The following is a 115,343-nucleotide window of genomic DNA, read 5'->3' on the forward strand; positions in this document are numbered from 1 at the left end:
TTGGTCACCGATGCTTATTTTTCTGGCACCAAAGTGAAGTGGATTCTTGATAATGTTGAAGGGGCAAGGGAAAAAGCAGAAAAAGGCGACCTGTTATTTGGTACGGTAGATTCCTGGGTTATCTGGAAACTGACCAATGGGCGTGTACACGTCACTGATTATACCAACGCTTCCCGCACCATGTTGTTTGATATTAACAAGTTGCAATGGGATGAGAAAATGCTGGAAATCCTGCAGATTCCACGCTCAATGCTGCCTGAGGTAAAATCCTGTTCAGAAGTTTATGGTCAAACCAATATTGGTGGTAAAGGTGGAACCCGTATTCCTATAGCCGGTATTGCCGGTGACCAGCATGCAGCCCTGTTTGGTCAGATGTGTCTGGAAAAAGGCATGGCCAAGAATACCTATGGTACGGGTTGCTTCCTGTTAATGCATACCGGTGACAAGCCTATCCGTTCTGAAAATGGTTTGCTGACGACTATTGCCTGCGGTATTGATGGTAAGGTGACGTATGCACTGGAAGGTTCGGTATTTATGGGTGGTGCCAGTGTCCAGTGGCTAAGGGATGAGCTGGGTCTGGTGCGTGATGCAGCGGATACTGAATACTTCGCGTCAAAAGTTGAAGACACCAATGGCGTTTATGTGGTTCCTGCTTTTGTGGGGTTGGGTGCGCCTTATTGGGATCCTTATGCCCGAGGCTCTATTTTTGGCCTGACCCGTGGTGCAAACCGTAACCATATTGTTCGTGCAACGCTGGAAGCCATTGCCTATCAATCCAGGGATTTGTTGGAAGCCATGCAGCAGGACTCCGGAATTGAGCTGAGCCAGTTGCGGGTTGATGGTGGTGCTGTGGCGAATAATTTCCTGATGCAATTCCAGTCCGATATTTTGGGTAAAAATGTAGTACGACCCAAAGTGGCTGAAACCACCGCAGCGGGTGCTGCCTATTTGGCAGGCCTGGCAGTGGGCTTCTGGAATAATATTGATGAGTTGAAGGATAAAGTTTCTATCTGTCGTGAGTATGAGCCAGAGATGGATGATGAGAAACGGGGGGATCTCTATAAGGGATGGAAGAAGGCCGTAGAGCGTTCCAGAAATTGGATTGAGTAAGATAGCGGAGAGCATCAGCTTTCTTATGCTGATGCTCTCTGGAGTCTATTATTTCCAGAAATTTCGACTATCAAAAACCATGAAGCTGCCGTCCAAAATAATCAGCGGGTGAGGTGATTTCCCTGTAAAACCTTGATACTGGTATAGTTCTGTCAATTTACGGGCTGAATCCCTTAATTGGTAGGTTTTTTCCTTCAGTGATTTCTTTTTTTGAGCCACGGTACTTTTTATATTGTGAAAAATGTGTGTAATTTCTGATGAATCTTGGGTGGATGACCATGTTAATGGCGGTGGGTCTTTACTGGTAGAGGCTAAAGAGGTTTGTTGTTTCTTTGGAGGGAATTGGAAGTGGAATATATTCAGGTAATAGGATAGAGCTATCAGTGTGGCACGATATAGCTTGTCAGTGACATAGATGTAGAAAAGGATATGATGGATCGGGTTGTCCGGGTTGAAAGGGATGCTGCATTGTAAATCATCGGTTCTAAGGGATGGGTTTCGCAGTAGCTCTATGTAAGTCCACTCTATCGTTATGAGAGTGTTGCGTGATTTAGGATGGCTTACCAGTGTCCCTGGGTTAGGTGAATGATCATCGTTATTTTCAAAAAATGAGTGGGAGATAATTAGCTGTAAGTCTCTAATTAATTGTTTTGTGTCTTCAGAAATAATCATTTCAGGAAAATCAGGTTTAATCATCTCTTTTGCAGAGCCAAAAAGCTTTAGCAATTCTTTATTTGATAGTGGAAAAGGGTGTGAGAGTGATTCTAAAAGGGTATCTAATCTATCGGTTTCACCAGGGTATCGTTTATAACGTGTATTCTGCATTTGTTGAATAGCCCTTTTTACATCTTTGTATTTTTTCATGCAGGGACTTTTTTTTTCAGTGAAACTTTTTGATTGCATGGATGCTGTTGGTTTGAGGGTTAATCCCCCTGAGCATGCTGCATAGAACCCATTTTGGCTAGCGTTGGTTGATGAGGGGGTGGTATATACTTGCGTCCAACCCTCGGGATTTTTAGTCATACCCTGTGTTTCCATTGGCTCAAACGGCAGGGTGAGCATGCTTATATTGTTCTGTACATTTTGATGGACGGCTGCATCATAGAGCTGTTTTAAATAGTCTCCTATGCCTGATGGCCATACTGATCTTTGCGAAGTCAGGGATAATTTTGACCATTGTGCACCGGATAATAATAACTGCAGTTCTGGAACAGGTTGCATTGCCCCCCATAGGGCAGCTAGCGGATAGAGTGAGGAGCCATCAATAAGGAAGCTGTGTTCAGACACTTGTTGAAGCTCGTCTAAAGCAATGACCAGTATTGGCTGTTTGCGCATAAATGAGATGACGACAGTGTGTGGGAGCTTCGGCAGGCTTTGGGACAATGGCAGATAAACAAGCTCTCGAAGGCTATTAATACTGGTTGCCCCCAGGTGTTTATTGCCTAGTAATGTTTCAAGTGCTTGGTGATCTGAGGGGCTGGGCTGGGTGAGAAAGTCACACAGTTGCCTGTATAGTTCTTCACCATCACTATCACTGATAGCATTATAGAAGCTGGTGGCGTTGGAGAGGGGAGTGTAGCTAACAGTAAATTTTTGAGCGGTGGCATTATCCGGGTTAATTGAAAGGAAAGTAGCGAATACTGATAGTTGTACTGCCCATTTTTTTATTGAAAGTCGTGACATGACAAATTCCAATAGCCTCTTTGTTGTTCAGGCGAGAATTATCCTTATGGATATAAACTATAGCTGAGGTAAAAGATGCTGACTGGAAAGTCATGTCTATTTTATGTATTGAAAAAAAGCCTACAGTGGTGAGCTTCTGTAGGCTTGTAATGCAGTGACTAACTCTTTTTATTAGCTTTCCCTTCAGACTGTTTCACAAACTCCACAGCCTTATCCGGGAAGTCGGTGAATACCCCGTCAACGCCTACTTTGTTGAAGAAAATATCCAGCATACCCTCAAAGTTATCTGCATAGGTTGGGATACGCCCTTTATCTGCACGGAAGGTATAAGGATGTACTTCAAGACCTGCTTTTTTAGCCTCGGAGATCATCGGGGTAATAATGAGATGATCCTTGGTGGATGAGCTATCCACCAAGAATGGCTTCCATGGGCCGATGCCATCTGCATACTTGGCAATTTCGGCCATAGCGCCTGGCTGGAACATCCAGTCATAACTGTAAGGGGATGGTTTGCCACGAGTGTACACCATGGTTTCATTCCAGCTGGTTTCAGCCATAAGCTGCACCAGCTTCAGATCCATGCCGATGGCAGGCATCAGTTGTCGGGCAATTCGTTGGGTTTCGTTGGGGTCAAAGCACTGCAGGTAGACCTTGTCCGTTTTCTTGGTATAACCGTATTTTTTTAGCACTTCCAGTACAGCTTTGGATATATCCTTGCCTTCATGCCGGTGGAACCAGGGAGCCTTGATTTCAGGATAGATACCAACATCATGGCCGGTAGATTTATTCATACCCTGAATCAATTCAATTTCTTCCTCAAGGGTATGTACCCGGAAAGAGGATTTCCATAGAGGAAAGCGCTCAGGAAAAATAGCCTGAGCACTCTCTTTTGAGAACTTCTCGGAGCTGACATTAAAACCTTCAGTCATGCTCAGCCCTTGAATTTCAGCTAGGTCAAAATCAATGGCAAACCAGCGTTTTTTGCCGTTTTCCATCCGGAAACGTTCCGGGTATTTTTCAGCGACATCGGTCACCCGGTCCAGATAGTGGTCGTGTAGTACCACCAGTTTGTTGTCACGGGTCATCACTACATCCTGCTCAATGTAGTCGGCACCCATAAAGTATGCAGCTGATTTGGCTGCAAGGGTATGTTCGGGCAAATAACCGCTGGCTCCCCGGTGGGCAATAACCAGTTTGCTATTCGCAATGGCAGAGCCGGAGGCAATCATAATACCAAGAGCCAGAGCCGTATATTTTTTCATGTTTTTCCGCAATCAAAATGTTGTTTTACGAACAATATTGTAAGTGGATGTTCGTCTACGGCGAATGATTTTTATCAATTATGAGTCAATTTGTTCGTTTATTGTCCTGAGTCAATATGAAATGAACATAAAAAAACTATTATTTGCTCCTAATTTCATCGGGTGAGCACTATTCGACCAGTGGGGCTGATTTCAGTTTTGCAAGGAACAAACTTTTTCACCCAGGTGCTGAAAACAGTATTTTTTCGGAAACAGTATGATAGGTATTTTCAAACCAGCACCTCACCGGACGGCTTTGCCGACTGGCCAGGTTGATGGTCATTATAAAAAACTGCGCTGGCAGATTTTTGCAGGGATTTTTATCGGCTATGCCGGTTATTATCTGGTAAGAAAAAACTTTTCCCTGGCCATGCCTTACCTTATCAGCGAGATGGGCTATAGCCGTGGTGATCTGGGTGTAGCCCTTTCAGCAGTGTCCATTGCCTATGGCCTATCCAAATTTTTGATGGGTAATGTTTCTGACCGCTCCAATCCCAGAATATTCCTGGCAGCTGGCTTGATAATGTCTGCGCTAACTATGTTTGCCATGGGGTTGATGCCGTGGGCAACAAGTAGTATTGCTGCTATGTTTGTGTTGCTGTTTCTTAATGGCTGGTTTCAGGGAATGGGTTGGCCTGCCTGTGGTCGTACAATGGTGCACTGGTGGTCAAAGAAAGAGCGGGGGTCAATAGTCTCTGTCTGGAATGTTGCCCACAATGTGGGGGGGGGCTTGATTGGCCCACTGTTCCTGTTGGGTATGCTGCTGTTTAAAGAAGACTGGCATGCTGCTTTCTATGTGCCCGCAGCAGGTGCCATGCTGGTAGCGGCATTCATCTTATTGGTAATGAAAGATACACCTCAGTCCTGTGGTCTGCCTTCTATTGAGGAATATAAGGATGACTACCCTGAGAACTATGACAAGAGCCATGAGGAAGAGCTGACCGCTAAAGAGATCTTTTTCAAGTATGTCTTCCGTAACAAGCTGCTCTGGTACATCGCCATTGCCAATGCGTTTATTTACCTGATCCGTTATGGCGTATTGGACTGGGCTCCGACCTATTTATCTGAAGCCAAAGATTTCTCTGTAGACAAGTCTTCCTGGGCCTACTTCCTTTATGAATGGGCAGGTATTCCCGGTACACTGTTGTGTGGCTGGATTTCTGACAAGGTGTTCAAGGGCAAGCGAGCCCCTGCCGGTATTGTGTTTATGCTGTTGGTGACAGTGGCGGTCATGGTTTACTGGTTTAACCCGGCAGGCAACCCAACCATTGATATGCTGGCTCTGGTGGCTATTGGCTTCCTGATCTATGGCCCGGTTATGCTGATTGGCCTGTATGCACTGGAACTGGTACCGAAGAAAGCGGCAGGTACAGCGGCAGGCTTGACCGGTTTGTTTGGTTACCTCGGTGGGGCAGTGGCAGCAAACGCAGTGCTTGGATACACTGTCGACCACTTTGGCTGGGATGGTGGCTTTATGTTACTGACCGCCAGCTGTGTGATGTCTGTTATCCTGCTGGCCATGTCCATGAAGCATATCACTACTGAAAAGAAGGCTGTGGCTCAGCCTGCCTGATCTATTAATTGATTAAAAAGTCTCACTCTTGCGGGCGCCTTTGGCGCCTTTTTTTTGGTGTGAATCCAGCTTTTAACTATTTTTGGCAATCCAGTACCTGGTAAAATTTTGCGGCCAGGGGAAGGCTTAGCCGAAATGCCTCGTCTTCAAAATCCCGTTCCAGATAGTCTTTTTTAAATTCACTTTTTTTAATTTGGCCCTGTTCAATCTGGCGAACATGAACCAATTCATGGGCTACAGTAATTCGAATTTCGCTGGGTTCGAGGCTCTGGGCGAGTGCAATAAGGTAATGAGTGTTACTTTGTGGCTGGGTGTAGCCATGAGTATGAGGGTGGGGCATGCGCTGTCTGACAAAGCGTAACTGGGCATTTTTTATACCTAGTTCCGAAAGATAAAACTGTACCATCTCTGCCATTGTACAGCCTTTGGGATTCAGGGGCGCTTTCTCTTTCTTAATATCAATGGCAACGGGTTTAAAGATCGGTATGAGCACCTGGGATTCATTCTTTCCCGAGGTAGCAGGAGTAATAAAGAAAAAACAAAGCGCAGCCATGGGAAAGAGCAGGGATCGATAGCAAATCATGTTTATCATCAGAAATAGCTGATTGAAACTGGATAAGTATCGGCGGATTTCTCAGAGTCTTAATAGTTTCTTAAGGGATGTTCATTCTGAGCTGGTAGAGGGTGGTGTTTTCTTATAGCTTTACAATAGGTTGTATATAGGTAATTATACTTTTCTGTGGTTTGTTGGTCAGGGAGGTAATAGGAACTAGCGTTTTATAAATGTTGAACTATAACTAAAAATAGTTGGAATAAAAGAATAACAAGGGTTGGAGCAGAGTCTCCAAAGACCAGTGAATTAGAGGACAAAGCTATGGCACGGAAAAAGCCAAACAAAGCTGCAACTGGTTTTGACGGTATAGATATTGGCTATTTAGGTAGTCGAGATGAGCCGGCTGAAGAGCGGACTGTTGAATCTAGAAAGAAATTGAGGGAGAGCCTGAGTAATCAGGTCGAAGAATTTCTGAAAAAAGGCGGTAAAATTCAGGAAATACCCACCAATGTCACGGCAGATCCCCCCAAAAAACCTAATGGAGACTACGGCAACAGACCTATCTAGGTTCGCCAGGGACAGTGAGTCGTCAGTAGGGCTATATCATCTCAACACATTTTTGGCCCGGAACGTTTTCCGGGCCTTCTTTTTTGTTTTCCATTTTAGCTAAATGATTGACACCAAGTGGCTGCCATCCTGTTTTGATAGTTTTCCAATACTCTCCAGTTCCAGTCCATACCGGGCGGCAACAGCATGAAATTGGCTTTCAGCTTTTTCAGCAACGGCTACTAATAAGCCGCCACTGGTTTGGGGGTCACAAAGGATATGTTGTTGTAATTCCGTCATTTCTGAAGCCTGGTGCCCATAACTGTTAATATTGCGCAGGGTTCCCCCGGGAATGCAGTCCTGTCCCTGATAAAGTTCCACAAAAGGTAAGAGTGGTATTTTTTTATCATACACGGTGGCCTTAACCTGGCTACCTTCACAGATTTCCAATAGATGTCCCAGTAGTCCAAAGCCCGTTATATCCGTGATTGCATGAACACCCTTTATTTGGGCCAGATCCATGCCAATTTTATTCAAAGTGCACATGGCATCAATGGCTATGTAGGTATGCTCATCAGCCAATAGTTGCTTTTTTTGGGCAGTGGTCAGGATGCCAACTCCCAGCGGCTTCGTAAGATAGAGCTGATCTCCTGCCTGGGCTTTATTGTTTTGTTTCAGATTGTGTAGTGACACCCGACCGGTAACGGCCAGGCCAAACAGGGGTTCAGGTGAGTCAATGCTATGGCCGCCTGCCAGAGGTATCCCGGCATCAATACAGGCCTGCCTGCCTCCATCTATTACGCTTCGGGCAATTTCTGGAGCCAGCGTGTTTATTGGCCATCCGAGAATAGCAATAGCCATGACCGGTGTGCCTCCCATGGCATAGATATCGCTAATGGCATTGGTGGCGGCAATGCGCCCAAAATCAAAGGGATCGTCCACAATAGGCATAAAAAAATCGGTTGTACTGATGACGCCTTCACCATTGCCAAGGTTAAATACGGCGGCATCGTCTTTGCTGGCATTACCCACCACAAGGTCGGGATACTCGGGCAACACCAGCTCCGTTTTCAGAATGGTATCAAGAGCCTGGGTAGAAATTTTGCAGCCACAGCCACCGCCATGGCTGTATTCTGTGAGTTTTATCGGTTCAACTTCATAATCCATGGTGCAGGAGAGCCTTCATTAGGTATCAAATGAATAAGGGGAAATTAATCGTTACGACCCACTAAAGACTCAAGGATTGTAGTACAGGTTTTTCAAGAGCAGGATTCCAAGCCAAAGGCTTATGGCAAACAGTTCTTTTTATAGCGAATTAGCCAGATGTTTGAAAAGCTTTGTAATAGAGGTATTAATAACAACCAGACAATAGCGTAAACCAGCAGGGGTATCCACAGCGGGGTGGCCAGTTGAACATCCGTTAGCTGGGACCCGGCGTAGTAACTGAGCGAGCCTGCAATGGCTCCACACAGGGCACCAGCCAGTTTGTATCGGCTTGTCCAGAGAAGACTGTGCCTTAACGTAGTGCCAAATAGTACCCACAGGCAGGCAAGCCAGGGGGGGATTAGCAGGCTGTCACCCGGGAATGTAATGATCCCTAGATGGCTGAGAAAGCTGTCGATCGAGCCCCCAAGCAGTAAGGTTGTCGCGAGAACTTCTCTCTCTTTCTTCCAGTGGGAGACAAAACCGAAGTGGATAGCCAGGACTGCCAGCGTTGTCAGCAGCGCGATGGCGTTGCCGCCGAGTACACAGGCAAACCAGCCGATCTGAAACAGTAAAAAGTTGAGGAGCAGAAGGTGGTTTTTGTCATTAAATAATTTCACCTGATATCTACCTCTTTGGGAATCTATTACTGGTGGTAAATTCTAACCAGCTTTTCTCCCAGTCATCCAGTTCTGAGGCAGGCATAGGCTTGCCAATAAAAAAACCTTGAGCCATCTCGCAGTGCAGGTCTCTGAGTAACTGCCAGTCTTTGCTTTGTTCAATACCTTCTGCCACGGTTTTCAGGCCAAGGTTTTGCGCCAGGGACAGGTTTGCTTCAATGATAGCCTTCAGGGTCGTATCGTTGCTGGCATTATGAACAAATGAACGGTCTATTTTCAGTTCTGTAAAAGGAATGCGATTAAGCTGTTGCATACTGGAGTATCCGACACCAAAGTCGTCTATGGCGAGAGAAAATCCATGCATTTTCAGCCGGGCCAGGGTGGTCAGGGTGCTTGTGGTATTAGTGATGGCACCATTTTCTGTGATTTCAAGAATGAGAAGTTTCGGATCCAGGTGACGGGAGGATATTTCTTTCAGTAATATATCTGGCAGCTGGGTGTTATTAAGCATGGCTGGAGATATATTGATGGCCACTGAAATGGAGCGCCCTTGCTTTTTCCAGTTTTCTATCTGATCCAAGGCTTGATTTAATAAGGAGAGGGTCAGCTTTTCAATGAGTCCCCACTGTTCCATTTGAGCGATGAACTGACCCGGTGCAACGATGCTGGCGTTGGGGTGTTTCCATCTGGCCAGGGCTTCCACTGAGTGAAGTTCACCGGTATCGAGCTTAACTTTAGGTTGGAAGTACAAAATAAACTGGCCGTCATCAATGGCCTTTTCAAGTATTGCCTGATTAATAGCCAATCCAGTGTGCTGGGGTTGACTGTTCTCTGTAAGGATATCCTGTTGCAGGTAGCGGTTAATGAAACCCTCAAGCTTTTCTGAAGAAATGGGTTTTGGCAGTGTGCCAAGAACATCAAGCCCATGAGATGCTGCCATATCCTCGACGGTTCTGATCAGGGCTGGATCCAGGGAGCTGGATATAATAATGGAGACATCGGAGCCGTGGGTGCCTACATGGTTAATAAATTCAATACCGTCCATAGTCGGCATATCCAGATCACAAATGATCAGGTTCACAGGCGTTCCGCTCTGAATGATATTCAAGGCCTCTAGTCCATTGGTGGCAAGCGCTATTTTATCTATCCCGGCACGGGTTAACGCCTGAATCAATATTTTGCTAAGCAATTCATGGTCTTCGACCACCAGAACATGGACGTTTTTTATCTCTTTTTTCACGGTATGACATCCTTGTCACCAATGGTTTTACTGCTTCCTGTTCTTAGGGGCTGTTGGCGTTTGCTCGTGTGCTCAGCCAAAACCAGCGGTTTCGTGGCTAGGCGCAGTAGCGCAGGAATAACCTAAAGGTCACACGTACTCGCGTCTTTCAAGCTACTGCAACGACGGCACGGAAGCGCTGGTTTTGGCCCTTCGGGTGGCTCGTAAAGCGGCTTTCCGACTGCGTTGGACTGGCTTGACGTAGAATAACTATGCCTGCACCAGTCCGCCTTGCGGAAAACCGCTTTACGAGCCACTGAACTCACGATCAAACGTCAACAGCCCCTAGTATGTTTCTTTCAGGAAGAGGGATCAACGGCCTGTTTTTAAACGGGTCCATTCCCGGGTAATGTAGCTTTTCAACCTGCGAGGCAGCTCTTTGAAAACAAAAAGTTTATCCATTGTTGCCGGGGTTGGGTAAATGCCGGGATCATTGACAACCTCGGCATCAATATAAGGCTTGGATACTGGCGTGGGGTTGGCGAAGGCCACATAATTTGAGATATCCGCAATGGTTTTTGGTTCCATCAGATAATTGAGCATTTCATGGGCCGCCTTTTTATTGGGAGCATCCGCAGGGATGGCCAGCATATCAAACCATAAAGCAGCCCCTTCTTTGGGAATGGAATAACGGATATCCTGGTTGTTTTTAGCTTCCCGGGCACGGTCACGAGCCATCAGCATGTCACCAGACCAGCCAATGGCAACACAAATATCGCCATTGGCCAGGTCTGTGATGGACTTCGAAGAATGGAAATAACTGACATAAGGACTGACTGTTTTAATTTTATTAACGGCAGCTTTGTAGTCTTTGATGGCGAGGCTATCTCCGGGTATTCCCAGATAGGCCATCACAGAAGGCAGCACTTCAGAGGGGGCATCCAGAAAAGCAACGCCACACTGTTGGAGTTTCTTCATGTTTTCAGGTTCAAAAACCAGGGCCCAGCTATCTACGGGTGCATTTTTACCAAGAGCCTTTTCTACAGCTTTCTTGTTATAGCCAATACCTGTGGTTCCCCAAAGATAAGGGATACCATACTGGTTATCTTTATCGAAAGAATCTGAGATCCGTTTCATTAAGGCAGGATCAAGGTTTTTCAGGTTGGGTAGCTGGGATTTATCCAGTTTACTGTAAACACCAGCCCTAATCTGGGTCTTATAAAAGTCATGAGACGGTGAAACCAGATCGAAACCACTTTTTCCAGATAGCAGCTTGCCTTCAAGAACCTCATTACTGTCGTATAAATCGTAGGTTGTTTTTATGCCGGTTTTTTTCTCAAAGTCCTGGATTGTATTGGGAGCTATGTAGTCACTCCAATTATAGAAGTAAAGGTTTTTATCTTTTTTACTACCAGCTTCTGGCGAGGCAGGATTCCCTGCTTGTGTAAAGGAGGCATAAATGATTGCCACCACAGAAATAAAGAGCCTGAATTTCATGTCCTGTTCTGTCCTGTCGGGAGGGGTAAAACCCGCGGGATTATAGTAAAGACAGCCACTGTCACAAGAAGGGTTAATACCAACCATAAATGAGGCAGAAACACCATTTATGTCTATATTTACCTTTCAGAAAAACCAAATCGCACTTGGTTATGGGAGCGTAGATTAACGGGACTGTAAAGGACGCGATTGAGTCAAAAGTCCCGGGATCAACAATGCTGGTCGTACCAAGGCTAAAGATATCGGCTTTGAGGGAGTGTTATGCATGCATTTCGTAACATTTTATTGGCTATAACCCGTACACATACCTCTGATATGGAATTTCAGCAAGCCTTCAGGCTTGCAGCGGATAATCGGGCACACCTTACTGTTGCGCTGTTTGATAATAGCTTGAATGTGCTGCACAAGTTGCAGTTTCTTCCGTTAGAGAAGCGACTGGAGTCAATGCTGCGTGATCAGCTGGATATTGAGCTGCAAAGAATACAAAACCTTGCCTGGGATGAAGGGTTGGCCATTGAAGCGCGTGTGGTTGCTGGCAGGCCAAGGGAATCTATTATTTCTCTGCTAGAGGAGTTGCAATGTGACCTGGTCATTAAACTGGCTGATCCCAGTGGTGCTGTTGCTCGAAATCAGCTAACGGGAAATGACCTGGCCTTATTGCGGAAGAGTCCTGTCCCGGTATTAATGATGGCGGACAGAAACCAGCTACCTGAACCCTGTGGTCGGGTGATGGTGGCTTTTGATGCCGGTGATGCTGACGGGGAGGCTCTTGAAATCAACCGTCGTTTATTTCAGTATGGCCTTTATCTTGCCAGTCAAGAGCAGGCAGAATTGCACTTTGTCAGTGTTTGGAACCTGCCTGTCAGTAAACGCGCTCTTCGCATGTTTTCAGATGAAGAGCTTTATGAACTTCAGGAAACAACAAGAAAACGCTATCGAAATAAGCAGTGTGAGTTATTAGCAGAGTTCAGGATAGAAGAGGGTGAGCAAGAGAATATTCATATCCATCTTTTGAAAGGTCAGCCAGCCCATGAAATTCAACAATTGGCTAATGAACTGGATGTGGATCTTATAGTGATGGGAACCCTGGGTCGGCACTCTCGTAGCATGATGATAGGAAATACGGCAGAGAATATTCTCAATAGTATTTATTGTTCGGTTCTGGCTGTGAAACCAGAGGGGTATGTTAGCCCTTTATCCTAAACGAACAGGGAATAGAACCACTGCTCTATTCCCCATCAACCTGGTTGAGTAATACGATGACAATGCCTGTTATGGCTTCAGGCCGCTCATATATTCAATGGCACTGCTGATCTCATCATCTGAACAGTTCATACAGGTACCTTTGGCAGGCATGCTTCCAATGCCGTTAATGGCATTGCTCAGCAGTTTGTCAAACCCTCCAAGCTCATCCATCCGGGCACTCCAGGTTGCCTTGTCATTGATCTTGGGCGCGTTAAGCAAACCAGGAGTGTGGCAGGCCGTGCAGAATTGGTTGAACACTTGCTCACCACTCCTTGGGCCGCTTGAGCTGCTAGAGGCGATGACTCCGGCATTTTTTGCACATTCCTGATCCGTTTCACAGGCTTTACCCACGGGAGCTATTCTCTCGGCAATTTCCTTGCGGGAGATTTCGTCAAGATCTGTGGTTATCCTGGCGGAAGCCGTTGTTGTAAAAAATAGCCAAGCCATACAAAGAATGAGGGCACGTATACCCATATTAACTCCCCCTGGACACTTGCTTATCCTGTTAGTAGCTTTTCCTGAAGCGGACTCTGACTGCGTTGGCATCAGTAAAACTATATTATTTTTAAGCATATTTTATGTAATTGTTACGCTATCTGGAGGCAAATTGATGCAGCCTCTGATCAGTATAATGTAATTATGCTGGCTAAAACAGCACTGGCCGTTCGTCTGAAATCTATGTTCAGGCCAGGGTAAGGTGCTTATTGCTGTAACTACTTAAAAAACCATAGACAGCAGGGTCTTTGGTTAGTATTATTGTCACCCACTGGATATGCAACAGATTCCAGTTTTGCGCACCCGTAGCTCAGCTGGATAGAGCGCTGCCCTCCGGAGGCAGAGGCCAGAGGTTCGAATCCTCTCGGGTGCGCCATATGAATAAAGGGTTTCAGAAATGAAGCCCTTTTTTTGTGCCTGTATGGTTCGGAATCGACTCGGATTAATGATGTCGGTCAGCAAGGAAACCAGAACGGGCTTGTCTTGCTGATCCAGATAGCGGGCAATAATGCCGGCAGGCTTGTCAGTAATATCAGATTTGTTGCTAATCGAATTAGCTCTTTATGTTGTCCATCAGTCAATCACCGTTCCCTCAATAGTCATGGGGTCATTATCGGAAGGGTGTGTATTGTCTCCCTCTAAAATAAGGGGTTGCTGCGCAGTTCCGGCTTCGCCATCAAGTACCCGGTAGAGTAAAGCGTAACTGACCCGCCACCGGCCTTCGTCACACTGGAGGGTGACTGACTTGCTGTTCAGGCGGATGACTTTGCCGGTGCGTTCGATACCGTGTTTATCCCGAAAACCAACCACATCATTCACTGATAAAGCGTGTCGGCTCAGTCCTCTTTCTACGTTATGATTGACCCGGGTATCGGCACCTTCAATGTTGAGCATATGGTAAGGAACGGTCCACTGACTGTTATCGGTAAAGTCTTTTACCAATGCCCGTTTCGGGTTGAGTTTGATGATTTCACAGGAGTGGAGGCTGTTACTGTTGGTATCGAAATAACTGAGCTTCTGGCCAATGGTGAGTTGTTTTTTGACGGTTCGAATTCGTTCGGCAGACTCCAGCTCTTTCCGGATAACACTTTCCAGACGGAACAAGTCAAATGCGCTGGCCTGTTCCAGCGCTGCCAGTAACTGAGCGTAATCCATACTTTGTTTGGCCGGTGGAGATTCAGCATCGGTTTTACAGGTCATGGGCAGGTAATCCTTTATAGATAGGCTGTGCTTGGCTGGTGGGAGCTAATGATAGCCGAAGTTTGTTGGTATGATCTTGCTTTTTTACTCGTTTTTGGTCTTGCTTGAATTTCATACAGCTATTGTTATGGCAGCTCAAATTAGTGGTCAAAGTATTAACCAATGGATTTCAAAGTAGACGATAAAACTTAAACGTTAAAAATGCGCTATCTTCTATGGACTGAAAAGATAATAACTATTTTTAAGGAGTAGGTTGAAAAAATGAACGTTTTCTTGATTCGCTCAATATCATAACCAACCAGGTTAATTATATGAACAAGTTATTCTTCCTAATTGTCATTTTTTTTATATCGATTGATGTTAATGCAGGTAAGTCAAAGACTGAAAAAATTCCTGATACAGAAAAAAATATTCAACTACCAAATAGGGTGGATGTATATGGGTTTGAAAAAACCGTAGTTAATGGGAGAAATGGCCAGCATGTTGTAAGCTCACATAATCTATTAATGGCATATAGTATAAAAAATGGTGACTTAAAAAAAGGGTATGTTTATCTTTACTTGCCTAAAGCAGTTGCAAGCAAAGGGTTCAGACCTAAATGCCCATCAGAAAAACGACCTGAATTTCATGTTACTAACGTTGCCACTTATAGAGAGGATTATAAAAGAGGTGATAAGGATATACAGTTGGACATTGCTAGACTAGGACTAAATCTACAAGAATTGGAGTTTGATTGTTCAGTTGATGAAGATGATGAGGTGGAAATACAGCTTCAAGAAATATCTACTGGTGATGACTCCTGTGAATTCATGTCTATAGATTATGAGCTGGAGTTTAGAGAGGATACTGGTGTAGGACAGTTGGTAACAACCTTTAAAGTTCCAGTAAAGACATGCTCGGCTGAAACCTATTCAGTATGCTGTTTTGAGAACATGCGAGAACGCTATGCTTTTCCTGATGAAGAACTAATTGCTACAGATGTTTTTTTAGGAGATCAAAACAAAAGCGCTGTTAAAATAGAGCCAAGCAAATCCAAAAAAGGTATTTCTACTACTGTGATAATACATGAATCTTTAAACCCTGATTTTGAATGGGTGAAAGTCTCAAATTGACCGAGCTTCTTCAGCTTGCCAACCGGGGAAAGTAGTAGGCAGCTATTTTTTCAATGCTTAAACAGAAGGCAGCCAATCACAGGTATGATGTTGATAGCACACAACACCTTGCCAGTGAGAGGCCGCCCCATGGAAGTATGTCAGCTACGGACTGAAGCCGCCACCATTTCTTGTGATGCGATTCAACGGTTAGGCCACCAATTGCAGGCTCTGCGAGAGTCTGGCAATCCTATCAGGCACTTTGAAGAGTTTGAGCAGACCGTTAATGCTCTCTTTAATCAAGCTCAGCAAGATTTTTTAGCAGAGGCGCTGGCTGAGCTTGATATTGATACCCCAGCTATTGAGGTCAGCGGGATCACTTATAAGCAGGTGTTGCGCAGTTATAAAACCTACCAGACAGCGGTTGGTTCAGTCCGGGTTATGCGAACACTTTACCGTAACGGCAAAGAGCCGTGTATCGTGCCCATGGAGTTGAAAGCCGGGATCGTGGAAGGCTTCTGGACGCCTCGGGCTGCAAAGCAAGCTGCCTGGGTTGTTGCTCAAATGTCTCCCGGTGAAGCAAAAAGCCTCCTTGATCTCATGGGAGGTATGTCTCCCTCAGAAAGCAGTCTTGCTCGTTTCCCCAGGCAATTTAATACTCAGTGGGAACAGCACCGTGAGCCTTTTGAAGAGATGCTTATTGAGAAACTTAACGTGCCCACCAATGCGGTCACAGTAGCCGCCTCCCTGGATGGCGTTATGCTGCCCATGAAAGATGGCAAACGAGTAGAAAAGCGAGCCAGGAGCGCTTCTGAAGGCAAACGGACTCAAGGGCCAACAGGTTGCAAGGAGGCCAGTTGCGGAACTTTGTCGTTTTACGATCAACAGGGGGAGCGTTTATCAACAGTCCGCATAGGACGAATGCCAGAAACTAAAAAACTCACACTCAAGCAGTCTTTGTCAGCACTATTGCAAGAAGCGTTGCGACAAAAGCCACAGCTGTCACTGGTCAAAGTCGCTGATGGCGCCAAGGACAACTGGTCATACCTTTCCCAGGAACTACCAGCGGGTGTTGAGGTTATTGATTACTACCACGCAGCCGATCACCTGAAGAAAGCATTTGACCAGGCTTATGGAGAAAACAGCATCAAGTCCAAAGAAAAGTTTGTCACTTACCGACACGTCCTAAAAGAGGAACTCGATGGGGTTGAGCGCATTATTAAAGCCCTGGCTTATCAGCATAAAAAGCATCCGCGCCGCTCAAAATTAAAGACCGAGCTGGAGTATTTCAGAAAAAATCGCCAGCGTATGCGCTATGCTGAACACTTGTCGAATAACCTTCCGATCGGCTCTGGTGTGGTAGAGGCAGCCTGTAAAACCTTGGTTACCCAGCGGATGAAGTGCTCAGGTATGCGCTGGCGAAATCCGGGTGGTCAGGGCGTATTGACGCTTCGGTCATTAGTTCAGAGCCACTGGTTTGAAAATGGCTGGAAGTTATTTGCTGCAACTTATTGCGGGAAAGTCACCAAGGCTGCTACAAGCAATGTCATACCATTCCCAGAGAAAGGTGGCAGTGTTTAGTTGTGGTCAATATGAGACTTTCACCCTTTTGAATTATGGCGAGATAATGAATTAGTACAAGTGTTTTCTGTTCAAACAGAAGTTTTTTGTAAGGAAAGACATTGCTTTGATTTATCAAAATGGTTGAATCCAAAAAGAGAAGACTATTTTTATGGTTTGAGGAGAGAGGGGTTTAAATTTGAAAAGGAATTGTTAGTGGTTGTAAGTGGTATAACTGGAATGGGTGAAAGTCTCAAATTGACCGAGCTTCTTCAGCTTGCCAACCGGGGAAAGTAGTAGGCAGCTATTTTTTCAATGCTTAAACAGAAGGCAGCCAATCACAGGTATGATGTTGATAGCACACAACACCTTGCCAGTGAGAGGCCGCCCCATGGAAGTATGTCAGCTACGGACTGAAGCCGCCACCATTTCTTGTGATGCGATTCAACGGTTAGGCCACCAATTGCAGGCTCTGCGAGAGTCTGGCAATCCTATCAGGCACTTTGAAGAGTTTGAGCAGACCGTTAATGCTCTCTTTAATCAAGCTCAGCAAGATTTTTTAGCAGAGGCGCTGGCTGAGCTTGATATTGATACCCCAGCTATTGAGGTCAGCGGGATCACTTATAAGCAGGTGTTGCGCAGTTATAAAACCTACCAGACAGCGGTTGGTTCAGTCCGGGTTATGCGAACACTTTACCGTAACGGCAAAGAGCCGTGTATCGTGCCCATGGAGTTGAAAGCCGGGATCGTGGAAGGCTTCTGGACGCCTCGGGCTGCAAAGCAAGCTGCCTGGGTTGTTGCTCAAATGTCTCCCGGTGAAGCAAAAAGCCTCCTTGATCTCATGGGAGGTATGTCTCCCTCAGAAAGCAGTCTTGCTCGTTTCCCCAGGCAATTTAATACTCAGTGGGAACAGCACCGTGAGCCTTTTGAAGAGATGCTTATTGAGAAACTTAACGTGCCCACCAATGCGGTCACAGTAGCCGCCTCCCTGGATGGCGTTATGCTGCCCATGAAAGATGGCAAACGAGTAGAAAAGCGAGCCAGGAGCGCTTCTGAAGGCAAACGGACTCAAGGGCCAACAGGTTGCAAGGAGGCCAGTTGCGGAACTTTGTCGTTTTACGATCAACAGGGGGAGCGTTTATCAACAGTCCGCATAGGACGAATGCCAGAAACTAAAAAACTCACACTCAAGCAGTCTTTGTCAGCACTATTGCAAGAAGCGTTGCGACAAAAGCCACAGCTGTCACTGGTCAAAGTCGCTGATGGCGCCAAGGACAACTGGTCATACCTTTCCCAGGAACTACCAGCGGGTGTTGAGGTTATTGATTACTACCACGCAGCCGATCACCTGAAGAAAGCATTTGACCAGGCTTATGGAGAAAACAGCATCAAGTCCAAAGAAAAGTTTGTCACTTACCGACACGTCCTAAAAGAGGAACTCGATGGGGTTGAGCGCATTATTAAAGCCCTGGCTTATCAGCATAAAAAGCATCCGCGCCGCTCAAAATTAAAGACCGAGCTGGAGTATTTCAGAAAAAATCGCCAGCGTATGCGCTATGCTGAACACTTGTCGAATAACCTTCCGATCGGCTCTGGTGTGGTAGAGGCAGCCTGTAAAACCTTGGTTACCCAGCGGATGAAGTGCTCAGGTATGCGCTGGCGAAATCCGGGTGGTCAGGGCGTATTGACGCTTCGGTCATTAGTTCAGAGCCACTGGTTTGAAAATGGCTGGAAGTTATTTGCTGCAACTTATTGCGGGAAAGTCACCAAGGCTGCTACAAGCAATGTCATACCATTCCCAGAGAAAGGTGGCAGTGTTTAGTTGTGGTCAATATGAGACTTTCACCCTTTTGAATTATGGCGAGATAATGAATTAGTACAAGTGTTTTCTGTTCAAACAGAAGTTTTTTGTAAGGAAAGACATTGCTTTGATTTATCAAAATGGTTGAATCCAAAAAGAGAAGACTATTTTTATGGTTTGAGGAGAGAGGGGTTTAAATTTGAAAAGGAATTGTTAGTGGTTGTAAGTGGTATAACTGGAATGGGTGAAAGTCTCAAATTGACCGAGCTTCTTCAGCTTGCCAACCGGGGAAAGTAGTAGGCAGCTATTTTTTCAATGCTTAAACAGAAGGCAGCCAATCACAGGTATGATGTTGATAGCACACAACACCTTGCCAGTGAGAGGCCGCCCCATGGAAGTATGTCAGCTACGGACTGAAGCCGCCACCATTTCTTGTGATGCGATTCAACGGTTAGGCCACCAATTGCAGGCTCTGCGAGAGTCTGGCAATCCTATCAGGCACTTTGAAGAGTTTGAGCAGACCGTTAATGCTCTCTTTAATCAAGCTCAGCAAGATTTTTTAGCAGAGGCGCTGGCTGAGCTTGATATTGATACCCCAGCTATTGAGGTCAGCGGGATCACTTATAAGCAGGTGTTGCGCAGTTATAAAACCTACCAGACAGCGGTTGGTTCAGTCCGGGTTATGCGAACACTTTACCGTAACGGCAAAGAGCCGTGTATCGTGCCCATGGAGTTGAAAGCCGGGATCGTGGAAGGCTTCTGGACGCCTCGGGCTGCAAAGCAAGCTGCCTGGGTTGTTGCTCAAATGTCTCCCGGTGAAGCAAAAAGCCTCCTTGATCTCATGGGAGGTATGTCTCCCTCAGAAAGCAGTCTTGCTCGTTTCCCCAGGCAATTTAATACTCAGTGGGAACAGCACCGTGAGCCTTTTGAAGAGATGCTTATTGAGAAACTTAACGTGCCCACCAATGCGGTCACAGTAGCCGCCTCCCTGGATGGCGTTATGCTGCCCATGAAAGATGGCAAACGAGTAGAAAAGCGAGCCAGGAGCGCTTCTGAAGGCAAACGGACTCAAGGGCCAACAGGTTGCAAGGAGGCCAGTTGCGGAACTTTGTCGTTTTACGATCAACAGGGGGAGCGTTTATCAACAGTCCGCATAGGACGAATGCCAGAAACTAAAAAACTCACACTCAAGCAGTCTTTGTCAGCACTATTGCAAGAAGCGTTGCGACAAAAGCCACAGCTGTCACTGGTCAAAGTCGCTGATGGCGCCAAGGACAACTGGTCATACCTTTCCCAGGAACTACCAGCGGGTGTTGAGGTTATTGATTACTACCACGCAGCCGATCACCTGAAGAAAGCATTTGACCAGGCTTATGGAGAAAACAGCATCAAGTCCAAAGAAAAGTTTGTCACTTACCGACACGTCCTAAAAGAGGAACTCGATGGGGTTGAGCGCATTATTAAAGCCCTGGCTTATCAGCATAAAAAGCATCCGCGCCGCTCAAAATTAAAGACCGAGCTGGAGTATTTCAGAAAAAATCGCCAGCGTATGCGCTATGCTGAACACTTGTCGAATAACCTTCCGATCGGCTCTGGTGTGGTAGAGGCAGCCTGTAAAACCTTGGTTACCCAGCGGATGAAGTGCTCAGGTATGCGCTGGCGAAATCCGGGTGGTCAGGGCGTATTGACGCTTCGGTCATTAGTTCAGAGCCACTGGTTTGAAAATGGCTGGAAGTTATTTGCTGCAACTTATTGCGGGAAAGTCACCAAGGCTGCTACAAGCAATGTCATACCATTCCCAGAGAAAGGTGGCAGTGTTTAGTTGTGGTCAATATGAGACTTTCACCCACTGGAATTCACAGATCTGGTTTTCCTGCTGGGTCAGTTAAGATAAAACACTTTGATGAAACAGGATTGACAGGGCATATGACACAGGGTGAATTAAGGAGTGGAGTTCAATCAAGTGCTCGCATTACAGTTAATGATAAAAGGCCTGGATTATCGGACTTTACAGAAAGATCTGATGCAATTAGAAAAAAAACATATGAAGTTTTAAAAGTAACAGCCAAAGATAACCCAAATGAAGCAGGCCATGATGCAGAAAAGGGGCTAAAGGTTGCCTTATTTGATTTGGAAAATATTTCTGAAACCCCGCAAGTGGCAACTATAAGACTGCAAGAAGCTTTCTCATGCAGAACAAGAGTCACCTCAGGAGGAAAAGCATCAACACTGTCTAGTGAAGATCAAGCCAAGAATGCAAGATCAAAATTCTTAGACCGTATTGATAACAAAAGCAGAGCTGAGAATAGTGAAGGTAGTCTTAATCAAGAAGAGGCTCAAGAAGAAAATCCATGGAAGTTTCTTAAGGTTCACGAAAACCTGAACTCGTCAGAATTTATTCCCGCAGAAAAACAGTTTGGGTTCTATGAATTCAACATGAGATTGGAGTCGCAGCAACAAATAGAAATTAAGTTAAACATCAGGGATGACGAGAAATTCAGGCTACAAGATGGAGTGAAATTTAAGACGAAACCTGAGAAGAAAACAGGTGTTTATGATATTCGTACATCAAGTCGCTGGTAACTGACACTTACGTCTACAGGTCTTTCCTACCGGGGATAAGAGCTATTTTCACTTATGTCGGGTTCAAATGGTTATTTTCAGGCTTTTATCAATTAATGTGAGTCTATTTACACTGAATGTGGGTCGCCCTGTCCCGGGAGCTTTGCTATGGTGTGCCGTTATCCTTTGTCATACGGTGTACCACTTTCATAATGTCATTACTTTCTATCATTATTCCATTCAGGCAGGGCAAGGGGGAGCCTGGTGGGTTGGAGCAATTGAAGCGAACTCTTGCTTGTTTGTTGAGGCATCAGGTATTTGAAGTCTTGTTGTTTGATGTGGGGAGTGTGGCTATCCCTGCTTCGATTATTGATTCGTTTTGTCCGGACAATCTGCGTTATCTCCACAGGCCAGACCTTGAGCTGGATGGCTGGGGGAAAATCTATAATTCTGCCGTAACAGAAGCTACCGGGCGCTATATATTGTTGTTTGAGGCGCGTTTGCTTGCTAGTGATACTTTTATCGCCAATCTCCCAGAGCAGGTTAAATTATTTGACAAGGAAGGAGGTAATGCTTTCGCTCTTTACCCGGTGTTAAAACGTTCCCTTTCTAATGCCTCCGATGGCTTTGAAAAAGCCGGTACGCATGGATATCAACAGGCTTGTTTTACCGAGGCATTGACTACTTACCTGGAAGGTAAAAGTGATCCTGTGGAAGCGATCAGCTTGACTAATGGGCCTTTATTAATACGTCGTCACTGGTTTTTGGCTCTGGGAGGCTTTCGGGAGAGTTTTATTGGTCATGAAGCGGCACAACTGGACCTGCTCCATCGCTTAGCGGCGTACTATCCGGTGGGAAAAAAACCTGACGACTATGTCCTGGATGTGGATAGCCCCTTTCCCGGAGACTATTTAGGCTTTCGCAGGTATTACAGTTTTTATAGTTTGCCCGCCTTATTTAAAGGGTATTTCTGTGTGTGTCAGGCCGGGGAAAAACAGCATAGTGAGAGTGAGTGGGAAAAGGATAAGGCATTTTTTTATGAGATTCTGGCCAGCGGCGCTGCCGGTTGCCGAAGTCTTAACCTTGAAAACATAAAGGCATCCAGTGAGTTGGGGCGTTATTTGTTACAGAGGTCCTTTGATTCGAAAGAGGAGCTGCCCTCACTGGTGGAGTATATACAGGGCTTGATGGTTGAAAGTGATTACAACCCTGTGGACTATCCCGGTTTGTTTTATAGAGGGAATAACAAACGCAAAGGCACTGCTACAGAGGCAAGCTTTAGCAGCAGGCTGTTGAAATTTTTCCGGAAACATACTGGATTTTTAAAGTCAACAAAAATGCCTTAGCCAAAAATAAAGCCGACATAAAGTCGGCTTTATTTGAAACCACTGCTTTATTAGAAGCGACGGTTACCTTTGTTGAAACCGCCTTCGCGACGAGGGCCGTTGTTTCTTGGACGCTCGGTTGCAATGCTAACACGGATGTTACGGCCATTCAGGGCGTTACCGTCCAGGGACAGAGCTGCTTCAGCATCGTCTTCGTTAGCAAAAGTCACGAAAGCAAAACCGCGGGAACGGCCAGTTTCACGATCCAGGATTACCTTAACTTCGTGCAGCTCGCCGAACTGGCCAAATGCCTGCTCTAAGTCTGCTTCAGTGGAGGAAAAAGCCAGGTTGCCAACAAAGAGTTTATTCTTTTGCATGGTGGTAGGACCTCTAGAGTAATGATGCGTCTTTCTGGTTATTTAGCTTCAAATCATCATTGATCACGTAGAGATCCTGATTTTTTGCTATCACGGAAAAGGACACGTTGCGTTATAAAGTTGTGATCTTAACAGCTTTTCAGCTGCTAAGGATAGTCTGGGCTATTTATAATGGTTGTACTTACCAGCAGAAGTTATCATGGCTGTACATACATCAAAAAAGCCCCCCTATGCCCTGCATTATACAGGGTATTTTGCGAAGCAGGGTAGAGTGATCCGACGGTCAATGTTGCCATTGACTCAGGCTTATTTCTCACCCGGGGTGTGCCAATCAGCTTATTTCTATGCCGTGACCAGCAAAAAAGGCCTGATACACAACCCGGGGGAGTCCTTGGCTTCGCCAGGGAGTAAGCTCCCACGGGAAATATAGCAGAAAATAGAACTTCTATAATACGCCTTGGCTGGTCAATGCCCTTTTCAGGGTGTTAAGCCTTTTAGAAGTGGTGGATACGCTGGTTGCTGCTGCCCCGCCAGGGTAGAGATAAGTCCCGCTTATCCTGTTCGTATTTGCCATCAATAAGAACATCAATATAGGGGATTATGGCCTGCTGTTGTTCTGACAGGGTCTCCAGGGTGTAACCTGTCCATAGCCAGATGGTTTTTTCCGGATAGCACGCCTTGACTCGACGGACCAATTGGTGGATAGCGTCAAGATTGCCGGGAAAAAGGGGATCGCCTCCGGAGAGCGACAGTCCATCCCGCCTGATCCGTTCATCTCCCAAATCTTTGATGATTCGATCTTCCAGTTCACGGGTATAGGGGTGTCCTGAGTCCGCAGCCCAGGTTGAGGTGTTGTGACAGCCTTTGCAGAAGTGCTCACAGCCACTGACAAACAGGGTACAGCGGGTACCCTCACCGTTGACCACATCCACTGGATAGTATTGATGATAATTCATTTGTTATCTCGGGAGCCCCTAAGAACACCAAGGCCTTTTATTAAATTATTCGAGCTCTTCGTGTCCTTCGTGGCTCCAAAAAGCCTTATGCGATAGATGCATAGAGCGGAGAATTTCCTCTAAGCAATGGTCAAACCATTACAGGTGCTTAACCCGGCGAATAACCTCTTCCTGCTTGCCTTTAATAAACGGCCGGCTGTTGGGTTGGCCAAGATAGCCGCAGACTCTTCGGGTGACAGACATTTTTGCAGAGTCACGGTTTTTACACTGCGGGCATTCAAAGCCCCGGCTGGTGGCATTGAATTCACCTTCGTAACCACAGCTGTAGCAGGAGTCATTGGGGGTATTGGTGCCATAATAAGGGACTTTGTCATAGGTATAGTCCCACACGCTTTCCAGCGCTTTAAGGTTATGGATCATATTCGGGTATTCGCCATAACAAATAAAGCCACCACTGGCGTGCTCGGGATAAGCCATTTCAAAGTCAACTTTGTCGTATGGGTTTACCTGCTTTTCTACGTCAAGGTGGAAAGAGTTGGTATAGTAACCTTTGTCAGTGACACCGTTAATCACCCCAAACTCTTTGCGATCCAGCCGACAGAACCGGTCACACAGGCTTTCACTGGGAGTGGAGTACAGGCTGAATCCATAGCCGGTTTCATCTTTCCACTGGTTTACCGCTTTACGCAAATAGGCGACGATTCTAAGACCTTTTTTACGCAGCTCTTCGCTGTCGTATATATTGCCTTCACCATAGAGTGCATTGATGGTTTCGTGAATACCAATATAGCCCAGTGAAATGGAGGCACGACCATTCTTGAAAATCTCACTGACCTTATCCTCCGGATTCAGACGAACACCGCAGGCACCTTCTACATAAAGAATAGGCGCAACTTTCGCGCGAACATTATCAAGACGGTGAATACGGTTCATAAGGGCGTCTTTTGCCAGGGTAAGACGCTGATCAAGCTTGGCGTAAAACTCCTCTTCGTTTTTACTTTCAATGGCTATGCGTGGCAGGTTAAGAGATACAACACCCAGGTTGTTACGGCCATCATGAACCAGTTGGCCATTTTCTTCGTAAGTGCCCAGGAATGAGCGACAGCCCATGGGGGTTTTAAAACTGCCAGTGACTTCTACCAGTTTGTCGTAATTCAGAATGTCGGGATACATTCGTTTGCTGGCACACTCCAGGGCCAGCTGTTTGATGTCGTAGTTCGGGTCTTCTGCGCTGAAGTTAACGCCTTTTCTAATGCCGAAAACCAGTTTTGGGAAGATGGGGGTTTTTTTGTTTCGACCCAGTCCGCGAATCCGGTTTTTCAAAATGGACTTCTGAACCAAACGCTCTTCCCAGGAAGTACCCAACCCAAAACCTAAGGTGACAAAAGGTGTCTGACCATTGGCCGTATGCAGGGTGTTAACTTCGTACTCCAGGGCCTGGTAAGCGTCGTAGCAGTCCTTTTCTGTCATTTCCAGAGCGTACTGCTTTGCCTTTTCTTCATCGCCAATCCAGTGCATACCCTGGGCAAGGTGTTTTTCATAGGTCTTGCGCACATAAGGCGCATGGATACGGTCGATTTCATTAATGCTGGTGCCGCCATATATGTGGCTGGAAACCTGGGCAATAATCTGGGCGGTAATCGCTGTAGCCGTTGTAATGGAACGCGGGGTTTCAATCTCTGCGTTCCCCATTCTAAAGCCCTTGGTCAGCATGCCTTCAACATCAATCAACATGCAGTTGAACATGGGGAAGAAGGGAGAGTAGTCCAGGTCGTGGTAATGAATTTCTCCGCGCTCATGGGCGTGAGCCACATGCCGGGGTAAAATATGCTGTTTGGCGAAATGCTTGGCAACGACTCCAGCCAGTAAGTCACGCTGGGTTGGAATGATTTTGCTGTCTTTGTTGGCGTTTTCGTTAAGCAGCTCTTCATTATCCTGGTTGATAATGCCCATGATTTCCCGGTTCAGGGCATTGCGGGATTCACGCTCGATATCACGGGTACGACGAAACTCAATATACTTTCTGGCAGCATCTTTGTACTGGCTGCGCATCATCAGGTCTTCTACCCGGCTCTGTATATCGTAGATATCAACTTGTTGCTGGTCCGCACAGTTTTTCTTCACCTCTTCAGCCACGAACTGTGCAAAGTGGTCATCTTTCTGGTGAGCATCATTCAAGGCGCTGGTGACCGCCCTTACAATACGGGATACGTCAAAAGGCTGCCGAGAACCATCACGCTTGATGATATCCGTCATTAGCTGTACTCCAGGAAGATTAAAACAGTATAACTGAGAAATTTGCTTATGTTGTGCCTTGTTCTCGATTAAGACACTACATGTGGTGTAGAGGCAGGCTATGTTCACTGAAAAGTGGCCTGTCTTCAATATTGACAAATTAAAAATCAGTGGTTGCTGATGTACTGTTTCGGGTGAAGTCAGGGGTTACTGTCTTTATAATCCTTTAAAAACAAGGGTTTTAAAAAAAAGGGTGAAGTATGATTTTTTTTATAAGTATTAACCGAGGCGGCGGCTGCCTCCTGGTTAAGTCCCTGCTCATAAGTTGAAATTAGACGACAAATATTGTGTGTTGTTGCGGGACTCCAGCCAATGATTTAATGAGATAGGGGTTTTTGTGTTGGATTCACCCGTTGGTCCCTTGGAGTAGCCTTTGCCATATTTCAGGATGACGGAGTCAATCTGAATCAAAAGGGGCCTGCTTTTCTTATTTTGAGTAGGCATATCCTTTGGCTTGTCTGATTGCCGGTACAGGATCGTTTCAAGGTTTGTTTTGCCATTTTTCTCAAGTACAGCGGCACCATAGAGCCGTTGAACCTCTATGGACTGAATATGAAGCTTTTGTTCGAGAAAACTATCCCAGGCAAGATCTACACTGAGCTGCGAAAAGCCAATGATCCCTCCTGCATCCATGGTGTCTATAGTCAGCTTCAGGGTTATAGGGTTAAACCGGATAGCCCCTATTTTTAGAGGAACCGAAAGGTAACTTGGAGCCAGTTGGCTGATAGTCAGATGCAGCAATGGCGGTACGGCAACAAAGCCAATAATTAGATAACTCAGGCAAAGTACTATAAATTTTCTGAGGAAGAGCCGCATTTTTTTATTCATCTATGGGAAGCAAAAGCTAAAGGGTAAAGCTGTATTCTGACAAAATAGGCAACTGTCTTATCAGTGATGGCAAACACCTTTTCAGAAAGATAGAGTTGGCAATATGACCAATCACATCAACCGCTTCATGCAGTTCCTGCTTGTGGTGAACCAGGACAATATTCCGGTTTAAACCTGATCCTGGAAGATGTCTAAGGCATATGTTGCTGAGTTCACAACCGCTTTGTAGAAGACAGAGTGGGGGCATGATACTCCAGCCAATGCCAGCACTAACCATCGGTAATATTGCACTGGCAGAGTCAAACTCCAGGCTTTTTTCAATATCATAGCGTTGCCAGCGCAGGTATCGCTCAATCTCCTTCCCCGTCACACTGTTTCGAGTAAAGCGAATAAAGTGCAGGTTTGTCAGGTCATGGAAAGAGTTGATGTGAATTTTATCCATATGAGGGGGTAAAGCAAGCAGGTAGGGCTCATTAAACAGGGGGATTTGAATAAGGCTGTCGTCTATACAGTCATCACTTTCCATCATCAGTTGAAGTGGTTATAGTTTTCCGGACACACAAACAAGGGTAATCTTGAAACCCTACTAAGGTGTGAAGCATGTCGGAAAAGAAAGTAAAAAATTACACTGCTGAGTTCAAGGAATCTGCTGTGAAGCTGGCAGTTGAATCAGATAAGCCAGTGACTGAAACTGCTCAGGAGCTTGGGGTTAATGCGAATACCCTGCATACCTGGATAACAAAGTACCACCGCCATAAGGTGGCTAATCAGCCCAGGAAAAATGATGAGCATGTGTATGATGAAGTGAAACGTTTGCGTAAAGAGCTGAAAATACTCAAAGAGGAGCATGCTATTTTAAAAAAGGCGGCAGCCTTCTTTGCAAGAGAAAGTCTCTGAAATTTCAGTTCATTAAGGACAACCAGGAGCGCTTCAGTATTACTGCCATGTGTCGGGTTATGTCTGTATCGACCACAGGCTTTTATGACTGGTGCTCTCGTCCAGAATCGAACCGAAGTCAGGAAGACCGTGCATTGAAGGCAGATATCCGCGTGATACATGAAAAACACCGCCAGCGTTATGGTGAGCGCCGTATAAAAGACGATCTTGCTGATCAGGGTAAAAACGTTAGCCGTCAACGAATCAGTCGCCTAATGAAGGAGGAAGGCATTGTTTGCAAAACAAAGCGCAAGTTCAAGGCAACAACAGACTCCCGCCATAACAAGCCGGTGGCCGAGAATCTGCTGAACCGCAATTTCAAACGGGAGCAGCCCAATGAGGCTTACGCGGGAGACATTACCTATATTCGTACCCGGGAGGGCTGGCTGTACTTGTCCGTATTCATTGATTTGCATTCGAGGGCTGTGGTTGGCTGGTCTATGAGAGATCGCATGACGGCATCACTGGTCACTGACTCCCTTGTGATGGCTATGTGGAAGCGGAGGCCAACAGAAGGGCTGCTGGTACATAGTGACAGGGGCAGCCAGTATGTCTCGGAAAGCTATCAGAAATTGCTGAAAGAAAATGGCTTTATTTGCAGTATGAGCCGTAAGGGAAATTGCTGGGATAATGCGGTGGCAGAGAGCTTCTTCCATACGCTGAAAGCTGAGCTTGTTCACCATGAAGACTTCCAGACAAGGGAAGAGGCGAAGCAGGCAGTTTTTGAATACATTGAGGTCTATTATAACCGCCAGAGAAAACACTCTGGTAATGGCTACCTGGCACCTTTCAAATATGAACAGAAAATTGCCGAGGCAGCGTAAAAAAGTCCTGAATTTGTATCATAAATGCATAACCTCTGTAACCAGAGGGTTGTTACAGAGCCTTTGAAGTGAATCAGAACTCAGGGGTACTCTGTTAAGCAACCAAACCAAACAGAGGACGCCAAGGATGGCCTTTAAGCACCTTAGCTCTGAAGAGAGACATTATATCGAAATCGAACTGAAAAATGGGACTTCTCAAAATAAAATTGCAGAAAAACTCGGGCGTTCACAGAGTTCGCTGTCACGGGAGTTAGGACGCAACACAGGGCAGCGTGGTTACAGGCACCAGCAGGCTCATCGTAAGGCTCAACAGCGTCATAAGGAAAAACCCAAGGCGGTGAAGTTGACGGAAGATATTAAGCGACGGATTGCTCAAGATATCCGGGCTGACTGGAGTCCTGAGCAAGTGGCTGGAAGGCTTGAAAAAGAAGGGATAATCAAGTTGCATCATGAGACGATTTACCAGTTCATAGAGGATGATAAGCGCACTGACGGTACCCTGTATAAACACTTGCGCCATCAGAAAAAAACGTACCGAAAGCGATATGGTTCAGCTCATAACCGAACAGGCATACCTAACCGGGTAGGTATTGAAGAGCGCCCGGAGATCGTCAACAACAGGGGGCGTGTTGGTGACTGGGAGGCGGATACCGTAATCGGCAAAAACCATAAGGGTGCCATTGCCACACTGGATGAGCGAAAGACTAAACTGCGCCTTGCTGTTCCGCTGCCAGGAAAGAAAGCAAAAGCGGTTAAACAGGCAGTGATTGATACACTCAAGCCCCTGAAAAGGTTTGTTAAAACGATCACTTACGACAACGGTAAGGAATTTGCTCAGCATGAAGCAATCAACAAAGCCTTGAGCTGCGACAGCTACTTTGCTGTGCCCTACCACTCTTGGGAGAGAGGCCAGAATGAGAATGCCAATGGGCTGCTCAGGCAGGGCAAAAACATGATCACAAATCAACCAATTTGAGCACTTGCATCATGTAGTCTTCATTCCAGCCACAGGTTTTGCGCTTATTCTTGATACCGGCTTTCACCGTAGTGTCCAACTTAAGAAGATTGAGTGTCACCTGCCGGGCAACAGCTAGATTTTCTGCTGCGAACCCTTCTCTTGCCCTACAGCGGTCTTCATCAAACGCCACATCAAGCACCCAGTGTAATTGGTTTTCTATTAGCCAATGCTTCCTGGTAGCTTGAAGTACCTCGGCAGCTGATAACTGGCGGCTGCATATAAAGTAACGGATGAGTGTTTTCCCTTTACCCTTTTTGCTACTGTCTAACTGGATTGCGGCTATGGTTTTGGCTTTCCATGAGGCAGCATTGGAGTCCTCAGTAACATCATTGATAACCCAGCACCGGCGGTGCTCCATACGACCATGCTCTTTACCTTCCTGTTCCGCAAAGTAATGGTCAGGAGCATCTTCCAGATTATCTTGCCAGTATTGATCGAAGAGTCGAGTCACTTCTCCATAGAGTTTTCTCTGGTTGCCTTTCACCGCCAGCAAGTAGTCTGCCTCTTTTTTCAGGATTGCAGTAGCAATTTTTTTCTGGCAGCCCATTGCATCGATAGTGACAAGGCTGCCACTGAGTTCAAGCAGCTTGAGCAGCTCAGGAATGGCCGTAATTTCGTTGGATTTTTCATCAACTTTATACTGACCCAGCGACAGTCCAGCCTCTGTGCACCAAGCGTTAAGCATGTGTATTGCATCTTTGCCTTTATTCCAGGCCGAACCTTTAACAGTCTTGCCATCAAGAGCAACTATCTTGCTATCAGAGAGCTCCAGTCCGGAAAGAACATCCCTAATCCACTGGATGAAGATTTTGCGAAACTCTTCCGGGTCAAGAGTGGCGAAAATACGATTGAATGTAACCGCTACTGGAATACCGCCAGGCAAGGTTAAGTGCTTACGGAGCCAGCCTTCCTTGTGCTCAGCAAACAAGCGAATGCCATTCCAATCATCTGCACCACAGAGAATGGCACAAACTGAGATGAACATAACCTCTGCAAGAATATGTGTTGACTTCTTCGGGTCTCGTTTGTCGGTAAGCGATGTAAACTTGGAAAAAAGGGCTTTGGCAGACATCAGGCAACAGAAAAAGCATGGGATTCTACAGCTTTTGAAATCAATTTTCTGTTCAAATTCTGATCATGTTTTTGCCCTGGCTGCTCAGGCAGTACTTTCCCAAATCAATGGAGCTTCATAACGTCAAAGAAAGAGACGTTATCATTGCGGTAGACAAGCTGAACAGCAGGCCCAGGAAATGCCTCGGTTACAAAACACCATATGAGGCATTCAAAGAGTTAACTGGAGTGAATGCAAGAAAAGTCATGGGTTATGCATTTATGACTTGAATTCAGGTGTCCGGAAAACTCTTGCCAGATCATTCTTTGGTGGTAATGATTATCTGAACATGCATGACAATCCGGGGGATGTGGTAAAAGCCCAAAAACGAAGTATTGAAATGATGATCCGTCATGGTGCCCGTCATATTATTTGGGTTAATATGCCAGACATGGGTCGTACACCAAGGTTCCTGAAAGCAGACTTTAAAACAAGAAGTCAGGTTAAATACCTTATTAGTCTCCATAATCAGTGGCACTTGAATACATTGAACCAGATGAAAGCTGAGCATGGGAAAAAAGGCGTTAATATTCACTTAATGGATGCCAGAGCTTTATTTTGGAAAGTGTTAAATAACGCTATAGCATTCAATATTACCAATGTAACTGAGCCTTGTGCCGCGGTCAGTTTGCCTGGAGCTGATGGCGGGTCGGTACCAAAACAACCGGAAGGTGCTATAGCATCCCTTGTTCGAAACTCTGCCCGAACAGGAATGGCTCCACTGATTGGAACGGAGGTGTACTCGAACCCTCAATTGGCCCATATTTTCCAGGCCAGTGAAAAGGAACCCACTGTGTGTTCCAATCCGGATCAATACGCCTTTTGGGATGATGTCCACCCTACCACGCGGTTCCATAAAATCTTTGCAGAATTGATTTGTGATGAGCTAAAGGCTTTGGGCTATCAGTGTGATAAATCCCGACAGCCAGTGACCCCAGCCCTTACACCAAAACCTGTAAGCAGTCCGAGGGCAGGAGGCTAATCTGCTCTTATGTGAACAGCTTCTAACCAGGTGTTTAGCTTGATGAGCTTTTATTCCATGAAGCTGTTGCTGTCAGCGTTTTTAAATTGAATGAAGAAATATCTGGTGAATAATGGTTCCATACCAGTACGCTGACAATCATTAGGGCTGTTAACAGCGGCGGCAAACTTTTCTCTTTTCTGATCATGTACCAAAGCGTGGCGGTAATGGCCATAGCAAAGCTGCCAAACTGAATCCAGTCTCCCTGGATTGAAATGGTATGGAGTGCTAAAACCAGGCAGCCAAGGAAATTAGCCATTAACCAGAAGGGAGAGAGTTTCCCCAGACTGCCAAATAAAGGCATCTTAACCAGGGCTCCGCCTATCCATGCTTTGGGGAACACGTCTGCCAGTATATGAATTGCCATACCCATGGCCAGTCCGGCTACCACCGATGGGTATCCTGTTAAAGTGAGTAGCCAGGGAAGCAGCAGGGAGTGAGTGATGGCTGAACGATGTTTCAGGCCTGGCGTAAAAAGGTCTACATCAGGGAATCGAATACCTAATACCATGGCCAGCCCAAAGCTAAAGAGTGGCTTAACAAGTTGCTCAATAACCGGAACAGGTACAGTGTAATAGTTAATCAGGGCAATAATTGCAGCCAGCCCAAGGCATTGAAGCCAATACTTCATATCGTATTAAGTAAGCGACGTTGGTTTATAAAAGGGAAATTACTGGCAAGTATACAGGGTCATACGCCAAGTTACTCAATAGAATGCCGCATGAAGATGGAGATAATTCCAGAGCACATAAAAATAACCGCTGGCTATCCAGTTATCAGTACTCCACTGATAACTGGATATGGTCTTCTGGCCTGTTAAGCGTCAATACGCTTGTATTTGATCCGGTGAGGGCCCGCGGCTTCTTCACCCAGTCTGGCTTTACGATCTGCCTCGTATTCAGTGTAGTTACCTTCGAAGAACGTGACTTTGGAATCGCCTTCATAGGCCAGAATATGAGTGGCGACGCGATCCAGGAACCAGCGGTCGTGAGAAATAACCATGGCACAACCCGGGAATGCCAGCATAGCTTCTTCCAGAGCCCGAAGGGTTTCTACGTCCAGGTCGTTGGAGGGTTCGTCCAGTAGTAGTACGTTACCACCATCTTTTAAAGTACATGCGAGCTGCAGGCGGCCACGCTCACCACCAGATAACTCACCGACCCGTTTCTGTTGATCACCACCCTTGAAGTTAAAACGGCCTATATAGGCTCGGGAAGGGACTTCATAGCTATTGATACGCAGGATATCCTGACCATCAGACACAGCTTCCCATACAGTTTTTTTGTCGTCCAGCTCATCACGAAGCTGTTCAACAAAAGAAATTTTTACGGATTCACCGTGTTCGATAGTGCCGGAATCAGGTTGCTCTTTACCCATGATCATTTTGAACAGGGTGGATTTACCGGCACCGTTACCACCAATGATGCCGACAATGGCGCCTTTAGGGATACTAAAGCTCAGATCATCAATCAGCAGGCGGTCACCAAACCCTTTGGAGACCTTATTGAATTCAATAACTTTGTCGCCCAGGCGTGGACCAGGTGGAATATAGATTTCGTTGGTTTCATTACGGCTCTGGAAGTCCTGGGATTGCATTTCCTCAAAGCGAGCCAGACGAGCCTTACTTTTGGACTGACGCCCCTTGGCATTGGAGCGAACCCATTCCAGTTCGTGCTCCATTGCCTTACGGCGTGCGTCCTGCTGTTTTTGTTCCTGTTCAAGGCGCTGTTCTTTCTGTTCCAGCCAGGCACTGTAGTTGCCCTGATAAGGAATACCTTCGCCGCGGTCCAGTTCCAGAATCCAGCCGGCGGCATTATCCAGGAAGTAACGATCATGGGTAATGGCGACAACGGTTCCGGAGTATTCGCACAGAAAACGCTCCAGCCAGGCTACGGATTCGGCATCCAGGTGGTTGGTAGGCTCGTCCAGTAGCAGCATGTCAGGTCCGGACAGCAGCAGGCGACAAAGGGCTACACGACGACGCTCACCACCGGACAGGTTTTCAATTTTAGCATCCCACTCCGGTAAGCGCAGGGCATCGGCAGCCACGTCCAGTTTACGTTCAAGGTTATGGGCATCAGCTGCCTGAATAATATTTTCCAGACGTCCCTGCTCGGCAGCCAGGGCATCAAAGTCGGCGTCAGGCTCGGCATAGGCTGCATAGACTTCTTCCAGGCGCTGTTGGGCCTGCTTGATCTCTCCCAGGGCTTCTTCAACGATGTCCCGGACGGTTTTGCCTGGGTCCAGTTCTGGCTCCTGGGGAAGGTAGCCTACATTCAGGTCGGATTGAGGGCGGGCTTCACCGTCGAACTCTTTATCAACACCGGCCATGATGCGAAGCAGGGTTGATTTACCGGCACCGTTCAAACCCAGAACGCCAATTTTTGCGCCTGGGAAAAAAGAGAGGGAGATATCTTTCAGAATCTGACGTTTCGGGGGAACAACTTTGCTCACCCGATTCATCGTATAGACGTACTGAGCCATGGAAAGGTGTCTCTTAAATTAAGTAACTTAACCGAGTGAAGATACTGGATGCGATAGGCTTTGGCAATCAGTTGTGTTTGCGGAAAGATCGTGAACAGCTTCTAAGAGACTACTTTGTATAGATGGTGATAAAAAGTAGGTGGCATTGGTATGAAGTTATCCACTGTTTTATTTCTGGTCATTACTATCTCCATACGGTGGTCAGATTTGTCGTACGCAGTATGGGATTGGGATCGTATTGTGAGGATGGAGGGGGAGAGTACACCTCAGGTGGTTATAAAGTTGGATGGAATCCATGAAGGTATTACTGATGAAGATATAAATGATTTTCTAGAGGTGGTTGGGAAAAAGCTACTTTATTTTAGGCAGAATAAGGATCAAGGTGAAGAAAATATGTATTGCTTTTTAACATTAAGTGATGGGGCGCTGGTTGCTCAGGGTTTTTATTTGCCTGGTTTTTCTCCGGAAGTTATGGGCTGGAGTCATTCTGATTTGATTTTTGAGCTATTTAAAAAAGCGGATAATATGCTTTGCTTCGATTGTGTTTTTGAGCATATTGCTGAGTTAGAGTGCATAAGACCAGAAGAAGGAAGGCTAAAATCCACCGGGACTCCTTGTTTTTGCAATTTACAGCCACCATTCGAAAGTGAAGAGCTTCTGTCTGAAACATCATTAATTAGTTTGATTAATTTTATTTTGATGCCAGACAGGATAAATCATCAAGCCACTGGTTTTCTTATTAACATCGGTAATCCGATACTGGCAAAGAGATTTAATGAGTTTTATTGGTTACGTTACCTTTCTATAGCCTGTGGGGGAGAGGTTAAGGGGATTGTAGATTTAGCCTCTAGTTATAGCCTTATGAAGAGAGGAATTATTTTTCGTGGGATAGAGAATGGAAGAAATATTCAGTTTCAGTATCAGGAAAAACTTCCTTTTTTGGATATGGATGGCCCGAGAAACTATGACACAAAATTGGCTTATGATTTTTATTTTATGGAAAAAAAGGCGAGTTTAATGATGTATAAAGGAGTTGAAGAAAATTTGGTCTTATATATGAATGAAACAAAAAAGGAATCTAAGTCATCCTTGTTGAGCTTGAGTTATTATACACAGTACGGTACGGCCGTTAATCAGCAAGTTCCTCAGGTTTATAGCACATTTTTAGGATCTGGTTTAAGCCGGACTATGGACGAGATAAAACCCGTGTTGAAAACAATGGACTGTCTAAGTGAGCCAATTGATGATGGTGTTGTTGTAGATTATGGCGTACGACTGAGTATTCCTCTAGATAGCAAATTAGGCCGGTTAAAAAGTACAGAACAACAGAAGCCGGGTATTAGAGTATATGGAGTTTTTGATATTTCTCAAGAAAGAGAAGGGATTAGAGTTAATTATATGGGGGGTTTAAATAAAAGCCATCAGCTTCAATTACCTGATTTTGATATTGCTATGGAAAAGGAGCAGGGTGATCAGTTTTTTATTAAGATTGCTCAAGCAACCCAAAAGTACTCATTAGGAGACTACTATACTGCTCGTCTACTGAATGGTGGAATGCTTCCAGAAGAGAAATATCAAATTAAAAATCAGGGTGGTGCGGTAATAGCTCTTCCTAATAGAGAATGCCATTGCCAGATATGGGTTCCTTTTGACAATCTTGAGACTGAATTTTAATGCCCTGGTTATAAATTCATCATATGAAGCCAGGGAATACCCACAAGTAGTAGCGTGGCTAAAAAGATGATTCCCAAAATAAATCCAAGTACCCAAAAGTCTTTATTGGGAATATAACCTGAGCCGTACCAGATTGGACCAGGCCCGGCGGCATAGGGAGTAATTACACCCATAATTCCTAATGTAAAGCAAAGGAGCATACTAAGTTGAATAATGGGCATATCCGGGATGGTCATAGCCAGGGTTAGAAAAACAGGTAGAAGCGCTGTGACATGGGCAGTGATACTGGCAAAAAAGTAGTGAAGCAGAAAGAAACTGATAATAATCAACACCATCATGGTCATTGCATCATAACCACTCATTAAGTGGCTCATACTATCCGCAAGCCAGGCAAGGAAACCGGTTTTAGAAAGCCCTCCTGCCAGGGTCACCAGGGTGGCAAACCAGACAAGGACATTCCAGGCCTGTTTGTGACTGATGATATCTGACCAGTTGATGACTCCCGTTAAAATCATCAGGCATAGAATGGTAAGACCCGCCGTTGTTGAGCTTAGGAGTTCTCCTCCAAAAATCCATAATACCAGTGCCAACACGGCTAATCCGGCCATCATTAACTCATGTCGGGTGAGTTGACCAAGCTTGTTCAGTTCCTGGGTAGCCCATTCAGGCATTTCCTTTGCCTGTTTAAGACTTGGGGGATAGATAAGGTAGTTGAGCAGAGGCACGAAAAAAAATAACAGTAAACCTATGGGAAGGAAGCCCAGCCACCAGTTGATCCAGCTGATTTCATGGCCGGTAATCTTTTCAATGATGGATAAGGCGAGCAAGTTCGGTGCCAGACCCGTAAGAAACATGGAACTGGTTACACAGGTGGTTGAAAATGCGGTCCAGTAAAGGTAACTACCTATTTTTCTTGGTTCTTCATCCGGGGTGGAACCATACATGGGCGGAATATTGCTGGCAATGGGGTAAATGGTTCCGCCACTGCGGGCAGTATTGGATGGAATAAAGGGAGCTAAAGCCAGGTCTGCCAGTGCCACCGCATAACCAAGCCCGATGCTTTTGCGACCCAGCAGTTTAATTAAATGAAGGGCAATTCTTCTGCCAAGGCCTGTTTTCTGGTATCCCAATGAAAAAATATAGGCAGAAAAGATAAGCCATACGGTGCCATTTTGAAAACCTGAAAGCCCCCATTGCAGGGATGATTTTGCCGTGATTTCAGCACCTGGTTGCAAAGGCACTAGCTGCAAGACGACAGCAAGTACTACACCTATCAATCCAGAAACGGCAGCAGGGATGGGTTCAGTAACAAGAGCTACAACGACACCAATAAATAGCGCGAAGTAGGCCCAGGCCTGAACAGTTAATCCTTCCGGTGTTGGCAGAAGCCAGACCAGAACTCCTACCGCTAGAGGGAGTATTTTTTTTACGGGTTCAATCATTGGATAACCTCTGACTAAAAACGGCAGTTTTTGCTTTAGGCATTAAGGGTAGAAGGCACTCTCATATTTTTCTGTGAAAGATAGCTCAGGGGATTTTCTGGGTTTTATCCAGAATGTTTTCACCAAAGCTTTGTTTTGCCAGCTGGCAGAATGCATTAGCGGCCTGGTGAGCTTCCGGACCATCGACAATTAGCCGGATTGTGTCCCCACAACGCACGCCAAGTTTCGTCAAGCTGGTAATACTGTGGGCATTGGCTGACTGCTGACCCTTTAACAGAACGGCCCGGCTGTTAAATCCTGTTAATACTTTTACCAGGCGGGCAGCTGAACGAATATGAAGACCATTGGGGCTATTTAGAATCCACTGAACTTCATATTTAGCCGTAGTGGATGAAGGATGGTCTTTTGGAGAAAATAGTGTTTCTGTACTATCAAAATGTATTTGTTTGGGGGCTAGGGCTAGCCGGGCCTCACGATCCACTTCGTCTAAGGATTGCCCTGTTGCTGCCGCCGAGGCCGCAGCTATTGCACCTTCCACCAATGGTGCACTGCTGAGGCGGATGTTACTTTTATCAATGGTGGTGAGCTGTTCCAAGGCAGTTTCAGTGCTGAGAAGGGAACTGCCCAGATCCATTAACACTAACACACCGGATTTATCATAGGCCGTTTCAATGGCCTTCATTATTCTGGCAGGGTCTGTGCCGACAGGATGATCTGGATCATTAGTGCCGCCAGCACTAATAATGGTGCAGTTGTTCTGTGTAACTTCCCGGGCTAATTCTGCTGTGGCCTTTGCCAGTTCGCAGCTGTGGGAGACGATCACAATACTTACCATGGGGGATCTCCTTTAAGGAGTGTATGGATAAGAACTTCATCTCTGGTTTTGCTTGAAAGAAGAAAGGGGTTCCAGAAAAACTACCAAAAAACTGTCCTTAATAAAAAGAATAGAATAAAGATTTGGAAACAGTAGTGAAAACTCTGTAAAAAATGCTTTTTTTTAGTGGTGAAAGTAATCCGATTCAGGCTAATTCTCGTACAGAATATTTATTTAGACGCTGTTTTAATCAGAGGTTGTTGACGCTTGCTTGTAAGTGCAGTGGTTTGTAAAGCGGCCTTACGTAATACCCAAGGGGCAAGCCGGCACAGTGCAGAGTTGTCTTATATCAAGTCAGTTCAATGCAGTGGGAGGGCCGCTTTTCAGCCCGCCGTTAACTGTATTAGAATGCCTATCCAATCTAATAACAGGCAAAGAAGGGTATTTCGATGTTTAAAAAGGATATGTCCATTGCCGAATTTGACCCGGAGCTGAATGCTGCGATTAATGCTGAAGCAGTGCGTCAGGAAGAGCATATAGAGTTAATCGCCTCTGAAAATTATGCCAGCCCCCGGGTTATGGAAGCGCAGGGCAGTGTGCTCACCAACAAATATGCAGAGGGTTATCCCCGAAAACGCTATTATGGTGGCTGTGAGCATGTTGATGTGGTTGAGCAGCTCGCTATTGATCGGGCAAAGGCGTTATTTGGTGCAGGTTATGCCAACGTTCAGCCGCACTCTGGTTCCCAGGCTAATGCGGCAGTGTACATGGCTTTGCTTAAACCAGGTGATACCGTTCTCGGGATGAGTCTGGCTCACGGTGGACACTTGACTCATGGTGCCAGTGTTAGCTTTTCCGGGCGTATATACAACGCTGTTCAGTATGGCTTACACCCGGAAACCGGCGATATTGATTATCAGGAAATGGAACGCCTGGCACTGGAACATAAGCCAAAGATGATTATTGGTGGTTTTTCAGCGTTCTCCCGTATGGTGGACTGGCAACGTTACCGTGCTATTGCCGATAAAGTGGGGGCTTATCTGATGGTTGATATGGCTCACGTAGCGGGCTTGATTGCTGCGGGGGTTTATCCATCACCGGTTGGGGTTGCTGATGTGGTAACCACTACTACCCATAAAACATTGGGAGGCCCACGGGGTGGCCTGATTCTGGCTAATGACAATGAAGAGCTAAACAAAAAGTTTAATTTTGCTGTATTCCCTGAGTCACAGGGAGGCCCTCTCTGCCACGTTATTGCAGCCAAGGCGGTTTGCTTTAAAGAGGCGATGAGTGATGAATTCAGGGACTATCAGCAGCAAGTGGTCAAAAATGCCCGAGCTATGTGTAAGGTTATGATGGAAAGGGGGATCAAGGTGGTTTCTGAAGGAACCGATGATCACCTGTTCCTTGTTGATTTAATTGGTAAAGAATTCACTGGTAAGGATGCGGAAGCGGCTTTGGGACGAGCTAATATTACGGTCAACAAAAATGCAGTGCCTAACGACCCTCGCTCACCTTTTGTTACCAGTGGGTTACGTATTGGCACCCCAGCGATCACACGTCGCGGATTTAATGAGAAAGATTCTGCCGAGTTGGCAGGCTGGATCTGTGATGTGCTGGATAATATGGGAACTGAAAGGGTTGAAATTGATACTCGAGAGAAGGTTCTGTCTATCTGTCGTCGGTTACCCGTATACAGCTAAACCACGCCCTGTTAGAGAACCGTAATTTGATAGAGCTTTGATGGGCGTGCTTTAGTAATCGCTTCGCTTAATAAATAAGTCAGGAATATCCGGTTTTCAAACGGGTTTTGGTTTAGCTAAGGCTATTCGGGCTTAAATAAACTGCCATGATCACTGGGTGATATGGCAGTTTTTTTTGGAGAACAGGGATATGTTGGCTGATAAAAAAGGCTTTTGTGGCTGTCACCCTATTATTTTTCCTGAGTAGCCAGCCATTTTTTCCATACATCTTTATCTACACGGCTGTAGCCGGTATCAGTCAGGTAACTGGTAATGACCAGATCAGAACCCTGAATGGGATTTTTTGTGAAGTCTATGGGCAAGCCGCCCAAATTTATTTTGGTTTTTTTAACCTGAGCCAGGAAGTTGTCGTGATTAAGGGGTTCGGGTGTTGCTTCCAGAATGGTCCTGGTTAGTTTGCCTACGATATAGCCTTCCAGTGAAACAAAGCCAAATTGTGTGCCCATTGCTGTTCGGGCTTCCTTTACAATGGGTAAATCAGAGTCAAGTAACGGTACAACCTGAGTCATGATAATTTTGTCTGTAGCTCCAAACTTATTAAGTGCATCACTGTAGTTATCAGCACCAGTAAATGAGACTGCCGATATAATCCAGTTTTCTTTCTTGTCACGGTTGGCGACTCGAACAAAATGGGAAATATTGCCATAAGCCCCAACGGTTACCACCAGGCGACAGCTATTTCCGGTGGACTTTTCCCATGCTTTTAATGATTGATAGCCAAAACGGACATTGGCGGTATTACGTTTGTAGACACCTACAGGGCCCACATTATTTCTTGCCGGGTTGTTGCCTTCCATGGCAATGATCTTATCCAGAGTCATTAATAACGTTTGACTGACTCCAAGGCCTGCAAAAGCCTGGCGTATTCCTGTAAGCCCGGCCATACCGTAAGCATCATTCTGCACGTAGGCACAGATGCTTTCGGGATTTAAACCATTTTTGACGGCATCATTGATCACTGCCGCAGTTTCCTGAACATAGCTGGCCCGGTAGTTTACGATAGGTCCAGGAGCTGGGCGCAGTAAGCCGGCTCCAGTGAAAAAGCCCACTGCCGGAATATTGGCTTTTGCCAGTAGAGGTAAAGTGACTTTGGCTGTGGGGGTGCCCACATTGCCAATCATCAAAAATATTCCTCTTTTTATTAGTTTTGTGGTGGCCTGGGATGCAGTATCTGGTTCATAAAAGTCATTCTTATAATGAATATTGATTTTTCGGCCGTTAATGGTTTGACCATTCAATGAAGCATTGAGTCCGTTTTTCATACCCGTACCCAGGCCTTTGGCCTTACCTTTCAGTGCCAGAACCGAGCCAAGGTGAAGGGTGTTTTTTTGAACGGGACTTTCTTTGGCTGATAGCGAGGTTGGGGTGATCAGGCAGCAGCTGAACAGCAGCATCCATGCTTTCATCGGTAAATCCTGTGTCGATTTCTGAAAAAAGACCATTTCATGGCGCGTTATTTTTAGTGTCCTATTAGAAATAACATAGCATAGCTGCGAATAAATTTTATAAATAGAACATGACCCGGATATTTCATAAATGGCCCCGAGTATTCTGTCAGGTTATGGGCTGCCGGTTTTTATTGAAGGAGGTGTTTCATCATCATATGTCTCTTTACATAGTTGGCTCTCTTCAAAAATGTAGGCTCGGGATGAGCAGAAAGGAGTCATTGGCATTGCGGGTTCCACCGCTGTTTTCTCTTCCTCCTCCTGACGGAACCGGGCTTTAAGCACTTTGACCCGGTATAGGGCCAGAGAGCAAGCAAGTACACCGAATACCAGACTGCCGAAACCCTGTCCCATAAGCACGCCTTCGGCACCTGCAAGGTGGCCACCGATTAAAATAAACGGGAAGGTGCCTATGGTGGCTTTACCGGCATTCAGTAAGGTGGCCCAAAGACCTCGTTGCAGGTTATTAAAGGAGGCATTGGCAATAAATAGCGCCCCGTTGAACATGAAGCTTAGAGATATCCATGGACAGAATGCCTCCAGAAGTGAAGCCGCTTTATTATTGAGACCAAAGAAGAGAATGATACTGTCCTTGAGGAGCCAAAGAGCACCGGATACCGCAAGACAGTAAAGTATATTGAAGACAATGGCATTTTTTATACTCTCCTGCACCCGTTGCAGGTTCTTCGCGCCATAATTTTGGCCAATGATGGGGCCAAGGGCTCCTGAAAGAGCAAAGAGCAGGGCAAAAGCAACAGGGATAATTCTGCCTACAACAGCAAAACCGGCCACATAATCTTCACCAAAGTAAGCAATTTGCCGCGTTACTAATGCATTGCCAAAGGGGGTGGCTATATTGGCAAGGATCGCAGGTACGGCAATCAAAAGAATAGGTTTCAGGTCTGCCTTGAAGTAGCTAACCCTGGGCTTTGCCAATAGTCCGTGACGATAGGTCATGCTAAAAAAGGCATAGAGAAAGATAGTGAGTCTGGCTATTACTGATGCCCATGCTGCGCCTTCAATACCCAGGTTCAAACCAAAAATAAAAACGGGATCCAGTATTGCATTGGCTCCCCCGCCAAAAAGTGTTGCCAGCATGGGGCGCCTGGCATCACCGGTTGCCCGAAGTGCGGAGCTGGCAGATATGGCCATGGCCAAGACAGGAGCACTGGGCATCAGTATGGTTAAATAGGCATAGGCTTTTTCTGCGACAACACCTTTTGCCCCTATTAAGGCAAGCAGTGGTTCTGCATTGCTCAATACAAGAGATGTAACCAGGCAGCCCGCAATAAAGGAAAAAACCAGGGCACTGGCTGCATAGCGGCGAGCGGTGGCGAGTTTTTTTGCCCCCAACGCTTTTGAGACCATCGCCCCCATGGCAATGGATGACCCAATAGAGACTGAAGTATTGAAAAAAACCAGCGTTCCTGCAAAACCTATGGCGGCTGCCAGCTCTACGTGGCCTAGCAGGCTAATAAAATACATGTCCAATAGATCAACAAGAAACAGTGCCATCAAACCAACAGCGCTGGTACATGACATAATGGCGATATGACGCATAGTGGAGCCATGTGTAAATTTGGCTTGATGGGACATGCTGGTATACCTTCAGGTGCCGATAGTAAATATCAGGCAACTCGTGATTCGATTAAAAAGTAAGCTTGAATGGATGGCTTTGGCAGATTTTATCATCTTTTACCCTCCTGGCTTTATGGTCAGGCAAGTAGCTATTCCAATGATGGGAATATAATTAATCCGACCCAGCGTTCCAACTATTTAGTTTCTCCCTATTCTTTTCAGTCACCGGGTGCGCTATTAACAGAGCGAAAAATAAGCGTTATTAATAATCCGGTTCTTTCTGGTATGCATAGCAGCCAGGTTTATAACCTGCTGATGCAACGAGCTGTGCAGGAGCAGCATTTTTTAACAGCCCAAATAATGGAGTCCTACATAAGGGGATTGATGGTCTTTGCCGGGCATCGAAGGGCTTTGTTAGGCTATTTGGAGGGTTATGGGCAAAGGCCAGTATGTACGGGTTATGACCTTGTTTCAGTGGGGGTTGCTCATCAGTCTCCAGTACTATCCAGGGATGATGCTGATAATCTGATGGCCCACCTTAAGGGTGTGCCTGGCGGTGCTGTACCGGTTATCCGGCAGTGTTTGGATATTAATCATAAGCAGAGGGAGTTCTACGAGAATCAGCTTCGATTGAATGGTCAACAGCTCGCTTTTAATGGTTATGCCTGCCCCGCGCTCAGAATGACCATGCCAATGGCTTATCCCCTGTCTGATGTGGTAAAGCATCTTGGTTGGCTAAAGAATCCGGGAGCCAGGTCGGCGGGAGTTTTGCGAGCCTACCCTTATGATGGTTCTGGACTTGAGGAGGCAGAAGTGCCGCCAGACATTTATTTTACCCCCCATAAAGAACCGGGTTTTTATGGGGAAGGAGAAAGTAAGCAAACTAATCGTGCAATTCATAAGTCTGACCCGCAGTTTTTGCCAGAAAGACCACGATTTCCTGAAGGTCGGCAGGAATTTAAATATCCTGCGGATATTCTGGATAATGGTATAAGCCAGCCATCAAAAGAGAGAAAGCATATTGAACAAAAACCTTCTGTAGGGAAGGGAGGGCTGGCGCCTCATATGAGTGCTGCTGTTGAAAAAAATGCGCTGAAAGAAACCGGTAAAGCCCCTGCTTTCAGCCAAAAACCGGAGATGATTGAAGTAGATAGATTCCCTGTGGATAAAGGCTGGCAAAAGAAAAAAGAGGTTACCCCTGAACTCCCAAAGCCTGCAAAAGAGTCTGCCAAGGAAAGGAAAGTGGTAAAACCGCTGAAGCAAGTCACTCTTGCTTCAGCTCAGGAATTACAAAAAAAAGATAAAAAAACGGTTCAGGCTGGGGCATTAGGTCAAGCTATCAAGCTGCTCAAAAATATCAGTGGCCCTGATAGTCGAGAGTTCCTTGATAAGTTATATAATATCCATGGACGTCAATTATTCGTCAGTAACCAACTTCCAGTGGACAAAGAACACACTCTGGAGTTTCTTAAACTCTTTAAAGTAGCCATTCAGTATGAGTTGAAAAAGGGAAAAACTGGCGATACAGAACAACAAAAAAAGAAGCAGGAGCGTTTGGCTGCTTTAAGCCATATCGAAAGGTTTGTAGAAAATTTGGATGATAATGACCCCAATCTTATTCCTCTTTGTCGGCTAGCGGTTCATTTATATGGCAGGGTTAGAGAAAGAAGTGCTGTCTTGCAGAGCACAATTCCCTTTTGTGGCGGATTTTCTGTGGAGCAGATGGCCTGGGGAAGGCAGCCATTAAAAGTAGCAAAAATGATGACTGAGTTAGCTCTTAATTACGAGGTGACTTTACCGGGTAGTACGAGAACGGTTTCTATTCCTGATAATAAAGATCTGTCTAAAAACCCTGAGTCTCTGGCAGACAAACTGTTTTTGTCGGCTGTTTATAATTTGAGTGGAGTAAAAGGATCTACTGCTTATACAGATGCTGTTAATACTCAACTTTTTGGCATTCCAGTAAAGATATATCGTCCTCTTAAATCAGGTGATGGCGGTAATAATGAAGAATATGATAGAAAACTTCTTGAGGATTTGGTTTTAGCCTCAGAAAAAAAATGCCCAATCAGGGGAGCCATAGATCCGAAGTTTGCAGCATTTCTTGATAGCCAGGCTAAAAAGCAGCCATATTTCAGGAAAAAATCAAAAAGTGTAATAAATGTTGAGAATGACTTTCATGATTTTGTAGGCGTCAAAGGGATAGGTCATGCGGTTGTTTTAGACCACTTCAATATAAAAGGTGAGCAGGTTGAGTTTAAGTTATATTCCTGGGGGAAAGTATTTAACTGGTCGATGAATAAAGCAACATTTTTGAAGCATGTTGATAAAAGGAATTTTTTGGTTGTTGGTGATTATAGTGAAAGCACTTGTTTTAAAAAAATTGAAAAAGAATGTTATGCTCTTATTGATGGGAGAGCTGCTGTACATGATGATCAGGGTAATATACAGTATCTGGCGAAAGGGCAAATCATTAGAACTCCTCATTACAAAACAGTTGCTGGCTATGATGGGGCAGGCTTTGTAGTTGCAGCGGATGATGAGAATTTGATATTAGTTAATGAGCTTAATTATATTGTGCGCATTAAGAAAAAAGAAATTGAAAAAGTGACAATCCTGCCGGATGGAAAAAGGGTAGTGTTAAATAAAAATGGCAAATATAAACTGCTTGTTAAGGGGGAGATTGTGACTAGTCATAACGGTGACCGTTATTTTTTATATGATGATGGAAAGATGCCTTTGAAACTTGATAAGGATAAAAAACTATATCCATTCAGTGGTGGGAAAAAAATGCTTGTTGTTGATAAGGATAAGCCAGTTGTCATTGGTGTGGGAGAAAGTCATATAATGGATAATGGGGAAAAAGTGACATATAAAGGTGACGGGCATTACGCAATAAAAAAAGAAGATAATTAACTGTGCCATTAAATTGACATAATTTTTCAAACGAGTTTATTAAGCATAATAAATCTCTTTCTGTTATTAGCTATAATTTAATAATCTACTAATGCCAAGGAATCGGTTCAATGAGTATTGGAGGCCCAGGCCAGCCCCCAGGTTCACAAAAACCAGGCGATCATCAATCTGCACCAGTTCAAGGTAGTCCTGATCAGACTGAACAGCCCGGAGGGGGAGTCACACCATCTCCCTATATGCCTCAAATACCATCGGGTAATGGATATCAGTATCCAAAGCCATTAGATGGTCGATCATCGGAAATAGTGGCTCAACCTATTCCTCAAATGCCTGGAATGAATCAATCCCAGGCACTGGCCCAGGCAACAGCCTCTGCCTATGGCAGTATGGATAAGTTGGGGGGAATGGCAAGCTACTGGAATGGCCTGGGTACTGTTATCAATAATTTTGGCAATATCAACATGGGGCAGGCACCTGCCCTGGGTGTTCCTTTAGGTTGTGTCCAGGGCGGAGTCCTTGTTCCTGCAACGACGTTCCCTCAGATGTCCCTTGGTGCATTTAATCCCACGATTCTTATGAATGCCCTGGCTGTTATCCAGCAGCAGCAAGCGATGCTTATTAGTCAGTTGGCCCAGAGCATGAGTGTTGTTCAGTCGCTGGCGGGGCAATATTCAGCAATGGCGATGTCGATGCCTGCTTTCCAGCCAACACCTATGGCTATACCCCTGCCTATGGCATTTCAGCATATTCATGCATTTGGCACCGGAGCAATGCCTCCTCCCATGATGGCGTATCCCTGTCACGGGTATCAGGGGTGGGGAGCTTTCGAGGGGCAGCATTTTATGATGCCTCCCATGCCTCCTTACTACTTTGACCCCCGGTGGCTTGAGCAACATGCCCAGGGTGCAGCGCCTGGTGATGAATATTTTCGTCATTGCTATAAGGGATTCAACAGTGCTGATGATGCTTATCAACATGCACCTGAAGAACCACAGAATGCTAATGGAGGAAAGCAGAATCCTGCCAAGAGTCAAGAGGAAGAAAAGAAGTCTGCCGCTGAAATAGAGGAGCAGGTTCAGCAGCCAGAAGAAAGGCTGGATTCGGAGCAAAAATTACTACAGTTTTGCTTTGCTGGAGATTTGGATGGCGTAAAAAGTTTATTTGAGAGTGGTACAGTCAAGGACGTTAATGTTTCATTGCCATTTAAGCTTGCTGATGGCAGTCGTACTAAGGTGACGCCATTGATTCTTGCAGCCAGGAAGGGAAATAAGTCCCTTGAATTAGTTAAATATCTTACTGGTAAAGGGGCAGATTCCAGCCTTGAATGCGCAGATCGCACACCGCTGCAAATGGCTTGCTGGTGTTCTGATGATGCTGATGAAGTGATTAGGCATTTAGCAAATAGTGGCGCTGATATCTTCAACAAAGATGTATCAGGCAATAGCCTGCACTATGCCTATTTGAGTGAAAATGAAAAAAATATGCAGGCTGTGCTTGAGAGAGCGGGTAAAGAGAAAGAGCGTTTATTAACCGAAGCGAAACTGCAGGCAAAAGACTTTGCCCAGTGCCACAGTAGTGAACTTAAAGCGATGGTTGGCTACTGGGAGAGCCAGATTCCGGAAAATGCGAAAACAGAGCATAGTCAGTTTACTACTGCATGCAAACGCTGTGCCTATGAACAACTGTCTAAAAGTTTAAGTGCACTAAGAGAAAAGTGGAGCGAGTTTGATATTAATGCTCGCTACGGTAATGGACAACTTTCTCCTTTGGAAATGGTGTGTTCTTCTCCATCCCCGGATGAAGATGATTTCCGTCGTAAATTGATAATGATTCATCGTTTGAAACAAAATGGAGCTGTTTTTAATCCGGCTGAAAGAGAAAAATATGAAAGTTTGATTCAAAAGGGTGAACGTGATCCTGACCGTAGAAAATTATTGCTTAGAATGATGAGTGCTCCTACCGGCACAGATCTTCAGGAAAAGATCAGAAGAAAAAAAGAGCGATACACTGACGATAATGTTGTACCCGACGCAGACAGAGTGCCTGTTGATCCTGACAAGCATCCAGGCTGGTTTGCGGAAGGGTCTGAAAGAGAAGCAGATATCGAGGCGTGGGATAAACGTGAATACCGGATGACGCCTAAAACTGAACAGGCTCAAAAAAGACAAGATGATCGTTTTGAGGATGGCCTTGAGTCAATCATGTTCGCCCAGAGAGATGATGAAAGCAATAATGTAGAGCGGGATCAGGCTTTTCTGGAAGCAGAGCCTGATAGTAGCCGTCAGAAACTGTGTGTTCCTAAAACTAAAGGCGGGATGAAAGGGTTTTTCCAAAAAAAAGAGCCTGATCTGGGAGTGGGTCTTGCGATGGTTGCGGGGCAAGGTCAGCAGGAGCCAGCCCGTATTGAAGATATACATATTGAAGCAACCATAACGGTAGATAGTACTACTTATGAAATGAGTACATTGTTGGACTGCCATGGTTCTGATGGATTAGCTATAGCCCGCTTTGCAAAAGAAAAACTGCCTGGAATTTTAAAAGAAGAAATCATTAAGGCTATTCATGAAGGGAGAGAGATTTCAGATGCATTTAAGCTCGCCTGTGTAAGGCTGGATCGGATGTTGGCTAATGATTCTCGATTTAATGATTCTGATATTTCCGGTACAGCATTAAATATGGTGATAACGGCCAGGGATGGGGATAATGGCGTAAAGAATTCATGGGCTGTTAATCTCGGTGACTGTGAAACCATTGTCATTGATGCAAATGGCACAGCTAAACAACTCAGTATGCCAACATCTGAAAATCGAAGTATAGGTGATGGTATTTTAGGTGAAGGGAAGTCTGCCCGGGCCAAGGTATTTAAGATTGATTCGTTAGGTTATAACCCTGATGAGATGACGCTTATTCAGTGTACCAAGGCGATGAGAGAACAAGCAGGGCCCCATGCAATGGCTGCTCTTGCCGGTAAGCTGGTTACAGGTGATGGGAAAAATGCAGGACAATGTACTGCCCAGGAATTTTCTGTGGCATTAGTCTCCAGGGCGGCGGCCCAGAGACAGGAGGAAAAGGGTAATATTGTTGCTGTGGTTAAGTCATTGAGTTCCGGGGCCAACGGCAAAACCCCCTTGCCTCCCCCGGTACGCACTCCGGAAACGGTCAGGGCAAGACTCAAGTGGATTTCCTGGGACAAAACCGGGCAGGAGGATATACAGCGACACTATGAAGAGGTGAGTTCCTGGAAAGATGTTAAACCGCCAAGCACCTGTGATGACTGTCTTCAAGAACTCTATGTTGAGTTACAGACAACCTATGGAAAGCATAGGTTAATGCCCGAAGGACTTGAGAAAGCTATAGGAAAACAATCGCCTTCAGGCCCCCTGCTCATTAAATTAAGTAAAGCTGCAACTATTACTGAGCTGGAAGCAGCAGCAAAAGATCTTTCCACAGATGGTACTGCTCCTTCTGTCAGATTATACCGTTTGAAAAAGGCCCGTTTTATTGCAGATAAGTTGGATAAGCCACAATCTATGGAAGAGGGGTTGAAAGCGCTTTTCTCCCTGAAGGCGTATGCAAGTGAGCTATTAAGGGATGAAGCGCTTGATCCCCGCGCTCGTTTATTTTTAAAGGATCTAACTCGTTCTTATGGCTGGCTTAACAAGTGTGTAGATCGTTCTGAAAGTGAAGAGGATGATGATCAATTCCGTGAGGCTGTCGATGCAGATGATCCAGGTGGTGCAGAGGCTAAGAACTTTAAGGATTCGGTTAATTATGAACTTAAGAAAACACTGGTTCCCTTTGTGGTTGCAGATAAGGACACGCCCTTTACTGCTACAGAGATAGCTGAAGTTGCCAATCATAATGAAGTCACATATCGACTGATGTGGTTTCAGTTGGATGAGTGGGGAATGTTACCGACAGATAAGGATGAACGTCGGGAACTGTGGCAGCAAGCTTTAAGTCTGGTGAGAGAACCTGTGGCTCAAAGGGATGTTTCTTCGACTCCTGATGAGACGGTTAAAACAGCCAAAAAGGAAAATGATGGAAGCAATGTCTTTATGGGTACTGTTGATTTGGATGCAATGCCTTCGACAGATGATGAAGCCTCCGAGGTGCCAAAAGCAGAGGCGGATAAAGCACCTATCCCGGTAAAAACGGCTAGAAGGTCAAAACTCTCTGTTGCTGATCTTTCTAAACGGATCGCGTTTTTCCAATCTCATCAACCTGGTGAGGTGCAAGCCCCCAGGGTTATGGTTGATGAATTTCTTGAAAAAGGTGGAGGTCCCACAGAGAAGGTTCAAATAGGGTCGCGAAAAGTGAGTCTTTTAACGGTGCTCGTTGAAAATGGGCATAGGGAAGCAATTAAAAGGTTAGCTGCTAGATGGCCTAGCTGTGCTGAACCTAAGCCTGTACCTCATGATATTCTCGATATTGACCAAGAAATAAAAGGGCTGAAGAAAAAACTTGAGCGTGATAATAAGGGAGAGGTTAAATCAAAAGAACCTAAAAATGAGTCACCTTTAGAGATGGTTGAGAAGTTGGAAAAAATGAAAAAGGAGATGGTGAAGCCCGCACTGGAAAGGTTTGCCAGTACCCCCACCCTCAGGACAGGTAATGAAACAGAAGATGCAGCTATGATAGTGCAGATGTTGGATAGGCTGCCTGACCCGACTGGAGAAAAAAAATTTTGTATTAAGCTTATAAAAAAATGTTGCGAAAAAATGGATGATGATGGTTTTTTGTTAGTTGAGAAAGCCTTAATAAATAGAGGGGATGTTTTGCTTAAAGCTGAAGTAGATGATATTGAAAAACATATAGGGGAATTAAAAGAAAAGGGTGCCGGGAATATTGACTTTAATCCTATAGAAAACGCATTGGTTGTACTACAGAAACGCCTTTCTGGTCTTACTGATTTCCATAAACACATACATGGTACTGATGCTCTAAATATTGGAGACATAAAAAAATGGATACAAAAGGAGGGGGTGACTGCTTTTTATAGGTTCGGATCCCAGGCAGGAGGTTATGTGGGCGCTCTGGAAAAATTATGTGAAAGGTGTACTGAAAACCAATTCAAAGAGGTGTTTCAGCTACAAGAAGTAGGCGGACTAACAGTGAAGATGGATGATAATCGGTATAGTCAGTTACAAAAGCACCTTCAAGATTTAGCCACTCAAAATTCAGGAGCAACCTATCCAGATGCAAAAGCAATGGAAACTTTTTTAATAGATCATCAAAGAATTAGAAAGATAGAGGAGCTGGCAAAACGCCTTGAAGATGGTGATGATATTGTCACTCATGGTGAAGTTTGGGACTACAGCTCAAAGTATAGTATTTCGTTGGTGTATCCTAGTGTTAATGATGGCTTGCTGGCTAAGGCTTGTAAATATAAGAATAAATATGCGTTAAAGGCAATGTGTGAAATTTTGGTAAAAAATAAAGATTTTTATGTTAAACAACATTTAACGATAGATGTGATAGAAAAACTTATCCGGGAGTCTGAGGGAGATCAAGAGATAGAGTCTGAGCTAAAGGCTCTATTACAAGGATGGAAGAAAAAATAAAAAGAGCTGAGTTGCTACTTATTTTCCGGCCATTGCGCATAAAAATATGGTTTTAATGAATTATGCTTGAGAATAGCCTCCCTCATTTTACAGACTAACATTCAAGTCAAGGTATTTTCAAAACACTATCCCTGACAGCATTACTGAAAGCTTTATATTGCACTATACCTACCAGTGCTCTATAACTAAATAAGTCTGGGGTTTATCGAGTATCGGGGGCGATTAGGATTCGACGACGGTATCGAAACCTGAGGTGCATGCCGAGGACGTAGTGGTTCTCGTTAATCAAAACACTACAAACCTTTAGTTGGCACTACAGTCAACCTCTTCGCGGCTCAAAATGGCGAGCGTTTCGACGCTGCCATGGCGGCTTAATCTACTACTAACCTAGTAGACGCGACAATCCCTCCGGCTCGCCTGCTGGCTGGTTTTACGGATTGTCATTGTAAGCAGGCTCGTTACGCTCAGTATGCCTGTGGCTGACGGACTAAAACCTTAACAGGATCGCCTTGCTTCACCCCGACCGCTGGGTCGTTGCAGGGTCAAATAAAAGGCGGATCTAAGCATGTAGAGCCAATGGTAGAGAATCGGCGGACGCGGGTTCAAATCCCGCCGCCTCCACCAATAGAAGGCCTCCTGTTATTGAGACAGGAGGTTTTTTTATAGATAGCTAAAGCACGTTTACGAGAGAGCCGTATATTAGAAACAGTGATTGGTATAAAGATCCGGCTTCTGTATAGTTGTATAATTTTTAATCAAAAAGGATTCTTCCTTCTTATTGGCTCTTTGTTGATTTATATCCAACGTCTTGCCACAAGGTTATCCACAGGTACTGTGGAAAAGCATTTATAGTCTGGATTTTTTGTTTTAGCTGTTGATAGTAAATGTAACAAAGTTGTAAATAATGTTTATCTGCTATGCTTTTTGTGTTCTGGCAAAAAGAGACAGGCTATGAGCGACATGATTGAGGCCATAACCTCGCTGCTGTGGGAATACCTTTTGGTTTATCTGCTACTGGGAGCGGGTTTTTACTTTACACTCAGAAGCCGTTTTGTCCAGGTCAGGCATTTCTTTCATGCCTGGCGTATTATGCTGGGTTCCCGCACTACAGACAAAAGCCAGATATCTTCATTCCAGGCTTTTTGTACCAGCCTCGCGGCCCATGTGGGTACCGGCAACCTTGCAGGTGTCGCTATAGCCATCTATCTGGGTGGTCCGGGAGCGGTCTTCTGGATGTGGACTGTTGCGCTACTGGGGATGTCTTCCAGCTATGTGGAAAACACACTGGCACAGCTTTATAAAACAAATAATGGAGATGGGACATTCAGGGGTGGGCCTGCCTATTATATCGAAAAGGCCTTTAATCTTCGGTGGCTGGGTGTTCTGTTCTCAATACTGCTCCTGGTTTCTTTCGGGTTTATTTTTAATGCCGTCCACTCCAACTCTGTTGCCGCCGCATTGTCCGGCAGCAGTGTTCTGACGCCATTTCATGTTGGGCTGATGATGTCTGGCATCACCGCCCTGATTATATTTAAAGGTATCCGTTCCATCGCCGCTTTTGCTGAAAGCGTTGTGCCTATCATGGCGCTAGCGTACTTGTTAGTGGCTTTATTTGTTGTGGCTATTAGCCTGGATCAGTTGCCTGCTGTATTCAGGCTGGTTATTGATAGTGCCTTTGGTTTTCAAAGTGCGGCGGCAGGTGGCATTGGCTATAGCGTTGCCCAAGCCATGATGCAGGGCGTTAAAAGGGGGCTGTTTTCCAATGAGGCCGGGATGGGCAGTGGCCCGAATGCGGCAGCTACGGCAACGCCCTGGCCACACCATCCGGCAGCTCAGGGTATTATCTCCATGGTCAGTGTCTTTATTGATACCATTGTAATTTGTACGGCGACTGCGGCGATTATTTTATTGTCCGGCCAGTTGGATGGTGGGAATACCTTGAATGGTATTCAGCTAACCCAGGTTTCTCTCGGTGCTATCGTTGGTGGATGGGGAGAATATTTTATATCCGGAGCAGTGATATTTTTTGGCTTCACTTCTGTTATAGCTAACTACTACTATGGAGAATCCAACCTTCTCTTTATTCGAAATAGTCCGATTCTGCTTTTTCTGTACAGGTGTACCGTTGTGTTGCTGGTTTTTATTGGCTCTATCAGCTCTTTACAATCTGTCTGGATTTTTGCGGACTTAGCCATGGGGTTGATGGCATTGATCAATTTAGCCGTGATTGTACTTCTGTCTGGCCCGGCATTTCAGGTACTCAGGGACTATGACAGGCAACTGGGCAAGGGCATACTTCCTGTATTTCAGCGCCGCAATTTTCCCTTTCTTGACCGCACAATGGATCATGATGTTTGGAATGATGGTTCCGCTTCTATTTCTGATGATCCAAATAATGGCGAACCCACGGAAATTTTACCTGAAGCAGAAGAGTCCTGAGTTATATTATTAATCCAAGCTTATATAAAACATCAGGAAGGTATTAATAGGGAAAGTTAATGCCTGGATGGGCTATATGCTGATTTGTTCTATAAATCAGGCTATTGACTGACCTGATTGCAAAAGCTAACAACCTACCGCATAAGTACTAATACACAATACGTCTCGTTTAGTCCCTAATACCATCAAAATAGAATTGACATAAAACTCTAACATTACTAACGAGTCTGGGAAGCCTATGAACGAAATTATTGCCGTTGCAAATGACTTAATTTGGGGGAATATCCTGATGTACCTGCTGTTAGGCGCAGGTATTTTCTTCACCCTCAAAACCCGCTTCGCTCAAATAAGGCTATTTTCCCAAGCATGCAGAACCATGTTGACCAGCCGCAACAGGGACTGCAAAACACATATCTCACCTTTTCAGACTTTTTGTACCAGCCTCGCTGCACGTATAGGGACTGGCAATATGGCCGGGGTGGCTGTTGCTATCTATCTTGGCGGCCCAGGTGCGGTGTTCTGGATGTGGTTGATTGCGCTATTGGGTATGGCAACCAGTGTGGCAGAGAATATCCTGGCACAATTGTATAAGACCAATAATCATGATGGCACTTTCAGGGGCGGGCCTGCCTACTATATTGAAAAGGCTATAGGTCAGCGCTGGCTTGGAATTATCTTTTCCATTGCATTGATTATTGCCTTCGGTTTTGCCTTTAACAGTGTCCAGTCTAACTCTATCGCCGCTGCATTTAGCAGTTATGATATCCCGGCATACTGGATTGGTATTGGCTTAGCTGTTACCAGTGGTCTGATCATTTTTGGTGGTGTTCGCTCGATTTCCCGGGCAGCTGAGATGATCGTACCGATTATGGCCTTTGGCTATTTGCTAGTAGCCCTGGTGGTTGTTGCTTTGAATATCTCTGAGCTGCCTGCGGTATTCAGCCTAATTTTTAAAAGTGCCTTTGGTCTGGAAAGCGCCGCTGGTGGTGGTGCTGGCTATATGATTTCCCAGGCAATGATGCAGGGTATCAAGCGTGGTTTATTCTCTAATGAAGCGGGTATGGGAAGTGCGCCAAACGCCGCAGCGGCAGCTCATGCCAGTCATCCTGCCAGTCAGGGCATGATTGGTATGTTGGGCGTCTTTATGGATACCATGGTTGTCTGTACGGCAACGGCGGCCATTATTTTAATGTCAGGTGCCCTTGAGCCAGGAAGCGGTGTTACCGGCATTGAGTTGACTCAGGCTGCCCTGGTGAGCCAGGTGGGTCCATGGGGGAAACATTTGATTGCAGCGGCCATTCTGATGTTTGCCTTTACTTCAATCATTGCCAATTACTACTACGGTGAATCCAACCTGCGCTTTATTCGTGAAAGTAAAAGCCTGGTTATGGTGTATCGGGTTGCGGTAATCGCCATGGTTATTTGGGGGGCAGTGGGGGACTTGCCTACGGTATGGGCTTTTGCTGACCTGTCTATGGGAACTATGGCCTTGATTAATCTGATCTCAATACTTGTCCTTTCCGGCATTGTAGCCCAGGTTCTGAGGGATTATGACGAGCAGTTGAAGACGGGGATTACTCCGGTATTTAACCGCAAGAAATTCCCTTATCTTGACCGGACTATGGATAATGATGTTTGGCAGGAGCATAGCGCACCGGTTAGAACGGCTGAACCCAAGGTCACTGTTAACAATGATGCGGTGTTGGACTAAACCACGCCCGGTTAGAAAACCGTAATTTGATAGACCTACGCAGGGCGTGCTTTAGAAACAGCTTCGCTGGATCAGCAAGCTATAAATATCCGGTTTTCAAACTGGTTGCGGTTTAGGATTGCAAAGCGTTAAAGAGCAAACAGCCTCTGTTCACTCTGAGGCTCTATGTTTCCTGTCAACATGATTTTCAACAATTTTTAACAGGTGTATGGTGTGGGACGCTTCTGGCGTCCCGCGTTAAGTGTCCACCATTATGGAGAGCAAGATGAAATATTTATTTTCCCTACTCTTGGTCATGCTACTGACCGGGTGTGTTACTGGCGAGAAAGTTGCCAGCATAAACCCAGGAATGTCACAAAATGAGGTTGTTCAAGTGCTTGGTAAACCAGACGGTTTTAGACAGTCAGGTGATTACACTATTTACAAATACACTAATCGTTTAATTTCTGGCTGGTCTTGGGATAGAGCGGACTACTCTTTTGTATTCAAAGATACTCATCTTGTAGAGTATGGTGCTGGGGAAGTTCGTGAAAGAAATGTTGGTGGCATTCATAGTGTATTCGTCTATCAGCTATAAACTGGGGAATAGTCTCTCCTGTTCCGCGTATCGCTTTGCTTGATTGTGGTATCCTTAACCGAATTTAACTGTATATGCGGGCTGGGTCATGGCAGACAAAAAACGAGACTTCAATTTTGAGCAAACCCTGGGTGACCTTGAGTCACTGGTGCAAAAAATGGAGTCCGGGGACCTTTCACTTGAAGACTCATTGAAAGCCTTTGAGAAAGGAGTCCAGCTTACCCGTGAATGCCAGCAAGCTTTGTCCAGGGCCGAACAGAAGATAAAGCTACTGCTTGAAAAAAATGGTGAATTGAAAGAACAGCCCTTCGATCAGCCATTTGAGGAAAAGTGATCATGACACTGGAAGGATACATTAACCATTGTCGGGATCGTCTGGATAACGCTATGGGCAGGGTGCTGCCTGATCATAGCGATGTCAGTGAGCGACTGGTTAGCGCCATTCGGTATTCTATCTTTAATGGCGGTAAGCGCATTCGGCCTTTGCTGGTTTATGCTGCCTGCCAGAGTGTTGGTGGTTGTGAGAGTAATGCTGACCCGGCAGCCTGTGCGATTGAGCTCATTCATGCCTACTCCCTGATTCATGACGATCTTCCGGCCATGGATGATGATGATCTCAGGCGAGGGAAGCCCACATGTCATAAAGCCTATGATGAGGCAACAGCCATTCTGGCCGGGGATGCGATGCAGTCACTGGCTTTTGAGTTGCTAAGTCATGAACACATGATGCCTGATAGTTTTTTATCAGATAAGCAGCGTCTATTGCTGATAAAAAACTTAAGCTGTGCTTCTGGTCATGGAGGAATGGTTGGAGGGCAGGCCATGGATTTGGAATCTGTTGGCATTGAGTTGAGCCGGGATCAACTGGCCTTGATGCATCAACATAAAACCGGTGCTTTAATCAGAGCCAGTGTTACCATGGGAGCCATTAGTCACAGTACTGTTGAAGATTGGCAGATCAGACAGCTTGATAGCTATGCTAACGCCATCGGGCTGGCCTTTCAGGTTCAGGATGATATCCTCGATGTGGTGGCGGATACGAATACCCTGGGCAAACAGCAGGGAGCTGATCAGGCACTGGATAAGCCAACCTATGTTTCAATCCTGGGGCTTGAAGCAGCCAGAGAATATGCAATGAGTTTATGCGACACTGCTATTCAATCATTATCTGATTTTGATGACCTCGCTCAACCTTTACGACAGCTGGCGGGTTATATTATAGAAAGACGTTACTAGCTTTTTTAGTGCCGCTAAGCATTAATATCCATACAAGATAAGCAGTCATCTATTTTATGAAAAAAGGTAAATTTTTAGACTTCATGCTAAAACCGATGTTATCAGGTACAATCGGTTCCTGTTTATTTTGGCTTTGCGGCCTGATCATTGCAATGCGGTAACATGTTTCACGAAATACCCAAAAAAAGGCCAGATACTCCGTTATTGGACCAGGTGGATAGCCCTGAGCAACTTCGTGCTTTTAGTGAGTCGGAGCTGCCCCAGCTGGCCAGGGAGCTAAGGGAGTTTCTGCTATATTCTGTGGGCCAGACCGGTGGCCACTTCGGAGCCGGCCTCGGGGTGGTTGAGCTGACCATTGCCCTCCATTTTATTTTTAATACGCCTGATGATCGCCTGGTGTGGGATGTGGGGCATCAGGCATACCCCCATAAAATCCTTACGGGACGGAAAGGGTTGATGCCGACGCTGCGGCAAAAAGACGGAATTGCAGCTTTCCCAAAAAGAACTGAAAGTGCCTATGATACCTTTGGTGTGGGTCATTCCAGCACGTCTATTAGTGCAGCCCTGGGCATGGCTATCAGTGCAAAACTGATGAAAGAAGACCGGCGTACTGTTGCCATTATTGGTGATGGTGCAATGACGGCTGGCATGGCTTATGAAGCCCTGAACCATGCTGCTGACCTGAAGGCCAATATGCTGGTTATCCTTAACGATAATGACATGTCCATTTCCCGCAACGTGGGAGGACTGTCAAATTATTTGGCCCGGGTGTTGTCGAGCAAGACCTATCATCATATCCGTGAAGGCAGTAAAAAGGTTCTTCATGCGATTCCCAAAGCCTGGGAGCTGGCCAGGCGCACCGAAGAGCATATGAAGGGCATGGTGGTGCCGGGAACGCTCTTTGAGGAAATGGGCTTTAACTATATTGGCCCCATTGACGGGCATGATCTGCCAATGCTGATCCATACGCTGAGAAATATCAGGGATCTGGAAGGGCCTCAGTTCCTTCATGTGGTAACGCAGAAAGGTAAAGGGTTTACTCCGGCAGAGCAGGATCCTATTGGTTATCATGCCATTACCAAATTAGAGCCTCAGCGCAAGGAAGGCGATAAACCGGTAAAACTCCCTAAAAAACCTAAATACGCCAATATCTTTGGACAATGGCTATACGATATGGCGGTTAAAGATGAGCGGTTAACAGGCATTACACCTGCCATGTGTGAGGGGTCTGATCTCATCCGCTTTGCGGAGCATTTTCCCGAAAGATATTTTGATGTGGCCATAGCAGAACAGCATGCTGTGACCCTGGCGGCCGGTATGGCCTGTGAAGGGATGAAGCCGGTTGTTGCTATTTACTCAACCTTCCTGCAAAGGGCATACGACCAGCTTGTTCATGATGTGGCTGTTCAGAAGCTGGATGTGCTCTTTGCCATAGACCGTGCCGGTATGGTTGGGGAAGACGGTCCCACCCATGGTGGTTGTTATGATATTGCCTTTCTCCGCTGTATCCCGGATATGCTGATTATGGCTCCGGCAGATGAGAATGAGACACGGCAGATGTTATCAACAGGGTTCTTTTTCGATGGCCCTGCTTCGGTGCGCTATCCCCGCGGTACCGGGCCTGGAGTGAAAATCGAATCTCACCTGAAGCCGCTGCCTATCGGAAAGGGCGAAATCAGGCGTGAGGGCCAGCGTGTGGCTATTCTTGCATTTGGTACTGTGCTGGATAATGCGCTAAAGGCCGCTCAGGCAGTAGATGCCACTGTGGCTAATATGCGCTTTGTTAAGCCTATTGATGAGGCATTGATTCTAAAGCTGGCAGCAACCCATGAACTTCTGGTGACTGTGGAAGAGGGATGTATCATGGGGGGAGCAGGTTCAGCAGTAACCGAGTTCTTGCAGAAAGAAGGCATTTCTGTGCCTGTTATTCAGCTGGGAATACCTGATCGTTATATTGAAGCGGCAACCCATGCGGGTCAGCTTGCAGAGTGTGGCCTTGATGCTGAAGGAATCCAAAAAGCAATAGAAAATAGGTTGGCTCGTATACCGAAGAAAACTATTCAGTATAAAAGTCAGGTGTCTATCGTTTAATGGTATTCTGAGCCTTGGTGGTTTTTGCCAGTTAGTCGTAGAAAGTGGTTAATGGGGAATAGGGAATGAAGCTTTATGCTATTCCCCATTTCTCTAAAGATGACGGTGTACAGATATTAGCAACCGGGTGTAATCAGGCAGTATTGTACAAGTGCCCTAATTTCCAGACCTTAGTAGCCAGATAACGCTCATTATGGGGGTTCTGGCCTGTTTGGTGGGGAATGCGCTCCGCTATGTTGATGCCTTGACGGGTCAGTGCCTCAACTTTGCGTGGGTTATTTGTCATTAACCTCAGGCTGGATACACCCAGGTGGTCAAGCATTAGCTTGCACATGTCGTACTTTCGCAGATCGGGAGCAAATCCAAGCTCCTCGTTTGCTTCGACGGTATCCAGCCCACTATCCTGTAAGTGGTAGGCACGAATTTTATTGATTAAGCCAATCCCCCGGCCTTCCTGACGTAAATACAGAAGAACTCCCCGCCCCTCCTCTGCAATTTTTTTTAGCGCTGCCTGGAGCTGGGCTCCGCAATCACAGCGCATGCTAAATAACGCATCCCCCGTGAGACACTCCGAATGAACTCTGGCGAGAACTGGCTCGTCGTGACGCAAGTCGCCTATAGATAATGCCAAATGCTCCTTGCCCGTGCTCCCTTCTTCGAAACCGTGCATGATGAACTCACCATAGGGGGTGGGCAAGCGTGACTCTGCAACGAAACTAACAGACACTCACTGCTCCTCGAACAGCATGACTAAGCTGGCAGGCTTTTCATGACCGTTAAATATGTGATGCAGGAACCCTACCGGAAGGAGGATTCCTTAACGATAAAAAAACTGAAGGGAAGATTGTACCAGTCTGTAACCACGCAAGCGAATATTCAGTGTTTTGATTCAAGTACCATAACACCATTGTTTTCACTGAGTTTTACATGCTTCAGAAAACTGACTCCCAGGAGAATGACGGGAGGATGGGTGCCATCATGGACTGTTGCTGCAATATTTTTTGCGGTGATATTGCCAACAGTGACTGATGGCAAGGTGACCAGATAGGCTTGGGTTGTCTGGCTGGCTGTACCCACCTGCACGACTTTGCCCTTTTTATAGGGAATGCCAAGCCGTTGCGCTTCTGAAGAGTTAAGAGCCATAACATTGGCACCGGTATCCACTAGCATGCGGGCTTTTTTTTGGTTGATCTTGCCATCAGCAATGTATTGCCCGTTATTGTTGCGATTGACGGTTACGGATTTTTGCGCTGGTTTTATGCTTCCTTTTGCAAATTGACCCACTAGCAGGGTGCGTCGAGCTCCATTGATTTCAATAATAGCTTTGCGGCTATTGGACTCTATAAGGCGGACTCCTTTGAAGGGAGTGCTGCCTTTAACAAGCATATGGCGCTCGCCATCAATTATAACCAAGGCTTTTCCAGAGAAAAGGGCAATGGTATGAATTGAAGTTGATCTGGCCGGTAAGGTAATAAATAGAATGCTGATTATTAAAATTATTGTTTTAATCATTTGCATGTTTTTTATAAGTTAACGGCATGGTTTCAGGTGGACTTATAGTAATAGCTTAGTCATTTGAAGTGATTGAAGGAATAAATTTAACGGTGCTGTTCACTTAATCAATGCGACGAATCTGGCTAATATAAGCCAGATTCTGCTGAATTTATACTAGGGGGCGTTCTCAATTAGTCATGAGACCAGTTCCTCACACAGGCATTCAGGCAAGGCGTACGACGCAGGGCAGGGTGGTTCCCTGTTCAAGTCGTACAACGCGGCATGAATGCCTGTGTGAGGAACCCGAAGGGCCAGCCGTGATGAGCGCCATGCCGCGTTGCTCACTGCTTATGTGGAACAACCACACTGCGCAGTTCGCGCCTAGCCTGGCGCTCATCACGGCTGGCTGGTCACATGTCTAATTGAGAACGCCCCCTAGGTAAGCCGCTGCCTGCAGCAATGCTAAAGCATAAAAGCCGGCAATAATATCATCAGCCATTATACCAAAGCCTCCGCCCACCCGGGCATCCAGCCAGCCGATTGGCCATGGTTTCCAAATATCGAAAATACGGAAAAGCATAAAACCCAGCAAGATCCACGGCCACCCTGATGGTGCAGCGATCATGGTGATCCAGAAACCGCAAAACTCATCCCAGACTATCCCGGGGTGGTCATGGACGCCAAGGTCTTTCGATGTTTGGCCACAGAGCCAGATACCAACCAGGCTGGCAATGGCAATGAGTAGCAGATACTGCCCTAGGGGGAGGTGTTGAAGGAATAGATAAAAGGGTATTGCTGCGATAGTACCCACTGTGCCGGGAGCTTTAGGTGATAGTCCACTACCCAGGCCAAATGCAAGAAAGTGAATGGGGTTTTTTAAAATAGCAGGTTTGGCGCTCATTATTTGTAAATAAAAATAGATATAAAAAATGATGGTTTATTTTATGGGAAAAAAACGGCTTATTCCATTAAACCTCCCCTGTTGAGTTTAGCGCCATAACTCAAACAGGTTGCCGGATGTTTTAAAAATGAGTAAAGGCTTCAGGCTGTATAGGTTTGCCGGTTTTAGCGTCAGTTACCATTTTGGACTCAGTCACTTTGCCAATACATGAAAGGGTGCAACCAAGGGAAGGCGGTAAAGATATTGCTTTATTTTCTGGCCAGGTAAAGCAGAGTTCATAATCATCACCACCGGTTAATGCATATTGTCTTGCTTTGTCATCACCATAAATATTGCTCAGGGCCTTGGAACAGGGGATGGCATCAAGGTTCAGCGCTGCCCCTACACCACTGGCGGATAATATATGGTTTAAGTCACCGAGCAGGCCATCAGAAATATCCAGGGCTGAAGTTGCACCATTCTGGCTTAGCCATTGACCCAATTTCAGTCGGGGAGAGGGCTGATAGTAACGTTCCAGCAGATAGCGGGTGTCAGAATGGGTTGCCGTTATCGGGATTTGGTTTTGTAAAACAAAATCCAGTGCACCTGCTGCATCTCCCAGAGAGCCGCTGACATAAATCCGGTCACCCACTTTGGCACCACTTCGTTTAAGGGCTTTTCCTTTTGGCACTGTTCCCTGCACCTGCACCGAAATGGTTAAGGGGCCCCGGGTGGTATCACCACCAATGAGTGCTATGCCTGCTTGTTGTGCCAGTAGAGTCAGACCATTGCTAAAGCCCTGTAGCCAATCACTGTTTGCTTCTGGCAGGGTAAGGCCGAGGGTAAAGCTATGGGGCTTGGCGCCCATGGCGGCAAGATCGCTAAGGTTGACCGCAAGAACCCGGTAGGCCAAAAGAGCAGGGTCACAGTGCCGGGGAAAATGAACGCCTTCAACGAGGGTATCCAGTGACTGGGCCAGTTGCATTCCATCCGGAATTTCAATCAATGCGCAATCGTCACCAATTCCCATAACGCCTTTTAATGGGGGGGCTAATTCTTCACGGTTAAAATATTTTTTTATGAGTTCAAATTCACCAATGGCCATATTTAGTGAGCAATCATGCAATGGGGTTAAAAATAAAGCCATGACTCAAAGGAGAATCATGGCCTTAATGGGGTTAGCGCTTACGGTAGGAACGAACCTCTTCCGCTCGAAGCCGGGGGGCCAGCTTGTCCAGAATACCGTTGATATAACGGTGGGAATCCTGGGCACCAAACCGTTTAACAAGCTCTATTGCTTCATTAATCACAACGCGATAAGGAACATCTTTATGGTTAATCAGCTCATAGCAGCCAATGCGAAGGGCGGTGAGTTCAACCGGGTCCAGCTGTTCCAGGGAACGATCCAGTACCGGTGACATGGCTTCATCAAGGTGGCTGAGCTGGCGAGGTACACCATGGAGAATCAGGTGGAAATACCCTTCATCCACCTTGCTCATATCATTGTCTGCCTTGAACTGGAGTTCGATGGACATCAGGGATGCCTGGTTCATCTGCCACTGATAGAGAGCCTGTAACGCCAGCTGGCGTGCCTTGCGTCTTGCTGAGGGTTTTGGACGGTTATTTTCCTGTTTCACAATCAGGCCTCCAGATTTTTCATCAATGAAACCATTTCGAAGGCCGCCATCGCTGCTTCTTCACCTTTATTGCCTGCTTTCGTGCCGGCACGTTCAATGGCTTGCTCAATAGTATCTACAGTTAACACACCAAAGCTCACGGGAATTTCGTGATCCAGGCTTACATGAGCCATGCCTTTTACGCACTCTCCGGCAACATAGTCAAAGTGAGGAGTGCCTCCCCGAATGACTGCGCCCAGGGCAATAACCGCATCAAAACGGTTGGACTTGGCTAATTTTTTTACGGTCAGTGGTATTTCAAAAGCACCAGGACAACGAATAATCGTAATATCTTCCTCAGGAACCCCGTGGCGGGTCAGGGAGTCAATGGCACCTTTTTCCAGGCTTTCCACAACAAACGCATTCCAGCGGGTAACTACAATGGCGTATTTGCCGCCATTAGCCTGCAATGTACCTTCAATTGTCTTTACAGACATAAATCATGCCTCTTGGCCGGAAGATTTTTATCAAAACGGGGAACGATAACACGAAGCCAGCTTCATACCGAGTAGTACTAATACATCAGCTGTTCAGCAGGAAGCACAGGCTGCCATCAAAGAACAGAATAGCAGCCGGGTTACAAGAACCACTATTCGCAGGAAATATACTCTACCACTTCCAGGCCGAAACCGGAGAGGCCGGTGAAGCGCATGGGAACACTGAGCAGTCGCATTTTACCTATCCCCATATCCTTAAGAATCTGTGACCCTGTGCCTATGGTATGGTAAGTACGGGAGCCGCCATCATTGCTGCCTTCCTTCAGCTCAATATAGCGATCCAGTGCTGTTGCAAAGCTGGACTGTTCGCCGGATTCCAGTAAAACGACAACGCCAGCATTCTCTTTTGCAACCGTTTCCATGGCCTGATGCAGTGACCAGCCTTTCTGGTTTTCAGGACTCTTGGCATTGAGCAGGTCCCGGAAGGGTTCCATAACATGCACCCGAACCAGTGCCGGTGCATCCGGGGTCAGGTAGCCCTTGCTAAGGGCCAGGTGTCTGCCACCGGTAATCAGGTCTTTATAAACCGTCATGTCAAACTGGCCGAACTCCGTGTCGAGAACCTGCCGGTGCTGCCTCTCAATGGTTTTTTCATTAACCATTCGATAGTGGATCAAATCGGCAATGGTGCCAATCTTCAGGCCATGTTTTTCGGCAAAGTGCTCCAGTTGGGGTCTTCTGGACATGGAGCCATCTTCATTCATGATTTCGATGATGGCGGCTGCCGGAGTCAGCCCTGCCAGACGGGTCAGGTCACAACCTGCCTCAGTATGGCCTGCACGGCTGAGAACACCGCCTGGCTGTGCCCGTAATGGAAAAATATGACCAGGCTGGACGATGTCTCCCGGTTTGGACAGAGGGTCTACGGCGACACGTATGGTTTTAGCCCGATCCTGAGCAGAAATACCCGTGGTCACACCATTGGCTGCCTCAATGGACACCGTAAAGGGGGTACCAAATCCGGATTTGTTTTCATCGCTGGCCACCATCGGTGGTAATCCCAGGTAGTCACAACGCTCACCGGAAAGGGTCAGGCATAATAAACCACGACCTTCCCTTACCATAAAATTCACAGTTTCAGGTGTGATTTTTTCTGCAGCGACAATCAGGTCGCCTTCATTTTCCCGGTCTTCGTCATCCATCAGGATAACCGGCTTGCCAAGTCGAATATCTTCGAGGATTTCTTCGATGGAATTCAGCTGCATAACGCCCCTCAGGGAACTGGTTGTGACACCGGGGCTGTTCAAAAGAAATCGGAAGCTTGCTTTTATAAAAGCCGTGGCGGTGTCTCTGGAAGCATGCCCGGCATAGGTAAAGCAATGATCTGGCCAGGCTTCTAAAAACTGGAGGGGGTATATTACTGGTTTGCATCGCTTAACAGAATACTAACCGGGATATTTCATCAGGCGCGGGACGGTTGATGAAGTATCCCGGCTAAGTTAACGCAGGAAACCATGTTCCGCCAGAAATGAAGAGGTTAACTTGGATTGTTTTGACTGTTGAGACTCTTTTAGTTCGGGGTCAAGCAACCGCTCAAGATAACGGGCAATCTGATCCACCTCCAGATTGACTTTGGTTCCAACCTGCCAGGAGGTAATCGTGGTCATTTCCTGGGTGTGAGGGACAATATTCAGGGCAAACTTTGTTCCTTCAACCGAATTAACGGTCAGACTCACACCATCAACGGTGATGGAACCTTTATGGGCAATATAGCGAGCCAGTGCTAATGGTGCTTCTATCCAGTAGCGGGTAGACCGGGCTGAGGGTTCAATAGCGGTTACACCACCAACGCCATCCACATGACCACTCACTAAATGACCACCTAAGCGGGTGGTGGGTGTTAACGCTTTTTCAAGGTTGACCAAGGCTCCGCTCGCCAGTGTACCCAAGGTTGAATGCTCGAGTGTTTCAATAGAAACGTCAGCAATATAGCCATCACCGGGCAGGGCAACCACGGTCAGGCAGATGCCATTAGTGGCAATGCTGTCGCCCAGCTTAACATCGGATAAATCTAATTGCCCCGAGTTGATGTGCAGTCGCAGGTCACCCTGGCAATATGTTGCAGAGCGGACGGTTCCCACCGCTTCTATAATCCCGGTAAACATAAATTAGCACCCAGTAAAACGGATGATGATAGCATTAATCGCCGATTGAGCAGAGAGGTCAGGCGGTTAATGACCCATTCATGGTTTTGGGTTTTGCAGTGATCCGCCAGTCATTGCCTACTGCCTGAATATCACAAATGGTCATGGGTTGCTTTTCAGCCATTGTTTCGAAAGGCAACTGGAATAATGGTCGGGCACAGGAACCCATTAATAGGGGAGCCATATAAATATATAACTCGTCAATCAACTGCTCCTGGAGCATTGCACCCGCAAGTGTTGCGCCGGTTTCCAGTAGCACTTCATTGCAGCCCCTTCGTCCCAGTTCATCAATCAGTGAAGTCAGACAAACGTGCTCTGTCATTTCCTCCTGAATAAGTACCTCCGCTCCAGCCTGCTCAAGTGCCTTTTTCTTCTCGGCTGCTCCGGAGGTGGCAACAATAAGACAGTGGCCGGGTCCACTAATTACTTTAGATAAAACGGGGGTGCGTAGCCTGGAGTCAACCACAACCCGTAAAGGTTGTCGTTTACAGATCGCTCGGGCATCAGGTAGTCCCAGCTGTTCTTCTCTTAAGGTCAGGGATGAATCGTCATGCAAGATGGAGCCAACGCCCGTGATAATGGCACAGCTGGCGGCACGGAGTTGCTGCACATCCCGGCGGGCATCCGATCCTGTAATCCATTGGGATTCACCGCTGGCCATGGCTGTGCGCCCATCCATACTCATGGCCAGTTTTGCTTTGACCAGCGGCCTGCCAGTTTCCATCCGCTTGATAAAACCCAGGTTCAGTTTCCGGGCTTCCGCTTCAAGCAGGCCGCTATGCACCTCAATACCGGCTTCTTTTAACATGGCTAATCCGCGTCCTGCTACTGAGGGGTTAGGGTCTTGCATTGCGGCTATAACCCGGGTGACACCGGCTTTAATCAGGGCTTTGGCACAGGGTGGGGTTCGGCCATAATGACTGCAAGGTTCCAGGGACACATAGGCAGTAGCGTTGCGGGCGTTCTTACCAGCCATTGCCAGGGCATGAACCTCTGCATGACCTTCACCGGCCCACTGATGCCAGCCTTCCCCTGTGATTTCACCGTTTCGGACAATGACGCAGCCTACCCTCGGGTTGGGCATAGTGGTCCATTTACCTCGACTTGCCAGCCTGATGGCTCGGGCCATATAGGCATGATCTTCTGGAGAAAAAGTACCACTCATTACAGGCTCCGGGAGGGTAAAATTCCTCAATCATAACCTGCTAAACCGCACCCAGCTAGCAAACTGTGGTTTGATGGATTTTGTAGACTCGTTCCCAGGCTCCCGCCTGGGAATGCATACCTCCCCCAAGCCGCCAAGTCTGGTATTAGCTGGAAGCATCCGTATGCATTCCCAGCGGGGAGAGGTTGTCGCAAAAGTTATTTTTATTAACCACGGAGACACAAAGACACGGAGGTTTATAGTTTAAAGATACAAAAACTCTGTGCCTCCGTGTCTCTGTGGTTAAAAAAGAGTAAAACCCTACTTTTTATCTACAGAATTGGGTTTCGCGACACCCTAGGGACGCTGGGAACGAGATAAGAGTTTAGTTATCAGTTTTTTGATTGCTATCCTGAGCTTGAACCGGGACGCTGCCGCTTAAAATTGCCCTGTTACGGCCCTGTTCTTTCGCATCGTACAGAGCTGTGTCTGCTTCCTTGAGTAAGGCATCCAGGCCTATTTCCGGGTTGGTTCGGGTAGTAATGCCCATTGAGATTGTAACATTTCCCAGCGACTGGCCATTAAATTGCATTCCCTGGCTGGCAATACGGTCAACCAGCATATGCCCAAGCTCTGCCGCTTTTTCCAGGGAGGTGTCAGGGCAGACGATACAAAGTTCCTCGCCGCCATAACGGCATACCAGGTCGGTTTCCCTGGTTCCCTGTTTTAGCTCCATGGATACCTGCTTGAGTACATAGTCACCGGCATCATGACCAAAGGTGTCGTTGAACCGTTTGAAATGATCCAGGTCGATCATCATGATGGATAAGGGTTCATGCTGATTTTCTGCGCTGTAGATACGCTGTTCCAGAAACTCCATCATATGGCGTCTGTTGAACAGGCCGGTGAGAGGGTCCCGAATAGCCTGTTGCCTGAGGTCTTCCCTCAATCTCATGTTGGCCAGGGCCAGGCCAATCTGTTCAGCCATGGACTCAGCTTTGGCCGTATTATTCTCCAGTGATTGTTGTTCCCTGTAATTAAGGTGAAGTACCCCGAGGGTTTCCCCTTGGGCAACCAGGGGAATACAAACCTGGCAGATGTCGTTTTCATTGGCGCTGTGACGGCAACGAATTTCAAGACCATCCTCATCACTATAATGGGTATGGCCCTTTAGCAAGGACCAGCAGTCACTGGGTTCAAATCGCTCACTGCCTTTCCACTGCTCTCCCCACTGGGTCAGAAGGTCAAGCCGGTTTCTGGAAGACTTGATGAGTGTAATTGCACCGCCGCAGCAACCTGGCAGCAGGTGGTTTGCAATTGGATGAACGACATTGGCAGCGCTATCCACCGTGGTACAGGCGGACATCAGGCTTCCCAGGCGTTGCATAAGGCTCAGCTCATGGGTGCGCTCTTTAACTTCCCCTTCAAGGGCAGCCCTTTCTGTCCGGGCTTGTTTATCCAGCATACGGTTGAAAAAGCGGGATATCATGAAAACAACAAAAACGCCCAGAATACTGATAGCAGCAACCCACAGCCAAATCCACAGCATTTGTTGACTGAGGATATTCAGGGGTAGAGCGGTTCGAATGGCATAGGATTCCTCTGTTTCAGCAGACTTTTCTGCATGACCCTGACCATGTGAAGTGTGGTGATGCTTGCTTTTGGTCTCTTTGATGGTTGTGGCATAGTACAAAAGTTCGTAGCCAAGGGTATTACTGAATCGCTTGGACAGGCCGCTTCCCTTCGCCCAGGCGTCTTTTACTTCTGGCCGGTTGGCGTGGTTGCTCATTTGATCCAGCTCATGGCCCGGAATCTGGGAATCGCCAAGGACGACACCCTTGTCATCGATAATGGTGACCCGGATGTTGGCACTGTTGCCCACTTCGCTGGCCAGTAAGTCAAAACCAAAGTGCTGATCACCATGAAGCTCAACGTCATCCCGTAAAATACGTGCGGTGATTTTTGCAACCTGCTTCAGTTTCGCCTGGTAGTTATCCAGCAAGATGGCTTTAAAGTGAAAGGTTAAAAGTGACAGGCTGCCTAACAGGACAATGGTCATGAGTACCGCAGGCATTGCCAATAGTGCTGATTTTCGAAGTTTCATAAGTACATCCTTGTGGGAGGCCTCTACCTGCATCCATGCTGGTAGAAATAGCTATGACCTCTTTTTTTAGTATTGCAGAGAATAGCGTTTGTGAGCTGACAATGTTTTGACGAACCCCTGGTGGCTCCGTGTCTGCACGTATTTTACTTTGTCAGTCTGACAGGAATATAATTCAGCCCTCTCTGGGGGAGTAGCCTGCCTGTGTGTTTTGTTGTTCACAGGTGCCTATGTCAACATCATCGGCCTTGTTGCCGTGGCATATGCGATGTAGAGGGTTTATGGACTCTGCATTCGGCAAGACCCGGGTAACCTGCACTGGCATGAGGGCGTGGTGTGGTTTGCCTGGTGGCGAAGCCCTCGGATTGCACTTCTGATGTATCAATTGATTCAATTCCTGGCAGCCATTGCCATAGGCTTTCTGACCCTTTCCTGGAGCGCTGACCGACTGATTGAAGTGGCATCAACCCTGGCTTTTCGCCTGGGCATGTCGGTGCTTACTATTGGCATGACCATTGTGGCGTTCGGAACCTCGGCACCTGAGCTGCTGGTTTCCTCTGTTGCAGCCTACAATGGGGCTGGCGGTATCTCCGTGGGTAATGCCCTGGGTTCAAATACCATCAATATTGGCCTGGTACTGGGTGCTGTGGGTTTAATGGTGCCTTTGGTGGTGAGTCCACGCATTCTTTATCGGGAACTACCTGTCCTTGGTTTGGTTATGGCACTCTGCGTTGTCCTGTTACTGGATGGACATTTAGGCAGGATTGATGGTTTTGTGCTGGGCGGGACTCTACTGGCCTATTGCTATTATTTGACACGCTCTGCCCGTGGTGAGGAAGGCGATGCTGGTGATGTGGTTATCCTGAAAATCAGTACCCCCAGGGCCTGGATTGAGGCTTTACTGATGCTGGCTTTACTCATGGGCAGCTCGCAGATACTGGTATGGGGCGCCACCGGAATGGCCCGTTATATGGGCGTGAGCGAACTGGTTATTGGCCTGACCGTGATTGCCTTTGGTACCAGCTTACCCGAACTGGCTGCTGCCTTAGCCAGTGCCAGAAAAGGACTGTTTGATATGACCCTGGCAACGGTGATTGGCTCGAATATTTTTAACTTGCTGGGAGTGTTGGCTTTCCCGGGCATTATAGGGAATGGCATTGCCCTTGATCCCGAGATATTGCACCGGGATGTACTGGCAATGGTGGGACTGACTTTATTGCTGGCAGTTATTGCGTATACCAGCATTGTCCGGCAGCCTCCAAAAATGGCTACAGCAGAGACCGGGGCATTGTCTGCGCCTGCAGAAAATGGTTACTGCCTGATACCCCGGTATAAAAGCCTGTTACTGCTGATAGGCTTTGTCTTATATTTGGGTTGGCTGTTTATGACAGCTTAGTTAGAGGGAACAGGATGCCACACTATTCCCTGCTCCCACTACTAACGGTCTTCAGTCTCAAGACGTTCGATTTCTTCCCGGAATTCATTTAAATCCTGGAAATGCCGGTATACTGAAGCAAAGCGGATATAGGCCACTTCATCCAGCAGCTTCAGTTCTCGCATCACTTCTTCGCCCACGGCTCTGGAGTTGACTTCACGCTCCCCTGTGGCCCGCAACCGTTTTTTGATTCTATTGATGGCATCTTCAACCTGTTCAATACTGACAGGTCTTTTTTCAAGAGCCCGTGTCATACCCGCACGCAGCTTTTCTTCATGAAATGGCTCTCTGGAGCCATCCTGCTTTACCAGTCGTGGAATCAATAGCTCGGCAGATTCATAGGTGGTGAATCGTTCACTGCAGGTGAGGCATTCCCGTCGCCGGCGCACCTGATTGCCATCCGCAACCAGGCGGGAATCTATAACTTTGGTATCATCAGCACTACAAAAGGGACAATGCATGGCTCAAATTTAATCCTTATCCTTTGGCTGGATACTAACCGTTGTTTGTTAAATGGCAAGTACTAAACCAAAACTCGTTTGAAAACCGGATATTCCTGACTTGTTCATCAAGCGAAGCGATTACTAAAGCGCGCCCATCACAGTTCTATCAAATTGCGGTTATCTAACTGGGCGCGGTTTAGTTGCCGTAGATGCTGACTTTTAACGCCACTATAGACAGGTGTTGAGCCTCATTTGATCCACATGCTGAATAATGCTTTTTCTTAGCCAGCAGTGGGCAAGATCATTGTCGTACCGTTGGTGCCATAGCAACATACAGGTGACGGGTTCGATTTTTATAGGCAGGGGCAACATACAGACTTCATGACGCTTCAGTGCCTGCTGGGCAAACAATCGGGGAACGGTAAAAACCAGATCGCTGTGCTCGGCAATGCTCAGGGCCGCATGAAAATGGGGAACAATAACGGCCAGGTTGCGTTCATAGCCCATTCTGGCCAGGTGATAATCAAGGTTCCAGCGATCTTTGCCTTCACAATACACCTGGACATGGTTTTGTTTAAGGTAAGCCGACAGGTTCCAGTTTTGCCTGGCTTCGGGTTCTTTAAAAAAAGGGTGGTCTTTTCGCAGCAGGCAAATATTTTCATCCATGGCCAGTATATGGTGGTGCATGCTGTCAGGTAACTGACCCAGGTCCCAGACCGGGTTGTCACTGATCTGCCTGGCGGTCACCGCCAGTTCAATACTGCCCTGTAACAATTGCTGGATGGATTCAGGTTGCCAGTCATGGCAGTCAAAGGTAACACCAGGAGCCGATGCCTGTATGTGGGCAAAAAAACCAGTGAGTAACACTTGATAAGAGCTGCCAATACTGGCTATCACAAAGTGCCTCTTATCGGTTTCCGGGTTAAATACGGCAGGGTTGACCAGCTTCTGTATCTGCTCAAGTGCCATTCTTAACCCTGATTCCAGTTGCTCGGCTCTTTTTGTGGGTTCAAGTCCATAGGGTGTTCTGATAAATAATGGATCATCAAATAATTCTCTTAAGCGGCATAATGCCTTACTAATAGCGGACTGACTAAGGTGCAGTCGATGGGCTGTTTTGCTGGCGCTCCGCTCTTCCAGCAATGCCTGAAAAATAACCAGAAGCTTAAGATCAATGCGGAATAGGTTATCAAACCTCACACAGATATTCCTGATAAGAAAATTGGCTAATAATATAATTCATTTCAATTTATAAGCAGCCCTCAATATGATTCCCCTTTTTGAAGAGTTGTGGGGCAGAGGTGCAGAAGAAACAGTTTCAACGATTGATGGGTATACTGGTTTTGCTGGTTATATTTAGCCCCATCGGCATCGATATTTATATTCCTTCATTTACCACCATTGTTGATTACTATCATACAACGCCTGATCGGGTTCAATACACACTGAGCCTGTTTATTCTATGTATGGGACTGGGGCAGCTGGTGGTTGGGCCTCTGGTGGATAAGTATGGCCGCCGGAAAATTGCTTTGTACGGTATCCTTTTATATTTTCTGACATCAGCACTGGGATCTGTGGCGCAATCCATAGACCAGCTCATTGTTATGAGAGCACTACAGGGGTTAAGTGCATGCTGTACTACCACCGTCGCTTTTGCGGTAGTAAGGGATTTGCTGAGTCCGAGAGAGTCAGCACAGGCTTTTAGTTATCTGAATGCCGCCCTGAATGTGTCACCGGCCCTGGCTCCCAGCATAGGCGGTGCTTTGGCAACACTGTTTTTCTGGCAGGCCAGTTTTATTTTTATGGCTATTTTTGCACTGATAGTATGGGGGCTGGTTTGGTTTAAACTGCCAGAGACAAGACCTGAAAAGCAATCAGGGGAAAGAGTATCGCCCTTTGCGAGCTATAAGACACTGCTCAGCCATTCGGTGTTTATGATAAATAGTGCCTGTTGTATGGCAGCCATGGCTATTATTCTTACCTATGTTTCATTTGCACCACAAATTTTGGTGGGGCAGCTTGGTCATAGTGAGAGTCGTTTTGCCTTGCTGTTTGGGGGGAATGCCTTAGGCATCATGGTTAGCAGTATTTTGGCCGGACGGTTTATGCATCAGTTGGGTGAAAGGGGGTGTATGATTATTGGTGCGCTGCTAATGATCATTGGGGGGCTGTCTATGGCAACCAGCTATTGGCTCAGTGGCACCAGTACCTGGGGCTTTATGGCACCGGTAATGATTGCCAGCTCTGGTTTTGCCTGGTTACTTGGGGCTGCAACAGGAAAAGCATTGGCCCCATTTGCCCATATTGCTGGAACGGCATCAGCCTTGCTGGTCTGTATTCAAATGTTAGGGGCGGCACTGATTAGTATGGTTGCCCAGGCCATTTCCCTGCCTTTATCTATAACGCTTGCAGTAATGATGGGAATTGCGGGTGTCATTCCTTTATTGGTGATAGCGGCGAAAAAAAATAACCACGGTGAAAGAGCGTTGGCATTAGCGAAAGCCAGTTAGTGATACTGTCTGTTTTGTTAGGCTATGTCTTCTGTAATACTTTAGAGTGAGGGGCTTCCAGTCTTTACCAAAAGGTATCAAGAACTCAAAGATGGTGAACTTTCTTTATCTGGCTGAGTCAAAAACCATGAAAGAATAATTATTAGAGCCATTTAAAGGAGAGAAGATATGGGATTAGGAATTTCTAATATGTTTACAGGACAAAGCGCTGGGATGAAGGCTGCCATGACTGCCGGTGGTCTGGCAGGTGCCGCAGCAGGCGGTTCTGTTGCGCCTGAAGCTGCCAGTTATGGGCTAGGCTATATGTTGGGTAAGGGCCTTGCTGGAAGAGCGATAACCAAAGTATGTACAACTTTTTTAGCCCCGCAAATTATATTTGCTGGTCAGACGGCTGGCTTTTTCTCTTGTGCAGGGCTTGTATGGGGAGCGGAAAAACTACGTAATCGAGCCTGTGTTGAATATAAGAATTATCAGTATAACAAGCTTCAGATTACCAACTCTCTAGAGTTTCCCGGCTGGGAAGAGGTGGAAAGAAAAGACACTCTGAAGAATCAGTACAAGAATGTTCCAGAGGTAGCTGAACGGAAGGTAGATATTGACTTTCCTCCGGAGGATGCAGAGCCTCCTGCTAAAGATATTAGCTTTTCTCAGAAAGGCGGCTTTTCAGGATCGGGAATTGCCAGCTGGTGGAAAAAGGGTAGCCAGATGGTAAAAATGCTACAGGTGTAGTCCTGCTTGATTCAGGTAATAACTGGAATTCCCGCTCAGAGGTAGACTTCGACTGGAGTCTGTCCTCTAAAACTGTAATAGGTACGTTAAAGTCCCATATATAGCAGTTATGTAGTTAATCAGGGTCTAAATAAGATGAGTATAAATGATGCCATAGCAAATAATCCTCATCATCGATATGTTCTTTTGCTTTATTCAAAACGGATAGTATTAACCGGCGTTGCTTTGTTGGCTGTTGGTCTAAATAAATTGCAAACTCTAAATAATATAATGGATCACGCTCACAAGCTTGTTCATAATAATATGCTGCTAATCCTTTTTGCCCTGGGTATACCTGTGCATGTTGATATGCAATAGCCTTTAGATAGAAGACATCAGCAGATTCATTTTGGGAGGCTATAACTGCGTCAAACTGCCCATCTATGATTTGATTTAATTCTGTAGAAAGGCTCAAGTGCTCAGCCAGTTCTTTACACATGGCTTTCAGGCATTCAGGATACTCTGAATATCGTGGGAGTTGTGCAATATGTAAAACTATCTGATGATCATACATAAATTTTGCATATGTATCCTCACTGATATCTTTTGCCATGAGTTTATGATGGATTCTAAAGTCCGGAACAGTGTGTCCTCCTTGATGGCTGGAGGCAATGCGTTTTAAGTGCTCTCTATATTCATCAGAATGTTCGGTATTTGATATATCTAAAAGGCACTCTAGTCTTTTTTTAAATTTATCTATATCAAGTTCTGTTCTCGAGTTTCTAATAAAGCTGCATTTTAATAAAGTTATTTGAAGAAATATTTTACCATCCATTAAAGTTTTATCAAAATCTGTTAATGCTTGATGGTGTATCCATGTCTCAAATTTTTCTGTTCCCTCCAAAACAAGGGTTTTATCAACCTTGGCAAATTGTTCAGGGTTATACCATGGTGTTTTGTAGACCAGGTTTTTGAGTCTATAGCCTAGAAATTCACAGCAATTGGAAATTATTTGGCAATCAATACATCTAGATAGAAAGTGAAAAGTGGTTTCTGGGTAATGTTGAATAATATCTTTTGATACTATGCTGTTAACAGTACTTTGTAGTAGTTTTAATAGTTGATATTCTGAGGCACAACACAATGTACCGGTGGCGGTGGTACTGAGATGTTTTATAAGAAGTGAAAAATAATCTACTCTTTGTAATAGAGTGATAATAGTTATTAACTCGTTAAGTGTATCATTAATTTCAAATGAATGGGGTTCTGATTCATTTAGTGTATTTAAAGCTTGCGAGCAGCGGGCTTTTAACGCATTACTGTTTTCAAGAACAGCACCTTTAACTTCATCAAATACTGTTGTCTCTATCTGTAAACCGTCTTCGTCAATGATTTCTTTTTTTATCTTATCAAGTACCTCTTGTTTACGTGTTAATTCTTCATACTGGTCCCTAGCAGTGAGTTCAGCCATCATATCACAGATTCCTCTTTCCCCTGGCTGTCGTCTGGGGGGAGTGGCTAGCTGGGATGTCCGATACAAGAAGAAATCATTAGCCCAATCACCTTGAAATGACCACCATCTTTTTTGTTTTTCAGCTCGTGATTGACAATAGACAGTGAATTTCCAATTGTAGTCCGGAGGTTTGTCGTAGTTATAACAGGGGTTTACCAAACATGAATCGCATATTACTCTGCCATCATTTCGTTCTATAATATGCTGAGCCTCACTGTGCGTCATTGGCCTTTTGCACCAGGAGCAGTGTATTGCTCCTCCCATCAGGGTCTGAAAATTTGGAGTATCTTTTTTTCTATTTTCATCATCATCATTATTTTTACGTAGAAAAGTGCTCAGCAAAGTACTTAGTGAAGTTGCTAAATTATTTTCTCTGTCATCCCTATTACCCCCCTCTTGAGACGTTTTGGACGGAGCCTTTTCTGTTGCAGGACTCATCATTATTTGCAAAGGGGAAATATTTTCCATATTTATATTTCTTCCTTTTGCATTGGAAGCAATTACCATAATAATAAGAAAAAAAAATAATCTCATTCTTTTACTCTCTAGCTAACCATATATTAGTGATGGGGATAGGTTAGCTTCAGAATTTTAAAATAGCAGGAGTGATTGCTAAAGTAGAATAGCAGACGAATGAAGTATAGCTTAAAAAAATTTTAGCTGCCTTTCAGATAGAGTGATGTTGTTGACTGATCTATATTAGTCACTGTTTGGCTTGTTGGTCGATGTTAGCAGCTTACTTTTTATAATAAGCCCCTTGACCGTTGTTCCCTGAATCAGTATGGAAAACATGACTACGCCGTAGCTCATCACCATCATTAGCTCTCTCAGGTCAATTCCTTTTTCTGGAACAAGCATAATATTGGCGGGTATAGACATGGCCATTGCCAAAGCAAGACCACCCCGAAGGCCTCCCCAAACAAGAATAGGTTCTGCAAAAAGGTTGTAGTTCCTGAATAGCCTGAAGCCTCGATAGGGGACAGCGATGCTGACAAGCCTGGCTACCAGGACCAGGGGAATGGCTGTAAGCATAAAGAGCCAGTCGGCACCGTGAAAATCAACCAGCAGTAGCATCAAACCGATGAGCAAAAACAGGAGTGAGTTGAAGTACTCTTCGATGAGAAACCAGAACCGCTTCAGGCGACCTTGCCCTGCCTCGTCAAAAAAGTGCTGTGCTGTCCACGCACCCATGGTAATGCCACAGCTGACCATGGCTAAAGGGCCTGATACGCCAGCCATGATTGCAAGAACATAGCCTGCTGTGGGGGCAAGAAAGGTGATGAGCAGTTTTTGGCTTTCGTCTTCGCTAAACCCAATCATACCGTGGAGAATAACGGCCAATAGTAAACCAAAAAGTAAACCTCCGATAACCTCATGGGTAAAAAGCCAGCCTACATCTGTCAGAGTGACTGGGGTATCCGAGAAGGCCAGCTGGGAAAAAGAGACAAACAGAACCAGGCCAATACCATCATTAAACAGTGACTCTCCCTCCACTTGCACCGCTATATCCTCCGGTGCTTTCAACTGCTTGATAATGGCCATGACAGAGATAGGGTCAGTGGGGGATATAAGGGCACCAAATAACAGGCAATAGATATACTTCAGCTGAATGCCCAGTAGTGGCGATAGTAGCCATAGGGCCGTGGCAACAATAACTGTAGATAACAGGGTGCTGAACACAGCCAGAATCATCACTTCCCAGCCCTGCTGTTTGAGTATCCCCAGGCGAATGTTCAATGCCCCGGCAAATAGCAGAAAACCCAGCAATCCATTTATCAACAGAGCCCGGAAGTCCAAGTCATTGAGCCCGTTAATTGCATTAAAGTAAAGGTCTATATCAAACAGTTTTCCAAGTACCAGAATGCCTAAGCTTAAGCAGAAAGCGACCAGGGTGATAGCAATCGTTGTTTGAAGTCGGCTTATTTTTGAAGAAATCAGTGCGGCTCCAAGAGCCAAGGCTGACAACATGCATAACAGTTCATATGTGCCCATGGAGGGTGATTCCTGCTGATATTTTTATTGTTCAACCGGACAAACTTTAGTATTGGCCAAGGTTGTATGAATTACTAGTGGATCGGGAAAATTATTGGGTGATAACCTTGTGGGAAAGTGATTTTATAGTGCAATAAAAGTGGGGTGGGGCGAGTCTTTGAATGCCCCGCCATAAGTATAATAACTGGCTAAGATGGATTTGCCGTATTAAGGGGGAAATCACCAGTAAGTAGTAATTATTTCATATGGCGGCATTCAGGTTGCTGTTTAGCTGAAGTTGGGTTCAAGGGGTAGGATTAGAAGAAGTATCGGGAGCTGTCTGCCAGGCATCAAGGTCTTTAGCCAGTTCAATTAACCGCTCTCGACGCAGGTCATGGCGCCAATTGGTGACTACCTGATCCTGGCTTTCACTGGTGATAAAATTGATAACGGCCTCAATACACTGTTTTTCAAAGGCATAACGCTCTGTAGATGGGTGGTAGGGAACGCTCAGGTCATACAGGGCTGCCACCAGGTGGCCTTCATCCAGGATGGTAACGTCATAGCGAACCCGGTGATTAGTGTCACCATTGCTCTGTTCGCTACGCAATCGAAGGAATGACATTTCAAATCCCCCTCGCTGCCAACGGAAAAAATTGGCTGTGGTCATGGTTTCTCCTTCTTGCTTTGTTTGAATCAATAGATTTCCCTCCTGTAAAGCAAACAGCCTGGCTCCTAGTCAAACTGACCCCGTTGCCTTATGGCAAACTACCCATAAAGACAATAAGAGTAAATCAGGTTGTTTATGGTTATTGGGAGTCATCATAATCGTTGTGAGTAGAGGGGGCAAGTAAGGTAAGGCCAGATAAATGAGAGGCTTGTATACAGAAGCGTACTATTTATGATAGGGAAAGGATGCTTCAAGCTTAAAAAGTGAGGGTGATAAATTTATTGTTAATAATCTAATTTTTTAGACTAATCTAAAGATTTGATATTAATATAGATTGATGAGCATGAAGTGCTATCTATTTTATTTTGCTTTGATAATTAGTGCTGATGCACTATCCGTAAATGGCGATGGTGAAAATAATCAAAAACTAGAAGAAACAGGAGGGGCTGGTTTTTCTGCAAGCGGAAAAAGGAAAAGGCCATTTTCTCCGCCTCTTATGGAAAGCAAGAAAAGCAATGAGTTTTTTTCACCGCAATTAATGTTAGGAGAGTCAAGTCGAACTTCATCGAATATTCAGTCATCGACGCCGGTTGGACCTGAAAGAAAAATGAAAAAGTGTGCTCTATTTGATTCTGAGTTTTCTCCAATAGCAACAGGTAGCGTAAAGAGAATAAAAGTAATGAGAGAGGCACCGTTAATGTCAATGACTGATGGGGAGTTAAAATCCTATCAGGATGAAGAGGTTTTTAATGAGGATGATTATTTATCGAGACTTCCCCCTGAAATAATGTTCAATATTTTTGATAAGATGGCAGGTGATGAAATGGAGTCTCTTTATCACGTGAGTAACCATATCAGAGCCTGCCAAAATTTTTATTATAAGGTTAAGAATAATGAAGAATTGAAAGGGCGGTTAGGATATTTTCTTGCTGCAGGTTGGTATGAAACTATTAAAAAGACACGAGGAGGGACAATTTTTGGTGATCCTGGTAAAAATGAGGTAAAAGCCGATAGGAAAAAATTTCTAGTGCTTGTTAGGGAAAACCTCTTAAAGAATGCTAAACAGGGAATCGATAAAGTTAAATTTATAAAAAGAGAAGTAAATAGTGAAGCTTTAGTTGTAAGTAATAGAAGAAATAAAGTGTTGAGATTAGGGCCGCATATTGTCCAACACACAGCTTTTTCAGTGATGGCTCGTAAGAAAGAAGTGAAATATGGTGTTGATTTGATTGAGGCTATGAATTATAAGGTATTTGCAGCTAATAGGAGGGGAACATTTATCGCAGTGAGAGATACATATGGATCATTAAATCTATATGATTTAACGTATCATGATAACTTGGTTGTTTTAGAAGGTGATTATAGATTTGAAACAATGGCAACAATTCGTTTAGGTCTTCAGCAGGCTCCTAAATATAAGAAGATAGCTGTTAATGAGGAGGGAGAGGCTGTGTATTTATTAAAGTATGATGATTTAAACCAGTTGGTGGTTTTGGAGGTTATTAAAAGACTACCCTCTAAGATATTTGACTCACAGTGTATGAAATTAAATGAAATAGATAATGTCGGTCAAGTTTATGAATTTCTAACTAAGGATGATCAGTTGTTTGTGTTATTCAAATTGGCACGTACGCCGATAAATAGTAAAGCTTGTTGGCTATGGTTCGGTTCAATAGACAATAATGTTATGCCTGAAGTAAATGCACAAAGTCAACAAAGTGATAGATTAATAACAGATGCAACAGCAATGTGTTTGCATCCAGATAAAAAGCATCTATTACTGGCTGGGGAAAAACTATATAAAGTTAAGCTTAAAGAAGATAGCAAACCCGAGGAGGATATTAAAGAGCTTGGTGATTTAGGATTGGAGGTAGGAGAGCTTCCTTCATCTTTATCTATATCTTCTAATCGCTGGCTTGTAGTTGTAGGCACCACTAAAGGCAGAATGATATTGTTTAGTATGAATGAAAGATTTAAAGTATTTGAAAAGGTTACGCTTGATCTTCGTGCTAAATTGGCAAGTGAAGAGCAGACAGGAGCAGATGATGAACTCAAGTTAGAGAATATATATATTAGAGTTGACTTGGCTGTTATCTATACAAACACAAAGACATGTTCGTGCAGTATTGATTTGCGAGGGACAGATGTAGACCTGAGTACAGATACATCCTTTGGAGAAGGGCTTGATGATAGTACCAGTTATGCTGAGGGTTTTATTGAGAGTCCTTTGGAGATAAGTGATATTAGTTTGTGAAAATATATTAGTTATAGTTTTTAATGAGCAGTTATTGATTCAAAAAGATTGTAATGTTCTACTGCCGCTTCTGATAGATCCCATTGAGTTACTCTATATCTTTTTAAATCAATAATAGTTGAGCGTGCATCCAAAGGGTTTTGCATGTGTCCTTTTTTTTGATAATAGCTACGGATATATATATAGCATTCCGATCTATTTTGTACAAAAACAATGTTGTGAGCGAATGGAACTTTAAGACTAACTATTCCTGCCCGAAATACTAATGTTTGAATTGACACCTTGCTGTCATAGGGGGTCCAGGATTGATTTTTTTTGGATAAGTTTATTTGTTTGTTTTTTAAGCAATAGTGAGTGGCAGATACATCACTGTGTAAGTAGGCGCGTGCCCATCTTGATTGAAAATCATTTAGCTCTCCCATGTAGGCAATAAGATGCTCAAGATGACCTACTTTGTTTCTGATTTGTGCAATAGGTTTAAATAAGTGTCTATTAAATGAAAGCGATGTGTCTAATATCTGTAATCTGAGAGAGCCATTGGTATGAAGGGAAACAATGGTTTTACCCACTAAGTGCAGTGACCAGGTGTCAGAATTTTCGTGGAGATATGTCCGACACTGGCATACAGCTGTTTGAATTGTGCTGGTTTGAGTTTTTTGTTTAAGTGAGGGGGAGCATACAGAGCAGTGTTTAGCTTTCTGCTTTCTTGTTGCTTTAGAATATACTCCATGCCAAAAAGGAGTAGTGGTGGATATACTTACACCATATTCATCTTTATTTCTTTGTTCAGGAATTGTGAAGAGTTCTGGGATATTGTGATATTGTATGTGACCATCTTTACTGGTTTTTAGAGGTTGCAATTTAAAATATGTAGAGTCACCAATATTAGCTGGGGATACTATAGTTTTTTCAATAGTATGCTCTTCCGGGTTAAAGCAATATATGCCAGGTTTCTCAACTTTATGATCTATATACCACAGTCTGTATTTTTCTCGCTGGGGAGAAAGGAAATAATTGAAATCCCGGTTTCTTGTTTTTCCTGAAAAGGATGAAGGCCATAAAGAGTGAGGTGCTTTATAGAAATGCCAGTTTTGAGTTATAGATGATTTATTTACAGTAAATGGAAGTTCTGGGTTGCATTGGCCAATAACTAAATCACAACCATTAAAACTAATCGATGTGGTAAGATTAATTCTATAAATATCTTTAAGATTATTTTCTTTGATATTAATTTCTATTGGCTGAGGAGGGTTTTTTAAAACTACTTGTCTCGCAGCTTGGGTTAGAAGTGGTAGAGGTTGTGATGTTTTTTTATCTTTATTTTCAAATAATATGAATGGTGAAAATTCTTGACAGAATAAATTTGATACGATGGTACTGTAGGGGGACTTTATTTTCTTTTCTTGGAAAAAAGACAACCTGATTGATAGTAGTCTGTGATAAGTGGTTGTAATAGATGTATTTGTTAATTTTTTTATTACTGTTTTTGGGGTTCTTTTTTTAGGGGTTCGAGGTGTTAGTCTGTATTTTGTTGTTTTTGTTGTTTTTGTTGATTTGAAATATTTTGTTATAAGCGTTTGTTTTTTATGGCTTGAATCAATTGAGTTTGCATGTGTAAAAGTGATTTGTTTTATGGCTATAAATAACACTATACCTATAATTTTTTTTTTGTTGATGCAGTTGAAATATTCATTTTTAATGGGGGTTGTTTCTTATTTAGATGGGAGTGATATAGAAAATTTAGATAATAGAATAGATTAATATTTTACCACTGTCTGAAGCGTAAATGATTAATTTGCTGTCTTGGCTAAAAGCAATAATATTTATCTCGCCATCAGAAGGTGGTAATGTTTTGAGATGCTGGCCTGTTGCCCGGTTCCAAATAAATGCAGACCCTAAATGGTAGCTGGCCACAAGCCATTGTTCATCTGGACTAAAGCCAAGAGATGCGGGGGTTGGTAGCTGTGATTGCTTTTTGAGTTCTTTTAAAACACAGGTGGGCTTCTTTTTTCCACACTTTCTGATCTTGATACTATCACCTTTAGATGTTACTTCTGCTTCCCAGTGTTTTCCTTTAATACTTGGATAACGTTGTTGTTGTTCTGATGAGAAATTTTGGGTGAGCTTCGGGGCACATATTGGTACTGTTTTATCGTGATGTTCTGTAATATTTTTTTGCCATTGCCAAGTTTCCAGTATACAATCAGAATTTTTAAAAATGACTAAGCGTGAGGTGTGGATATAATAGATAGCAGATAAGTTATTATATTGAATGTTTTGGGTTTTTGTGAGGCATTCTTTTTTATCTATATCCCATATTTCTATTTTATTTCCTGTACTGCCAATTATGAAAATAATAAGGTTGTTTGAGTCATGAAGAATATTGATTTTTTTAATTACTTCATCCCAAGATAGACTGCATTGAATAGTTTGGATGAGTTTTAGTTGTGGTTTTCTTTCTTTATTTTTTTTTGTTTCTGGATTATTTCTATCTCTTTTTTCAGTAAAAGTTATTAATCTGGGGTCTATAAGATATCTTTTTTCTGGACTTGGATATTTCATTTTAATAACATCTGGTATATATATATCTTTCCATTTACGACAAACCCCTCTGCAATGCATAACTTCTTTAAGTGTTAAGCATTTTAGAACTATTGGCCATAAAATATCTGGTTGTGAACAGCTTTTCTGTTGTCTTCCTACAGCAAACGATGTACTGTGAAATATCAGCATGAAAATCAGAAAAAAAGAAAGTGTATTTATCCAGTAAATGTTGGGTATCCTGTCTGTTTTTTTTAACATGTTATTCGATCTGGCTAATATCCCAGTAACGTATTTTTCCATCATATGCACAGCTCAGCAGAATACCATCTTGGTTTGTTGACATATGACGAACCTTTTTAGGTTTTTTTTCATTTATCACTAAGGTGCTTAGACACTCCCCTGTTTCAGGGTTCCAGACTCTTATTTCATCTGAGCCTGATATAATTAAGTTATTCCAGGTGGTCAAAGAGCTTACGTGGCCTTTATGACCTTTTAGGGTTCTGCAACATTTTCCTTTAAGGGGATCCCAGACTTTCAATGTATCATCAGTTCCAGATACTACATATTTACTTGTTGCTGTCATAGTCTTTATGATGCCTTCATCTCCCCAAAGGGTTAGCATAGGGTGAAAATCTTGATTTATATCGTAAACCTGTAGTGTTCCCCGAAGACATGGAGTTGTCGAGCTAACGATAAAATATTTTTTACAGAATTCAACCATAGCGCTAAATGGATATAGGAGAGTATCAATGGTTTTCTCATGCTGAAAGTAGCGTTTATAATAGGCTTTTTCATGTCACTTTACATGCACCTATAACTATTAATGTGATCTAAAATTAGACTATGCCCTTGATTTTTCATGTTTTTTTCATACTATTTGGCGATATAAAATATTATCTGAGTAATAAAACTGTCCTTTTTAAAAGTTTCTTTTTTTTGCCTTTGTAAGTGATGGTTACTTTTTTATCCCCAGTTGTAAATTCTTTTGGAGTACTGACTGCTCGTGGAGTTGTTTCTATTAATTCTTGTACTTCTTTTATTTTTTTCTCGAGTTCTTCTTGGGATTCTTTAGTAAGGCAGTCCCCCATTATAACTTGAGCGAGCGAAACTCTTTGGGAAAAACTGCGCAGATCTTTTTGGTGTTTATGGTGTAAATTTCGAGCTAAATAATCATTATATTGTCCTTTTATAAGTTCCAGTTCAGATAATAGTCTATTAAATACTAGGAACTCTAAAAGTGACTGTATAGTATCTGACTGAATAATAGCCATATCCCATTCATATAGTTTTTCTACGATATTTCTATATGCACTATATGCATTTAAGTAAATTTTTGATGCTTTATTTGCACTAAACGTCTTTGATTTAGTTACTTGATCTTTAATCCTGTCAAGAAGTTGATCTTCTCGTTCAACAGCTCGTTCTGTGGCCTGTTGAGCGCGGTTCTTTATATTTTCAATACCACTCCATAATGCCCATAGTTGAATGGAGTCTTCAATCATTGTTTCTGAGTGAGAAATTAAAAAATTTGCACCTATTCTCAATGAAACTCCTGAAGTGTCTGGATCCTGCTTTAGTTTTTGAATAATGCCCTGAAGTTTATAATGATTTACGGCCCATATTTTTAATATTTCAAGGCTCTCTAAGTTGCTTCCAGCTTCTTCAAGTTCGTGTGTAAAAGGGATCTCAAATCGTTTTTTCCTTTTGTTATTTTGGTATAAAAATTCATGAAAACAATCTATACCTTCAAGCCAGGAACTAAGTGTTGGTTGGTAGGGGGGCGTATATAGGCCAAGGCTTGCAAGATGCTCAGTGATAGACTGATTGATGGAACTATCATCAGAGTATTCTATAGGACTCATCATAAAGTCTGCATCCCTTGCTCTACGCTTGTGAATTTCTTGGAGAGTTTCTTGACTAACAACAAAGACTGCTGGCTTTTGGCGTGTTTTTCTTTTAGTAGCAGTTTTTTGATGCGATGTGAGTTGCTGGGATTTGTATTCTTCTCTAACTACCTTTGTTTCACTTAATGGTTTTGGTGTGCTGGTTGTGAATGATTCCCGCTGCCGTGATGAGCCGTGTGGTTTTGCTGTAAAAGAGGATTCCTCGCTATCTGAGAAAGCGATTTGTTTGGCAGGAGTAGGGAAACCCTGACCTGAACATAGTAGCCGCTTTGCAACAGATCTGGTTTGTGGTCTGGGAGCATTAGGACAAAAAATTGGATATTGTGGTTTAGGCGAATGAGAGTTACTTGTGTTTTTTTTATCAGAGAATCGTAGTTTCTTTGGTGCAGGCGGCCTTGAAGTTAGTTTAGGGGTATCAGAATAACCGTGATCTTTTTTATTAGAGAGTTGTAACCGCTTTGGATGCATCCCCTTATCCTCCTCAGGCAAGTGGGGCGTATCAGAATAACCTTGACCTTTTTCAACTGAGAATCGTAGCTTTTTTTTTGCAACAGGTTTTTTTTTAGCTTGATTTTTTGCAGGAGGCATAGAAAAAGCTTTCTCACTATAAGACAGTGAAGGCAATAAAAAAATAAGAGGCAGTGCTGTCAATAAGGCAATGGGTTTTATATTCATTACTAAATAATCACAGTTAAACATTGTATTAAATCATGCTTATTTTAGATTGTCTTAATATGAATTGTGATATTAATTTTTGAAATGTTGACCGTGTAGTTACACCAAAAGGTAATATAAATTTTGACACGTATCATCATGACTAATATATATGTGGATTCAGTAGGGTGCTTTTTACTTTTTTGAAACAAAAAAAAGCCAGAACCCATAGGTTCTGACCTTTTCATTGACTTGCAGCTATCTTGCTTATAGACAACAGTGCAAGCATAATTGGTGGAGGCGGCGGGATTTGAACCCGCGTCCGCCAGTCCTACGCCCTTGGCTCTACATGCTTAGATCCGTCTTTAGGTTAACTCAGAACGACCCAACGGGCAGGGTGAACCGAGCGATCCTGAATTTTTTTAACCCTTCAATCCCAGGCAGACTTCCGTGGCGATCCTGTTTACATTTGCGATCGGTACCAGCCAACAGGCAAATCGGAGCGATCGGTAGCAGACTGTTTTTAGGCAGCCAGAGCTACTTGGTAGTTGTCTTCGTTTGCAACTATAAGGTTTGTAGTGTTTGGATTAACGAGAGCCACTACGCGCTCGACATGCACCTCAGGTTTCGCAACCGTCGTCGAATCCTAATCGCCCCCGGTGAAACCATGATGCATTTATTTCAAAAAATGATATAAAAGTCAAATAGTTATTTCTTTGTGTGATAAATAAACAGTTAGTTGAGGCTGGAAAGTTTTGACTAAAAAGTCAGGCTTTCTTGGGGAATAGGGAATAGGGAATAGGGAATAGGGAATAGGGAGTAGGAAATAGGGAGTAGGAAATAGGGAGTAGGGAGGTGGTGAGGCCTCAGTGGTTTGAGGCCTGAGAGAAGGATTAGCCTTTACGCATGATCCGTTGCTTTTCGATATTCCATTCGCGTTGCTTGGTGGCAGCCCGCTTATCAAATTCTTTCTTGCCTCGGGCCAGGGCTATCTGACATTTAATCAGGTGTTTTTTCCAGTACAGTTTGACAGCGATACAGGTATGGCCGCTCTGCTGGGTTGTGGAGAACAGCTTGGCCAGCTCTTTTCGATGGAGCAGTAGTTTTCTATCCCGCAAAGGGTCTGCAATGACGTGGGTGGATGCGGTGTCCAGTGGCGTGATTTGCGCACCGATCAACCAGGCTTCTCCGTCTTTCAACAAGACGTAGCTGTCTACCAGTTGAACTTTGCCGACCCGGAGACTTTTCACCTCCCAGCCGGAAAGGGCAACGCCCGCTTCAAAAGTCTCGTCGATATGATAATCGTGACGAGCTTTTTTGTTGATGACGATGGATGAATCGCCCTTCTTACCTTTTTTTGAACTCTTAGCCATGGCGCGGATTATAGGAGCCTGTGGGTGATATGTCACTTAGAGGCAGTCTGAAAATTCTGTGCAGAGAGGAGGTGAGTTTTCAGATGCGCTCCGGGAAAAGGTGAATATTCCTGCAAACAGGACATTAGTCAAACTGAAATGCCTGTCCTGGGTTTTTGGTAGGTAAAGTCTGTTGTTTGTTTTCGGTAAACCGTTACAATGGCCCCCAAAAAACTGCTCCGCAGGGTTTTTATTTTTTTATATAGAGTCCCGGAAAATACCCCTGGCCATCTATTTGAGGAAGCGCATGTCTGGTAAAAATCCCGCTATTGCCAAAAAAACCTGGAGTAATCGCTGGACCTTTATGCTGGCAGCAGCGGGTTCCGCCATTGGCTTGGGTAATATCTGGAAGTTTCCATATATTACCGGCGAGTATGGTGGGGGTGCCTTTGTTCTTATTTATCTTATCTGTATTGCTGTCATGGGGATTCCCCTGCTGATGGCAGAGACAGCCATTGGCCGAAACACCCGGCTAAGCCCCTTGAATGGCATCAAAAAACTAACGGGAGAATTGGGAGTTTCTCGCCTGTGGCAGGTGATTGGCTGGATGGGAATGTTATCCGGTTTTCTGATTTTATCGTTTTATAGTGTTATTGCAGGCTGGTCCCTGTCCTATGCCTGGGATTTGTTGACCGGGGTGTTTCATGGCATGAACCCTGCCCGGGTCAGCGGTGAATTTTCTGGGCTGATGGCCTCAGCCCCCCGGCAAATCATGTGGCACACAGCGTTCATGTTGATCACCCTGTTTATTACCGCGCGGGGTATTCATAAGGGGTTGGAAAAAGGGTTGCAGGTCATGATGCCGGCTCTGTTTCTACTGCTACTGATTATGCTGGGCTATAGCATGCTGGAAACCGGGCAGTTTATGCGTGGCCTGGACTTTATGTTCAGTATTGACTTTAGCCGGTTAACGGCAGCGGCGATTCCGGCAGCGCTTGGTCAGGCCTTTTTCACCCTGAGCTTGGGGATGTGTGCATTGATGGCTTATGGCGCCTACATGCCATCCAGTAATTCCATTGCCCGCACGGCTTTTAGCGTAGCCATTCTGGATACCATTATGGCTGTAATCTCCGGGCTGGTTGTTTTTCCCATTGTTTTTGCCTATGGACTTGAGCCCGGCTCAGGGCCTGGTTTGTTGTTTGTCTCCTTAACAGCAGCCTTTGCCAATATGCCCATGGGTGAATGGTTCGGTTTTTTATTTTTTGTCCTGGTGGGGCTGGCAGCCTTAAGCTCAGCCATTTCACTGGTGGAACCTGTTGTTGCCTGGATGACAGAGCGGGTTAATATCAGCCGAACCATGGCAACCGTATTAGTGTCCGTGGCGGTTTGGCTGGTTGGTCTGGGCACGGTATTTTCCTTTAGCGGTGATTTTGAAGTCCGTTTCTTTGATAAGAACTTTTTTGAACTGGTGGATTTTTTGACCAGCAGTATCCTGCTTCCTTTAGGGGGGATGTTGATTGCTATCTTTGCAGGTTGGATTATGAAGCGCTCCATGATTATGAATGAACTAGCCTTGAGTATTGGCTTATTCAATTTGTGGCGGGCTATGACCCGGCAGCTATTCCCGTGACATCAATTAAATCACTGCAACAGCAAGGCTTACAGTAAATTCCAAATGGAGTGATTTCGCACAAAATAACGTCTACTTTTGATAGGGATACTTTATCAATGGCTGTCTCTCATGGCTTATCCATTCCAAAAAAGTCGTAAGCATCTTTGTGCAAACAGTTTAATTACTACGATTTCTGAAAGTTATGAGCAAATTCCAGATGTCCGACCAAACAAGGATTCCAGAAAAATAACAATACATGATGCCTCCATGTCCGCTTTTGCCATGATGCATCTCAAGTACCCATCGCTCCTCTCGTTTGAGCGTGATAAAACAGAGCAAGAAGTAAGGCATAACCTTGAGCCAGCAATTCCCGCAGACTTGATTAAAGCCCTTAATAACAAGGGCTGTAGCTTGGTAGCCTCTTGCTAAAATCGCAGACTATCCGGTAGAATTTCACCACAATAATAATAACGATGCTCATGTTGTGCCGCTAACGAAACCAAGAACCATTGCTGAAAAACTGCTCAAAATAGTCTCTGATGAAGCGGGTCAAATTCCAGACTTTCGCAAGAAAAGCCAACATGACAAAATTGTCCTTCATGATGCGGTCATGAGTGGCCTGGCAGTCATGCACCTGAAATACCCTTCATTACTGGCTTTTGATCAGGATTGTGTCAATAACCCAGATAGGCTCAAGAACTTAAAGTCGATGTACAATGTCAGCTGTGTCCCCAGTGATACCTATCTGAGGGATCTGATTGACCCTATCGAAACACGCTATTTAAGGAAGTTCTTTACCCGCCTGTTTGCCTTTGTGCAACGATCTGGGCGGCTTAAGCAGTTCACTTATTTTGAGGAAGGGTATCTTGCGCCTATCGATGGTACGGGGCACTTTTGCTCAGGGAAGATTAGTTGTCCTGAGTGTTGTGTAAAAAAGCCAGGCAGCAAAAATCCGCAATACTACCATCAGTTACTGGCCTGCTGTCTGGTAAAGCCGGGCAAGAAAGAAGTATTACCTTTAATGCCTGAACCCATCATCAAACAAGTTGATGCGTCAAAGAATGATTGTGAGAAGGTAGCGCTCAAGCGGCTATTGGCGAATTTATCCAGAGAGCATCCGCACCTGCCACTGGTTCTGACTTTTGATGACCTGTACTCAGATGGACCGACCATCAAGTTGGTAAAGTCCTTTGGCTATAGCTTCATTATGGTGGCAAAGGATTCAACCCATGAGTCGTTATACCAGGCCGTCGATGAGCTGGATTGTGCAGACAAAGTGGTGCGCTATGAATATACCGATGATAAAGGGTTTACGCACTGGTTCCGGTTTGTGAATGGTGCCCCCATTAACAAGTCACACCCGGATGTGCTGGTTAACTTTCTCGAATATATAGAAATTGATCCAGAGGGCAACAAGAAGTACGTCAACACCTGGGTCACGGACATTGAGCTTTCAGCCGAGAACGTGAATAAATTCATGCGAGGAGCACGCGCTAAATGGAAAATTGAAAACGAAACGTTCAATACACTGAAAACACAGGGCTACCATCTCGAACCAGCTATTCCCGTGACATCAATTAAATCACTGCAACAGCAAGGCTTACAGTAAATTCCAAATGGAGTGATTTCGCACAAAATAACGTCTACTTTTGATAGGGATACTTTATCAATGGCTGTCTCTCATGGCTTATCCATTCCAAAAAAGTCGTAAGCATCTTTGTGCAAACAGCTTAATTACTACGATTTCTGAAAGTTATGAGCAAATTCCAGATGTCCGACCAAACAAGGATTCCAGAAAAATAACAATACATGATGCCTCCATGTCCGCTTTTGCCATGATGCATCTCAAGTACCCATCGCTCCTCTCGTTTGAGCGTGATAAAACAGAGCAAGAAGTAAGGCATAACCTTGAGCACCTGTATCAGATAAAAAAACGTGCTCCCTGTGATACCAGTATGCGGGAAATCCTGGATCCAATAGATCCCGTAGAGTTCAAAAAGCCTTTTAAGACATTGCTGTCTAACGTCCAAAGGGGCGGATTACTGAAGGCATTCGAATTTCACTGCGGGAACTTGAAAAATCACTACTTGCTCCCGATCGATGGAACTGGGCTATTTTACTCCTGCAATAATAAAAAACCTTGTCAGGAGTGCTGTACTAAAAATAAGGGAAAGGCCAACGAAGCTCACTACCACCAGTTAATGGCAGCATGCATTGCTCACCCGGATCAAAAAACAGTCTTGCCATTGGCACCGGAAGCCATAGTTTGCCAGGACGGTTCGACCAAAAATGACTGTGAAAAAAATGCCATTAAACGGTTGTTTGCCACCATACGAGAGCATCACCCACGTCTAAAGTTCGTTATTCTTCTGGACAGTCTTTATGCTGACAACCCCACTGTCCAACTGATTAAGAGTTATGGCTGGCATTACATCATTGTCGCGAAAGATGGCAACCATGCCTCGCTGGTTGAAGCGATGGATGAGCTGGATAAAGAAGGAAAAGTTCACCGTGCTGAAAAAGTTAATGAAGAGACTGGAATTAAGTGGTGGTTTCGCTATGCCAATGACGTCAGGCTGAACAAGGCAAAATATGCAGAACAGGTTAATGTGCTTGATTTTGTCGAAACCGATAAAAAAGGTAAACAGCATATCTGGTGCTGGGTGACTGATATTCCGCTTAACGAAGAAACCATAGAACCCGTCATGAAAGGAGGGCGCTGCCGATGGCATATTGAGAACCAGACGTTTAACACCCTGAAAAATCAAGGCTACGATCTCGAACATAACTACGGTCACGGTGAGAAGCACTTAGCCACAAATCTGGCCTATCTGACGATGCTTGCTTTTCTCGTAGATCAAATACAGGAACTGTGCTGTCCCCAGTTTCAGGAAGCTTTAAGAACCCGCTCAAAAGGAGTCCGTATAGCATTATGGAAATGGATACAGGGCTATTTTTTGCATTGGCTGATAAAAACGTGGGAGGGGCTTTTTTACACAGTAACTCATGGTATTGAAGAGAAAAGGGTGATTCCATTCGATACATCATAACCGGCCATATCGTAGCTACGTTCAGGGGTGACATTTTTTCTTTAAAGCTCCGCTTTGTTAATTGGCGGCTCAGTTTTGATCGGCTTCATTATTTTTGCTGCCTTATTGTCAATACCAACGATCATCGACGTTCATCATGCGGGAATAGCTGATCTCGAACACAATTACGGGCACGGAAAGCAGCATCTGGCCAGCAATCTGGCATGCCTGACTTTTACGGCCTTCCTCATCAACCAGATAGAACAACTGTCTTGCAAGCTCTTCCAGGAAGCGCTCAAGATAAAAAAGTCTAAAAAGGCATTCTGGCATGCCATACGAGGGCTGTTTGACTGGTTCTGCATTGATAACTGGACAGACGTATTTACAGCTATCATTGAAGGGCGAAGTGTGAGCTTGAAGTTGCTGACTGTCGATACGACATAGAGCGTTGATGTTAGCCCTGTGACCTGTGTTACCTGTCATTAAAACCGACTGCCGATATAGCAGCAGTCTGGCTCTGTTCATCCGCGATAAAATCATTTTTAATTAACTGAAAATGTGCCAGCCGGAATCTGGTTTGCGGGAATTGCTGACCTTGAGCACCTGTATCAGATAAAAAAACGTGCTCCCTGTGATACCAGTATGCGGGAAATCCTGGATCCAATAGATCCCGTAGAGTTCAAAAAGCCTTTTAAGACATTGCTGTCTAACGTCCAAAGGGGCGGATTACTGAAGGCATTCGAATTTCACTGCGGGAACTTGAAAAATCACTACTTGCTCCCGATCGATGGAACTGGGCTATTTTACTCCTGCAATAATAAAAAACCTTGTCAGGAGTGCTGTACTAAAAATAAGGGAAAGGCCAACGAAGCTCACTACCACCAGTTAATGGCAGCATGCATTGCTCACCCGGATCAAAAAACAGTCTTGCCATTGGCACCGGAAGCCATAGTTTGCCAGGACGGTTCGACCAAAAATGACTGTGAAAAAAATGCCATTAAACGGTTGTTTGCCACCATACGAGAGCATCACCCACGTCTAAAGTTCGTTATTCTTCTGGACAGTCTTTATGCTGACAACCCCACTGTCCAACTGATTAAGAGTTATGGCTGGCATTACATCATTGTCGCGAAAGATGGCAACCATGCCTCGCTGGTTGAAGCGATGGATGAGCTGGATAAAGAAGGAAAAGTTCACCGTGCTGAAAAAGTTAATGAAGAGACTGGAATTAAGTGGTGGTTTCGCTATGCCAATGACGTCAGGCTGAACAAGGCAAAATATGCAGAACAGGTTAATGTGCTTGATTTTGTCGAAACCGATAAAAAAGGTAAACAGCATATCTGGTGCTGGGTGACTGATATTCCGCTTAACGAAGAAACCATAGAACCCGTCATGAAAGGAGGGCGCTGCCGATGGCATATTGAGAACCAGACGTTTAACACCCTGAAAAATCAAGGCTACGATCTCGAACATAACTACGGTCACGGTGAGAAGCACTTAGCCACAAATCTGGCCTATCTGACGATGCTTGCTTTTCTCGTAGATCAAATACAGGAACTGTGCTGTCCCCAGTTTCAGGAAGCTTTAAGAACCCGCTCAAAAGGAGTCCGTATAGCATTATGGAAATGGATACAGGGCTATTTTTTGCATTGGCTGATAAAAACGTGGGAGGGGCTTTTTTACACAGTAACTCATGGTATTGAAGAGAAAAGGGTGATTCCATTCGATACATCATAACCGGCCATATCGTAGCTACGTTCAGGGGTGACATTTTTTCTTTAAAGCTCCGCTTTGTTAATTGGCGGCTCAGTTTTGATCGGCTTCATTATTTTTGCTGCCTTATTGTCAATACCAACGATCATCGACGTTCATCATGCGGGAATAGCTGATGACCCGGGTTATCGTACCGGTTTGTGTAGCGGTTGTTTTAATTACGACGATTTTTTAGCCGGGCTATTTTATGAACCGGGACAGGACTCCACTGGTACATCATTAAAGTGATGTGCCAGAGGGTTGATGCCATTGGGATTAAAAAATCACTCTAAAAAGCCTATTTGCTTCTGTTCTTTTTAAATCTACGCAAGATTACCTGTGTTCCACAACACAAATACTTATACAGTTTTAAACATAGAAAAACACTGTCCACATTATTTGCTGTTATTTACTGTGTAAAATATTGATTGATGTCAATTTTTCTGTAAATAAAGTGTAAAACCGGGAATTTTTCCTAGTTCTTTTAGGGGGAGTTCTCAAGGCATTGACAGAACCTTTTCATAAAATACCAACCTGTTATTTATTTTATGGTAAGGCGGTTTTTATCTGTCTTTTATACCCATTACGCCTGTTTCCAAGAGGCGTAATAGGTATGGTCAAGGCAGAATTTACCGGCCTGAGGTTTTTCAATGATTAATATTTTGAAGCAGGTCAGGAAGCCAACGCTGAACCTTCCTGTGGAAGAGCGTCGCAAAATGTGGTTCAAGCCATTTATGCAATCGTACCTGGTTGTATTTATTGGCTACATGACCATGTACTTTATCCGTAAGAATTTTAACATTGCCCAAAATGACATGATGACCACCTATGGGTTGTCCATGACGCAGTTGGGTATGATTGGTTTGGGCTTCTCTATTACTTACGGTATTGGTAAAACGGTTGTTTCCTATTACGCCGATGGCAAGAATACCAAACAGTTTCTTCCCTTTATGCTGATACTCTCTGGTATCGCCATGCTGGGCTTCAGTGTCAGTATGGGAGGCTCAAGTGCCAGCCTGTTCATGATGGTGGCCTTTTATGGCCTGAGTGGTTTTTTCCAGAGTACCGGCGGTCCTTCAAGTTATTCAACCATTACCAAGTGGACTCCAAGGACAAAGCGAGGCACCTACCTTGGCCTCTGGAATATGTCCCATAACATTGGTGGTGCCGGTGCTGCCGGTGTTGCACTGTTTGGTGCAAACTACTTCTTTGATGGTCATGTAATAGGTATGTTTGTTGTGCCTTCCATTATTGCCATTGTGGTTGGTTTTATAGGGTTGCGGTACGGCAGTGACTCCCCTGAGGCTTATGGTCTTGGTACTGCCGAGGAGCTGTTTGGAGAAGAGGTCAGCGAAGAAGACAGTGCTACCGAAAAGCAGCAAATGTCCAAGAAAGACATTTTCCTGAAATATGTACTGAAAAATAAGGTGATCTGGCTGCTGTGCTTTGCCAATATCTTTTTGTACATCGTTCGTATTGGTATTGATCAGTGGTCTACTGTTTATGCCTATCAGGAGCTGGGACTGCCTAAGGATGTAGCCATTCAGGGCTTTACCATGTTTGAGGTGGGTGCGCTGGTGGGTACCTTGATGTGGGGTTATCTGTCTGACCTGGCTAATGGGCGTCGTGCGCTGGTGGCCTGCGTCTCACTGATTTTGATTATTTTCACTCTTGGCCTTTATCAACATGCCAGCAGTGAATATATGTATTTGGCTTCACTGTTTGCCCTTGGCTTCCTGGTATTTGGTCCACAGTTATTGATTGGTGTTGCTGCCGTTGGTTTTGTTCCGAAAAAGGCCATCAGTGTTGCCGATGGTATCAAGGGAACCTTTGCCTACCTGATTGGCGATAGTTTTGCCAAGCTGGGACTGGGTATGATCGCCGATGGTACACCTGTGTTTGGTATGACAGGCTGGAAAGGAACCTTTGCAGCACTGGATACATCCGCAATTGTCTGTGTTGTGTTGCTGGCCTTTGTTGCCATTGCCGAAGAGAAGAAAATTCGTAGCGCCAAAAACAGACAGGCTGTGGTGGGAGATCTGCAGGCGGCCTAGCCTGATCGTAGACAGGTTTTGTCATTAAAAAAGCCACCTTCAGGTGGCTTTTTTAATGTTGATAGCGTTATCCTGCCCGCCCTCTCCACCCTGTCCCGGTGTGTCCCGATGATTAAAGTTGTACTCGTTGATGACCATATAATTGTTCGATCCGGCTTTTCCCAGATCCTCTCCCTGGAAGAAGATATTGCTGTGGTGGGCGAATTTGGTTCGGCGGCAGAGGCACGTAGGGGAATTCCTCCGCTAATGGCCAATGTGTGTATTCTGGATATTTCCATGCCGGATGAAAGTGGTTTGTCATTATTGGGAGATCTTGCGGACAAAGCTGGTTGCATTATGCTCAGCGTACATGACTCTGTTGCAGTTGTTGAAAAATCGCTGAAAGCAGGTGCTAGAGGATATCTTAGTAAACGCTGTAACCCGGATGAGCTGATTCAGGCGGTACGCACTGTTTCCAGGGGGGGGTGTTATCTCACTCCGGATATTGCGGTGAGGCTGGCTTCTCCTGAGCGTAGCAATCAAGCCGTTTCATTATTGACCAAACGTGAGCGCCAGGTGAGTGAGCTATTATCAAAAGGTCTGGATGTTAAGTCGGTTGCCCATCAGCTGGGACTAAGCCCTAAAACGGTTCATGTGCATCGTGCCAACGCCATGGATAAGCTGGGTGTAAAAAACAACGTTGAGCTGGCCCGGCTGTTTAACGAAGCAGATAACCCTGCATTGTGAAATGCTCCTGGCCAGAAATGAAACATCAATTTGTTATAGGTCTTTGCAGCTGGCTTATTATGGTTTGCTGCTGGTTCTGCCTCTGGGTAATTTCCTCTTACTTTATTCTGGATCATGGGTTGGCTGTGCTTTTCTGCCCTTTTGCCCTGCGCCTGGGTGTTACTCTGCACAGTACAAAAGCATTGTGGCCTGTGATTTACTCGGCAGAAATTTTTCTTATCATTGTTCTGGCTGCTTTTCTTGGCCCTGACCAGTGGGTGCTTATACTCAGTGCCAGTGTTGTCAGCATTCCCCTGTTATGGCTGGCATCAGAGCATTACTATGGCTCCCAGTGGCGCCGGTTATGCGTCATGGCGACGCTGATCTTTACCACAGCCATTATCAGTGGCGTTATTGTTGCCATGAAGAATGGCGCCTTTGGGATGGCTGTGCTGACTGGTATATCCGGTGGACTCATGGTTGTCCCTGCCTGCTATCTGGTCTGGCATTATCTGTTCCAGAGTCAATGGTTACCACTGACTGCGAAAATGGCCCGGCGACCCATCCGCTTTTATAGTCGCAATCTGTTTTTTTACTCAATGCTGTTCCTTATTAATATTGCCATCCAACTGGGCCTGCCAGAGGAAATGCGCCGATTTGCACCATTTTTTCTTGCTGTTCCTATTGTGCTACTGGCATTTCGGTATGGTTGGCGCGGCGCATTTTTGGGTACTTTACTCAATAGTGTTGCTTTAATTGCCGCCCGCAGTGGTGACAGTCGTCTTGTTATTACCGATTTATTGCTGTCACTGTCGGCTCAAAGCCTGACGGGAATTTTGCTGGGGGCAGGTATTCAACAACTAAGAGAGCTCAATAGCGAACTTCGAAGACAGCTAAAAAGAAACCGCCTGTTATCCCAGCACCTGGTAACCGCTGAAGAGTCTGTTCGTCGAGATATTGCCCGGGAACTCCATGACGAAATTGGACAGAATATTACGGCCATTCGTATGCAGGCAGGTTTGCTGAAACGGTTGGAAAAAACGCCCGCGGTTATTAACAGTGCCAATATGATCGAGAGTGTTTCTCTTAATATATACGACACAACTAAACGACTACTGACCCGTTTGAGGCCAAAGGCTCTCGATGATGTGGGCCTTAAAGAGGCGATTGAGCAGTTGGTCTGGGACCTTGACTGCCGGGCATCAGGTATTGAGGTTACTATACGTTGGCATGCACCCACCAATATAGAGTGTGCTCTCAGTGATGCCATGCTCGTTACGGTTTATCGTATCTGCCAGGAAGCCCTTAATAATGTAATTAAATATGCGGATGCCAGCCAGGTTGTGATGGAGTTAACCGTTGAAGACACGGTCTGCCTGACCATTAGTGATAATGGGGTTGGGTTTGACCCTTCAACCGCCGCGGGAGGTTTTGGTCTGCTGGGTATGTCTGAACGGGTTGAGGCGCTGGGGGGAGCGTTTACCGTTAAAAGTTCAGGTGGGGATCAGTGCTGTGGTACACAACTGTTTGTCAGTCTGCCACGAACCCGGGTTTCTGTATGATTGATTTTCTGAAAGCACAGCCAGATCGCCCGGTCATACTGAAGTCGGCAGAAATAACTGAGCGTTATCATTACTGGCGGCTCCACATCATGCTCACGATGTATGGGGGTTATGCATGGCTGTTTTGCATGCGTAAAAGCCTGAACCATGTGATGCCTGCGGTTATGGTTGATCAGGGACTGGATCTCTCCGATATCGGTTTGATGGGAACGCTGTTTTATACGGTGTATGGCTGTTCAAAATTTATCTCGGGGATGGCATCAGACCAGGCCAATCCCCGTTACTTTATGGGGCTGGGTATTCTGATCAGCGGCCTGGCCAATGTATTATTAGGGTTTTCAAATTCTATGGTGTCGTTCACCTGCCTGATCGTGGTTAGCGCCTGCTTTCACGGTTGGGGTTGGCCCCCCTGTGCCCGGTTGTTAACCAGCTGGTACTCTCAATCTGAACGAGGAGTTTGGTGGTCATGCTGGAATACGGCCCATAATGTTGGAGCCGCCCTGTCTACTCTGATAGTGGGCTATATTGCCATGTATTACGGCTGGAGGGAGGCGCTGGTTGTCATTGGGTTGTTGGGAATGATCGCCGGAATTATGGTTTGCTGGCGGTTAAGGGATAAGCCGGCAACCATGGGCCTGCCTTCGGTGGGAGCCTGGGGTCAGGATCCATTGGAACAACAGCAGGAAAATACTGAGCCGGACTTGAACTACCAGGTAATATTGAGTGTCTATGTCCTAAAAAATCAATATATCTGGTTGCTGGCTGTCAGCTATGTGCTTGTTTATATCGTAAGAATAGCGGTAAGTGACTGGGTTAATCTGTATTTTGTCCAGGCACACCATTACGATTTGGTCTCTGCCAATTCGATCCTTTTTATCTTTGAAGTCGGAGGGTTTTTAGGTTCGCTGGTGGCTGGCTGGGGGTCGGATAAACTATTTGGCGGTAACCGTGGCCCAATGAATTTGCTCTTTGCCCTGGGGGTTTTTTTATCGGTTGTGGCATTGTGGCTGATGCCGGTATTCAGTTTTGTACTTCAGGCCAGCTGTGTATTTGCCATCGGTTTTTTTGTGTTTGGGCCACAGATGCTGATTGGAATGGCGGCGGCAGAGTGTTCCCATAAAGCAGCGGTGGGGGCGGCTACAGGGTTGCTTGGGTTGTTTGCCTATCTGGGGGCGGCGCTGGCGGGTTATCCAATGGCTCTGGTGATCGAGCATTATCAATGGACGGGATTTTTTATCGTGCTTACCGTGGTCTCTGCGGTGATCGGTCTGTTGCTGCTTCCTTTCTTTTTGGCTCAGGTGCCTGATCAGGTGGCTGTAGACTGATAAGGAAAAATAAGAAGGGTGCCTCTGTTGTGAATCAAAATACCTTTTGCGACACCTTCGTTCCACTGGGAATGAGTCTAACTATTAAATCACAACAGCTCTTAGTGATGAACGAGAAGCTGAGGCATATTTTCTGTTATCCTATTCCGCTTGTTATTTTGAAAATGCAGTAACCTATCCAATGCCCAAAATTGCGCGCTCTGCTCTGGTGATGTTTCCTGCTCAAGCCATGTATGATTTGGTCAGTGATGTTGAGTCCTACCCTGATTTTCTTCCCTGGTGTGAAGAGGCCAGTATTCTCAAAAAAGAAGGTGAATGGGTAGAAGCTGCCCTGGTGGTCACCAAAGGAAAGATTCGACAGGCGTTTTCCACCCGGAACCGGATGACCTATGGTGTCTCCATTGAAATGGAATTGCTTGAAGGCCCTTTCTCACGTTTGCAGGGATCATGGCATTTTAAACCTTTGGGGCCTGAAGGTTGTAAAGTGTCTTTGGAGATGGATTTCGAGGTGTCCAGCAAGTTATTGCGGGCAACGCTCAGTCCTATGTTTGGTCAGGTGATGAACACCATGGTAGATGCATTTTCCCAACGAGCGGAGCAGGTTTATGGCTGACCAGGAAGAACTCCGGCTGACCGTTGAGGTGGCTTACGCGAAGCCTTTTGAGCAAAAGATTTTGTCGGTGAAGGTGGCAAAAGGTACGACCGTCTATGATGCTGTCAGACTTTCTGGAATCGTTAACCTGTTTCCAGAAATAAACCTTGAGACAGCAAAGCTGGGTATTTTCGGCAAAGCAGTACCTAAGCCTCAGGAGCGAGAGCTTAAGGCAGGGGACAGGGTGGAAATTTATCGTCCCCTGATCGCGGACCCCAAGGAAGCGCGAAGGAAAAGAGCTGAAAAAGCCCGGCTAAATAAGCTAGGCTGATGACTCTTGGAGTCGGCTGATGGCTCTAAGGGGTTTCACCAGGTTTCAGGTCACCCCTGACTGAGGACAGGCGGTCATTTTCAAAGAAAATGGTCAGGGTTTTCTGGGTACGTTTACCACCTCCGGGCTGTATGCTGTAGACAAAGTCCCAGCGATCCTTGTCGAAAGTGTCTTCCAGAAGGGGGGTGCCCATAATGTATTGTACCTGGTTTCTGGTCATGCCAGGCTTTAACTGGTCAACCATCTCCTGAGTGATAACATTGCCTTGCTGAATGTCTATCTTGTAGGCACCAGGAAAACTAATGAGTTTTGAGCCGCTGTTGGTGGAACTGGCGCATCCGGCCAGTAGTGCGGCTGAGAGTATTGCTGCGGTATAGACCAGAGGTTTTTGCATCGCTTTCAGACTTCCACTATCTTCTTTTGCTCAAAATGAATTACTTACACGAAAATGAGATAATAGCAGGGTTCTTCTGCTAAAGGTTAGGGAAACGTGTTGGAAAATCAAGAGTTGCGAAAAGCAGGCCTTAAAGTCACCCTGCCACGCGTGAAGATTCTGCAGATATTGGAAGGTGCCCAGGGACGCCATATGAGTGCAGAAGATGTCTACAAGGCTTTGCTGGAGGCTGAAGAGGACGTAGGTCTTGCCACTGTTTACCGGGTTCTGACTCAATTTGAAGGGGCTGGCCTGGTGGTTCGCCACAACTTTGATAGTGGGCACTCTGTTTTTGAGCTCTCCCGTGGTGAGCACCATGATCATATGGTGTGTGTTGAGTCCGGCGAAATCGTTGAGTTTATTGATGAGCAGATTGAGAAGCGTCAGCGCGAAATTGTTGAAAATCACGGTTTTGAGCTAGTGGATCATAATCTGGTGCTCTATGTTCGGCCGAAAAAGAAATAATAGTGACTGTTTTCATTACATGTGAGTAATGAAAACAGCCACCTCTACAATTTTTACTATTGGACAGAAGTGCCCAGCATTTCCTTTGCATGTGCCAGGGTGGACTGGGTGATTTCTACGCCGCCCAGCATCCGGGCCACCTCCTGTACTCTGTAGTCACCACGAATAATGGCAATGTGGGTTTGGGAATCGGACTTTGTCACTTTTTTATTAACATGGAGATGCTGGTGCCCCTGTGAGGCAACCTGGGGTTGGTGGGTGACGCAGAGTACCTGTCCTTTATCGCCAATCTCCCGCAGCATATTGCCGACGATTTCTGCGGTGCCTCCGCCGATACCTACATCAACTTCATCAAATACCAGGGTGGATATATGAGAGGTTTGTGCAGTGGCAACCTGGATTGCCAAACTGATACGGGAGAGTTCGCCGCCGGATGCCACTTTGGCTAATGGCCGGGGAGGCTGTCCCGGGTTGGTTGCCACCAGAAACTCGATATCTTCCAGTCCTGCCTGACTAAGTTTCTGATGAACTATGGGATTGAGGGAAACGCTGAAGATCCCTTTGTTCATGCCCAGTAGTCTCATGCGTGAGCTGATGACTTTTTCAAGCTTTAACCCAGCCTTCCGTCGTTTTTGTGACAGCGTTGAGGCCTGTTCCTGATAGCTTTGATGTAAGCGGTTTAACTGCTCTTCCAGCTCGGCCGTGATTTCGTCATGGCACTGAATGCCTTCAAGCTCCTGGGCAAGCTGTAGTTGCTTGTCATGGAGTTGTTCCGGTTGAATCCGATGTTTTCTGGCCAGCTCATAAATGGCACTGAGTCGTTCCTCAATGCTATGAACCCGTTCAGGATCATTGTCAAAATGATCCACAAAGTGATTGATTTCACCAACGGCTTCTTCCACCTGTATCTGCGCGGAAGCCAGCATATCTATGGATTGGGTAATGGCAGGATGGTCCAGGCTTAATTCGCTGAGCTGGTGCAGGCAAAGGCTTAATTGTTGCAGTACATTGCCTGATTCATTATCAGAGCAGAGACGGGTGACCTGGTGACAGGCGGCCAGGGTTTCAGCGGCATGGGTTAATTGTTTATGGCTGGCCTCAAGCTCTGTCACCTCCCCTTCCTGGAGGCTGAGTTGTTCCAGCTCCTGAAGTTGATATGAAAGTAACTGAATGCGCTCATCCCTTTCCTTTCTCATTGAAAGAATCGAATCAAGCTGTTCCCGAGTCTGGGCATAATTAAGGGCGATGGTTGCCACTTTGGCTGCCAGCTTTCCAGTCCCGGCATAGTCATCCAGTAATCGCCTGTGATGACTCTTTTTCAACAGGGATTGGTGCTCGTGCTGGCTGTGGATATCAATCAGTAGTTCACCCACTGTTCTCAAGTCAGTGAGTGGTGAGGCTGAGCCGTTGATATATCCCCGTGACCGTCCTTCACGGGTAATGACTCTCCGTAATATGCACTCATTGTCTATATTAAGGTCCCGTGCTTCCAGCCACGCCCGGGCTGCGGGGCAGTGGGTCAGGTCAAAGCAGGCTCTGATTTCCGCGCGTTGAGAACCGGACCTGACACAACTGATATCAGCCCGGTCACCAATAGCCAGCCCAAGGGCATCCAGTATGATGGACTTACCAGCCCCGGTTTCTCCGGTGATGACGGTCATCCCGGGGGGTATGTCCAGATCAAGCTGGTCAACAATGGCATAGTTGCTGATAGATAACTGGTTCAGCATATTGAATCCCGGCGCTATGGTTACCGAATGGTTTTAGGTGAAACACTTTACTCATAGTTATTATGGAATATAACTGTTTATTTATACAGTATATGGATCGGCTGAAAGGGTAAAGAGTTTTGCCTTTCAGGCTGAAGGTATCGGATGTGCCTGTTTTTGTTCCAATAGCAACCGGGTTATATAGGGAGCAATTCCCTGCAATAGCTGATATGCACTTACGCCAATATAGCTGGCGATGACTGCTAGCGAGAACAATCTATTTGTATATTTATGGGTATCAGGTTCCAGGCCGGGTTGCTGGAGAGTACGGTGGTAAAAGTTGTTGTAAATATTGTCTCGGATGATGGTTGCTATGTAGTTGTCGCAGCTATGCCAGGTTGTTCCTAGGTTGCATGCTGAATTTATAACGCCTGTTAATGATAAACAGTTCTTAACTGTGTCTGCTTCTTCGCTTGTATGATTTGGCGTGAGGTGTTGTATGGTTTTGCCTGCGAGCAGAAAGGTTGAGTTCTGGTCACCGTAATAAGCGTTATACAGGGTGTTTATGGGGTCAAAATTTCGTGCGTGGGCTGTTATGGGTACAGTAACTGTCTGCCCCACATGGCGGTATCCAAAATACTCAAAAGGCACGTTGGGAACAATATCAAATGGAAAGGCCACAAAGGCGATAATCCTTGTGCCAAATAGCTTATCTATTGCCATCGCAGCAGTGTGATCAAATACCCGCGGCCCACCCATTGTGATGACAAAAAGCTGGATGTTTTGGTGATCTGCTGAAGCCAAGTCCATTTCTTTAAATAAGTAACTGGCGGTCAGAAGGGCTTTTGCTGCACCCAGACTGTGACCCATGATGATAAGTTCAAGTTGAATCCCGCTATCAGCAATGTCCTGTATGCTTGTGAGTGGAATACCTGTCAGATGGGGCAGTGCATTGATGAGAGTTTGTTGAACAGCGTCGTACGATGAGTTGGCGGCATTAACAAACCCTTTGTGACCCTGACCTTTTAGCCCCATAGGCAGGTCTGTTTTGGCGGCATTCATATCCGTGAGAATGCCGGGGGTAGATTTGGTGCCGTTAAATGCCAGAACAGCGGTTATATGATTGGGGTTATCACTGTCCGGCCTTAATGCCAGTAAACCGGATTGTTCAACCTCCTCTAGCTCAACCTCATCCATTGCTGTTGAAGATAAGAAGTAGTTTGTAGCAGCACTGATCGCAGGTTTCAGGATATTTGCGCCTTTGATACCCGTTTCACCTTCAATGACTGAAATATGCCAGCCTCTATATTTATTACTTGTGTGTCTTGGCAGATTGCCTTCCTGATCCATTTCATAGGCAAGAGAGGCAAAATTAATGACCTGTTGGAATAGGTCCGGGGTTGGCAACTGAAAATCTTTATTGGGGGCTTCACTGCACGAGGTAATGCTTTCTTTAATGGGGACTGCGTTGCATAAGACAGTGCTTGTTTTTAGTCCTCCAAGGGCAGGTCTGGAGATTGCCGTCAATGCTGATATCAATAAAAGTAAAACGTGGATGCCGAATATGTTTTTGATAAGCATTCGGGATACCTTCATCTTTAAAATTATCAACGTCCTTTTATTCAAATGAGTCCTGAATTAACGCTTATCCTGCAATATAGGCTTTGTATTTTCATCTGACTAATAAGCCAAATTTGTTTTGTTTTTTTTGAAAATGGTCAATGTCAGTGAATGCTCTGTTGCCACTGTCTTTTGCTGTTTTTGTTCTTTTTCCTTGAATCACCATCTTGCGTCCCCATATAGCATTCATTAAGTTGAATTGCCCTGGTGGGTGTTTTCATGACTGACTGGGAACACCCCCTGGAACAGGCCAGATAAAGATCCGGAGAATCGGGATGACTGTAGAAAACGGTAAGGCAGAAGAGCAGCTTCAGTCTGCAGAAGAAGTTGTCATTGAAAAAGAATCGCCTGAGTTGACTGAAGAGCTTATGCAGAAAGAGGGTGAGAGTTTGGAAAACGCTACCCTTGATCAGAATGATTCCGGTTGGCAGCAAAGAATTGAAGAGCTGACAGCTGAGCTGGATAAGGCCAAAGATCTTGCCCTGCGGGCACAGGCAGAAATGCAGAATGTAAAGCGCCGGGCAGAGCTGGATGTTGAGAAGGCGCATAAATATGCTCTGGATAAATTTGTAGAGTCTCTGCTGCCTGTTGTGGACAGTCTTGAAAAGGGGATTGAAAGTGCAGCCCAGGCCGAAGGTGGCCATGATGCCATGAAAGAGGGCATGGAGCTGACCCTGAAGCTTTTCCTGGATACCCTGGAACGCTTTAAGGTTCAGCAGATGAATCCGGAGGGCGAGCCTTTTGACCCTAACTTCCATCAGGCCATGTCCATGGTGCCTAACCCGAGCGTAGAGCCTAATACCATTATGGCGGTTTTCCAGAAAGGCTATACCCTGAATGAAAGGGTTGTTCGTCCCGCCATGGTTGTTGTTGCCAAGGGAGCCTGATGAGGCGGCAATTTTCCGGGAATAAGCCTGCGGAAAATAAATAGTTAAATAGGTATAAGGAGCACCCTTGAAAAAAAAACAGGTGCTCCCATATAGCATTCAAAGGCCGTGAATTAAGGCGCAACCAACGGCGTAACAAGCGGCGGAAACCAGATAAGAAGCTCTGCAGGTCAGGGCGGTGGAGAGATTCAGAAATGGGCAAGATAATCGGTATTGACCTGGGTACAACCAACTCCTGTGTGGCCATCCTGGACGGTGACAAGTCCAAGGTGTTGGAAAACGCAGAAGGTGCACGCACCACACCTTCCGTTATCGCATTCACTGATGATGGTGAAACCCTGGTAGGCCAGCCTGCCAAGCGTCAGGCGGTTACCAACCCGGACAATACCCTGTTCGCCATCAAGCGTCTGATCGGTCGTCGCTTCAAGGACGATGTGGTTCAGAAAGACATCCAGATGGTGCCCTACAAAATTGCTGAAGCCGACAATGGCGATGCCTGGGTTGAAATCAAGGGTGATAAGAAAGCCCCTCCCCAGATTTCTGCTGAAATTCTGAAAAAAATGAAGAAAACAGCAGAAGACTATCTGGGTGAGTCCGTAACCGAAGCGGTTATCACTGTACCTGCATACTTCAATGACTCCCAGCGTCAGGCCACTAAAGATGCTGGTCGTATTGCCGGTCTGGAAGTCAAGCGTATCATCAACGAGCCTACTGCCGCCGCCCTTGCCTATGGCATGGACAAGAAAAAAGGCGACCAGACTGTAGCGGTATACGACCTGGGTGGTGGTACTTTCGATATCTCCATCATTGAAATTGCAGACGTTGATGGTGAGCACCAGTTTGAAGTACTGGCCACCAACGGTGACACCTTCCTGGGTGGTGAAGACTTCGACATGCACCTGATCGAGTATCTGGCAGCCGAATTCAAGAAGGATCAGGGCATTGACCTGAAAGGTGATCCCCTGGCCATGCAGCGTCTGAAAGAAGCCGCTGAAAAAGCCAAAATCGAGCTGTCCTCTGCCCAGCAAACCGATGTTAACCTGCCATACATTACCGCTGATGCCACAGGGCCTAAGCACCTGAATGTTAAAGTAACCCGTGCCAAGCTGGAATCTCTGGTTGAAGCGCTGGTGGAGCGCTCCCTGACACCTTGTGCCACTGCATTGAAAGATGCCGACCTGGATATGTCTGACATCGACGAAGTGATTCTGGTGGGTGGTCAGACCCGTATGCCTCTGGTTCAGGAGCGTGTGGCCAAGTTCTTTGGTAAAGAGCCACGTAAAGACGTGAACCCTGATGAAGCGGTTGCCATGGGTGCTTCTATCCAGGCTGCGGTTCTGGCAGGTGATGTTAAAGACGTGCTGCTGCTGGACGTAACTCCGCTGACTCTGGGTATTGAAACCATGGGTGGTGTGATGACTGCCCTGATTGACAAGAACACCACGATTCCTACCAAGAAGTCCCAGGTGTTCTCCACAGCCGATGACAATCAGACTGCGGTAACCATTCACGTTTGTCAGGGTGAGCGTAAGCAGGCTACACAGAATAAGTCCCTGGGTCGTTTTGACCTGGCTGACATTCCTCCAGCACCTCGTGGTATGCCTCAGATCGAAGTGAGCTTCGACCTGGATGCCAACGGTATCCTGAATGTATCTGCTAAAGACAAGGCCACTGGCAAAGAGCAGTCCATCGTCATTAAGGCATCCAGCGGCCTGTCTGATGATGAAATCGATTCCATGGTTAAGGATGCTGAAGCTCACGCGGCAGAAGACAAGAAGTTTGAAGAGCTGGCATCTGCCCGCAACACTGCCGATGGCCTGATTCACGCCACTCGCAAGACGCTGGAAGAGGCGGGTGACAAGGCCTCTGAAGAAGAAAAGACAGCCATTAACAAGGCTATCTCTGAACTGGAAGACGCGCTCAAGGCTGATAACAAGGACGACATTGAAGCCAAGACCAAGGCTCTGTCTGATGCTTCCGGAAGCCTGGCCCAGAAGATGTACGCTGAAGCTGCCCAGCAACAGCAAGGCGCCCAGCCTGAGGAAGGCAAGGCGGACTCTGGCCGTTCCGCAGACGATGCGGTTGATGCAGAGTTTGAAGAAGTAAAAGACGAGAAGAAGTGATCATTCAATATCACTCCTGACGGATGATGTTGTAGTTGCAGACGGCGCGGGAGTTTATCCCGCGTTGTTGTGTCTGACAGTCACGAAACTAGCCATGAAATATCCGGGTTAGGATCATCATGGCGGCCGTAATCAGATGTTATCGTTGTCCCCGAAGCTTTCTGGGCGATAAGGGCTGAGCAATCACGGTTAATTTAATTGCCGCTATTCCGATTTAAAGTTATCGATTCGGAGTGCTAGAGGTTTCAGGGTTTTACTTATGGCAAAGCGAGACTATTACGAAGTACTGGGTGTTGAAAAAGGTGCTTCGGACAAAGAAATTAAAAAGGCCTATCGCCGGATGGCCATGAAGTTTCACCCTGACCGCAATCCGGATGATAAGGAGGCAGAAGAGCGCTTCAAGGAAGTTAACGAAGCCTTTGAAATACTGTCTGATGACCAGAAGCGCGGAGCTTATGATCAGTATGGCCATGCCGGGGTTGACCCCAATATGGGAGGCATGGGCGGTGCCGGAGGCTTTGGTGCTGGTAACTTCAGTGATATTTTTGGCGATGTCTTTGGTGATATTTTTGGTGCAGGCGGTGGTGGTCGTACCCATAGTAGCGTACAACGGGGAGCCGACCTCCGTTATCAGCTTGAATTGAGCCTTGAAGAAGCCGTTAAGGGCACCAATAAAAAAATTCGTATCCCCACCCTGGTGGAATGTAAAGAGTGCAATGGCTCAGGCGCTAAAAAAGGCACCCAGCCTGTTACTTGTACCACCTGTGGCGGTGTTGGTCAGGTGCGTATGCAGCAGGGCTTCTTTTCTGTCCAGCAGACCTGTCCGGAGTGTCATGGCAGTGGCAAGATGGTAAAGAACCCTTGTGGTGGCTGTCATGGCGAAGGCCGGGTTCAGGAGCACAAGACACTGTCTGTGAAAATTCCTGCCGGGGTGGATACCGGTGATCGTATTCGCCTGGCTGGAGAAGGTGAGGCGGGGGTTAATGGTGGGCCTGCCGGTGATCTTTATGTGCAGATCAGTGTGGCGGACCATCCGATTTTCCAGCGTGATGGTAAACACCTGTACTGTGAAGTGCCTATCACCTTTGTTGATGCTGCCCTGGGTGGTGAACTGGAAGTGCCAACCCTTGAAGGCCGGGTTAAGCTAAAGATTCCTTCAGAAACCCAGACCGGAAAGCTGTTCAGGTTAAGAGGAAAGGGCGTAACGCCTGTAAGAGGCGGGACTGCCGGTGATTTAATGTGCCGGGTTGTGGTTGAAACCCCTATCAAGCTGACAGAGAGGCAAAAAGAGCTGCTAAGAGAGCTGCACAACACATTTGAGGATGAAGGGCAGGGGCATCAGTCACCCAAGAAAAAGTCATTCTTTGAGGGCGTAAAACGTTTTTTTGATGACATGACCTCCTGATTAACCGCTCCCTGTTTTCCGCTAAGAAAAAAGGCTGGATTGACATATATGGTTACAGTCTAGGCTGTAACCATATATGTTACAGGTGGCTGTATGGCTATCAAGAAGTTTCTGGACAAAGGGTTGGAAGCAGTAATTATGACCAGAAAAAGAAACCGAAAACCTACACACCCTGGCTACTTTTTCAAAGTCGATGTGCTGGCTGCAAACAATGTTAGCATCAGTGAGGCAGCCAGAACGCTGGGTGTTTCTCGTAAGCACTTATCCGCTTTTGTTAATGAAAAAGTCCCTTGCAGTCGTGACTTGGCGAAGCGCCTTGCTCTAGCCACAGAAACCAGTATTGCAAGCTGGCTTAGTATGCAGGCGGCTGTTGATGTCTGGGAAGCTGAGCATGATGACAGTGCCCACTATGACGCTGTAGGGAAAATTGCTTTTGGTTGATGGTGTATCGATTGAAGCGGTATATCCGGTTTTCTTTTTTCTCATGAGAGAAATGTAAACTACTCCATGAGCCTAAATACTTTTCTGCTTTTCGTGTGGGATAGCTTTACTCCCCCTATGTGTTAAGGCTGTTTTTTGTGGTTTTTAGGATACTGCCTGCCAAAATAGCCGATTTTTTTAGCTGAATGGGTGACGTGTTTTTTTTTAAGCTTTAAAGTCCGGTATAAAAAATAATCATATTGAGTTTACCCTATTTTTTCCGATGTTTTTTTAGGAGAGATGCTTTTTTCCAGAGGTTTATCCACAGAAAAAGTGGAAAAGTCGACGATAGACGTGTGCATGAGTATGCTATTTTTTTAGTTTCCTGATAGCGTAATCTGAAAAACAATACAACCCTATTTTTTTAAAATTCCCCTGTTTTTTAAGGGGAAAATGATTTTCACAGATTATTTTTATGAGTATTTGAGTGTTTGTTTTTTTACTCATTTACTCATAAATTTGGGTAAGTGCTCTGGTTTATTTTTAAACAGCAGAATAATGCCTGTCAAAGGTCTCCGGTTTTGTTCTGTTCTTGGAATAATCGGGGTACTTAATAGCTATAGCCAAAAAGTACCTGCTTACAGGATGCAGTTATCAATCACTCTGAGCCTTGCTGGCGCGCTTTAGCTCTTTATGAATGAGTCGGTTTATTAAGTCATGGAGGGTTTCATTATTTTCAAGGGCCAGTTGTTTCAGGGATTTATGAACAGAGCGGGGCAAGTTAATATTGAGTCGTTTGACAGGCTCCCTTTGCAGGTCTGCTATAGCTTCATTAACTCTTTCAGACTTTTCACGTCTTGGCTTTCTGGCGAAAATACTCATAGATACTTGTCCTTAATCTCATTTTTTATAGTCATTATTTCCTCTTTGGCTTGACTGTATCTTTCCAGAAGAACGCTTTGTCCCCGGCCTGCCGCTGTGGGGTAGGCTAGCAGGTTGGTTGTGCGTGATGAAAGGATGGGGAGGTCATAATCGGATAAAGCTAATGACACTTCATCCCCTATAAGACTTTTTTTGATGGCTCTGGAAATGATGAAAGCTGATTCAGGACTTCCTCCTGAAACTTCTTGCCGGGTCTTTATCAGGTCAACGAGATCGGCTGTAGCCCAAACATCATAAGCAGAGGGGGTTACAGGTAGAATGACCAGGTCGGCTACTTTAAGTGCGGCAGCAGCGAGCTTATCGGCGGCGGGGGCACCATCAATAACAATGTATTGATAAGAGTCTGACACGGCATTCAGGTCTACAGGCAGTGTTTCTCTGCTCATCCCAAGAACCGGGATAAGTGAGCCGCCGTTCACTTCATTCCAGTCAAGAGAGCTTCCCTGGGGATCCTGGTCCACCAGTAAAACCTCTCCGGGAAAATCCTGGGCTAATGCGCAGGCCAGATTACAAGAAATAGTTGTTTTACCAACGCCTCCTTTTTGATTGAGTACAGCAATTACATAAGCCATTGTTTTTATCCTTTTTGCGTATTGGCCAGGATAGTTTAAGACTGTGAGTAAATGAGTAGAAGAGGGGGGTTGAAAATAAAGCCGCTTAAGTTGTTTGATGTGAGTGATTATTTTTCTGTATTTTTAAAGCATATCATGTGGTTTTTTCTTAAAATAAGCGATTTTTTCTGTGTATTTTGATGTTGCTGTAACATTTATCCTATAAATTTCGGTATGAAAAATAACCAGGTTGATTCGATACTGTTTTTACAGAGTTTTTTCTATGCTTGATGGGTTTTTCCAGAGGTTTATCCACAGAAACGGTGGAAAAGTAGACGGTTGACGTATACGTCAATGGATTCTTTTTTTTGTTTTTTTCTATTGGAAAAAAGCAGTAATAAAAATAATAGATTCTATTTTTCCCCTATTTTTTCAGGCTAAAAAATGCTAGCGGGTAGAATAAGGTGAGTATTTGATAATTTACTTATTTACTCATTTACTTATCAAGGTTGGAAAAATATGCTTGATCTTTAAACAAAAGAGGGCGCTGGCATTTTTGAAATGATTTTTGCTGAAAAGAAGTCAAGAACAATAAGGTATCCTAATCGATAGCCTGATGGAAGGCTTTAGAGATTATTTTTAACTTTTTAATCATCAGACACTTTCAGGGAGTCAATATTAATGCCCTCGTGCCCGGGAGGCATCTTCCCGCTTAGTTTGATCATGAGTCTGAGGTCATTGGATGAGGTGGCATGTTGCAAGGCTTTTTCATAGGTGATTTTTCCAGATTCATACAAGTCATACAGAGACTGGTCAAAGGTCTGCATTCCCTGTTCTCTGGATTTGCCCATCACTTCTCTTAGTTCATCAATCTGCCCCTGTTTGATTAGGTCGGCTATACGGGGCGTGTTCAGGAGTACTTCTACGGCAGGGTATACTTTATTTTGTTCTTTTGAGGTTATAAGTTGCTGGCCAATAATGGCCTGGGTATTGAGAGATAAGTCCATCAATAATTGCGGGCGCTGCTCCTGGGGGAAAAAGTGAATGACTCGCTCAAGCGCCTGATAAGCGTTATTGGCATGTAAGGTGGCGAGGCAGAGATGACCGGTTTCCACAAACTCAATGGCATGCATCATAACCTTTGCGGATCGGATTTCTCCAATGGCGACAACATTGGGAGCCTGCCGGAGCGCATTGGCAAGGCCTTGTTCAAAACTTTCCGTGTCAAGGCCTACATCCCGTTGGGTAATAATGCAGTTTTTGTGTTCATGGATAAACTCAATAGGGTCTTCGATAGTGATGATATGGCCGGTTCCTGCCCGGTTGCGATGACCGATCAGGGCTGCCATTGACGTTGTTTTGCCTGAGCCGGCAGCTCCAACAAACAGAATAAGCCCCCGGGGTTGCAGAACCTGGTCACCCAAGTGCGTCGGCAAGCCCAGTTCCGGGAGTGTGGGGATTGTGGTGTTGATTTTTCGGATAACCATTCCGGGTTCGCCCTTTTGATAAAATGCACTAACCCGGAAGCGACCAATATTATCCAGATGTACCGCATAGTTGCTTTCATGGGTTTTACAGAACTGCTCAAACCGTTGTGAATCCATCAAGGCTTTTATTGCTTGCTCTGCCAGTGGTCTGGTGAGGGGCTGTTTGCTAATAGGGGTAATTTGATTGTTTATTTTCAGGCAGGGGGGGTAGCCAACGGTGACGAAAAGCTCTGAGCTATTCTTTTCAACGACAAGCCTTAGGGCTTTATGGATATCCATATCAGGGTCTCTTAATTTAATGGTCAGTTGTATTGAAATGATGTTCCAGTGCAGTTAGGCCAAGATAAGCGCCTCATTTTCAGCGTCCTGAGGCTGTCGCAAAAGTTATTTTTATTAACCACGGCACCCTGAAGGGCATAATAAAGACACAAAGGCACGGAGATTTATAGTTTAAAGATATAAAAACTCTGTGCCTCCGTGTCTCTGTGGTTAAAAAAAAGAGAATCAATCTCGTTTTGTGCACGCTGCATTTAGTTTCGCGACACCCTCTCCCCGCTGGGAATGCATACGGGTATTTCAACCTATTCAATATCTGTATCGATATCCATGCTTCCCTGCACTAGTTGGTTCAATCTGTTTTTTATGTTGATGTGTAGAATGTCGGCGTTAGACTTTCAGGGTTGAGGTATGTTTGGGGTTTAAAATGATCAATGTTGCTGTAGTGGGTGTTGCCGGAAGAATGGGGCGAATGCTGGTTGAGGCGTTGGCTTGTGATAAATATACCAGCCTGGTGGCTGCAATAGCGCCTCCGGAATCAGCACTGCTGGGGGTGGATGCTGGAGAGCTGGTGGGTGCTGGCACTATGGGAGTTGCAATAACCGATAGTCTGGAAAAGTGCATTGATAAGGTGGATGCGGTTATAGACTTTACTGTGCCTGACTACACCCTGGAAAATGCAGCCCTGTGTGCAAAATACAAGAAAAAATTGGTGATTGGTACAACGGGTTTAACGGAAGCTCAAATTGAGGGGGTGCAAAAAGCGGCACAAGAGACTGGAATTGTCTTTGCGCCTAATATGAGTATTGGTGTCAATCTCGTATTTAAGCTATTGGAAATGGCAGCAAAGACCCTGGAAGGTGACGCAGATGTAGAAATTATTGAGGCTCACCATAAAAACAAAGTGGATGCCCCGTCAGGAACAGCCCTGAAAATGGGCCGGGTTGTGGCAGAAGCCACCGGTAAAAAACTGGAAGACTGTGCTGTTTATGCCCGGGAAGGCTATACAGGACCCAGGAAACAAGGAACGATTGGCTTTGCTACCGTCAGGGCAGGGGATGTCATTGGGGATCACACGTCTTTATTTGCCTGTGCCGGAGAGCGGATTGAAGTGACGCATAAGGCCAGTGACAGAATTATTTATGCCCGTGGCGCTATCAGGGCAGTGAGGTTCCTACAGGATAAACAGTCCGGGTTATTTGATATGCAGGATGTGTTGGGGCTGAGTTAATTATCCCGTTTCCGGCATCCCGGGGATGCCGGGGTCGGATTTTGAATTCGCCCCCCAACATTCTCAAACTGAGTGAGACTCCATATACTCCCTGAGTGCCTGGTTCAGTGCCGTCTGGTATTTGGGGTGCTTTGCTTTGAACCAGGCCAGCACATCCGCATCCAGCCGGATAGACACCTGCTGCTTCACTGGACGATAGAGCTTGCCCGTCTCAGCCTTGTCCCAGTCTGCTATTTCTGGAATGTCACTGGTATCAATCTCGGCATCCGGTTTGTCAGCCAATGCCTGAAGTTCTCGCTTCTGACTAGGAGTTAAGTCGTTTTTTTTCATAAACCCGCCTCTCATGCAATGTTGCCTTACGAGCAGAAATAATCCTGATCACCTCTTCCCTGTCACCCTCAAAGAATGTGTGCGCCACGAGAACAACAACCCCGTTAATGTTGCCGGTGGAATCAAAAGCTCTGGTATGAAGGGCGAGACTGAGGTGGTACAGGCAGAACCTGACATATAGGCTATAGTTGGAAAACGATCTGTTCACAAGCGCAGCTATCCCTCTGTAACATGAATACCCCCACTTTGCCTTTTGCCCAAAAAACGTCGCTTTTTTCTGTGTGCCTGAGTCTGCTTGTTACAGCTTTTATAGCTGTTGCTGTGTTTGCTCTACCATCGGTTCAGGCAGCTCCGGTTGACGATGCCATGGCTGCTTTTCTTAACCAACAGAAAGCAAAGACTGAAACACTGGAGGCTAAGGATGATGCAGGCAAGCAAGCAAAAGAACTTTCCCTTCAGCACCTGGAAGAGCAGACTGAAAAAACTAAGTTGGTGATGGATGACACTGTTGAAACCCGTAAAGCCTGTGTGGGCTGTTTGCAATACACTGCTGAAGATACCTTTGTAGATATGTTGATAAAAGGTGAAATCAGTAAGGTGGAGGTTATCTACATCACCCCCCAGCCTCTGACCCCATTATGCAACCAACCGGGGACAGCCGGTGATGAGAGTTTTCATCCCGTGAACAGAGGGCAGGTGGATATAACAGAAACTGTTACCCGAAGGACTGACAGTGTCAGGCGGCTGCTAGCTTATGCGAAAAGCAATCCTGGACAAATGACATTGCATTTCGTGCACACACAAAAAGGATATACAGAGAGAACAGAGCAACAACAAGGTATTTTTAATGCCATATCCGAGGCAGGGGACTGCCAAAACATCATCTTTAATGCAATAAAAGAGGAAATTCCCCCTGAAATGGTT

98 protein-coding genes, 1 tRNA gene, 2 other RNA genes and 2 pseudogenes (2 of these 103 only partly in view) are annotated in these 115,343 nt (G+C 45.5%); 50 read left to right on the plus strand and 53 right to left on the minus strand.

Annotation, left to right across the window (positions count from 1 at the left end):
- Positions 1-1,110: the 3' portion of a glycerol kinase GlpK gene (gene glpK, locus MJ595_RS07485; RefSeq protein WP_263081822.1), read on the plus strand. 393 nt of this gene lie to the left of the window's left edge; 1,110 of the gene's 1,503 nt are visible here — the last part of the coding sequence; its start codon lies off the left edge, out of view; its stop codon occupies positions 1,108-1,110.
- A gap of 48 nt (positions 1,111-1,158) precedes the next feature.
- Here the strand turns inward: glpK and MJ595_RS07490 are convergent, their stop codons facing one another.
- Complete coding sequence (locus MJ595_RS07490) at positions 1,159-2,793, minus strand: hypothetical protein (protein WP_263081824.1); 1,635 nt, start codon at positions 2,791-2,793, stop codon at positions 1,159-1,161.
- A 158-nt stretch (positions 2,794-2,951) separates the two neighbouring features.
- Positions 2,952-4,055, minus strand: a complete 1,104-nt coding sequence (gene glpQ / locus MJ595_RS07495) for a glycerophosphodiester phosphodiesterase (RefSeq protein ID WP_263081825.1) — start codon at positions 4,053-4,055, stop codon at positions 2,952-2,954.
- Between the two features lie 256 nt (positions 4,056-4,311).
- Between glpQ and glpT the strand changes: the two genes are divergently transcribed.
- Entirely contained in the window at positions 4,312-5,667 is a 1,356-nt protein-coding gene (glpT, locus tag MJ595_RS07500; protein ID WP_263081827.1) for a glycerol-3-phosphate transporter, read from the plus strand.
- Between the two features lie 76 nt (positions 5,668-5,743).
- On the opposite strand, the gene MJ595_RS07505 is transcribed toward glpT, so the two are convergent.
- Positions 5,744-6,220 carry a hypothetical protein gene (locus MJ595_RS07505; protein ID WP_263081829.1) on the minus strand — a complete coding sequence of 159 codons (477 nt, stop codon included), beginning with the start codon at positions 6,218-6,220 and terminating at the stop codon, positions 5,744-5,746.
- 321 nt (positions 6,221-6,541) lie between these two features.
- Between MJ595_RS07505 and MJ595_RS07510 the strand changes: the two genes are divergently transcribed.
- Positions 6,542-6,787 (plus strand): conserved oligomeric Golgi complex subunit 6, encoded by a 246-nt coding sequence (locus tag MJ595_RS07510; RefSeq protein ID WP_263081830.1) that lies wholly within the window; start codon positions 6,542-6,544, stop codon positions 6,785-6,787.
- A 99-nt stretch (positions 6,788-6,886) separates the two neighbouring features.
- On the opposite strand, the gene selD is transcribed toward MJ595_RS07510, so the two are convergent.
- The 4 genes from selD to MJ595_RS07530 form a co-directional block, all read right to left on the minus strand.
- Positions 6,887-7,933, minus strand: coding sequence for a selenide, water dikinase SelD (selD, locus tag MJ595_RS07515; RefSeq protein ID WP_263081831.1), 1,047 nt, complete (start codon positions 7,931-7,933; stop codon positions 6,887-6,889).
- Between the two features lie 119 nt (positions 7,934-8,052).
- Positions 8,053-8,589 carry a DUF2878 domain-containing protein gene (locus MJ595_RS07520; RefSeq protein WP_263081833.1) on the minus strand — a complete coding sequence of 179 codons (537 nt, stop codon included), beginning with the start codon at positions 8,587-8,589 and terminating at the stop codon, positions 8,053-8,055.
- Between the two features lie 7 nt (positions 8,590-8,596).
- On the minus strand, positions 8,597-9,829 hold the full coding sequence (locus MJ595_RS07525) for an EAL domain-containing response regulator (protein ID WP_263081834.1): 1,233 nt from the start codon (positions 9,827-9,829) through the stop codon (positions 8,597-8,599).
- 351 nt (positions 9,830-10,180) lie between these two features.
- Positions 10,181-11,392, minus strand: a complete 1,212-nt coding sequence (locus tag MJ595_RS07530) for a polyamine ABC transporter substrate-binding protein (protein WP_263081835.1) — start codon at positions 11,390-11,392, stop codon at positions 10,181-10,183.
- A 174-nt stretch (positions 11,393-11,566) separates the two neighbouring features.
- Here MJ595_RS07530 and MJ595_RS07535 point away from each other — a divergent pair, with 174 nt between their 5' ends.
- Positions 11,567-12,508 (plus strand): universal stress protein, encoded by a 942-nt coding sequence (locus tag MJ595_RS07535; protein ID WP_263081836.1) that lies wholly within the window; start codon positions 11,567-11,569, stop codon positions 12,506-12,508.
- Positions 12,509-12,577: 69 nt separating this feature from the next.
- On the opposite strand, the gene MJ595_RS07540 is transcribed toward MJ595_RS07535, so the two are convergent.
- On the minus strand, positions 12,578-13,024 hold the full coding sequence (locus MJ595_RS07540) for a c-type cytochrome (protein ID WP_263081837.1): 447 nt from the start codon (positions 13,022-13,024) through the stop codon (positions 12,578-12,580).
- Between the two features lie 320 nt (positions 13,025-13,344).
- On the opposite strand from MJ595_RS07540, the gene MJ595_RS07545 reads away from it, so the two are divergent.
- Positions 13,345-13,421, plus strand: a tRNA-Arg gene (locus MJ595_RS07545).
- Between the two features lie 197 nt (positions 13,422-13,618).
- Here the strand turns inward: MJ595_RS07545 and MJ595_RS07550 are convergent.
- Both MJ595_RS07550 and MJ595_RS07555 read right to left on the minus strand, forming a co-directional pair.
- Entirely contained in the window at positions 13,619-14,245 is a 627-nt protein-coding gene (locus MJ595_RS07550; RefSeq protein ID WP_263081838.1) for a hypothetical protein, read from the minus strand.
- Positions 14,235-14,360, minus strand: coding sequence for a hypothetical protein (locus MJ595_RS07555; protein WP_263081839.1), 126 nt, complete (start codon positions 14,358-14,360; stop codon positions 14,235-14,237). The genes MJ595_RS07550 and MJ595_RS07555 overlap by 11 nt, the downstream gene beginning before the upstream one ends.
- 196 nt (positions 14,361-14,556) lie before the next feature.
- On the opposite strand from MJ595_RS07555, the gene MJ595_RS07560 reads away from it, so the two are divergent.
- The 6 genes from MJ595_RS07560 to MJ595_RS07585 all read left to right on the plus strand — a co-directional run bounded on the left by MJ595_RS07560 (position 14,557) and on the right by MJ595_RS07585 (position 22,605).
- Positions 14,557-15,357, plus strand: coding sequence for a hypothetical protein (locus MJ595_RS07560; protein ID WP_263081840.1), 801 nt, complete (start codon positions 14,557-14,559; stop codon positions 15,355-15,357).
- A gap of 84 nt (positions 15,358-15,441) precedes the next feature.
- Positions 15,442-16,917 carry a hypothetical protein gene (locus MJ595_RS07565; protein ID WP_263079044.1) on the plus strand — a complete coding sequence of 492 codons (1,476 nt, stop codon included), beginning with the start codon at positions 15,442-15,444 and terminating at the stop codon, positions 16,915-16,917.
- A 325-nt stretch (positions 16,918-17,242) separates the two neighbouring features.
- Complete coding sequence (locus MJ595_RS07570) at positions 17,243-18,718, plus strand: hypothetical protein (protein ID WP_263079044.1); 1,476 nt, start codon at positions 17,243-17,245, stop codon at positions 18,716-18,718.
- Positions 18,719-19,043: 325 nt separating this feature from the next.
- Complete coding sequence (locus MJ595_RS07575; RefSeq protein ID WP_263079044.1) at positions 19,044-20,519, plus strand: hypothetical protein; 1,476 nt, start codon at positions 19,044-19,046, stop codon at positions 20,517-20,519.
- A gap of 2 nt (positions 20,520-20,521) precedes the next feature.
- Positions 20,522-21,280: a hypothetical protein gene (locus MJ595_RS07580; RefSeq protein WP_263081841.1), complete on the plus strand. Its 759-nt coding sequence runs from the start codon at positions 20,522-20,524 to the stop codon at positions 21,278-21,280.
- Positions 21,281-21,471: 191 nt separating this feature from the next.
- Entirely contained in the window at positions 21,472-22,605 is a 1,134-nt protein-coding gene (locus MJ595_RS07585; RefSeq protein WP_263081842.1) for a glycosyltransferase, read from the plus strand.
- Positions 22,606-22,655: 50 nt separating this feature from the next.
- Here MJ595_RS07585 and MJ595_RS07590 read toward each other — a convergent pair whose 3' ends face one another.
- The 5 genes from MJ595_RS07590 to MJ595_RS07610 form a co-directional block, all read right to left on the minus strand.
- Positions 22,656-22,961: an RNA-binding protein gene (locus MJ595_RS07590; protein WP_263081843.1), complete on the minus strand. Its 306-nt coding sequence runs from the start codon at positions 22,959-22,961 to the stop codon at positions 22,656-22,658.
- A gap of 494 nt (positions 22,962-23,455) precedes the next feature.
- Positions 23,456-23,917 carry an anaerobic ribonucleoside-triphosphate reductase-activating protein gene (gene nrdG / locus MJ595_RS07595; RefSeq protein WP_263081844.1) on the minus strand — a complete coding sequence of 154 codons (462 nt, stop codon included), beginning with the start codon at positions 23,915-23,917 and terminating at the stop codon, positions 23,456-23,458.
- Positions 23,918-24,055: 138 nt separating this feature from the next.
- Positions 24,056-26,173 carry an anaerobic ribonucleoside-triphosphate reductase gene (gene nrdD / locus MJ595_RS07600; protein WP_263081845.1) on the minus strand — a complete coding sequence of 706 codons (2,118 nt, stop codon included), beginning with the start codon at positions 26,171-26,173 and terminating at the stop codon, positions 24,056-24,058.
- 297 nt (positions 26,174-26,470) lie between these two features.
- Positions 26,471-27,040, minus strand: coding sequence for a hypothetical protein (locus MJ595_RS07605; RefSeq protein ID WP_263081846.1), 570 nt, complete (start codon positions 27,038-27,040; stop codon positions 26,471-26,473).
- A 16-nt stretch (positions 27,041-27,056) separates the two neighbouring features.
- On the minus strand, positions 27,057-27,569 hold the full coding sequence (locus MJ595_RS07610; protein ID WP_263081847.1) for a LysR family transcriptional regulator substrate-binding protein: 513 nt from the start codon (positions 27,567-27,569) through the stop codon (positions 27,057-27,059).
- 71 nt (positions 27,570-27,640) lie between these two features.
- On the opposite strand from MJ595_RS07610, the gene MJ595_RS07615 reads away from it, so the two are divergent.
- Positions 27,641-28,800, plus strand: a protein-coding gene (locus MJ595_RS07615; protein WP_263079868.1) for an IS3 family transposase whose coding sequence is annotated in 2 segments (ribosomal slippage) — positions 27,641-27,911 and positions 27,911-28,800 — 1,161 coding nt in all. Because the reading frame shifts where the segments join, the coding sequence is not laid out codon by codon here.
- A gap of 127 nt (positions 28,801-28,927) precedes the next feature.
- The gene (locus MJ595_RS07620; protein ID WP_263081848.1) at positions 28,928-29,776 is read left to right on the plus strand and encodes an IS30 family transposase; all 849 of its coding nucleotides are present in this window, start codon (positions 28,928-28,930) and stop codon (positions 29,774-29,776) included.
- Here the strand turns inward: MJ595_RS07620 and MJ595_RS07625 are convergent.
- Entirely contained in the window at positions 29,757-30,890 is a 1,134-nt protein-coding gene (locus MJ595_RS07625; protein WP_263080561.1) for an ISAs1 family transposase, read from the minus strand. The genes MJ595_RS07620 and MJ595_RS07625 overlap by 20 nt on opposite strands.
- Positions 30,891-30,955: 65 nt before the next feature.
- Here MJ595_RS07625 and MJ595_RS07630 point away from each other — a divergent pair, with 65 nt between their 5' ends.
- Positions 30,956-31,159: a hypothetical protein gene (locus MJ595_RS07630; RefSeq protein WP_263081849.1), complete on the plus strand. Its 204-nt coding sequence runs from the start codon at positions 30,956-30,958 to the stop codon at positions 31,157-31,159.
- A complete protein-coding gene (locus MJ595_RS07635) occupies positions 31,156-31,911 on the plus strand; it encodes an SGNH/GDSL hydrolase family protein (RefSeq protein WP_263081851.1) in 756 nt (251 codons plus the stop codon). Before MJ595_RS07630 ends, MJ595_RS07635 begins: the two co-directional genes overlap by 4 nt.
- 34 nt (positions 31,912-31,945) lie before the next feature.
- Here the strand turns inward: MJ595_RS07635 and MJ595_RS07640 are convergent, their stop codons facing one another.
- Positions 31,946-32,581: a hypothetical protein gene (locus tag MJ595_RS07640; protein WP_263081852.1), complete on the minus strand. Its 636-nt coding sequence runs from the start codon at positions 32,579-32,581 to the stop codon at positions 31,946-31,948.
- Between the two features lie 185 nt (positions 32,582-32,766).
- On the minus strand, positions 32,767-34,434 hold the full coding sequence (gene ettA, locus MJ595_RS07645) for an energy-dependent translational throttle protein EttA (protein WP_263081854.1): 1,668 nt from the start codon (positions 34,432-34,434) through the stop codon (positions 32,767-32,769).
- A 150-nt stretch (positions 34,435-34,584) separates the two neighbouring features.
- Here ettA and MJ595_RS07650 point away from each other — a divergent pair, with 150 nt between their 5' ends.
- Positions 34,585-36,108 carry a hypothetical protein gene (locus tag MJ595_RS07650; protein WP_263081856.1) on the plus strand — a complete coding sequence of 508 codons (1,524 nt, stop codon included), beginning with the start codon at positions 34,585-34,587 and terminating at the stop codon, positions 36,106-36,108.
- 8 nt (positions 36,109-36,116) lie between these two features.
- Here MJ595_RS07650 and MJ595_RS07655 read toward each other — a convergent pair whose 3' ends face one another.
- Together MJ595_RS07655 and dhaM are read right to left on the minus strand one after the other, a co-directional pair.
- Complete coding sequence (locus tag MJ595_RS07655; protein WP_263081857.1) at positions 36,117-37,550, minus strand: anion permease; 1,434 nt, start codon at positions 37,548-37,550, stop codon at positions 36,117-36,119.
- 85 nt (positions 37,551-37,635) lie between these two features.
- Positions 37,636-38,385, minus strand: a complete 750-nt coding sequence (gene dhaM, locus MJ595_RS07660) for a dihydroxyacetone kinase phosphoryl donor subunit DhaM (protein WP_263081858.1) — start codon at positions 38,383-38,385, stop codon at positions 37,636-37,638.
- Positions 38,386-38,813: 428 nt separating this feature from the next.
- Here dhaM and MJ595_RS07665 point away from each other — a divergent pair, with 428 nt between their 5' ends.
- Positions 38,814-40,067 (plus strand): serine hydroxymethyltransferase, encoded by a 1,254-nt coding sequence (locus MJ595_RS07665; RefSeq protein ID WP_263081859.1) that lies wholly within the window; start codon positions 38,814-38,816, stop codon positions 40,065-40,067.
- A 230-nt stretch (positions 40,068-40,297) separates the two neighbouring features.
- Here MJ595_RS07665 and MJ595_RS07670 read toward each other — a convergent pair whose 3' ends face one another.
- Together MJ595_RS07670 and MJ595_RS07675 are read right to left on the minus strand one after the other, a co-directional pair.
- Positions 40,298-41,533: an ABC transporter substrate-binding protein gene (locus MJ595_RS07670; RefSeq protein WP_263081860.1), complete on the minus strand. Its 1,236-nt coding sequence runs from the start codon at positions 41,531-41,533 to the stop codon at positions 40,298-40,300.
- Between the two features lie 153 nt (positions 41,534-41,686).
- Positions 41,687-43,168: an MATE family efflux transporter gene (locus tag MJ595_RS07675; RefSeq protein ID WP_263081861.1), complete on the minus strand. Its 1,482-nt coding sequence runs from the start codon at positions 43,166-43,168 to the stop codon at positions 41,687-41,689.
- A 528-nt stretch (positions 43,169-43,696) separates the two neighbouring features.
- Here MJ595_RS07675 and MJ595_RS07680 point away from each other — a divergent pair.
- The 9 genes from MJ595_RS07680 to dxs all read left to right on the plus strand — a co-directional run bounded on the left by MJ595_RS07680 (position 43,697) and on the right by dxs (position 59,684).
- A complete protein-coding gene (locus MJ595_RS07680) occupies positions 43,697-46,066 on the plus strand; it encodes a hypothetical protein (RefSeq protein WP_263081862.1) in 2,370 nt (789 codons plus the stop codon).
- Between the two features lie 110 nt (positions 46,067-46,176).
- Positions 46,177-51,630: an ankyrin repeat domain-containing protein gene (locus MJ595_RS07685; RefSeq protein ID WP_263081863.1), complete on the plus strand. Its 5,454-nt coding sequence runs from the start codon at positions 46,177-46,179 to the stop codon at positions 51,628-51,630.
- 214 nt (positions 51,631-51,844) lie between these two features.
- Positions 51,845-52,254: a transfer-messenger RNA gene (ssrA, locus tag MJ595_RS07690) on the plus strand.
- Positions 52,255-52,581: 327 nt separating this feature from the next.
- A complete protein-coding gene (locus MJ595_RS07695) occupies positions 52,582-54,069 on the plus strand; it encodes a sodium:alanine symporter family protein (protein WP_263081864.1) in 1,488 nt (495 codons plus the stop codon).
- A gap of 238 nt (positions 54,070-54,307) precedes the next feature.
- Complete coding sequence (locus tag MJ595_RS07700) at positions 54,308-55,780, plus strand: sodium:alanine symporter family protein (RefSeq protein WP_263081865.1); 1,473 nt, start codon at positions 54,308-54,310, stop codon at positions 55,778-55,780.
- A gap of 265 nt (positions 55,781-56,045) precedes the next feature.
- Positions 56,046-56,357 (plus strand): outer membrane protein assembly factor BamE, encoded by a 312-nt coding sequence (locus MJ595_RS07705; RefSeq protein ID WP_263081866.1) that lies wholly within the window; start codon positions 56,046-56,048, stop codon positions 56,355-56,357.
- 88 nt (positions 56,358-56,445) lie between these two features.
- Positions 56,446-56,691, plus strand: a complete 246-nt coding sequence (locus MJ595_RS07710; protein ID WP_263081867.1) for an exodeoxyribonuclease VII small subunit — start codon at positions 56,446-56,448, stop codon at positions 56,689-56,691.
- A 2-nt stretch (positions 56,692-56,693) separates the two neighbouring features.
- Positions 56,694-57,593, plus strand: a complete 900-nt coding sequence (ispA, locus tag MJ595_RS07715) for a (2E,6E)-farnesyl diphosphate synthase (protein WP_263081868.1) — start codon at positions 56,694-56,696, stop codon at positions 57,591-57,593.
- A gap of 162 nt (positions 57,594-57,755) precedes the next feature.
- The gene (gene dxs, locus MJ595_RS07720) at positions 57,756-59,684 is read left to right on the plus strand and encodes a 1-deoxy-D-xylulose-5-phosphate synthase (protein ID WP_263081869.1); all 1,929 of its coding nucleotides are present in this window, start codon (positions 57,756-57,758) and stop codon (positions 59,682-59,684) included.
- Positions 59,685-59,817: 133 nt separating this feature from the next.
- Here the strand turns inward: dxs and ribA are convergent, their stop codons facing one another.
- The 10 genes from ribA to MJ595_RS07770 all read right to left on the minus strand — a co-directional run bounded on the left by ribA (position 59,818) and on the right by MJ595_RS07770 (position 69,623).
- Positions 59,818-60,411, minus strand: a complete 594-nt coding sequence (ribA, locus tag MJ595_RS07725; protein ID WP_263081870.1) for a GTP cyclohydrolase II — start codon at positions 60,409-60,411, stop codon at positions 59,818-59,820.
- A gap of 149 nt (positions 60,412-60,560) precedes the next feature.
- Complete coding sequence (locus MJ595_RS07730; protein ID WP_263081872.1) at positions 60,561-61,196, minus strand: retroviral-like aspartic protease family protein; 636 nt, start codon at positions 61,194-61,196, stop codon at positions 60,561-60,563.
- Positions 61,197-61,596: 400 nt separating this feature from the next.
- Positions 61,597-62,079 carry a phosphatidylglycerophosphatase A gene (locus MJ595_RS07735; RefSeq protein WP_263081873.1) on the minus strand — a complete coding sequence of 161 codons (483 nt, stop codon included), beginning with the start codon at positions 62,077-62,079 and terminating at the stop codon, positions 61,597-61,599.
- A gap of 121 nt (positions 62,080-62,200) precedes the next feature.
- A complete protein-coding gene (gene thiL, locus MJ595_RS07740) occupies positions 62,201-63,205 on the minus strand; it encodes a thiamine-phosphate kinase (protein ID WP_263081875.1) in 1,005 nt (334 codons plus the stop codon).
- Between the two features lie 31 nt (positions 63,206-63,236).
- On the minus strand, positions 63,237-63,695 hold the full coding sequence (nusB, locus tag MJ595_RS07745; RefSeq protein WP_263081876.1) for a transcription antitermination factor NusB: 459 nt from the start codon (positions 63,693-63,695) through the stop codon (positions 63,237-63,239).
- 2 nt (positions 63,696-63,697) lie between these two features.
- The gene (ribE, locus tag MJ595_RS07750) at positions 63,698-64,171 is read right to left on the minus strand and encodes a 6,7-dimethyl-8-ribityllumazine synthase (protein ID WP_263081877.1); all 474 of its coding nucleotides are present in this window, start codon (positions 64,169-64,171) and stop codon (positions 63,698-63,700) included.
- 152 nt (positions 64,172-64,323) lie between these two features.
- Positions 64,324-65,436 (minus strand): bifunctional 3,4-dihydroxy-2-butanone-4-phosphate synthase/GTP cyclohydrolase II, encoded by a 1,113-nt coding sequence (gene ribBA / locus MJ595_RS07755; RefSeq protein WP_263081878.1) that lies wholly within the window; start codon positions 65,434-65,436, stop codon positions 64,324-64,326.
- A gap of 234 nt (positions 65,437-65,670) precedes the next feature.
- Positions 65,671-66,336 carry a riboflavin synthase gene (locus tag MJ595_RS07760; protein ID WP_263081879.1) on the minus strand — a complete coding sequence of 222 codons (666 nt, stop codon included), beginning with the start codon at positions 66,334-66,336 and terminating at the stop codon, positions 65,671-65,673.
- A 58-nt stretch (positions 66,337-66,394) separates the two neighbouring features.
- A complete protein-coding gene (ribD, locus tag MJ595_RS07765; protein WP_263081880.1) occupies positions 66,395-67,540 on the minus strand; it encodes a bifunctional diaminohydroxyphosphoribosylaminopyrimidine deaminase/5-amino-6-(5-phosphoribosylamino)uracil reductase RibD in 1,146 nt (381 codons plus the stop codon).
- A gap of 364 nt (positions 67,541-67,904) precedes the next feature.
- On the minus strand, positions 67,905-69,623 hold the full coding sequence (locus MJ595_RS07770) for a diguanylate cyclase (RefSeq protein WP_263081881.1): 1,719 nt from the start codon (positions 69,621-69,623) through the stop codon (positions 67,905-67,907).
- Between the two features lie 373 nt (positions 69,624-69,996).
- Here MJ595_RS07770 and MJ595_RS07775 point away from each other — a divergent pair, with 373 nt between their 5' ends.
- On the plus strand, positions 69,997-71,016 hold the full coding sequence (locus tag MJ595_RS07775) for a calcium/sodium antiporter (protein WP_263081882.1): 1,020 nt from the start codon (positions 69,997-69,999) through the stop codon (positions 71,014-71,016).
- A 41-nt stretch (positions 71,017-71,057) separates the two neighbouring features.
- On the opposite strand, the gene nrdR is transcribed toward MJ595_RS07775, so the two are convergent.
- Together nrdR and MJ595_RS07785 are read right to left on the minus strand one after the other, a co-directional pair.
- Positions 71,058-71,516, minus strand: coding sequence for a transcriptional regulator NrdR (gene nrdR / locus MJ595_RS07780; protein ID WP_263081883.1), 459 nt, complete (start codon positions 71,514-71,516; stop codon positions 71,058-71,060).
- Between the two features lie 210 nt (positions 71,517-71,726).
- Complete coding sequence (locus tag MJ595_RS07785) at positions 71,727-72,698, minus strand: LysR family transcriptional regulator (protein WP_263081884.1); 972 nt, start codon at positions 72,696-72,698, stop codon at positions 71,727-71,729.
- Between the two features lie 128 nt (positions 72,699-72,826).
- Here MJ595_RS07785 and MJ595_RS07790 point away from each other — a divergent pair, with 128 nt between their 5' ends.
- Together MJ595_RS07790 and MJ595_RS07795 are read left to right on the plus strand one after the other, a co-directional pair.
- Complete coding sequence (locus MJ595_RS07790) at positions 72,827-74,008, plus strand: multidrug effflux MFS transporter (RefSeq protein ID WP_263081885.1); 1,182 nt, start codon at positions 72,827-72,829, stop codon at positions 74,006-74,008.
- Between the two features lie 168 nt (positions 74,009-74,176).
- Positions 74,177-74,737 carry a hypothetical protein gene (locus MJ595_RS07795; protein WP_263081886.1) on the plus strand — a complete coding sequence of 187 codons (561 nt, stop codon included), beginning with the start codon at positions 74,177-74,179 and terminating at the stop codon, positions 74,735-74,737.
- 115 nt (positions 74,738-74,852) lie between these two features.
- Here the strand turns inward: MJ595_RS07795 and MJ595_RS07800 are convergent, their stop codons facing one another.
- The 3 genes from MJ595_RS07800 to MJ595_RS07810 all read right to left on the minus strand — a co-directional run bounded on the left by MJ595_RS07800 (position 74,853) and on the right by MJ595_RS07810 (position 78,870).
- Positions 74,853-76,736, minus strand: coding sequence for a hypothetical protein (locus MJ595_RS07800; RefSeq protein WP_263081887.1), 1,884 nt, complete (start codon positions 76,734-76,736; stop codon positions 74,853-74,855).
- A gap of 192 nt (positions 76,737-76,928) precedes the next feature.
- Positions 76,929-78,221, minus strand: coding sequence for a sodium:proton antiporter (locus MJ595_RS07805; protein WP_263081888.1), 1,293 nt, complete (start codon positions 78,219-78,221; stop codon positions 76,929-76,931).
- Between the two features lie 283 nt (positions 78,222-78,504).
- Entirely contained in the window at positions 78,505-78,870 is a 366-nt protein-coding gene (locus MJ595_RS07810) for a hypothetical protein (protein WP_263081889.1), read from the minus strand.
- Positions 78,871-79,207: 337 nt separating this feature from the next.
- Here MJ595_RS07810 and MJ595_RS07815 point away from each other — a divergent pair, with 337 nt between their 5' ends.
- Positions 79,208-81,124, plus strand: a complete 1,917-nt coding sequence (locus MJ595_RS07815) for a hypothetical protein (protein ID WP_263081890.1) — start codon at positions 79,208-79,210, stop codon at positions 81,122-81,124.
- 20 nt (positions 81,125-81,144) lie between these two features.
- Here the strand turns inward: MJ595_RS07815 and MJ595_RS07820 are convergent, their stop codons facing one another.
- Complete coding sequence (locus tag MJ595_RS07820; protein ID WP_263081891.1) at positions 81,145-82,542, minus strand: hypothetical protein; 1,398 nt, start codon at positions 82,540-82,542, stop codon at positions 81,145-81,147.
- Between the two features lie 25 nt (positions 82,543-82,567).
- Here MJ595_RS07820 and MJ595_RS07825 point away from each other — a divergent pair, with 25 nt between their 5' ends.
- Positions 82,568-82,885, plus strand: coding sequence for a hypothetical protein (locus tag MJ595_RS07825; RefSeq protein ID WP_263081892.1), 318 nt, complete (start codon positions 82,568-82,570; stop codon positions 82,883-82,885).
- Here the strand turns inward: MJ595_RS07825 and MJ595_RS07830 are convergent.
- From MJ595_RS07830 to smpB, 5 genes are all read right to left on the minus strand, one after another.
- A complete protein-coding gene (locus MJ595_RS07830) occupies positions 82,865-83,857 on the minus strand; it encodes a hypothetical protein (RefSeq protein WP_263081893.1) in 993 nt (330 codons plus the stop codon). The two genes, MJ595_RS07825 and MJ595_RS07830, sit on opposite strands and share 21 nt — an antisense overlap.
- 70 nt (positions 83,858-83,927) lie before the next feature.
- Entirely contained in the window at positions 83,928-84,389 is a 462-nt protein-coding gene (locus MJ595_RS07835; RefSeq protein ID WP_263081894.1) for a hypothetical protein, read from the minus strand.
- Between the two features lie 172 nt (positions 84,390-84,561).
- On the minus strand, positions 84,562-86,247 hold the full coding sequence (locus MJ595_RS07840) for a hypothetical protein (protein ID WP_263081895.1): 1,686 nt from the start codon (positions 86,245-86,247) through the stop codon (positions 84,562-84,564).
- A gap of 271 nt (positions 86,248-86,518) precedes the next feature.
- Positions 86,519-86,884: a transfer-messenger RNA gene (gene ssrA, locus MJ595_RS07845) on the minus strand.
- A gap of 235 nt (positions 86,885-87,119) precedes the next feature.
- Positions 87,120-87,599: an SsrA-binding protein SmpB gene (smpB, locus tag MJ595_RS07850; protein ID WP_263081897.1), complete on the minus strand. Its 480-nt coding sequence runs from the start codon at positions 87,597-87,599 to the stop codon at positions 87,120-87,122.
- 286 nt (positions 87,600-87,885) lie between these two features.
- On the opposite strand from smpB, the gene MJ595_RS07855 reads away from it, so the two are divergent.
- The 12 genes from MJ595_RS07855 to MJ595_RS07910 all read left to right on the plus strand — a co-directional run bounded on the left by MJ595_RS07855 (position 87,886) and on the right by MJ595_RS07910 (position 100,540).
- Positions 87,886-89,208 carry a sodium-dependent transporter gene (locus tag MJ595_RS07855; protein WP_263081898.1) on the plus strand — a complete coding sequence of 441 codons (1,323 nt, stop codon included), beginning with the start codon at positions 87,886-87,888 and terminating at the stop codon, positions 89,206-89,208.
- 111 nt (positions 89,209-89,319) lie between these two features.
- Positions 89,320-89,619: a hypothetical protein gene (locus MJ595_RS07860; protein ID WP_263081899.1), complete on the plus strand. Its 300-nt coding sequence runs from the start codon at positions 89,320-89,322 to the stop codon at positions 89,617-89,619.
- Between the two features lie 55 nt (positions 89,620-89,674).
- Positions 89,675-90,799 carry a hypothetical protein gene (locus MJ595_RS07865; RefSeq protein WP_263081900.1) on the plus strand — a complete coding sequence of 375 codons (1,125 nt, stop codon included), beginning with the start codon at positions 89,675-89,677 and terminating at the stop codon, positions 90,797-90,799.
- A 73-nt stretch (positions 90,800-90,872) separates the two neighbouring features.
- Complete coding sequence (locus tag MJ595_RS07870; protein ID WP_263078002.1) at positions 90,873-92,240, plus strand: transposase; 1,368 nt, start codon at positions 90,873-90,875, stop codon at positions 92,238-92,240.
- Between the two features lie 75 nt (positions 92,241-92,315).
- Entirely contained in the window at positions 92,316-92,663 is a 348-nt protein-coding gene (locus MJ595_RS07875) for a hypothetical protein (RefSeq protein WP_263081902.1), read from the plus strand.
- A 114-nt stretch (positions 92,664-92,777) separates the two neighbouring features.
- Positions 92,778-93,956 (plus strand): transposase, encoded by a 1,179-nt coding sequence (locus tag MJ595_RS07880; protein ID WP_263081903.1) that lies wholly within the window; start codon positions 92,778-92,780, stop codon positions 93,954-93,956.
- A gap of 665 nt (positions 93,957-94,621) precedes the next feature.
- Positions 94,622-96,025, plus strand: coding sequence for a hexose-6-phosphate:phosphate antiporter (gene uhpT, locus MJ595_RS07885; protein ID WP_263081904.1), 1,404 nt, complete (start codon positions 94,622-94,624; stop codon positions 96,023-96,025).
- A gap of 108 nt (positions 96,026-96,133) precedes the next feature.
- Entirely contained in the window at positions 96,134-96,751 is a 618-nt protein-coding gene (uhpA, locus tag MJ595_RS07890) for a transcriptional regulator UhpA (RefSeq protein ID WP_263081905.1), read from the plus strand.
- Positions 96,752-96,768: 17 nt separating this feature from the next.
- Positions 96,769-98,292 (plus strand): signal transduction histidine-protein kinase/phosphatase UhpB, encoded by a 1,524-nt coding sequence (gene uhpB / locus MJ595_RS07895; protein WP_263081906.1) that lies wholly within the window; start codon positions 96,769-96,771, stop codon positions 98,290-98,292.
- Positions 98,289-99,617, plus strand: a complete 1,329-nt coding sequence (gene uhpC / locus MJ595_RS07900; RefSeq protein ID WP_263081908.1) for an MFS transporter family glucose-6-phosphate receptor UhpC — start codon at positions 98,289-98,291, stop codon at positions 99,615-99,617. Before uhpB ends, uhpC begins: the two co-directional genes overlap by 4 nt.
- A 181-nt stretch (positions 99,618-99,798) precedes the next feature.
- Entirely contained in the window at positions 99,799-100,230 is a 432-nt protein-coding gene (locus MJ595_RS07905) for a type II toxin-antitoxin system RatA family toxin (RefSeq protein WP_263081909.1), read from the plus strand.
- Positions 100,223-100,540, plus strand: a complete 318-nt coding sequence (locus MJ595_RS07910) for an RnfH family protein (protein WP_263081910.1) — start codon at positions 100,223-100,225, stop codon at positions 100,538-100,540. The genes MJ595_RS07905 and MJ595_RS07910 overlap by 8 nt, the downstream gene beginning before the upstream one ends.
- 25 nt (positions 100,541-100,565) lie before the next feature.
- Here the strand turns inward: MJ595_RS07910 and MJ595_RS07915 are convergent, their stop codons facing one another.
- Positions 100,566-100,934: an outer membrane protein assembly factor BamE gene (locus tag MJ595_RS07915; RefSeq protein WP_263081911.1), complete on the minus strand. Its 369-nt coding sequence runs from the start codon at positions 100,932-100,934 to the stop codon at positions 100,566-100,568.
- A 96-nt stretch (positions 100,935-101,030) separates the two neighbouring features.
- Here MJ595_RS07915 and fur point away from each other — a divergent pair, with 96 nt between their 5' ends.
- Positions 101,031-101,438 carry a ferric iron uptake transcriptional regulator gene (gene fur / locus MJ595_RS07920; protein WP_263081912.1) on the plus strand — a complete coding sequence of 136 codons (408 nt, stop codon included), beginning with the start codon at positions 101,031-101,033 and terminating at the stop codon, positions 101,436-101,438.
- 56 nt (positions 101,439-101,494) lie between these two features.
- Here fur and recN read toward each other — a convergent pair whose 3' ends face one another.
- From recN to MJ595_RS07935, 3 genes are all read right to left on the minus strand, one after another.
- Entirely contained in the window at positions 101,495-103,168 is a 1,674-nt protein-coding gene (gene recN / locus MJ595_RS07925) for a DNA repair protein RecN (RefSeq protein ID WP_263081913.1), read from the minus strand.
- Between the two features lie 126 nt (positions 103,169-103,294).
- Positions 103,295-104,728 (minus strand): lipase family protein, encoded by a 1,434-nt coding sequence (locus MJ595_RS07930; RefSeq protein ID WP_263081914.1) that lies wholly within the window; start codon positions 104,726-104,728, stop codon positions 103,295-103,297.
- 91 nt (positions 104,729-104,819) lie between these two features.
- Positions 104,820-104,957, minus strand: coding sequence for a hypothetical protein (locus MJ595_RS07935; RefSeq protein ID WP_263081915.1), 138 nt, complete (start codon positions 104,955-104,957; stop codon positions 104,820-104,822).
- Between the two features lie 85 nt (positions 104,958-105,042).
- Here MJ595_RS07935 and grpE point away from each other — a divergent pair, with 85 nt between their 5' ends.
- The 4 genes from grpE (at position 105,043) to MJ595_RS07955 (ending at position 109,623) form a co-directional block, all read left to right on the plus strand.
- Positions 105,043-105,654 (plus strand): nucleotide exchange factor GrpE, encoded by a 612-nt coding sequence (gene grpE, locus MJ595_RS07940; protein ID WP_263081916.1) that lies wholly within the window; start codon positions 105,043-105,045, stop codon positions 105,652-105,654.
- A 194-nt stretch (positions 105,655-105,848) separates the two neighbouring features.
- A complete protein-coding gene (dnaK, locus tag MJ595_RS07945; RefSeq protein ID WP_263081917.1) occupies positions 105,849-107,777 on the plus strand; it encodes a molecular chaperone DnaK in 1,929 nt (642 codons plus the stop codon).
- Positions 107,778-108,036: 259 nt separating this feature from the next.
- Positions 108,037-109,182, plus strand: coding sequence for a molecular chaperone DnaJ (dnaJ, locus tag MJ595_RS07950; RefSeq protein ID WP_263081918.1), 1,146 nt, complete (start codon positions 108,037-108,039; stop codon positions 109,180-109,182).
- A 93-nt stretch (positions 109,183-109,275) separates the two neighbouring features.
- The gene (locus MJ595_RS07955; RefSeq protein ID WP_263081919.1) at positions 109,276-109,623 is read left to right on the plus strand and encodes a HigA family addiction module antitoxin; all 348 of its coding nucleotides are present in this window, start codon (positions 109,276-109,278) and stop codon (positions 109,621-109,623) included.
- A gap of 633 nt (positions 109,624-110,256) precedes the next feature.
- Here the strand turns inward: MJ595_RS07955 and MJ595_RS07960 are convergent.
- From MJ595_RS07960 to MJ595_RS07975, 4 genes and pseudogenes are all read right to left on the minus strand, one after another.
- Positions 110,257-110,484, minus strand: a complete 228-nt coding sequence (locus MJ595_RS07960; protein WP_263081920.1) for a hypothetical protein — start codon at positions 110,482-110,484, stop codon at positions 110,257-110,259.
- Positions 110,481-110,930, minus strand: a complete 450-nt coding sequence (locus tag MJ595_RS07965) for an AAA family ATPase (RefSeq protein WP_263322472.1) — start codon at positions 110,928-110,930, stop codon at positions 110,481-110,483. Before MJ595_RS07965 ends, MJ595_RS07960 begins: the two co-directional genes overlap by 4 nt.
- A 54-nt stretch (positions 110,931-110,984) precedes the next feature.
- Positions 110,985-111,116 (minus strand): annotated as a pseudogene (locus MJ595_RS07970) (ParA family protein); the annotation flags it as partial.
- Positions 111,117-111,742: 626 nt separating this feature from the next.
- Complete coding sequence (locus MJ595_RS07975) at positions 111,743-112,861, minus strand: PilT/PilU family type 4a pilus ATPase (RefSeq protein WP_263081921.1); 1,119 nt, start codon at positions 112,859-112,861, stop codon at positions 111,743-111,745.
- 424 nt (positions 112,862-113,285) lie between these two features.
- Here MJ595_RS07975 and dapB point away from each other — a divergent pair, with 424 nt between their 5' ends.
- Positions 113,286-114,089 carry a 4-hydroxy-tetrahydrodipicolinate reductase gene (dapB, locus tag MJ595_RS07980; protein ID WP_263081922.1) on the plus strand — a complete coding sequence of 268 codons (804 nt, stop codon included), beginning with the start codon at positions 113,286-113,288 and terminating at the stop codon, positions 114,087-114,089.
- A gap of 63 nt (positions 114,090-114,152) precedes the next feature.
- On the opposite strand, the pseudogene MJ595_RS07985 reads toward dapB, so the two are convergent.
- Positions 114,153-114,359 (minus strand): annotated as a pseudogene (locus tag MJ595_RS07985) (BrnA antitoxin family protein); the annotation flags it as partial.
- A 34-nt stretch (positions 114,360-114,393) separates the two neighbouring features.
- The gene (locus tag MJ595_RS07990) at positions 114,394-114,627 is read right to left on the minus strand and encodes a BrnT family toxin (RefSeq protein ID WP_263081923.1); all 234 of its coding nucleotides are present in this window, start codon (positions 114,625-114,627) and stop codon (positions 114,394-114,396) included.
- A 23-nt stretch (positions 114,628-114,650) separates the two neighbouring features.
- On the opposite strand from MJ595_RS07990, the gene MJ595_RS07995 reads away from it, so the two are divergent.
- Positions 114,651-115,343, plus strand: partial view of a hypothetical protein gene (locus MJ595_RS07995; RefSeq protein ID WP_263081924.1) — the 5' portion only. It continues 204 nt past the right edge of the window; only the first 693 of its 897 coding nucleotides appear in the window; it begins with the start codon at positions 114,651-114,653; the stop codon falls past the right edge of the window.

The organism is Endozoicomonas sp. Mp262, from assembly GCF_025643335.1.
Classification (GTDB): Bacteria; Pseudomonadota; Gammaproteobacteria; order Pseudomonadales; family Endozoicomonadaceae; genus Endonucleibacter.

Coding starts and splice junctions, on each gene's coding strand:
- MJ595_RS07565 (WP_263079044.1), top strand. CDS start 15,442: ATGATGTTGATAGCACACAACACCTTGCCAGTGAGAGGCCGCCCCATG.
- recN (WP_263081913.1), bottom strand. CDS start 103,168: ATGCTGAACCAGTTATCTATCAGCAACTATGCCATTGTTGACCAGCTT.
- MJ595_RS07930 (WP_263081914.1), bottom strand. CDS start 104,728: ATGCTTATCAAAAACATATTCGGCATCCACGTTTTACTTTTATTGATA.
- MJ595_RS07805 (WP_263081888.1), bottom strand. CDS start 78,221: ATGGGCACATATGAACTGTTATGCATGTTGTCAGCCTTGGCTCTTGGA.
- MJ595_RS07625 (WP_263080561.1), bottom strand. CDS start 30,890: ATGTCTGCCAAAGCCCTTTTTTCCAAGTTTACATCGCTTACCGACAAA.
- uhpA (WP_263081905.1), top strand. CDS start 96,134: ATGATTAAAGTTGTACTCGTTGATGACCATATAATTGTTCGATCCGGC.
- MJ595_RS07620 (WP_263081848.1), top strand. CDS start 28,928: ATGGCCTTTAAGCACCTTAGCTCTGAAGAGAGACATTATATCGAAATC.
- MJ595_RS07870 (WP_263078002.1), top strand. CDS start 90,873: ATGGCTTATCCATTCCAAAAAAGTCGTAAGCATCTTTGTGCAAACAGC.
- MJ595_RS07775 (WP_263081882.1), top strand. CDS start 69,997: ATGTATCAATTGATTCAATTCCTGGCAGCCATTGCCATAGGCTTTCTG.
- MJ595_RS07560 (WP_263081840.1), top strand. CDS start 14,557: ATGAACAAGTTATTCTTCCTAATTGTCATTTTTTTTATATCGATTGAT.
- ribBA (WP_263081878.1), bottom strand. CDS start 65,436: ATGCAGCTGAATTCCATCGAAGAAATCCTCGAAGATATTCGACTTGGC.
- uhpT (WP_263081904.1), top strand. CDS start 94,622: ATGATTAATATTTTGAAGCAGGTCAGGAAGCCAACGCTGAACCTTCCT.
- uhpC (WP_263081908.1), top strand. CDS start 98,289: ATGATTGATTTTCTGAAAGCACAGCCAGATCGCCCGGTCATACTGAAG.
- MJ595_RS07835 (WP_263081894.1), bottom strand. CDS start 84,389: ATGGTTGAATTCTGTAAAAAATATTTTATCGTTAGCTCGACAACTCCA.
- MJ595_RS07955 (WP_263081919.1), top strand. CDS start 109,276: ATGGCTATCAAGAAGTTTCTGGACAAAGGGTTGGAAGCAGTAATTATG.
- MJ595_RS07770 (WP_263081881.1), bottom strand. CDS start 69,623: ATGAAACTTCGAAAATCAGCACTATTGGCAATGCCTGCGGTACTCATG.
- ettA (WP_263081854.1), bottom strand. CDS start 34,434: ATGGCTCAGTACGTCTATACGATGAATCGGGTGAGCAAAGTTGTTCCC.
- MJ595_RS07960 (WP_263081920.1), bottom strand. CDS start 110,484: ATGAGTATTTTCGCCAGAAAGCCAAGACGTGAAAAGTCTGAAAGAGTT.
- nrdR (WP_263081883.1), bottom strand. CDS start 71,516: ATGCATTGTCCCTTTTGTAGTGCTGATGATACCAAAGTTATAGATTCC.
- MJ595_RS07555 (WP_263081839.1), bottom strand. CDS start 14,360: ATGAAATTCAAGCAAGACCAAAAACGAGTAAAAAAGCAAGATCATACC.
- MJ595_RS07605 (WP_263081846.1), bottom strand. CDS start 27,040: ATGAATAAAAAAATGCGGCTCTTCCTCAGAAAATTTATAGTACTTTGC.
- glpT (WP_263081827.1), top strand. CDS start 4,312: ATGATAGGTATTTTCAAACCAGCACCTCACCGGACGGCTTTGCCGACT.
- MJ595_RS07535 (WP_263081836.1), top strand. CDS start 11,567: ATGCATGCATTTCGTAACATTTTATTGGCTATAACCCGTACACATACC.
- MJ595_RS07915 (WP_263081911.1), bottom strand. CDS start 100,934: ATGCAAAAACCTCTGGTCTATACCGCAGCAATACTCTCAGCCGCACTA.
- nrdG (WP_263081844.1), bottom strand. CDS start 23,917: ATGAATTATCATCAATACTATCCAGTGGATGTGGTCAACGGTGAGGGT.
- MJ595_RS07975 (WP_263081921.1), bottom strand. CDS start 112,861: ATGGATATCCATAAAGCCCTAAGGCTTGTCGTTGAAAAGAATAGCTCA.
- dapB (WP_263081922.1), top strand. CDS start 113,286: ATGATCAATGTTGCTGTAGTGGGTGTTGCCGGAAGAATGGGGCGAATG.
- thiL (WP_263081875.1), bottom strand. CDS start 63,205: ATGGCTTTATTTTTAACCCCATTGCATGATTGCTCACTAAATATGGCC.
- MJ595_RS07585 (WP_263081842.1), top strand. CDS start 21,472: ATGTCATTACTTTCTATCATTATTCCATTCAGGCAGGGCAAGGGGGAG.
- MJ595_RS07815 (WP_263081890.1), top strand. CDS start 79,208: ATGAGCATGAAGTGCTATCTATTTTATTTTGCTTTGATAATTAGTGCT.
- MJ595_RS07905 (WP_263081909.1), top strand. CDS start 99,799: ATGCCCAAAATTGCGCGCTCTGCTCTGGTGATGTTTCCTGCTCAAGCC.
- nrdD (WP_263081845.1), bottom strand. CDS start 26,173: ATGACGGATATCATCAAGCGTGATGGTTCTCGGCAGCCTTTTGACGTA.
- MJ595_RS07840 (WP_263081895.1), bottom strand. CDS start 86,247: ATGAATATAAAACCCATTGCCTTATTGACAGCACTGCCTCTTATTTTT.
- ispA (WP_263081868.1), top strand. CDS start 56,694: ATGACACTGGAAGGATACATTAACCATTGTCGGGATCGTCTGGATAAC.
- MJ595_RS07655 (WP_263081857.1), bottom strand. CDS start 37,550: ATGATTGAACCCGTAAAAAAAATACTCCCTCTAGCGGTAGGAGTTCTG.
- MJ595_RS07505 (WP_263081829.1), bottom strand. CDS start 6,220: ATGGCTGCGCTTTGTTTTTTCTTTATTACTCCTGCTACCTCGGGAAAG.
- MJ595_RS07575 (WP_263079044.1), top strand. CDS start 19,044: ATGATGTTGATAGCACACAACACCTTGCCAGTGAGAGGCCGCCCCATG.
- MJ595_RS07830 (WP_263081893.1), bottom strand. CDS start 83,857: ATGCTGATATTTCACAGTACATCGTTTGCTGTAGGAAGACAACAGAAA.
- MJ595_RS07490 (WP_263081824.1), bottom strand. CDS start 2,793: ATGTCACGACTTTCAATAAAAAAATGGGCAGTACAACTATCAGTATTC.
- MJ595_RS07790 (WP_263081885.1), top strand. CDS start 72,827: ATGGGTATACTGGTTTTGCTGGTTATATTTAGCCCCATCGGCATCGAT.
- MJ595_RS07530 (WP_263081835.1), bottom strand. CDS start 11,392: ATGGTTGGTATTAACCCTTCTTGTGACAGTGGCTGTCTTTACTATAAT.
- MJ595_RS07640 (WP_263081852.1), bottom strand. CDS start 32,581: ATGAAGTATTGGCTTCAATGCCTTGGGCTGGCTGCAATTATTGCCCTG.
- MJ595_RS07510 (WP_263081830.1), top strand. CDS start 6,542: ATGGCACGGAAAAAGCCAAACAAAGCTGCAACTGGTTTTGACGGTATA.
- MJ595_RS07630 (WP_263081849.1), top strand. CDS start 30,956: ATGTTTTTGCCCTGGCTGCTCAGGCAGTACTTTCCCAAATCAATGGAG.
- ribD (WP_263081880.1), bottom strand. CDS start 67,540: ATGAGTGGTACTTTTTCTCCAGAAGATCATGCCTATATGGCCCGAGCC.
- MJ595_RS07590 (WP_263081843.1), bottom strand. CDS start 22,961: ATGCAAAAGAATAAACTCTTTGTTGGCAACCTGGCTTTTTCCTCCACT.
- MJ595_RS07810 (WP_263081889.1), bottom strand. CDS start 78,870: ATGACCACAGCCAATTTTTTCCGTTGGCAGCGAGGGGGATTTGAAATG.
- MJ595_RS07700 (WP_263081865.1), top strand. CDS start 54,308: ATGAACGAAATTATTGCCGTTGCAAATGACTTAATTTGGGGGAATATC.
- MJ595_RS07540 (WP_263081837.1), bottom strand. CDS start 13,024: ATGGGTATACGTGCCCTCATTCTTTGTATGGCTTGGCTATTTTTTACA.
- MJ595_RS07800 (WP_263081887.1), bottom strand. CDS start 76,736: ATGGTAATTGCTTCCAATGCAAAAGGAAGAAATATAAATATGGAAAAT.
- uhpB (WP_263081906.1), top strand. CDS start 96,769: ATGAAACATCAATTTGTTATAGGTCTTTGCAGCTGGCTTATTATGGTT.
- MJ595_RS07860 (WP_263081899.1), top strand. CDS start 89,320: ATGGCTTATCCATTCCAAAAAAGTCGTAAGCATCTTTGTGCAAACAGT.
- dnaJ (WP_263081918.1), top strand. CDS start 108,037: ATGGCAAAGCGAGACTATTACGAAGTACTGGGTGTTGAAAAAGGTGCT.
- MJ595_RS07675 (WP_263081861.1), bottom strand. CDS start 43,168: ATGTCCCATCAAGCCAAATTTACACATGGCTCCACTATGCGTCATATC.
- MJ595_RS07735 (WP_263081873.1), bottom strand. CDS start 62,079: ATGAGCGCCAAACCTGCTATTTTAAAAAACCCCATTCACTTTCTTGCA.
- MJ595_RS07570 (WP_263079044.1), top strand. CDS start 17,243: ATGATGTTGATAGCACACAACACCTTGCCAGTGAGAGGCCGCCCCATG.
- MJ595_RS07710 (WP_263081867.1), top strand. CDS start 56,446: ATGGCAGACAAAAAACGAGACTTCAATTTTGAGCAAACCCTGGGTGAC.
- MJ595_RS07695 (WP_263081864.1), top strand. CDS start 52,582: ATGAGCGACATGATTGAGGCCATAACCTCGCTGCTGTGGGAATACCTT.
- MJ595_RS07795 (WP_263081886.1), top strand. CDS start 74,177: ATGGGATTAGGAATTTCTAATATGTTTACAGGACAAAGCGCTGGGATG.
- MJ595_RS07935 (WP_263081915.1), bottom strand. CDS start 104,957: ATGAATGCTATATGGGGACGCAAGATGGTGATTCAAGGAAAAAGAACA.
- glpQ (WP_263081825.1), bottom strand. CDS start 4,055: ATGAAAAAATATACGGCTCTGGCTCTTGGTATTATGATTGCCTCCGGC.
- MJ595_RS07730 (WP_263081872.1), bottom strand. CDS start 61,196: ATGATTAAAACAATAATTTTAATAATCAGCATTCTATTTATTACCTTA.
- MJ595_RS07650 (WP_263081856.1), top strand. CDS start 34,585: ATGAAGTTATCCACTGTTTTATTTCTGGTCATTACTATCTCCATACGG.
- dhaM (WP_263081858.1), bottom strand. CDS start 38,385: ATGGTAAGTATTGTGATCGTCTCCCACAGCTGCGAACTGGCAAAGGCC.
- dnaK (WP_263081917.1), top strand. CDS start 105,849: ATGGGCAAGATAATCGGTATTGACCTGGGTACAACCAACTCCTGTGTG.
- MJ595_RS07760 (WP_263081879.1), bottom strand. CDS start 66,336: ATGTTTACCGGGATTATAGAAGCGGTGGGAACCGTCCGCTCTGCAACA.
- grpE (WP_263081916.1), top strand. CDS start 105,043: ATGACTGTAGAAAACGGTAAGGCAGAAGAGCAGCTTCAGTCTGCAGAA.
- MJ595_RS07705 (WP_263081866.1), top strand. CDS start 56,046: ATGAAATATTTATTTTCCCTACTCTTGGTCATGCTACTGACCGGGTGT.
- MJ595_RS07685 (WP_263081863.1), top strand. CDS start 46,177: ATGAGTATTGGAGGCCCAGGCCAGCCCCCAGGTTCACAAAAACCAGGC.
- MJ595_RS07670 (WP_263081860.1), bottom strand. CDS start 41,533: ATGAAAGCATGGATGCTGCTGTTCAGCTGCTGCCTGATCACCCCAACC.
- MJ595_RS07855 (WP_263081898.1), top strand. CDS start 87,886: ATGTCTGGTAAAAATCCCGCTATTGCCAAAAAAACCTGGAGTAATCGC.
- smpB (WP_263081897.1), bottom strand. CDS start 87,599: ATGGCTAAGAGTTCAAAAAAAGGTAAGAAGGGCGATTCATCCATCGTC.
- MJ595_RS07550 (WP_263081838.1), bottom strand. CDS start 14,245: ATGACCTGTAAAACCGATGCTGAATCTCCACCGGCCAAACAAAGTATG.
- selD (WP_263081831.1), bottom strand. CDS start 7,933: ATGGATTATGAAGTTGAACCGATAAAACTCACAGAATACAGCCATGGC.
- dxs (WP_263081869.1), top strand. CDS start 57,756: ATGTTTCACGAAATACCCAAAAAAAGGCCAGATACTCCGTTATTGGAC.
- MJ595_RS07965 (WP_263322472.1), bottom strand. CDS start 110,930: ATGAGCAGAGAAACACTGCCTGTAGACCTGAATGCCGTGTCAGACTCT.
- MJ595_RS07610 (WP_263081847.1), bottom strand. CDS start 27,569: ATGATGGAAAGTGATGACTGTATAGACGACAGCCTTATTCAAATCCCC.
- ribE (WP_263081877.1), bottom strand. CDS start 64,171: ATGTCTGTAAAGACAATTGAAGGTACATTGCAGGCTAATGGCGGCAAA.
- MJ595_RS07910 (WP_263081910.1), top strand. CDS start 100,223: ATGGCTGACCAGGAAGAACTCCGGCTGACCGTTGAGGTGGCTTACGCG.
- MJ595_RS07665 (WP_263081859.1), top strand. CDS start 38,814: ATGTTTAAAAAGGATATGTCCATTGCCGAATTTGACCCGGAGCTGAAT.